Origin of the sequence: Streptomyces sp. NPDC016562 (assembly GCF_043076955.1) — a bacterium.
GTDB lineage: Bacteria > Actinomycetota > Actinomycetes > Streptomycetales > Streptomycetaceae > Streptomyces.
Genome location: NZ_JBIBRZ010000002.1, coordinates 1,551,494 through 1,645,746 on the forward strand (window position 1 = coordinate 1,551,494; position 94,253 = coordinate 1,645,746).

Sequence of the window (94,253 nt, forward strand, 5' to 3'; positions counted from 1 at the left end):
CCGGCCCCCTGTGGCAGGACGGCGAGAACGAGATCATCATCCTCGAACTGGAGCGCCCCGGCACCGAACTCCCCCTGCGCGACCGCCCCGACCTCGGCCGCACCACGGTCGTGAACCCGGACTGAGGTGGGCTTGAGCGGCCCTCCGCACCCCACGGCCGCGCCGAACGCAGGCCGCCACCGGTCTACGACACGATGTCCTTGCGGGAGAACCCACGGAACGCCAGCGCGAACAGCACCAGCGCGTACGACACCGACACCACCGCGCCTTTGACCATCCCGCCCCACTCCAGCTGCGGCTGCAACGCGTCCGCCCACGCGAACTGCCAGTGCGCCGGCAGGAACTCGCGCCAGGAGCCGAGCGCCGTCACCGCGTCCAGGACGTTGCCGACGATCGTCAGCCCGACCGCACCGCCCACCGCCCCCAGCGGCGCGTCCGTCCGCGTGGACAGCCAGAAGGCGAGGCCCGCCGTCACCAGCTGCGACACGAAGACGAAGGCCACCGCCAGCGCGAGGCGCGGCGCGATGTCCGCGGTGGCCAGCACCCCGCCCGTCGGAAGCTTCATGGGCCCCCACCCGTACGCGGCCGTGCCCACCCCCAGCGCCACCACCGGCAGCAGTACCATCGCCGCCAGACTGAAGCCCAGCGCCACCACCAGCTTGCTCCACAGCAACCGCGCCCGGGGCACCGGCGAGGCCAGCAGGTAGCGCAGCGAGGACCAGCTGGCCTCCGACGCCACCGTGTCCCCGCAGAACAGCGCCACCGGCACCACCAGCAGGAAGCCCGCCGAAACGAACAGGCAGGTCACGGCGAAGTTCGCGCCCGAGGCCGTGGCCGAGTCGACGAGGGTGATCCGGCCGTTCCCGCCGCTGCGGCTGCCCGGCCCGCCCCCGACGGCGAACGCGAAGACCAGGACGAAGGGCAGCGCGGCCAGCACCCCGCCCATCACCAGCGTCCGCCGCCGGCGCCACTGCCGCAGGGCCTCCACCCGCAGGGGCAGCGTACGGCCGGCCCGGTAGCCCGGAGCCACCTCTTGCACCGCGGTCATGCCGGACCTCCGATCAGGGTGAGGAACGCGTCCTCCAGCCGCCGGTGCGGCCCCACTCCGGTCACCGGCACCTCCAGCCGTACGAGTTCGGCGATCAGCCACGCGGCCGTCGCCCCTTCCAGCCGCACGAGCAGCCCGTCATCGGTGGCCGCCACCGAGGCCACTCCCTCCAACGCCCTCACCTTCTCCAGGCCCGCCTCGTCCACCGGCTCCGCCAGCGTCACCAGCAGGGTGTCCCCGCCACCGGTGATCTCGGCGACCTCGCCCGCGGCCACCCGCTGCCCGCGGTCCATCACCACCAGGTGCGTACAGGACTGTTCCACCTCGGACAGCAGGTGGCTGGAGACGATGACCGTCCGCCCGCCCGCCGCGTAGCGGATCATCACGTCCCGCATCTCCCGGATCTGCGGCGGGTCCAGACCGTTCGTCGGCTCGTCGAGGATCAGCAGGTCCGGCATCCCGAGCATCGCCTGCGCGATCGCGAGCCGCTGGCGCATGCCCTGCGAGTACGTGCGCACCGCCCGCTCCAGCGCGTCGCCGAGCCCGGCGATCTCCAGCGCCTCGGCCATGTGCGAGTCCTCGGCCGGGCGGCCGGTGGCCTGCCAGTACAGCTCCAGGTTCGCCCGGCCCGTCAGGTGAGGCAGGAACCCCGCGCCCTCCACGAAGGCCCCGACCCGCGACAGCACCGGCGCTCCGGCCCGCACCGCGTGCCCGAACACCCTGATCTCCCCGGCGTCCGGCGAGATCAGGCCCATCAGCATCCGCAGCGTGGTGGTCTTGCCGGCTCCGTTGGGCCCGAGCAGCCCGAGCACCTGCCCCTTCTCCACCCGGAACGACACGTCCCGCACCGCGTACCGGTCCTGCGCCTTCGCGTACCGCTTCGTCAGCCCGGTGATCTCCAGCGGTACGTCGGACAGCTCGGCCCGCGGCTGCGGTACGCCGCCGCCCACGCCCCCGCTCCCCGCGCCGCCCCGCCCGGTCCGCCGGACGCCGAGCAGCGCCGCGGCCAGCGCCACCGCGCCCAGCGGCAGCCACCAGGTCCAGGCGGGCAGGCCCGCCGCGGCGGTCCGTACCCCGGCCGCGACGGGCACGCTCAGGGGCCCCTCCACCGCGACGGTGTAGGTGGCCGGCGCGGCCGGGGTCGCGTAGCCGAGATCGGTGGCGGCGACCACCAGCCGCAACCGGTGCCCGGCCGGGGCGGAGTGGTCGATCGCGGGCAGCCTCAGCTCCACGCGCACACCCTGCTGCGCGTTCTCCACCCGCACCGGGGCCACGAGCTGGTTGGGCAGCACCTGCTGCTGCCCGTCGGGCCCCACGTCGTACACCTTGCCGAACAGCACGGCCGAACCGTCCGCAGCCGTCGACCTCACGTTCAGGGTGACGGTCGGGGTCCCGGTGATCCGTACGTCCTCGGCCAGCGGCGCCGACTGGAAGCCGGCGTTCTGCCCGGGGAAGTCCAGCGAGAGGCCGGCTCCGAACGCGGCGAGCTGCCCGCCGAGGCCCGGCAGCGAGGACAGCGCGGGCGGTGCGCCGCCCGCCGGATTGGCGAAGCTCTGCTCCCCTCCCGCGAGGGCGAACTCCCGAGGCTCCGCCGTGAGCCCGGGGTACGCATCCCCGCTCGCGCCGCGCAGCTTCACCTCGCCGTCCGTGGAGTCGATGCCGCCGGAGCGCGAGACCCGGAACGCCGGGCCGGTGTCCGCGCCGTCGTCGCCCTTGAGGTGGCGGTCGAACCAGGCCGTCACCCGGGCCTCGACCCGGTCCGCCTCGCGCATGCCGCCGTCGTGCCCGCCGGCCGCCCAGTCCACGGAGACGGGCGCGCCGTTGGCCGCGATGGCCCTGGCCATGGCGTCGGCCTGGTCCAGCGGGAAGAGCGAGTCGCCCTGGCCCTGCACGATGAGGGCCGGGACCTTGATCTTGCCGCCGATGGCCGAAGGGCTGCGCTGTTCCAGCAGCGCGACGGCCTCCGGGTCGGGCTTCCCGGCCACCGCGACGCGTTCGTACATCGCGCAGAGCTCGGGCTCGAAGCGCCCGCAGCCGGGGGCGGCGGGCGGCTGCTGCCGGGGGGCCGGCCGGGCCTGCTGCCCCATCCCGCCGGAGGAGCCGGTGGTGAAGAAGATGCCCGACCACAGCTTCTTGAACACGCCGCTCGGGAAGAGGGCGTCCGCGAGGTTCCAGTAGGTGATCTGCGGGGCGATCGCGTCCACGCGCCGGTCGTGGCCCGCGGCGAGCAGCGCGGCCGCCCCACCGTAGGAGGCCCCGGTCACGCCCACGCGCGGATCGCCGGCCGCGTCGAGCTGCACCTCCGGGCGGGTCGCCAGCCAGTCGATCAGCCGGGAGACGTCCTTGATCTCGTGTTCGGGGTCGTTCAGGCCGATCCGGCCGCCGGAGGCGCCGAAACCGCGCGCCGACCACGTCAGCACGGCGTACCCGTCGCGGGCCAGCTCCTCGGCCTGCTCGCGGACGTCGGTCTTGCTGCCGCCGAAGCCGTGCCCGAGGAGCACAGCGGGACGTTTCCTCCCGTCGCCGGTGGTGGAGTCGGTGAAGAACGAGGTGTCGATGCCGACGTCGGGCATGTCGATCACGCGGTCCTCGCGGTGCACGGGCCGTGCATCGCCGCCGGCGGCCGCGGCCGTCCACGTACCGGCTCCCGCGACGACGGCGAGCGCGGCGACGCCCGCGAGGAGGCGGTCTCGGCGGCGCCGGGGCATTCGGATCTTCATACGGGGAACCCTAGACGCCCGGAGGGGCATGTCCCGCCCTTCTCCAGGCGTACACCGCCGTCCGTGTGTACCGCGGGCGCGGTACAAGTGCCGACCTGCGCCGCGCGCGGGTCGGCGGGAGGATGGCCCCATGCTGCTGGCCGAAGTCGTGCGCGTGTCTGCGGAGATCACCGGTACTTCCGCCCGGTCCCGCAAGACCGCCCTGCTCGCGGAGCTCTTCGCCGCCGCGCCCCCCGAGGAGGCCGGCCTGGTCGTCTCCTACCTCGCCGGACGCCTCCCGCAGGGCCGCCCGGGCGTCGGCTGGCGCGCCCTCGGCCAGGAGACCGCGCCGGCCCGGGAACCCACCCTGACCGTCCGCGCGGTCGACGCGGCCGTGACCGAGCTCGCCGCCGTGGCCGGCCCCGGCTCCGCGGCCCGCCGGCGCCAGGTCCTCGACGCCCTGCTGGGCGCGGCCACCGAGCCCGAGCAGGCGTTCCTGCGCCGCCTGCTGTCCGGCGAGGTGCGCCAGGGCGCGCTCGACGCGGTGGCCCTGGAGGGCGTGGCAGCGGCGGCCGGGGTCCCGGCCGCCGAGCTGCGCCGGGCCGTGATGCTGGACGGCTCGCTGCCGCGGGTCGCGGCGGCGGTGCTCGCCGAAGGGGCGGCGGCGCTGGGCGCCGTCACCCTGCGCGTCGGGCAGCCCGTACAGCCGATGCTGGCGGCCACCGCCTCCTCCGTCGCCGAGGCCCTCACCACCGTCGGGCCGTGCGCGGTGGAGGAGAAGCTCGACGGGATCCGGGTGCAGGTCCACCGCGACGGCGACGGCGTACGGGTGTTCACGCGCTCCCTGGACGAGATCACCCAGCGGCTCCCGGAAGTCACCGAACTGGCCCGGTCGCTGCCGGGGGAGCGTTTCATCCTCGACGGCGAGGTCATCGGCCGGACGGCCGACGGCCGCCCCGTCCCCTTCCAGGAGATCGCGAGCCGCGTCGGCTCCCGGCTCGACGTCGAGACCGCCCGGCGCACGCTGCCGGTCGTCCCCTACTTCTTCGACATCCTGACCTCGGGCGACGCGGTCCTCCTCGACCGCCCGGTCCGCGAGCGGTACGAGGCCCTCGCCGCGCTCGTGCCCGAGAGCGCCCGGGTCCGCCGCCTCGCGGTGGAGGACCCGCAGACGCAGGCGGCCCTCGCCGAGGAGTTCTGGGCCGAGACCCTGCGCCGCGGTCACGAGGGAGTCATGGTCAAGGGGCTCGACTCGCTCTACGCCGCCGGGCGGCGTGGCAAGCACTGGCTGAAGGTCAAGCCGGTGCACACCTTGGACCTGGTGGTCCTCGCCGCCGAATGGGGCCACGGACGGCGCACCGGACTGCTGTCGAACCTGCACCTCGGGGCGCGGGCCGCGGACGGTACGTACGCCATGCTCGGCAAGACCTTCAAGGGACTCACCGACGAGATGCTGCGCTGGCAGACCGGGGCGCTGCAGGCGCTCGCCACCTCGGACGACGGCTTCACCGTACGCGTGCGGCCCGAACTGGTGGTGGAGATCGCCTACGACGGCCTCCAGCGCTCCCCGCGCTACCCGGCGGGGGTGGCCCTGCGCTTCGCACGCGTGCTCAGGCACCGCCCGGACAAGAGCGCGGAGGACGCCGACACCGTCGAGACGGTCCTCGGGGCCGGGAACGAGGGCTGAGCAGACGCGGCGCGTGCCCTGCGGGGGTGGGCGAGGGCTACGCGGCGCCCGCCGCCGCCAGGACCGCGACCGGCAGGAGGAGGATCCACTGCGGCAGCCGGAGCAGTGGCTTCGACCAGCCGACCGCGAAGGTGACGACCAGGAAGGCGACGGAGTACGCGAGGAAGTGCGCCGCCACGAACCACGCCATCGGGCCGGTCGCCGACGTGCCGCCCGCGAGCGCGAGGTAGACCAGGGCGGCCGCGGAGAGCACCAGGTCGACGCTCACCATGTGCCACACGGCGTGCAGGACGCGCTTGGGTTCGTCCGCGAGTGCGCAGGACAGCAGCGGGCGCACCACGTCCCGGTGCCCGGCGGCGATGTGCGTCGCCGCGACACCGAACGCGGTGACGCCCGCAGCCAGAAGCCAGCCGTTCATCGGATCTCGATTCCTTTGACCATGACAGCAGCCAGCCGGTCGGCCAGCTGGGGGTCGGGCTGTTCTCCGACCAGACCGACGTGGAAGAACACGGCTCCCGCCAGCGCGTCCAGGACCAGGTCCACGGGGGTGTCGGCGGCGATCTCCCCGCGGGCCACGGCCCGCTCGAAGACGATCAGCAGGCGCTCCTTCGAGGGGGCCAGGAAGTCGCTGCGGATGCGTGCCTTCAGCACCGGATCGGCGGCGAAGTCCGCGAGCAGCCCCGGGAGCGCCGCCGCGGCGGCCGGGGCGCGGAACTCGTCGACCAGGCCGCGCAGGAGTGCGGTCACGTCCCCGGCCAGGCTCCCGGTGTCCGGGACCGGAGCGTCGTCGGTGGTCGTGAACACGGCCTCGAAGACCAGCTCCGGCTTGCCCCGCCAGCGCCGGTAGACCGTGTCCTTGCCGACCCCGGCCCGGGCGGCCACCGCCCCGATCGACGTGGCGGCGTAGCCGACCTCGGTCACCAGCTCGGCGGCCGCGCTGACGATCGCCTCGTGCGAGCGGGGATCCCTGGGACGTCCTCGGGAGGACGGAGAGGAACTCATGCGATTTACTATACGGGTCGACCCGTTTGGTAAACAACCCGCAGTTTTTGCCTCAGAGGTAAGGTGAATTGCCAGAAAGGCAAAGCTCTGGCTCAATCGGGGCATGAATCCCGGCCCCGAAGACGCCCCCGAGGAGCTGCCCGCGGTGGCCCCGCAACTGCGGGAACTGCGCCGCCGCGCCGGGCTCACGCTGGAAGCCGCCGCCGCCCGGGCCAGGCTCTCGCCCGCCCACCTGTCCCGGCTGGAGACCGGCCGCCGCCAGCCCTCGCTGCCGCTGCTGCTCGGCCTCGCCCGCACCTACGGGACGACGGTCTCCGAGCTGCTCGGCGAGACCCCCGCCGCCGCCGATCCCATCGTACGGGCCGGGGGTCCGGGCGCCCGCGAGGCCGACGGGTGGACGTACTGGCAGGCGGGCGGCTCGGGGCGCGGGATGCAGGCGCTGCGCGTGCACGTCCCCCACGGCCGAAGCCAGGGCGAGCTCGTCCGCGTACACCCCGGTGAGGAATGGCTGTACGTCCTCCAGGGCCGGCTGCGGCTGCACCTGGGGGAGGCCGAGCACCTGCTGGAGCCCGGGGACAGCGCGCACTTCGACTCGCTCACCCCGCACCGGATCGCGGCGGCCTCCACCGGCGGAGCCGACCTGCTGTTCGTCCACACCCTGCTGCAGAGCAGCCTCGCCGGGCTGTGCCTCGGCGGGAACCCCACGTCCACGCACCCCCGATAGCCCAGGAGCCGTAGTGATGTCCCAAGGAGAGAACCCCGTGACGCTGCGGGCACGCATCGAGTCGAAGTTCCCGCGCGGCCTGGTGATCCGGCTGGTCGCCTACCTGTTCGTCGGCCATCTCTTCGCCTTCTTCGTCTACCTCCTGTTCGTCCTGGGCGCCAAGAACCAGTGAGGTCCCTCCAAGGACCACTGAGGTCCCTCTGGGCCTAGGAAGTTGAAGGCGCTGTGGCTACCCTCCGCGCATGATTTCCACGGTTGTCTGGGGTACCGGCAACGTCGGCCGTCTGGCCATCCGCGCCGTCGAGGCCCATCCCGCCCTGCGGCTCGCCGCAGTCATCGTCCACCATCCCGCCAAGGTCGGCCGCGACGCGGGCGAACTCGGCGGACTCGAACAGCCGTTGGGGGTCCCGGCCACCGACGACATCGAGGCCGTACTGGCCGCGCGCCCGCAGGCCGTGGTGTACGCCGCGTCCGGGGACGTCCGGCCCGACGACGCCCTCGCCGACATCACCCGGGCGATCCGGTCCGGCGCGGTCGTCGTCAGCCCCGCCCTCTACCCCCTCTACGACCACCGCAACGCCCCGCCCGAGTTCCGCGACCCGGTGCTCGCCGCCATCGCGGAGGGCGGCGGCTCGCTCTTCGCCTCCGGCGTCGACCCCGGCTGGGGCAACGACGTACTCCCCCTCCTGCTCAGCGGACTGGGCACCACCATCGACGTGATCCGCTGCCAGGAGATCTTCGACTACTCCACCTACGACCAGCCGGACTCCGTCCGCCACCTCGTCGGCATGGGCCAGCCCATGGACCACGAGCCGATGATGCTCATGCCCTCCATCCCGACGATGGTGTGGGGCGGGCAGATACGCATGATGGCCCGGGCCCTGGGGGTCGAGCTCGACGAGATCCGCGAGACCTCGCAGCGCCGCGCGCTCGACACCACGGTGACCACACCGACCATGGGCGAGTTCGAGGCCGGCACCCAGGGCGCGATCCGCTTCGAGGTCCAGGGCATCGTCGGCGGCGAGCCGCGCATCGTCATCGAGCACGTCACCCGTATCCACGCCTCGTGCGCCCCGGACTGGCCCGTACCGCCCGACGGCGGCGACGGCGCCCACCGGGTGGTCATCGAAGGCCGTCCGCGCATCGAGGTCACCATCGAGGCCACCGACGAGGGGGACAACCGCTCGGCCGGTGGCAACGCCACCGCCGTCGGACGCCTCGTGGGCGCCATCGACTGGCTCACCGAGGCGGAGCCCGGACTCTACGACGCGCTCGACGTCCCGCTGCGCGCCGCCGTCGGCAGACTCGGAAGGAAGCACTCATGAGGATCGACGTCCCCGAAGGCCAGCACCCCATCGAGTACGTGTGGGGTGACATGGTCCCCGGCATCGGGATGGCCGCGGCCAACTTCTCGCTGTCGGTGTACGCCCACACCACCCTGGGACTGCGCGAGTTCGAGGCCGCCCGGCTGCGGGTGGCGCAGATCAACGGCTGCGTCTTCTGCCTGGACTGGCGCACCGAACGGGAGGGGGAGAAGGTCGAGGAGGAGTTCTCCGAGGCCGTCACCCAGTGGCGCACCACCGACGCCTTCGACGACCGCACCCGGCTGGCGGCGGAGTACGCCGAGCGGTACACCCTCGACCACCACGGGCTCGACGACGAGTTCTGGGACCGGATGACCGCGCACTACAGCCAGCTGGAGATCGTGGAGCTGACGATGAGCATCGGCTCCTGGCTGGCCTTCGGCCGGCTCAACCACGTGCTCGGCCTCGACAGCGTGTGCGCGCTGCCCGGCCACTGACGGATCGTCGGGGCCGGTCGGGGTCCGGGGCCGCTCGGTGTGTCCGGTCGGCCCCGGCTTCGGCTGTGCGCGGGCTAGAGGTCGGTGGCGATGATCTTCTCGATGTTCCGTTCGGCGAGCGCCGTGATGGTGACGAACGGGTTCACGCTGGCGTTGCCCGGGATGAGCGCCCCGTCGATGACGTAGAGGCCGGTGTAGCCGTGCAGGCGCCCGTAGTTGTCGGTCGCCTTGTTCAGGACCACGCCGCCGAGGGGGTGGTAGGTGAGGGTGTCGTGCCAAATCCTGTTGCCGCCGAACAGGTCGGTCCGGTAGATCGTCCCCTCTTTCGCGTTGATCTTGTCGAAGATGGTCTTGGCCATGGTGATCGACGGCTGCTTCCAGGCCGTCTGCCAGCTGAGGTCGGCCTTGCCCGTCGCGGCGTTCCAGGTGAACTCGGCGCGGTTGGGGTTCTTGGTGATCGACAGGTAGAACGAGGCGTAGGTCTCGATCCCGGTGGGGAGCGGGGCCACCTCGGCGAACGCGCCGCCCGCGTCCCAGTTGTCGATGCCGGAGCACGGGATGGTCGACTGGAGCTTGCCGGTCGGGTCCCACATGTGGTTCGCGCGGCCGCACATGACGTTGCCGTTCTCGCCCCAGCCCTTGCCCACCTCGCTGTTGAGGTTCGGCAGGGCCCCCGTGGCCTTCAGTTTGACCAGGAGCTTGCTGGTGCCGACGCTGCCGGCCGCGAAGAACACGCGGTCCGCGGTGACGTTCTTGGTCGCCACGGTGTCGCCCGTGGTGTTGATCTGCTCGATGGTGACGGTGTAGCCGCCCCCGGCGGCGGGGGAGACCGAAGTGACCTTGTGCAGGGCCGAGATGGCGACCTTGCCGGTGGCCGCGGCCCGGGCGAGGTAGGTCTGGAGCAGGGACTTCTTCCCGTGGTTGTTGCCGTAGAGGATCTCGCCGTCCAGGGCCGACTTCGTGGCGGTGCCGGCCGCCTCCCGCTTCATGTAGTCCCAGTCGTACACGTCGGGCACGAAGGTCCAGGCGAAGCCGGAACGCTGGGCGTGCTTGCGTCCCACGCGGGAGAACTGGTAGCAGTCGGCGGTCTCGAACCAGACCGGGTCGATCATGCCGACCCCGAGCCCGGCGTTGGCCCTCGGGTAGTAGGTGCCGTACATCTCGTCGGCGTCCACCGAGGGCAGGACGGCCTGGAAGTTCGCGCGCTTGGGCGTGACCGCCATGCCGCCGTTGACCAGCGAGCCCCCGCCGACCCCGCGGCCCTGGTAGACGGTGATGCCGGCGAAGTCCTCGGCGTCGAGGATCCCCGTGTACTTGGGGACGTCCTTGTCGATCGGGAAGCCGAGGAAGTTGCTCAGCGGCGCCTTGGTCCTGGTCCGGAGCCAGAAGGAGCGGTAGTCCGGGCTGGTCACCTTCGGGAAGATCTTCCCGTCCGAGCCGGGGGTGTCCCAGGACATGCCCATCTCGACCATCTGCACGTCCACGCCCGCCTGCGCGAGCCGCAGGGCCGCGACGGAGCCGCCGTAACCGGTGCCGATGACCAGGGCCGGCACGTGGGCGCCGTCGCCGATTGCGGCGGAGCCCACGGCCGCCCGGGCGGGGGTGATGCGGGGCGCCAGGACCATGGCCCCCAAAGTGAAACCTGTTGCTCCGAGGAACCCGCGGCGTGAAATGCCGTGAGAACCTCTTCCGGGCAGGGCTTTTTCGCTCATGCGAGCTCCTCGTTCGTGGGGGTGAATGGGAACGAGTTCTACTGCCGCTCGCTTGTGAAGTCACTACATGCGTCTAGGTAACTTTCGGTCGATCATATGGCAAAGGGCGGGGCCCCCGGTGGCGGACCCAACCCAGTACCAGCACGGAGGCGACCGCCGCGAATGCGCACCAGGTCGAGGCGAATTCCAGCCGCCACAGCGCTGAGCAGGCCAGCGCCCCGGCGGCCAGCACCGCGCCCAGCAGGCGCAGACGCCGGTCCCCGGCGAGCACCAGGGCGCCCAGCGTCGCGAGGAGATAGCCCGTCAGCACCACGGGCATCCACGGAACATTCACGCCGTACCCGAGGGTGCGCCCCCGGATCTCGGCGGTCACCGGCCGCGTCGCCAGACAGTACGAGAGCACCGCGGCCGTGGCGACGCCGACGGCCACCGGCCCCCACAGCCGCCGCCGGACGCCCGGCGCCCCCGCGAGCAGCACGCCCACCGGCACCCACAGCGCCAGCAGCGGCAGGGCGATGACGGCCCAGGCCGTGCTGGCCGGGGAGCAGCCGCCGCCCGAGCTCCACACGGCGGCCTCCACCAGCTGGTGCGCGCCCAGCAGCACCGGCAGCGCGGCGACCGGCAGATCGCGGGGCCGCCGCGCGCGCACGACCCGCGCCACGCACACCAGTCCGACGGCGGTGATGACCGTGCCCGCCGCGAGATCGGCCGTCGCGCTCCAGCACACGGGGATCAGCCGGCCGCCGGCTGCCGCACCGCCGGGCGGCGGACGCCACCCCGCCCCAGGGCCCGGGCCTTCAGGGCGGTCACCTCTTCTCCGGCGCGGCCGGCGGAGGTTCGAGCGCCGGCGCCGTCACCGAGCACTGCGTGCGGCACTGGTGGTGCGCCGCGCCGGCCCCTGGTGTCCGTACGGTCGCCCAGGCCACGACGGCGCCGACCGCGAACACCCCCGCGCACCAGAGCATGGCCACCCCGAAGGCGCTGTCGAACTGGGTCGCCGAGCGGTACGACTCGGGCCCCATCCCGGCCAGCAGCGGCAGCGCCGCCACCGCGAGCAGGCCGGCGGCGCGCGCCGCGGCGTTGTTGATGCCGCTGGCCAGCCCCGCCCGGCCCGGGTCCACCGAGGCCAGCACGGTCTCCGTCAGCGGAGCCACCAAGGTCACCAACCCCATGCCCATCACGAACATCGCGGGCAGCACGTCCGCCCCGTACGAGGCCCCCGGCCCCACCCGCAACATCAACAGCGTCCCCGCCGCGCACAACAGCGGCCCCACGGTGAGCGGGATCCGCGGCCCGATCCGCTCCCCGAGCTCGCCGGAGCGGGCCGACAGCAGCAGCATCAGCGCGGTGGTCGGCAGCATCGCGGCGCCCGCGGCGAGCGCCGAGTACCCGGCCACGACCTGGAGCTGGAGCACGACCAGGAAGAAGAACCCGCCGAGGGCCGCGTACACGCACAGCGTGACCAGGTTGACGGCGGTGAACTGGCGCGACGCGAAGATGGCCGGCGGCACCATGGGATCGGCCCGCCGCCGCTCGACGTACACGAACGCGGCGGCCAGCACCAGGCCGCCGCCCACCGCCGCGCCGAGCACGGGCCCGGTCGCGGACCGCGCCTCGATCAGCGCGTAGGTGAGCAGCGCGAGGGCCGCCGCACCCAGCGCCGCCCCGAGGACGTCGAACCGCCCGTGCGCCTGCGGATCCCGTGACTCCGGTACGTGCCGCAGAGCCATCGGCACGCACAGCGCGGCCACCGGCACGTTCAGCAGGAAGACCCAGCGCCAGCCCGGCCCGTCCACGAGCCAGCCGCCGAGGAACGGCCCCACGGCCGCGCCCACCCCGCCCAGACCCGACCACAGACCCACCGCCCGGGCCCGGTCCTCGGCCCGGATCGAGCCCTGGATCAGGGCCAGGGAGCCGGGTGTCAGCAGGGCGCCGCCGATGCCCTGCAGGGCGCGGGCGGCCACCAGCACCCCGGCGTTCGGCGCGATGCCGCACAGCAGGGAGCCCACCGCGAACCACACCACGCCCAGGACGAAGATCCGGCGCCGCCCGAAGCGGTCGCCGAGCGCCCCGCCGACCAGGATCAGCCCGGCCAGCGTCAGCAGATAGGCGTTGACCGTCCACTGGAGCACCGCCAGATCGGCGCCGAGGTCGAGTCCGATGCGCGGCAGCGCGACATTGACCACCGTCGAGTCCAGCAGGGCCATGCCCGACCCGAGCACGGTGGCCACCAGGATCCACCGGCCGCGCGCGGATCCGAGCGGAACGCTGGGCGCGGGCGGGTCGGCGGGTGGGCCGGCGGGCTGTGTCGCGGGCGGTCCGGCGGACGCGTCGGCGGGCTGGCCCGTGGGGGGTCGCGCAGGCGGCCCGCTCGGGGGGCCGGTCGGCGGTTCGGTCGGGCGGCCGGTGGGCTGTCCGGGGGGTGGCTCGGCGGGCGCGGTCATGCCTTCAGGCTGGCCCGCCCGGCCGGGAAAGGCCACTGGGCGGACGCCCGGGGCGGTCACGCGCACCGCGACGCACCCGGGCGCCCCGGCCGGCGGCGGAGGGACGGGCATTCGGGTGGCGGGGGCGCGACCGGGCCCCGACGCGCCGGGGGAGCGGGCGCGGGCTCGTTAACCTGGGCGACCATGACGCTCCTGAGCGACCAGGCCGAGGACATCAGGGCCCTTGTGGACAGTGCCGACCCGGGGGCGGTCTGGGCCGTCGGCGGCCCGGACGGCGTGCACGCGTCGTCGCCCCGACAAGACGGGAACGCGGCCTGCGACGTCGGCGGGCTCGCTCCCGTCCTCGCACTCTGGCCCGTCGTCGGAAGCCTCGTGGAGGAGGGCGCGCTGCGGCTGCACACCCCGCTGGCCGCCTACGGGGACGCGGCCGCCGCGGACGCCTCCCGCGCGGCCACGGCCCACCAGCTGCTCACCCGCGCCGACGGGACCGCGGCCCTGACCCGCCTCGCCGAGCACCTGGGCGACGCCACCCTCGCCGAACTCGCCACCACCCGCGTCTGGGGCCCCCTCGGCATGACCGGCACCCGCTTCGCCGACGGCACCCTGCTCGCGCCCCTCGCCGATCTCGTCCGCTTCCAGAGCCACCTCCTCTCCCCGGCGGACACGGCCGGCTCCGCGGCCCTCACCCGCACCTGGGTGACGGAGTCCCTCCGCATCCGCACCGGCGAACTCACCCCCGCCCGCGGACTCCTGTGGCACCCCGCACCGCACGGCGTCTGGTGCCACCACGCCGCGCAGGGCGGCGGCCCGGCCCTCTGGGTCTCGCCGCGCCACCACCGCTGGGCGCTGCTCCTCCCGGCCGCCGGCCCGGCCTGCCTGGGCACCGCCTCCCTGCGCACCGCCTTCCGCGAGGCGCTTTTCGCGCCGATCAGCGCTCCCTGACGGCCGGTTGAGTGACATCCCGGATGCAGTCCCGGGAGGCCGCCGCCCTGCGGATCAGACGGGCCCCGCGTCGGCCCGGTGCCGGGCGCTGCGGCACGGCGGCGCCCGCGGCCCGACCGGACGCCGCGCCGCTGCCGGTCCCGGTGGACCCCCTGGGGTAGCTCGGGGCGCGCGGTCGGGGGTCGGGACGTACGGTGATCCCGATGTCACCGGCCGTTGTCGTCTCGCCCCGTCGAACCACCCGAGGATCCCATGCCCGACGCCGCGACCTCCGCGTTCACCGACCCGGACGTCGACCCGCTCGACGCCCCGTGCCGCGCCCTTGCCGAGGCCGCCGACGCGGTCGGCGAGGCCGCCCGTTACGCCTCGGCCCTCGCTCTCGGCGCCCGGCTGCCCGCGGCCGCCTTCGCCCGGGGAGGCCGCACCCGGCTCGGCTGGCGCACCCTGCTGCGCACGCTCACCGACCCGGAGGGTCTCGGATGGGCCCCACGGGGCCGGGGCGTGGCCCGGGCCGGCCGGCTCGCCGGAATCCTGACGAGCCGCGAGAGCCTCGCGGTCAGCATCGCCGTCTGCGGACTCAAGGCCCGGATCCGGGCCGCGGGCGCCTGCCGTCCCGAACTCCTCCAGGACCCCGCCGCGGCGGCCGTGCTGCGGGCCGCCGCCGCGGGCCGCCAGGCCGAGGCCGTGCGGCTGTTCCGCTCCCTCATGCGCGACCGGGGCGCCGGGCACGCCTTCGCCCTGCTGGCCCCGTCCTTCGCCGACATCCTCGCCTGGAACGCCCTCACCGACGGCAACCCCTTCAACGACCACGCCGGCTGGCAGGTCGCCACCGGCCGGGCCGAGACCGCCCAACCGCTCCTCGGGCTCGGCGCCGCGTTCCGGGCCTTCTGCGACCGCGGCCCGGCCCTGCCCGCACGCCCCGTAGGACGGCCCGAACTGCCCCCGGTCCGGCGCGCCCCCACGCGCCGGAGGTTCACGGCGCTGCCGCCCCGCCCGGCGCCCCGGCCACCCGCCGACGGCCTGCTCGGGCACGCGGCCGCGCTGCGCGCGCACGCGGACGGGATGCGCGCGACGGCCTCCGCACTGGCGGGAGACGCCCCGCGCGCCGAGGTCGCGGCGCTCGCCGACCGCTGCGCGGCGGCGGCGCGCGGCCTCGCCCTGGCCGCCGCCCAGCTCGGCCAGGGCGAGTTCACGCAAGCGGGGGACCGGCCGCGGTGAGCCGGGCCCGGTGACGTCCGGGGACGCCTCGCTCAGTTCCGCTCGGGCGCGGCCAGGCGGCGCTGGACGGTCGGCTCGGCCGGCTCGGTCGCATCGGCTGGGTCGGCCAGCGCGTTCAGGGCGGCCAAGGCCCGTCCCGTGATCTCCTCGGGGGAGCCGGACACCTCGACGACGACGCCGGCTTCGTCGTCCTGGAGCGGTTCCAGCGCGGCGAACTGCGATTCCAGCAGGGCGCGGGGCATGAAGTGGCCCCTGCGGGCCGCCATCCGCTCCTCGATCAGCGCCCGTTCACCGCTGAGGTGAACGAACACGGCCCCCGGGTCCGCGGCGCGCAGCCGGTCGCGGTAGGCCCGCTTGAGCGAGGAGGCGGCGACCACTGCCCCCCGCTGCCCGGCGAGGCTGCGGATCCACTCGCCGATCGCGTCCAGCCACGGCCACCGGTCCGCGTCGTCCAGCGGGGTGCCGGCCGACATCTTGGCGACGTTGGCCGCCGGGTGGAAGGCGTCGCCCTCCGCGTACGGGACGCCGAGCGCTTCCGCGAGCAGCCGGCCCACGGTCGTCTTGCCCGTCCCGGCCACGCCCATCACCACGATCACCCGTCGGGTGCTCACGTCCACCACGCTGTCACCTCGCCGTCCCCGCCGACACCGGACCGTGTGCCACCACTGAAGCGCATCCACGCGTACGCGTTCAAGGCTCCCCCTCCCGTGTCCCGCCGGGCCTCACGCATCGAGAACGGCGAGATCGATCCCGGCCAGGCGCTCCGGTTCCGCGATGACCTCGATCTCGGTGATCAGGCCCTCCGAGATGGTGAAGGCCAGGACCAGGAACAGACGTCCCAGCGGCGCCATCGCGAGACCGACCACGCCGTCGACCAGCGCGGGCTGAGTGGACTGCGCCCGCTGCATCGCGGCCATCGCGCCCCGGGCCACGGTGACGGAGCCGCTGATGACGACGGGCCGCGGGGTGGGGCCGACGGCCGGGTCGGCCCGGAGCACCACGTCGGGATGGAGCAAGGTGACCAGATCGTCGAAGTGCCCGCCGCGGGTGGCGGCCAGGAAGGCGTCCACGACGCGCCGCTGGAGCGTCAGATCGGCGTCGGGAACCGCCGGCGCGCCCTTGACCCTGCGGCGGGCGCGGCTCGCGAGCTGGCGGGTCGCGGCCGGGGACTTCTCGATCAGGGGGGCGATCTCTTCGAAGGGCACGGCGAACAGGTCGTGCAGGACGAACGCGAGCCGCTCGGCCGGCGCCAGCGTGTCGAGCACCACCAGCAGCGCCAGCCCGACCGAGTCGGCCAGTACCGCTTCCTCTTCGGGGTCGACCGCGTCCTCGCGGCTGACGGCCGGGTCGGTGGGGTAGGCGTCCATGGAGTCCTCGCGCCGCGACGCGCGCGAGCGCAGCATGTTCAGGCACACCCGCGAGACGACCGTGGTCAGCCATCCGCCGAGGTTCTCGACGTCGCTCGTGTCGGAACGGGCCAGGCGCAGCCAGGCCTCCTGTACGGCGTCCTCGGCCTCGCTGAGCGAGCCGAGCATGCGGTAGGACACCGCTCGCAGATGTGAGCGGTGCTCCTCGAATCGCTCCGCCAGCCGCGCGTTCTCGTCCACCGGTCCCCCGTTCCCACGTCGCCGTGGATCTCAACATAGATCACCGTGAAATCGCGGCCGCACGCGGGGAGTTGGTGCCGGTTCCGGCGACGCCCATGGACGGGCTCCGTCCGTTTTCACCGGTCGCGGGCACTGCTGGATAATGAAGCGAACGGGAAACGCAGTGGAGACGCCGGGGACACGTGGTGGTCCGGCACGAGAAGGAGTCCTTGATGGATGTGCAGCACTTCGAGCGGATCACCGCGTTCATCGAGGCACGGCTCACCCCGCTGTTCGACGCGGAGACCGGCAGCGAACACGGCTTCGCGATGGACGACACCTCCCGTGCGCTGCGCGCCCTGCGCAACTCCGTCCTGGAGGCCTCGGCCATCAAGGGCCTTCTGGACCAGCGGGCGGCGGCCGATCCCGCCATGCGGCGCGTCATCGACCAGTCGGTGGAGCACAACTGGGACGTCCTGCGCGGCATCGCCCGCCAGTGGGAGGACCACGCCGATTTCCGCCACGAGTTCAAGCACCACGCGTGGGAGCTCGACCACCACCACCACCACGCCGCCGCGCAGAGCTGAGCGCCCGCGGTAGGCACGGTTCACCGGCACAGCCGGCCCGGCCCCGCGCGCACCGCGCGAGGCCGGGCCGGGCGCCGGAAGGTCAGCCGGCCGCCGTGCGCGGGGTCGTCTGCTGGACCGCCCAGCCGTTGCCGTCCGGGTCGGAGAAGTAGACGAAGGACCCCCACGGCATGTCCTGGATCTCCGTCACCTCCACGCCCCGGCCCCTGAGGTCGGCGTACGCCTCCTCGATGTCGCTCACGACGACCTGCAGGTTGTCCAGCGAGCCCGGGGTCATCCGGGTGAGCCCCTTGCCGATCGCGATCGAGCAGGCTGACCCCGGCGGGGTCAGCTGGACGAAACGGATGTCCTCGCTCACCACGACGTCGTGGTCGGCGTGGAAGCCGAGCTTCTCGTAGAAGGCCTTGGCCCGGTCCACATCGGTCACGGGCACCGCGACCAGTTCCAGCTTGATGTCCATCACAGCATCATGCGCCAGGGGCCGGTACGGCGCCGCCCGAAGCCGCGCCGGCCGCCGCGAACTGCGTGCGGTACAGCTCCTCGTAACGGCCGCCCGCCGCCAGCAGCTCGGCGTGCACGCCCCGTTCCACGATCCGGCCGTCCTCGACCACGAGGATCAGGTCCGCCGCCTGCACGGTCGACAGCCGGTGCGCGATCACCACCGCGGTCCGGCCCGCCAGCGCCTCGCCCAGGGCCTCCTGCACCGCCGCCTCCGAGGTGGAGTCCAGGTGGGCGGTGGCCTCGTCCAGGATGACCACCCGCTGCCGCGCCAGCAGCAGCCGCGCGATGGTCAATCGCTGGCGCTCCCCGCCCGACAGCCGGTACCCGCGCTCCCCGACGACCGTGTCCAGGCCGTCCGGCAGGGAGGCGACCAGCCCGTCGAGGCGCGCACGCCGCAGGGCCTCCCAGATCTCCTCCTCGGTGGCCTCCGGCCGCGCCAGCAGCAGGTTCGCCCGCACCGACTCGTGGAAGAGGTGCCCGTCCTGGGTGACCATGCCGAGCGTTTCGCGGATCGAGTCGGCCGTGAGGTCCCGTACGTCGATCCCGCCCAGCCGGACGGCGCCCGCGTCGGCGTCGTACAGCCGCGGCAGCAGTTGCGCGATGGTCGACTTGCCGGCGCCGGACGAGCCGACCAGGGCGACCATCTGGCCGGGCTCGGCGCGGAAGGACACCTCGTGCAGGACCTGCGTGCCGCCCCGGACGTCCAGGGTGGCCACCTCCTCCAGGGAGGCGAGCGAGACCTTGTCGGCGGCGGGGTAGCCGAAGGAGACCCGGTCGAACTCCACGGCCACCGGGCCCTCCGGGACCCGTCGGGCGTCCGGCTTCTGCGCGATGAGCGGCTTGAGGTCGAGGATCTCGAAGACCCGCTCGAAGCTCACCATCGCGCTCATCACCTCGACGCGGGCGCCCGCGAGCGCGGTGAGCGGGGCGTACAGCCGGGTCAGGAGGAGGGCGAGGGCGACGACGGAACCGGCGTCGAGGGTCCCGCGCAGGGCGTAGTACCCGCCGAGCCCGTAGACGAGCGCGAGGGCCAGCGCCGAGACCAGGGTGAGGGCCGTGATGAAGGCCGACTGGGCCATGGCCGTACGGATGCCGATGTCCCGCACCCGCGCCGCCCGGGAGGCGAACTCGGCGGACTCGTCGGCGGGGCGGCCGAACAGTTTGACGAGGGTCGCGCCGGGAGCGGAGAACCGCTCGGTCATCTGGGTGCCCATCGCGGCGTTCAGGGCCGAGGCCTCCCGCTGCATCGACGCCATCCGCGCCCCCATCCGGCGGGCCGGCAGGACGAACACCGGCAGCAGCACCAACGCCAGCAGGGTGATCTGCCAGGAGATGCTCAGCATCACGGCGAGGGTCAGCAGCAGGGTGACGGTGTTGGCGACCACCCCCGACAGGGTGTTGCTGAACGCCCGCTGGGCGCCGATCACGTCGTTGTTGAGGCGGCTGACCAGGGCCCCGGTCCGGGTCCGGGTGAAGAAGGCGACCGGCATCCGCTGCACGTGGTCGAACACCGCCGTCCGCAGGTCCAGGATCAGCCCCTCGCCGAGGGTGGCCGAGAGCCTGCGGGTCAGCAGTCCGAGCCCCGCCTCCACCACGGCGATCAACGCGATGAGGAGGGCGAGACGGGTGACCGCGCCGCTGTCCCGCCCGGCCACGATGGCGTCGACGATCCGGCTGGCGAGCACCGGTGTGGCCACCGCCAGCAGCGCGGTCACCACGCTCAGCAGCAGGAAGAGGGTGAGCCCGCGGCGGTGCGGGCGGGCGAAGGCGGCGACGCGGCGCAGGCTGGCGCGGGAGAGCGGGCGCCGGTCCTGCTGGGCGTTCATCGCGCTGTGCAGCGATGTCCAGGCGGTGACTTCCATGTCCATGGTCCGAACGGTAGGACCTCAACCTTGGTCGAGGTCAAGGAACGCGCCCGCACCACCCCTGCGGGGCCGGTCAACTCCGCTCGCCCGACCGGCGATTGCCGATTCCTGGCCGCTGTCGGTGCCCAGTGTCATCATCGGTCCATGACGCAGGGATCCGAGTCCGTACGCTTCGGCGAGGCCGCCACCGACACCGTCCTGCACCGCTTCGAGCAGTGGGCCCGCGACACGCCCGAGGCCGACGCCCTCGTCGCGGGCCCCAAGGTCCTGACCTACGGGCAGCTCGACGCGCGGGCCGACCGGCTCGCGCACCACCTGCTCGCCTCCGGCCTGCCCCCGGGCGGCCGCGTCGCCGTCGCCACCCTCCAGCAGACCGAACTGGTCGTCGCTCTCCTCGCCGTCCTCAAGGCCGGCGGCGCCTACGCCGTCGTCGACGTCGAGCACCCCCGCACCGGGCAGCGGCAGCTCGCCGCCGCCCAGCCCGACGTCCTGCTCACCCACGCCACCCACGAGGCCGCCCTGGACGACGGCAGCGGCCGGCGCGTGATCCGGCTCGGCGCGCAGGGCGCCGGCGCGGCCGACAACCCCGCCGCCGTACGGCCGGACGCCCGGCCCGGCGCCACCGCGGCGATCCTGTTCACCGGGGCGGCCGAGCCGCGCGCCGTTCCCGTGCCCCACTCCCTGCTGCTCGGCGCGTACGAGAGCTGGGCCGAGGTGGCCCGGCTGACCCCGCAGGACCGGCACCTGATCACGGCAGGGCCGGACGTCACCGCCTTCGCCGCGGGCTGGACGCGCGCCCTGTGCTCGGGTGGCGCCCTCGTCCTGCCCGCAGGCTCACCGTGGCAGGGCGAGGCGATCGCGGCGGCGGTCGAAGCCCAACGGGTCACCGTCCTCCACGCGGGCCCCGCCGACACCGTCCACCTGTCGGCCCCGGACCCGCAGCCGCGGGTGCCCGCCCCGAGATCCGGCCGTGCGCACGGCGACGGGCTCGGCTCGCTGCGGCTGGTCGCCGTCTGCGGAGACCGGTTCCACGTCGACGAACTGGCGGCCCTCCAGACCTCGCTGCGGCCCGGCGCACGCGTCCTCAACGTCTACGGGCTCGCCGAGAGCGCCGGCGCCGGCACCTGGTTCGAACTGCCGCAGCTTCCGCGCCCCCTCGACGGCCCAGAGCAGCGATCCCTGCTCGGCAGGCCCTTCCCCGGCTGCCGCGTCGAGGTCCGCGAGGGCCAGATCCACCTCAGCCCGCCGGGCGGCGGCGACCCGATACCCACCGGCGACCTCGGGCTGCTGCGCGAGGACGGACTGCTGGAGTACCGGGGCCGGATCCGCGACCGGATCACCCTGCCGGGCGGGCGCTCGCTCGACCCGTACCCCGTCGAATCCCTCATCCGGGGCCACGAGGGCATCGGCGCGGTGATCCTCCGAGAGGTCGACGGCGCGCGCGGGCCGCGCCGGCTCGTCGCCTACGTCACCCCGCGCCCCGGCGCCCCCGCGTGGCCCCCGAGCGCCGGGCTCCCGGACGTCGAGGAACTGCGCGCGTACCTCACGGGAAAGCTCGCCCGGGAGGACGTCCCGCTCAGGCTGGTCCCGCTGCGGGCCCTGCCCCGCAACCGGGCGGGGCAGGAGGACCGCGCCGCCCTGCCCCTGCCCGTCCTGGGCGGCGCTCCCGCCCAGCGCGCGGCAGGCAGCAAGGCGGGGGTGCGCTCGCCCGGGCCGACGGGTCCCTTCCCGGCGCTGGTGGCCGGCGGGTGCGGGGGCATCGGGCTGGGCCTCGTCGCCCTGATCCTCACGAACGTCTTCTGGCCCGGCTCGACCGACCTCACCGGGGTGCCGCAGCCCTGGGCGTTCCTCTTCTTCGTCCTCTACCTCTTCGAGTGCGTGGCCTTCGGCGTCGGCGTGGTGTTCCTGTTCTCCGGCCGTGCCCGGATGCCCCGGCGGGGCCGGGGCCGCGCCCTCACGGCGGCCGCGCACCTGTCGGTGGCCTACCTGCTGATGGCGTGGTGGCCGCAGGACAACCTCTACCGCCTCGCGGCCAAACAGGACTGGTCACGGCAGGCCGCGCTCGTCTACACCTTCAACATCCCCCTGATGATCGCGGCCGGCGTCGTCGCCGCCTACGTCACCGCCAAACCGCCCAGCCCCTTCGACTTCGACGACTGACACGGCCCGGCGAGGCGCGGGCCGGCACGGCATGGCACGGGCCGTGCCGGGCCGCGGCTCAGGGTCTCGCCGCGGCCGGCCCGAACACCGTTCCCACCGCCAGGGCCCCTGCCCGCACCAGCGCCTCGGCCGCGTCCAGCACCTCCGTGCTGCGCGCGGCCACCAAGGCACCCAGCCAGGGCGCCGGCTCGAAGGCGCCCGTCGGGATCGCCGGCACGAACACCGCGCCGAGCGCCGCGCAGCCCCGCGCGAGCTCGGCGCACAGCTCGTCCAGCTGGGCCTCGGGCAGCCGCGCGCCGAGCTCGACCCGGTCGGCGATCCGTACGAGGTGCCCGGCGCCCCGCAGCGCGTCGAGCCGGGCCGCCACCATGAAGGCGATCGAAGGGCCGGTCAGGCGCAGGTTCGTCTCGGTCGGGGCGAGGCGGCCCGCGCCGTCGGCGACGAAGTCCACGTCGAACCAGCCCCGGTATCCGCAGGCCGCCAGCTCCCGGCCCACCGCCGCACCGAAGGCGGCCAGGGGCTTCTCCGCCCAGGCGGGTACCACCCCGGGGCCCACCGTGGCCCCCGCGTAGCAGCCGTCCTCGACGTCCATGACGGCGCCGCCGACCTCGTGGGGGCGGCCCGCAGCGTCCACGAACCCGTCGTAGGTCAGGTCCCGCGGGCCGCCGTCCGGCCCGGGGCCGCTCACGTACTCCTCCACCAGCAGCGGCCCCCGCGGCAGCCGCCGCACCACGGCGCGGACCCCGCCCGCGGCCCGGACCCGTGCGGGCGTGAGCACCGTGGTGCCCGAACCGCCGACACCGTGCTCCGATTTGAGAACACTGCTCTCGCCCGCCGCGGCCCGCGCGGACAGGATCCGGATCGCGGCCCTGCGAGTGTCGGCCCGCCACTGGGCCGGAAGCACGATCCCCGGATGCCCGCCGCCCGCCAGGATCCGCCCGAAGAGCCCGTGCGCCGCGGACTTCGACTCGTACCGCAGCTCCCGGGCCTCCCACGGGCGGCCGGTCAGCCGCCCGAACGGCCGCGTCAGCCCCCACGGTACGAGGGGCAGCCCGGCCCCGGTCAGCAGCGCGGCCAGCGCCGGGCGGGCCCGTACGGCATCGGACAGACCGGGACCACCGGGACCACCGGGGTCACAGGGACCCTCAGCGAGGCCGTCGTACACCTCGACCTCCGACCAGCCCAGTTGGCGCCCGACCAGCTCGATCCAGCCCCGCGGCACCGGCCGGGGCAGCACCAGGGCCGCCGGGTCGGGGCTGTAGAAGGCGGCCAGGCAGGCGTAGTGGTGCGCGTCCCGCTGCTCCCGGTCCAGGGAGGCGTCCGCGAACTGCGCGTTGAACTCGGCGACGTTGCCCAGGTGGACCGCCCGTCCGCCACCGGTCCAGGCCCGCGCCCAGCCGGCGAGCGGGGCGGGCGCCACCTCGAACCGCACCAGGCGGCCCGGCCCGTGCTCGGTTCCCGGGCGGGAGCCGTGGTCGCCGGAGCCGTCGTCGCGGCCGTCCGGAGTGCCGACCGCTCCCATGGCCCGGTAGAAACCGGCCGCGTGCGGATCGGCGTCGATCACCAGCTCCCGGACCCCGAGCTCCACGGCCCGGCGCAGTGCGTCCCGGTACAGCAGCCGCCCCACCCCCTGCCCGATGACGGCCGGTTCGACGAACAGCAGCCCGAGGGCCGCCCGCGGGGGAGTCCCCTCCAGGGAGGCGAGCCCGAGCACCGATCCGCTTCCGTCCTCGGCCACCACGATCCGGCGGGCCGTCACCTCGTCCGGGCGGATCCGCAGTTCCCCGGCGCACACGGCGAGGAATCCGGCGTCGTAGCCCCAGTGCGCCTTCGACCGCATGACCAGCGCCGTCAGATCCTCGGCCTCGTCCGCGCGCGCGGCCCTGACCCTCACCATGCGCCGACCTCCCCATGGTCCGCTCCCGGGCCGTGCGATAGATTCGGCCAGCCCCCACGGCACATCCTTTCCTACCCACGCGGAGACAGGCTTCTCAATGAGCGACATCATCAACGGACTTGGCCGCACCAGCGCCTACGGCGCGCTCGGCCTCGTGCTGCTGATCCTCGGCATCGTCCTCGTGGACGTGCTGACGCCCGGGAAGCTTCCGAAGCAGATCTGGGAGGAGCGCAACCGCAACGCGGCCGTCCTGCTCAGCTCCGCGCTCCTGGGCATCGGCGGGATCGTCTTCACCTCGATCTGGACCACGTACGAGGACTTCGGCAAGGGCCTGATGTCGACGGCGGCCTTCGGCGTGCTCGGCCTGATCCTGATGGCGCTGGCCTTCCTGGTGCTCGATCTGGTCACCCCGGGCAAGCTCGGCGCCATCGTCGTGGACCCGGAGCCCCACCCGGCCGTCTGGGTCTCGGCCTCCTGCAACCTCGCCGTGGCCGCGATCGTCGCCGCCTCGATCGCCTGACCCGGAGCACCGGTACACGACGAGAGCGCCGCTCCCTTCGGGGAGCGGCGCTCTGCGTCTCCCGTCGTGCTGCCGCCCGCCCCCGACCGGCCGCCCGCTCCGGGGCGCGAAGGACGTACGGGTAGGCTGCTCGGCAGTCGATCATGGGGGACGGGAACATGGGCGGGGCAGCCGCGCTGGAGAAGCTCGTACCGGTGCTGCTGGCCTTCGGCGGCGGGGTCCTGCTCGCCCGCCGCAAGATCGTCCCGGCCGAGGCCTCCAAGGCCTTCTCCGACTACGCCTTCCTCTTCGCGGTCCCCTGCTACCTCTTCGGCAACATCTACGCCAGCGACCTCGCCGCCCTGTTCAACTGGCGGGCGATCGGCGGCTACGCCGGAGCGGCCGCCATCGCCGTGGCCGCGGTCGCCGCGGGCGCCGTCGCCTACGGCATCCGCGAGCCCCGTGCCGTCGCGCTGCGCGTCATGGCGGGCGTCCAGGTGAACACCGCCTACTTCGCCGTCCCCGTCTTCATCACCGTGTTCGGCACCGCCGCGCCGATCTTCCCGATCCTGCTGTTCCAGGTCTGCGTGCTGTCCCTCGTGGTCATCGCCCTCATGGAACTGGGCCGTGAGGGCGCCGCCGTGGGCGGTCCGGGACGACGCCTCTCGCGCGCCGTCGGCGCCTCGCTCGCCACCCCGCTGGTCCTCGCCTGCAACGCGGGCATCCTGCTCAACCTCCTCTCGGTGCACGTCCCGGCCGTGGTCCTGGACGGCGCGGCCTTCGTCGGGGACAGCGCCTCCCCGGTGGCCCTGTTCGCGCTCGGCCTCCACCTCGGCGGCCTCGGCCTGGACGTCCGGGGCACCACGCGCGAGGAGATGGCCCTCATCGGTTTCAAGTGCCTGGCCTTTCCGCTGCTGACCTGGGCGGTGTGCGGGATGCTCTTCGGCGTGCGGGGCGAGTGGCTGGCGTACCTCGTGCTGATCGCCGCCATGCCCACCCCGCAGAACCTGTTCATCTTCGCCCAACGCTACGACGTGGGCGTCGACCTCTCCGCGTCCCTCGTCATCAAGAGCTCGGTCATCTCCCTCCTGCTGCTGCCCGTATGGCTCCAGGTGGTCGCCTCATGAGCGCCCATGAGCCCCTCATGAGCACCCTCATGAGCACCTCCCGGTCGTGCCTCCGGGCGGCATCGGCTCGTTGACCCGGCATGGAACTGCCGACCATCGCGGCGCCGGGCGTCGGGGAACGGGCCGACGCCGTGGCCGATGCCGCCTGCCACCTCTACGACACCGTCACGCCCTGGGGGACCGGCGCTCCGGGAGGGTGGAGCCGGACCGCGGCCGAGGACGCCGCCGAGGCGATCGAGACCACCGCGCACGCCCTCGCGTCCGCCGGCCCCGGCGCCGAAGTCGTCCTCGCGCCCGTCCACGCCGCCCTCGCCGACCTGCGCCGCCGCCTCGGGCTCGCACCCGCCGACGGGCTGACCGGCGAGGGGCTCCCCGTCACCCCCCGTACGGTCGGCAACCCACGCAGGACCCGCTGGGCGCGGGCCCTCACCGCCCCTTCGCCGCGGCAACCGCCTTCTCGTACAACTTCCTGATGGAGAGGCCGAAGTAGGAGCTGTAGGAGGTGTCGGCGGTGTCCCCGCCGGTCTTCCAGCCGCCGATGACCCCCACCACGTCCCCGGTGCCGGTCCGCGCGTCGAAGCGCACGAGGAACGGGCCGCCGCTGGTGCCGCCGGGGTAGCCGGTGCAGTGGATGCGCAGGAAGGATCCCGGGATCTGGGGGTCGACGCTGGTGAACTTCGTCGTCCGGTTGACGCACAGGCGCGGCCGGGCGGCGGAGGCCGGATAGCCGATCAGCGCGACCCGCGCGTGGGCGTAACCGGAGCCGGTGACCAGGCGGTTCGCGCCGACCACGTCCTGCACCAGGAACCCGTCGCGGCCCGGACCCACCTGGGCGAACGCCACGTCGAGGGTGGCGGCCCGGTCGGCGCCCCGGGAGCGGTAGCGCGGGTCGATCCAGATCTTGGAGTGCCCGCCCGCATCGCGCAGGACCGGGAACATGCCGTACGGCTGCGGGTTGGCGCGCGTGTACTGCGGTACGAAGGCCACTTGCCGGGTGTCCGAGCCGAGCAGGCAGTGCGCCGCGCTGAGCACCAGGTTGTGGCCGGGGGAGGCGACCACGCTCGCGGTGCAGAAGTAGGCGCCGCCGCCCTTGACGACGAACATCCGGCCGACGACCGGGACGCCGTCGAAGTCCTGCCCGATGCCGGGGTCGGCGGCGGGGATCCGCACCGGGCGCGTACGGGGAGGCGCGAGGGGACGCGGAGCGGGCGGCACGGGGGCGGAGGGGGTCGCCGACGGGGTGGGCGAGGGGCTCGCGGCAGAGGCCGACGGGGTCGGCGAGGGGGTCGCGGACGGAACCGGGAGCTCCACCCCGGCCGGCGTCGCCACGGGGACCGGATCCGCAGCCGGATCCACAGCCACACCCGCAGCCGCAGCCGGGTCCGGGCCCGGGTCCTGCCCCGGTTCGAGGGGCGCGGGCGGTCGGGGTGCGTCCGGGGGCAGCGGCACGGCGGAGGCCATCCGCTCGGCGGTCCAGAAGGCCGCCGCCTCGCGCGCGGACCAGCGGCCGACGGCCAGCGGGGCGGCGCTCCCGGCCTGCGCTCGGGGCAGCGGCCCTGCGGACACCAGCAGGGCGACCGCCACCGCGGCCATCGTCAACGTACGTCGCATGCGAGAGCTCCTCTAGAGGCCTTGAGGGAAACGGAAGAGCCGGTCCGGATCGTAGGTACGCCGGACCTCTTGCAGCCGGGCGAGGTTCGTGCCGTGGTAGGCCTCGCGCCAGCCGGTGAGCTTCGGATCGGAGTAGTTCTGGTACGCGCGGCCGCTCGCCCACGGACGCAGGTCCTGCCAGAGCCCGTCGAGCCAGCCCTCGTGCACGGCCACTTCGGCGGCCCGCGCGGACTCGGGCCAGTAGGCGAGGTACTGGGCCAGGAAGGCGCTGTCGCGGTGCACGAAGGCGGTGTCGCCGGCCGCGACCCGGTTGACCGCGCCCCCACAGACCCCGTCGAACTGCACCACCCCGAAGCCGCCCCGGGGGACGGTGGACGCGTAGCGCCGGACGGCGTCCAGGACCGCGCCGATCGCCGCGTCCGGCAGCCCGTCGTCCGTCCAGAAGTCCGAGCGGGCGGCGTACGAGTGCCGGGTGAGCCCGCCCTGCGGGTCGCGGCCGGGCAGGGTGCCCGGCAGGCGGCACTGCGCAGCGCTCAGTTCGAGACAGCCCGCCATGGCCCGCACGGTGTCCCCGTAGCTCCGCACGGCGATCCAGCTGTCCCGCGGTGCCCGGCCGACCAGGTCCGCCAGCCGGGTCAACTGCCGCTCCAGCTCCGGGCGGCCGTCGAGACACACCACCCGCACCGCCGGTGCGGCGGGGTCGCTTCCCGCGCCCGCCTCCGGCCCGGCGTCGGCCGTGAACTCCACCTGGCTCCAGAACGGGTCCGGCAGGCGGGCCAGCCAGCGCTGCCAGCCGCGCAGCACGTCCGCCGAGTCGGCGCCGGGCCACCACAGTTCGGCGAAGGCGCCGTCGCCGGCCGGATGCGTCCGGAAGCGGAGCTCGGTGACCACGCCGAACTGGCCGCCGCCACCGCCGCGCAGCGCCCAGTACAGCTCCGGATCGCGCTCGGCCCCGACCTCGCGGACGGTCCCGTCGGGGGTGACCACCCGCGCCCCGGTGAGCCGGTCGGAGGCGGTGCCGTACGCGCGCGCCGCCAGCCCCAGGCCACCGCCGAGGGTGAGTCCCGCAATGCCGACGGAGGGGCACAGCCCGGTCGGGACGGCCAGACCCCGCGCGGCGAGGGAGGCGTTCACGTCACCGAGCCGGGCCCCCGCGCCGATCCGTACACCGTCCCCGTCGACCGACACGGCCGCCATGGCTCCCGTGTCGAGGACCAGCCCGGCGGCGCGGGTGGACCAGCCGGAGTAGCTGTGCCCGCCACCGCGCGGGACCACCGTCACGGCCGAACGGCGGGCGAAGTCCAGGCAGACGGCCACGTCCCCGGCGTGCGCGGGATAGGCCACCGCGCCCGGCGCGACGGCGTCGTAGCGGGGCTGGAACAGCCGGCGGGCCTCGGGGTAGTCCCGGTCCCCGGGGAGCACCACGCGCCCGTCGACGGCGCGGGCGAGCGCGCCGTAGTCGGGCCCGCGGCGCGCCGCCCCGGCGGTGGCCAGCACGGCGGCCGCGGCGCCGGCCAGGACCCGGCGGCGTGGGAGGCTCATCCCCCCTTCCTGCCACCGCCCGGCCCGATCGCGCCGAAGGCGGGCCCACACACCCCGGGTTGCCGCCCGAACGGCCCATAGCCGAAACGCTTCGGTTCGTCGGATAAGAGGTTCGCCCGGGCGGACGGCGGACGTACCCTGCCCGCATGTCTCTCGTGGATCTCGCTGCGCACACCGCAGATTTCAACGCCGACCCCTACCCCTTCTACGCCGCACTGCGCGAGATGGGCCCCGTCCACCGCGTGGTGCTCGACGGCGCGCGGACGTGGCTGGTCGTCGGCCACGACGAGGCCCGCCAGGCCCTGAGCCACCCCGACCTGTCGAAGAACTGGCTCGGCTCCGAACTGTTCGGCCACACACCGGACCACGCCGCCGCCACCAACATGCTCGAAGCCGACCCGCCCCATCACACGCGGCTGCGGCGCCTGGTGGCCCGCGAGTTCACCGCCCGCCGGGTCGAGTCCCTGCGCCCCCGCGTCCAGCAGATCACCGACGAGCTGCTCGACGCGATGGCGGCGCGGCCCGACCGCCGGGCCGACCTGATCCGGTCGCTCGCCTTCCCGCTGCCGATGACCGTCATCTGCGAACTCCTGGGCGTCCCGAACCTGGACCGGGAGCGGTTCCGCTTCTGGTCCGGTGAGATCGTCGCGCCGGCGGAGGGCGGCGGCGCGGACGACCGCGCCGTGCAGCAGATGACCGCCTACCTGCGCGAACTCGTCGACGCCAAGGCCAAGGACCCCGGCGACGACCTGCTCAGCGCCCTGATCCGCACCCTTCCCGACGGCCCTGACGGCACGGGAGGGGCCCCCGCCGAGGACGGCGATCAGCTCTCCCCGGACGAGCTCATCGGGATGGCCTTCCTGCTGCTGGTCGCGGGCCACGAGACCACCGTGAACCTGATCGGCAACGGCGTACGGGCCCTGCTCGCCCACCCCGACCAGCTCGCCGCGCTGCGCGCCGACCCCGACGGGCTGATCGACGGCGCGGTGGAGGAGATGCTCCGCTACGACGGCCCCGTCCAGCACGCCACGTACCGCTTCGCGCGCACGGACGTGGAGATCGGCGGCGTCCGCATCCCGGCCGGCTCCTCCGTCCTGGTCGCCCTCGCCGCCGCCGACCGCGATCCGGCACGGTTCGCGGAGCCCCGGCCCGAGGTCTTCGACATCCGCCGCGCCGGCCCGAGCCACGTGGCCTTCGGCCACGGCATCCACTACTGCCTCGGGGCCCCGCTGGCCCGCATGGAGGGCCGCATCGCGATCCGGGGCCTGCTGGAGCGCTTCCCCGACCTCGCCGAAGACCCGGACGCGGACCCGGGCGTCTGGCTGTCGGGCACGCTGATGCGGGGCGTCACCCGGCTGCCGCTGCGCTGGTGAGACGGGGACGGGCACGCTCCCGCGCCCCCGGGGCCGTGCGGGGGACAGGTGGCGTCCGCCATTCGAAGGAAACCGCGTACGCGGGCACCGACCCCGCACGAAGGACGTGGGGCGGCTGGCATCTTGAGGGTTCATGCACGCACCCACCGGCAACGCCGCCACGCTCCCGCCGCAACAGTCCGGTACCGAGGACCGGGCGGCCCAGCAGCCGCCCGCGGGGGTCCGCGCGGAGGCCACCTGGTGGATCTGGGCCATGGCGGGAGCGCTGTTCCTCGCCTACACGGCCGTGTCCCTGCGGATCCACGAACACCTGCTCTCGCACTCCTTCGACCTGGGGATCTTCGTCCAGGTCGTGCGGTCCTACGCGGAGGGGCACCTGCCCGTCTCGGAGGTCAAGGGGCCGGACTTCCCCGTCCTGGGCGACCACTTCTCTCCCGTCCTGGCCGTTCTGGCACCGCTGTACTGGCTGTGGCCGTCGGTGAAGCTGCTGCTCGTCGCGCAGGCCGCACTGATCGCCGCGGGCGTGCTGCCGCTGGCCTTCTGGGCCCGCAGGACACTGGGTCCGGCGGCCGCCGTGGTCATCGGCGTCGCCTACGGCCTCTCGTGGGGCATCGCGAGCGGCGTGGCCTACGACTTCCACGAGTGGGCCTTCGCCGTTCCGCTGCTCGCCTTCTCGCTGACCGCGCTCGGCAACGGCCGGCTGCGGGCCGCGGCCTACTGGGCGCTGCCGCTCGTGCTGGTGAAGGAGGACCTCGGCCTCACGGTGGCCGTGATCGGCCTCGTCATCGCGTGGCGCGGCGGGCGGGGCGGCCGCAGGCTGGGCCTGGTCACGGCCGCGACCGGGCTGGCCGCGTCGGCGCTCGCCGTGCTGGTGCTGGCCTCGTTCCACCCGGGCGGGTTCGACGGCTACTACGCCTCCCACCATCCCGGCGGTACGAACGGCGCTGCGGACGGCGGGGCGGGAGGCGGCCTGCTGGACCTGCTGCACCAGGGGACGCTCGGTCTCATCACCCCGCAGGAGAAGGTCACGACCCTCCTCCTCATGCTGGCGCCCACCCTGTTCCTGGCGCTGCGCTCGCCGCTCCTGCTGATCGCCCTGCCCACGGTGCTGTGGCGCCTCGCCTCGGACTATCCGGCCCACTGGGGCACCGCCTACCACTACGCGCTGCCGATCATGCCGATCGTCTTCGCGGCGTTCGTCGACGCCCTGTCCCGGCGGGGCGCGCACGGCCGCAGCCTGTACCGCTACTTGGCGGGTTCCGCCGCGGTCACCCTGTTGCTGTTGCCGCACTTCCCCTTGTGGCAGCTCTTCCAGCCGCAGGTATGGCAGAGCGATCCCCGTCTCGCGGTGGCCCGCGGGGTGATGGCCGAGATCCCGGACGGAGCCACCGTCCAGGCGTCGAACAATCTCGGGCCCCACCTCGTCGACCGCACCAGCGTCAGCGTCTACGGCTGGGGGGACAGTCGCCCCGACCCCGAGTGGATCATGGTGGACACCAAGGTCGCGCCGGCCCACCGCTGGCCCCTGTCGGTCGCACAGGAGCTCATCGCCCTCGACACGGCCCGCCTCCGCGGCTACCGCACCACTGCCGAACGGGACGGTTTCGTCCTGCTGAGGCGCACGGCAGGCGGGGCGCCGGTCTCCGCCCCGCGCCCGTAGGCGGCCCTAGTCTCTGCGGGCCAGCAGGAAGCCCTGCGGGAAACGCTCGCCCGGGTCCGGTGCGCGGAGCAGGCGGGAGACCTCGGTCAGTCCGGCCGCGGCCAGCAGGTCGGCGATCAGGTCCGGCGGGGTCCCGTACACGTCGAGCTCGACCGGATGCCCGTACGCGTGTTCCAGCCGGATCCGCGCGTCGCCCGCCTCGAAGGCGATCAGGACGTAGCCGCCCGGCGCCAGGACCCGCGCGTACTCCGCGAACACCGGGCCGAGTTCCGAGGGCGGGGTGTGCACGGTGGAGTACCAGGCGAGCACCCCGCCCAGGACCCCGTCGGCCACATCCAGCGCCGCCATCGAGCCCACCTCGAACCGCAGCCCCGGATACGTCCGGCGGGCCACCGCCACCATCGCCGGTGACAGGTCGACACCGAACGCCCGTACACCGAGGCCGTCCAGATGCGCCGTCAGCCAACCCGGACCGCAGCCCAGGTCGGCGACCGCCCGGCCGCGTGCCCCGCCCCCGTGCACGTACTCGGCGAACGCGGCCAGCAGGGCCCGGTCCAGCGGCTTCCCGGCCAGGCCGGGGCCGACCAGGCGGGCGTAGTCGACGGCGACGGCGTCGTAGGACGCGCGCACGGCGTGCAGGTACGAGGTCTCTGTCATGCCCCTGGACAGTAGCCCGCGCGGACCCCTCCGCTCATCCTCCCGTCCCGCTCGCGTCAGCGGACCGCCCGGGATCCGGCCAACGGATTGGGCAGTTCCGCCCACTGGTCTCCCGGGGTGCCGGGGCTCAGCCGCATCAGCGTGAGCGCCTTGGTGGGCAGCGGCCCCGTCAGCAGGGCCTCGGTGTCGGCGGTGGCCGGCAGGGAGGGCGCCGCGTCGGCGAGAGTCTGCGTGAAGGCGTCGTCGGAGCCCGCCGTGGCGCCGAGCGCCCCCGTCACCAGGGAGCCGAACAGCTTGCGCCGCAACAGGGTCACGTCGTCCGTGACCAGCCTGCCGGACAGCGGCGGCACCGGCAGCCCGCTGCGCACGAGCCGGGCCGGACTGATCCGGATGTCGGCCAGGTCCCGGTAGACCAGCCGCAGCGGCGCACCCGTGGCGGAGAGGACCACGAGGAGGTTCTGGCCGTGCGCCTCCAGGGCCACCCCCATCTCCAGCACCCGCAGGCACACCGAGAGCGCGAGGCGGGCGAAGTCGGCCCGCCAGGTCGCCGAGCGCGCCGGAGCGAAGTGGGCCAGGGCCGCCACGGGGAGCACCTGTTCGCCGGCGGCCGCGTTCGCGTAGGCCTCCGGCGGCTCGCGCAGCACGGCCGCCAGGTCCGGGCTGTGCGCGCTCACCGCGCCCAGGGTGCGGGTGATGTGCAGCCGCCCGTCGAGCCGCTCCGACAGGTCCTGGGCGAAGGCGGAGACGGCCGCCGCCGTCTCGACGGAGTAGCCGGAGATGTCCCGTACGGAGGAGGTCAGCCGGGCGCTCAGCGCCGTCTTGACGTGCGGCCCGCCGTCGGTGGGCGCCAGCGTGCGCAGGGCCATCAGCGGGTGGGCCGCGACACCGGCCCGCACCCGCGCGCGCCCCAGGACGTGCTCCGCCTGCCACGGGTGCACCGGCACCAGGATCCGCCCGGCCTCGCGCAGTTCGGCCGGCCAGTCGCCCGTGACCAGGCACTCCTCGTCCCGTACGGCGATCAGCCCGAGGTCGACCACCGGCCGGTGCTCGGGCGCGTACGCCAGCTGCTCGGCCACCGAGAAACCGGGCCGGGAGCGGCAGTTCGGGTGGTACGGATGCCCGTCGACCACCTGTTGCTCCCACTGCCAGGTGGTCTGCGGCACCGAGCCCGCCCCGGCGGGCGGCTGCCCGGCCCGGGAGAGCGCGAGGGAGGCCGTACTGCCGTCCAGCTCGGCGGCGAACGCCTCCCCGTGCGCCACCCCCAGCGCCCGCACCAGCCGCGCGGTCTGCCGGAAGGGCCTGCCGTCGAGCAGCAGCTCGGTCACGTACGCCCCGGTCGCGTACGGATCCGGCGGCGGGCCCTCCAGCCGTGCGCCCCCGGCCAGCCGCAGCACCAGCCCGCCGGGCCCCCGCTCGCGGCCCACGATCCATTCCAGCGGTTCGAAGGCCAGCGCCCGCCACAGCCGGGTCAGCACGGCGGCGCGGGCGCCGTCGAGCGCGGCGGCGTAGGCGGGCCCGAGGTGGGGGCGTACGCCGGCCAGTTCGGCGGCGACGGCGTCCTCGGCCGGGGTGGCGGGAAAGTGCATGCTGCGGCTCCGACATCGGATATCGCTTACTGGATGATCAAACAATCATTGCGGATACTGAAGATCACGGCTGGGGGTTACGCCTCGCGGACCCTCCGGCGCACCGGACGGACCGAATGGAATCAGTGGACCTCAACGCCGCCGCCGACGCCTACGCCGCGACCCCGCTCCTGAACTGCCTGCTGCGCGAGGCGGCGGAGCCCGCCGAGCCCCCCGAGCCCCCGGAGTCCGGCGCCGAGGAGGGTGACGCGGCCGTCCACCGGCTGCTCGGCAGCGGGCGGCTGCTGCGGGTGCGCGGCGGGCGCCGGCCCGTCAGCCCCGAACTGCGCACGGCGGACGGCTGGCGTCCGCTCAGCCACACCGAGCTGGTCAAACTCGTCGTCGACGAACTGGGCCGCTTCACCGGAGTCTCCAACGACGAGCTGCCGGTGGAGATCACCGACAGCCGCGACACGGTCGCCGCGCTGCTGTCCGCCCGCGCCTCGGCCGAACCCCCGCCGGACCCGTACCTCCTCTCCGAGCAGTCCCTCGTGATGGGCCATCCGCACCACCCCGCCCCCAAGGCCCGCGGCGGGGCCCCGGCCGGGAGCTGGCTGCCGTACGCGCCCGAGGCCCATGCCCGCTTCCCGCTGCTCTTCCTCGCCGTGCGCGAGGACCAGACGGCCGAGGAGGGCGGCCCGGCCGCCGCCGAGGCGATCGACTCCCTCGCCGCGGCCCTCGACGGGCCCCGCGCGCCCGCCGGATACCGGCTGCTGCCCGCCCACCCCTGGCAGCTCGACCTGGTGGGCGAGCGGCCCGCCGTGCGCGAGGCCTTCGCCGACGGGCGGCTGCTGCGGCTCGGGCGGAGCCAGCGCGCGGCCTGGCCCACCGCCTCGGTCCGGACCCTGTACGTACCCGATCCGGCGGCCGACCTGTTCGTGAAGTTCAGCCTCGACGTCCGGATCACCAACGACGTGCGCCGGCTGTGGCGGCACGACCTGCTGCGGCTGCGCCGTACCGACGCGGTCGTCGAAGCCGGATTCGCCGCGCTGCGCCGGACGGGTTCGGACGCGGCCTGGCTCGCCGACCGCGGCTACCGCACCGCGTCCTTCGCCTTCGAGGAGCTCGCCGTCCTGGTCCGCGACGGCCTGCACGCGCACGTCCTCCCGGGGGCCACCCCGCTGCTGGCCGCCGCGCTCGCCGAGGGGTTCGCCGGGAGCCCGCCCGGCGCCGCCGCGGACCCGGCCGCCTGGTGGCGGGCGTACCTGCGCCACGTAGTGCCGCCCGTACTGGAACTGTTCGACCGGCACGGCATCGTGCTGGAGGCCCACCTCCAGAACACCCTGGTCGCCGTCGACGCGGCGGGCATGCCGGTGCAGGCCGTGTTCCGGGACGCGGAGGGGGTCAAGCTCCTCCCGGACCTGTCGCGCGAGGACGCCTGGCAGCGGCTGGTCTACTGCCTGGTCGTCAACCACCTGGCGGAGATGGCGGGGGCGCTGGCCGACCGGCATCCGGACGTCTCGGGGCTGCTGTGGCCGGCCGTACGGGAGGAGTTCCTCCGCTACGAGGCCACGCGCGGGCTGCCCGAGATCGCGGAGCTGCTCGCCGCTCCCACCCTGCCGGCCAAGACCAACCTGCTGCTGCGCTGGACGCGGGCGGGCGGCGCGGACGCCCGCTACCTGCCCCTCCCGAACCCGCTGCGGGAGTAGGCCCGGCGGGGTACGGAAATCGGCCAAGCTGGGCCGGGTGTCCCGCCCCGCGCACTTATAGGTATAGACCAATGCTACGTTGGTCGGGCAGACCGCGCAGTCCTTGACCACCCGTCAGAGGAGAAGCCATGCCCTCCCCTTCGCGGGGCGGCGGCCCGGCCGCCATGCCCAAGTACCAGCGGATCGCCGCAGCGCTGCGCCGCGATCTCGACCGCGCCGCGCACACGCCCGGCGGCCGGCTGCCCTCCGAGCGCAGCCTGGCCGCCCGTTACCAGGTCAACCGGCAGACCATCAGGGCCGCCCTCCAGCACCTGCGGGAGGACGGCCTCGTCGTGACGGGCCGCCGGGGCAGCCGGCCCGCTCTCACGCCCGCCGCCGAGGTGCCCGAGGGGCCGGAGGTGTTCGAAGGGCCCGAGCCTCCCGCGGCGGGGGCCGTCGGGCCCGTGTCCCGCCGGGCCGTCCTCTCCCAGGACTGGCTGACGCTGGTGAGCGTGCCGCCCTCGCTCGCCGCACTGCTCGGCATGGGCGGCGGGGACCGCACCCTCGTCCTGCACCACCGCGAGCGCGGCCCGGCGGGGGAGACGCTCCAGCACGCCGTGACGTACTTCAGCCCGGGCGCCGTTGCGCGGAGCCCCGAACTGGCGGACTACCGCGCCCGGGCGGCGCAGGCGGTCCGCGACGAGGACCTGGACCGCCTGCACCGCTGGCTCGACCGGGCCGCGGCGGCCGGGCGGGTCGCCGAGACCCTCACGATGACCCGTACGCTCCACCCCCCGGCCTCCTCCCCGGCCGGCGGCCCGACGGTGCGGCGCACCCTGCACGACGCCTCGGGCCTCCTGCTCAGCGTCACCGACCTGGCCTTCCCCACCTGGGACCGCCTGACCTTCCACCGTGACCCCCGCGACCCCCGCGAAAGCCGCGACCGGGCGACCACCGGTTTCCGCGTCACGTAGGAAGCGCAAACCGGTGGCCGCCGCCGTGAGGCCGTCTAGTGGACCAGAACCCGGTCGGGGGTCTGCTCGGGACCGGCCGCGTGGGCGGAGCGGCGCGGCCGCACCGGCCACCAGAGGGACCGGCCCAGGAGGGCGGCCAGCGCGGGCACCAGCACGATCGACAGGACGAAGGCGGAGAGCATGATCCCGAGGGCCGTCGCGAAGCCGATCTGCTGCGTGGAAGCGGCCGGGGTGACGGCCAGGCTCCCGAAGGACGCGGCCAGGACCAGCCCCGCCGTGGCGATGGCGGGCGCCGTGTGCCGCACGGCGCGGCCCACCGCGGCGCGGGCCGGACCGGGCCGCTCCATCTCCTCCCGGATCCGGTCGGCCATCAGGATGTTGTAGTCGGTGCCCAGCGCGACCACGAACAGGAACAGCACCAGCGGCAGCGTGAAGTCCACCCCCGGCCGGTCCAGCGCCCGCTGGAAGACGAGGGTCGAGGCACCGAGCGTCGCGGCGAAGCCCAGCCCGACCGCGGCCAGCAGGACGGCCGGCGCGAGGAGGCTGCGCAGCAGCGCGAGCAGGATCAGCGCGATCAGCGCCGCAGCCACCGGGAAGACCACCTTCAGGTCCTTGTCCACGGCGGCCGAGATGTCGGCGAAGAGCGCCGGGGTGCCGCCCACGTGGGCCTCCAGGCCGGCGGGCGTCTGGGCGCCGACCACCGACCTGACCGGGCCCGTGACCAGGTCGCGGGCCTCCTTGCCCTGCGGGTCGGCCGTCAGGAACAGGTCGATCCGCGCCGCACGCCGGTCCTCGCTGAGCACGGTGTCCGCGACCTGCCCCACGCCGCCGACGCCGGCGAGCGCCCGCGACAGCCCGCCGAGCCGGTCGGTGGTGAGCTCGGCGCCGTCCGAGGCGGTGACGAACACGGTGGTCGGGTCCGACACGCCGGCCGGCAGGGCCCGGGCTATCTCGCCGGCGGTGGCGACGGCGGCGGTGCGTTCCCCGCCCGCGCCGCTCTGCCCGTAGTCCATGCGCATCCCCAGGAGCCCGGTCGTCAGGGCGCCGAGCAGGGCCACGGAGGCGAGGACCAGCGTCATGGGCCGCCGCGCCACGCGGTCGCCCATCCGTGCGGCGGCGCCGGGGCGGGGCTCCCGCTTGAGGCCGCGGGAGGGCCAGAACATCTTGCGTCCGGCGACCGCCAGCAGGGCCGGCATCAGGGTCAGGCTGCCCAGCAGCATCACCAGTACGGCCAGGGCGATGGCGGGCCCGAGCACCCGGAACTGGCCGAAGGAGGCCACGCCGAGCGTGGCGAACGCGGCGACGATGGTCAGCGCCGCGGAGGTGATGGCCGTACCCACGCGCCCGGCGACCTCGGCGGCCGCCTCGCGCCCGGACTGCTGCGGGTGCTGGCGCAACTGCTCGCGGAAGCGGAAGAGGAGGAAGAGGAAGTAGTCGATGCCGATGCCCATCAGCACCACGTTGATCAGCCCAGGCGTGGAATCAGCCAGTCCGGTCCCGGTCAGCAGTGCGGCGCCCACCACGGCGCCGGCCGCGGCCCCGCCGATGATGGTGACCGCGAGCAGCGGCAGCAGGGCCGCCAGGACGCTGCGGAAGACCAGCACGTGCAGCAGGACGATGACCGCGAGCATCAGACCGCCGACGATCGCCGACCTGGTCTCCTCGGCGTCCGCCGTGTCCACGCGGTCGGCGATCCCGCCGGTGAAGCCGGTGCGCAGCCCGTCCTGGGCGAAGAGGTCCCGCGCGGAGTCCCGGAAGGCCTTGTAGGTGGACTGCACCCCGGGATCGGCCGGATTGCCGGTCAGTTCCACGGACAGCAGCCGGAAGGAGCGGTCGGGCGCCGTCATGGCCGGACTGACCTTGGGCACCTGGGAATGGTCCTCCGCGAAGGGGGCCGGGTCCTTCTCCTCGGGCATCGTGACCTTGCGCCGGGCGAGCTGGGCGGCCTGCGCGTCGATGCGCTGCTCGTCGGCGGCGCTGAGCGGCGCCGCGTCGGACCGGGCCACCAGCACGGTCAGCACGTTGGCGTCCGGCTTCACCCCGAAGCGATCCTCGGCGATCTCCAGCGCGGCGGCCGAGTCGTAACTCGAGGGCAGGAAGCCGCCGTTGCCGGGTTGGCTGGCGCGGAACACGAACGCCTGCCCCACCATGGCCAGGGCGATGCCGAGGACCGCCCACAGGGCGATGACCTTCCACGGACTTCGCGTCGAGAATCCGGTCAGGGCGCGGATCACTGGTTCCTCCGGTCTGTGCGGTGCCGGCCGGGGGTTCCCGACCGGTCTCCAGACCATCAGGAGCGGGCGGGGAAAACGTCAGGGCAGGGGAGGAGCCGGATGCGGGACCAGGGTCCGGCCGCGGCACCCGACCAGGACCGGAGTACTGGTCGAGGTCCAGCCCAGGGGCCACTGGCAGGGGCGGCGGCCGGTGCCAGAATGGGTCACCGGAGCGATCGGCCGCGCGAGCCCGGCACCAGCGGGGAGGCGGCCGACAGGGGAGGACCGACGGGATGGCTGTGGGCACGGCACGGGACGGCGCCGGACGAGTGGCCGAAGGAGTGCCCGACCGGGCGGCCGAGCCGGGCACGGGGACGGGCACGGGTATAGGTAGCGGCATGACCATGGACCGGGCCGCCACCCGAGCCGAGGACCGGGGCGCGGACGGCCGGGCCGGCCAGGACGGCCGCGGCGGCCGGAGCCCGGACCGGGGCCCGGGCGCGGCCCGGCTGGAGTGGACGCGCAACGACGCGCTCGTGGCGGTCGGGGCCGCCGCCATCGACCTCGTCGGCTTCTCCCTGGGCACCGTGACCGAGGGCGGCGTCCTCAGCGTGACCGCGGTCGTGGTGCTGGTGGTCGCGGCCATGACGCTGCTCGCCCGGCGCATCCGTCCGGTGACCGTGCTGGCCACCGTACTGGCGCTGGGCGTGGTGCTGAACCTGAGCACGCCGCAGTCGCCGCACTTCACCCTCGCCGTGACGGTGGCCCTCTACTCGGTGGCCCGCTTCCGCCGCCGCGCGGTGGCCGTGGGCGCGGCGCTCGCCGTGGTACCGCTCGTCTCGGCCGGCCAGAGCGGCTCGCCCCTGCCGTTCGGCTGGTGGGGCCTGGCCGGGAACGCGATCGCCTGCCTCATCGTCGTCGGCACGGCCGAGGCGGTGAACCGCAGGCAGCGGGAGGCAGAGGTCCACCGGAGGCTGCTCGCCGACCGGGCGGTGGCCGAGGAACGCCGCCGGATCGCCCGGGAACTGCACGACATCGTCGCCCACCACATCACCACCATGCAGCTCATGGCCGGCGGAGCGCGGGCCAACCTGGCCCGCCCGGAGGTGGCACGGGAGGCCCTCATGACCCTGGAGGGCTCCGGGCGCATGGCCCTGCGCGAGATGCGCCAACTCCTCGACGTGCTGCGCGCCGGGGAGGAGCCGGAGCAGACCCCGCCGGCGCCCCAGCCGGGGGCCGGCGACCTCGACCGGATCATCACCGAGTCCCGGCTGGCCGGGACGGAGACCGAGTTCACCGTCGACGGGCCGGTCCGCCCGCTCCCGCCGAGCGTGGGCCTGACGCTCTTCCGGATCGTGCAGGAGGCCCTGACCAACACCCGCAAGCACGCCGGACGGGCGCGGGCCCAGGTGCGCGTCACCTACCACCGGGACGCGGTGGACGTGGAGGTGCGCGACGACGGGGCGGGAGCGCAGGTACCGGCCGCACGCCCCGCGCAGCGCTCCGGGTACGGTCTGATCGGAATGCACGAGCGCGTCGCCCTGCAGGGCGGGACCCTGGAGGCCGCCGCCCTGGACGGCGGCGGGTTCCGGGTGGCGGCCCGCCTCCCCGTCCCGGCCGCGGGCCCGGGAGACGGCGAGAGGGAGGAACGGCACCGATGATCCGTGTACTGATCGCGGACGACCAGCCGCTGGTACGGCGAGGGCTGGCGCTCATCCTGAGCCCCGACCCGGAGTTCGAGGTCGTGGGGGAGGCCGAGGACGGTGCGCAGGCGGTCGCCCTCGCCCAGCGGCTCCGGCCCGACGTGGTCGTCATGGACATCCGCATGCCGGTCCTCGACGGGGTCAAGGCCACCGAGAAACTCGCGCGGACGCTCCCCGAGACCCGTGTCCTGGCCCTCAGCACCTTCGACATGGACGAGTACGTGGTCGCCGCCCTGCGCGCCGGGGCGTACGGCTTCCTGCCCAAGGACATCTCCCCGGAGGAACTGGGCGCCGCGGTCCGGATCGTCCACACCGGCGAAGCCGCGGTCGCGCCCCGGCTGCTCACCCGGCTGCTGTCCACGTACGTACGGACCCCCGCCCGGCCGCAGCCGGCCACCGCCCGGACCCCGGCCGACCTCACACCGCGCGAACTGGAGATCTGGCGGCTCATGGCCACCGGCCGGGGCAACGCGGAGATCGCCCTGGACCTGGACATCAGCGTCTCCACGGTCAAGAACCACATCACCGGCATCTTCGGCAAGCTGGGCGTCCGTGACCGCGCGCAGGCGGTGATCGCGGCCTACGAATCGGGTCTCGTCGAGGTCGGCTGCGGGAGCGGTTGATCACCAAGTGCCCCCAAGAGGGCCGGGATGACCCTGGTAACCGCACCTGTGACCAGCCAGAACACTGGATGATTCGCCCGTGCGGACCGGGGCCGGTCCGTGGCACAGTGCGGTGAGTCCAGCCGCACGACCAGGGAGCCCCCCATGCGCGATCCGCACTCCACGCCGCTCGCGGCCGCCCCCGAGTGCCCGCCGCGGCCCGGCCCGCTGCCCTGCTGCCCCGTGTGCGACGACGTACCGGTCCGCATCTCCTGGCGCCAGTGCCCGGGCCGGCCGGTGGTCCTGCTCTTCGACCCCTGCGGGCACCGCTGGTCCTCCCCGGCGGCGCCGGTCCTGGAGGTCACCTCGTCCTGAGGTGTTCGTGCGTAAACGGTCACCCTTCATGTTCAAAGATGCGTGGTGGCAGCCGACTTCGAGCAGAATCCTTCAATGAGGCCCGGCTGAGCGCTATCTTGCCAGGAGCATGCCAAAGAGCTGTGTCCGTGACCGGACCGCACGAGGAGCTGCCCCATGAGACTGCCAAGCATCCGCAGGAGCCAGGGAGCACAGGGAGCACAGGGAGGGCAGGGAGCCTTAGCCGGCCCGGCCCACCCGGCCGGCCCGCCCCGCCCCGTCCGGCGCACCCGACGCGGCCTCGCGCCGGGGCTCCGCCGCCCGGCGGCCGCCCTGCTCGCCGCGGCCCTCGCCGTCGCCGGCCTGGCCGCGGCCGGACCGCTCGCCCTGCCCGCCGCGGCGGCCCCCGCCGGGCCCACGGCCACCGCGGGCAACGTCACCGGCTTCACCCAGTCCGGGAACACCTTCACCGTCACGGCCTCCAGCGGCGCGAAGGCCCGCGTGGTCGTCGCCCGCGCCGACATCTTCCGTCTCTGGCTCTCGCCCGACGGGGCCTTCACCAACGACCCGGCCGGCACCGACCTCGCCCCCACCACGGACTTCGGCCCGGTGGCCACCACGTACTTCGACGCGGGTGCCTACTACCGGATCACCACCGGCTCCCTCTCCATCCGGGTCAACAAATCGCCCCTCCAGTTCTCCGTCTACCGCGCCGACAACACCACCCCCGTCTGGCAGGAGACCCAGCCCACCAGCTGGAGCAACAGCCAGACCACCCAGTACCTGGCCCGGGGTGCGGAGGAGCAGTTCTACGGCACGGGCCTGCGCCTGGGCGAATGGGCGCTGCGCGGCAAGACCGTCCCGATCGCCGTCGACAACAAGTGGCGCGAGAACACCAACGCCAGCCCCGCGCCCTTCTACATGTCCACCAACGGCTACGGCGTCATGCGCAACACCTGGGCCCCGGGCTCGTACGGATTCAACGCCCCGACCACCCTCACCCACGACGAGAAGCGCTTCGACGCCTGGTACTTCACCGGCGACTCCCTCAAATCCGTGCTCGACGCCTACACCGACGTCAGCGGAAAGCCGTTCATGGCGCCGATGTGGGGCTTCGAACTCGGCAACGCCGACTGCTTCAACGCCTCCAACCCCGACTACCAGGGTGATCACAACCGGCTGCGCCACCAGACCACCCCCGACGTCGTCGGCTACGCGGCCGACGCCCGCGCCGCCGACATGCCCTCGGGCTGGTTCCTGCCCAACGACGGCTACGGCTGCGGCTACACCGCGCCCCTCAAATCGACCGTGGACGCACTGAAGTCCAAGGGCTTCCAGACCGGACTGTGGACCTCCACCGGTCTCGGCTCCATCGCCGACGAGGTGGGCACGGCCGGCAGCCGCGGGGTCAAGACGGACGTGGCGTGGATCGGCAGCGGCTACAAGTACGCCTTCAACGGCGTCCAGCAGGCCGTCGACGGGATCGAGAAGAACTCGGACGCCCGCCGCTACGTGTGGACCGTCGACGGCTGGGCCGGCACCCAGCGCAACGCCGTCGTCTGGACCGGCGACACCTACGGCACCTGGGACGACATGCGCTGGCACGTCCCCGCCATCGCCGGAGCCGGGCTCTCCGGCCTCAACTACGCCTCCGGCGACATCGACGGGATCTTCGGCGGCAGTCCCAAGACCTACACCCGCGACCTCCAGTGGAAGGCCTTCACCCCCGCCTTCATGACGATGTCCGGCTGGGGCGCGACCAACCCGGCCGCCGGATACCAGGACAAGCAGCCCTGGCGGTTCACCGAGCCGTACCTCTCCATCAACCGCAAGTACCTCCAGCTCAAGATGCGGTTGATGCCGTACCTGTACACGATGAGCCGCGTCGCCCACGAGAGCGGCGTGCCCAGCACCCGCGCCATGGTCCTGGAGTACCCCGACGACCCGGTGGCCCGCGGCAACCTCACCAGCGGCCAGTTCATGGCCGGTGACTCCTTCCTCGTCGCACCCGTCGTCTCCGACACCTCGGTCCGGGACGACATCTACCTCCCCGCCGGGACCTGGACGGACTACTGGACGGGGAAGACGTACGCGGGGCCGGGCCGGCTCAACGGCTACCAGGCGCCGCTCGACACCCTGCCCCTGTTCGTCAAGGGCGGCGGCATCGTGCCGATGTGGCCGCAGATGAACTACACGGGCGAGAAGCCCGTCTCCACCCTCACCTACGACATCCACCCGCGCGGGAACTCCTCGTTCAACCTCTACGAGGACGACGGCCTCACCCGCGCCTACCAGTCCGGCGCCTACGCCCGCCAGCAGGTCGACGTCACCGCGCCGACGGCCGGTACGGGCACGGTCACCGTCAACGTGGGCGCCCACACCGGCAGTTACACGGGCAAGCCGGCCTCGCGCGGTTACGAGTTCACCCTCCACGTGGCCTCCGCGCCCACCAGCCTCACGGTGGGCGGGTCCGCCATGACGCGCCTGACCTCCAAGGCCGCCTACGACGCGGCCGCGTCCGGCTGGTTCTTCGACCCGGCGGACCGCTCCGGAGTGCTCTGGGTCAAGGCGGGTCCGCAGGCCGGCGCGTTCACCGTCTCGGCCACCGGCACCAGCGTGCCCGCGGCCGAGGCCCTGCCCTCCTCCACCCCGATCTCTCCCGCGGCCTGGTCCCTGGCCTTCGCCGACAGCCAGGAGACGAGCGCCGAGAACGGCGCCGCCGTCAACGCCTTCGACGGGAACCCGGCCACGATGTGGCACACCGCCTGGTCCTCCCCGAAGCCCACCGTGCTCCCGCACGAGATCCAGATCGACCTCGGCGCCCGGTACGCGGTGGACGGCCTCGGCTACCTGCCGCGCCAGGACGGCGGGGTCAACGGCCGGATCGGCGGCTACGAGGTCTACGTCTCCGACACCACCGCCGACTGGGGCCCACCCGTCGCCACCGGCACCTTCGCCGACACCGCGACGCCCAAGACCGCTGCCCTCACCACCAAGTCCGGCCGCTACCTGCGCCTCAAAGCCCTGACCGAGGCGGGAGGGCGCGGCCCCTGGACCAGCGCCGCCGAGATCAGCCTCACCGGCCGTCCGGCCCCGCTCCCCGCGAACGCCATGCTCGTCAACGCCGCCTCCGCGAGCTGCGTGGACCTGCCGCACAGTGCCACCACCCCCGGCACCGAACCCACCCTCTACACCTGCCACGGAGGTTCCAACCAGCGCTGGACCCTGCAGGGCGACGGCCGCCTCACCGGCCTCGCGGGCGTCTGCCTCGACGGCGCCGACCCCGCCCGCGTCACGATCCGCACGTGCGACGGCAGCCCCGGCCAGATCTGGCAGGCAGGTCCTCAGAGCACCCTGCGCACCGCCGGACAGTGCCTGACCCCGGCCGGCTCCGCCACCGCCAACGGCACCCCCCTCACCCGCGCCGCCTGCGACAACACCGCGGCCCAGCGCTGGACCTTCACCCCCTGACCCTCTCAGCCGCCGAGCACGGCCTGGCACTCCCGCCAGGCCGGCTCGCTCAGCAGACCCCGCAACCGCCCGAACAGCGCGAGGAGCCCAGGCCCGTAGGCCCGCCGGAAGGCCGGATCGATCCGCGCGAGGTCGAGTTCGTTGGCCGCCGACAACTCGGCGAGGTCCCGCCGCGAGCCGAGGGCGGGGGAGTGGACGCGGCCGGTGAACCGGTCCCGGAAGGCCGCCCGGTCAGCGGCGAGCGTCGGATAGGACGCGGCCCGGTCGCACGCCCCGTACAGGTACACGATCCCCTCGGCCTCCTCCCCGATCACCCCAGCCAGGTCGGCCCGGCGCTCCAGGGGCAGGAGGGCGGTGGGGAATCCGTCCGTGCCGTAGAACGCGTGGCACAGGCCCGCCCGCTGGAGCGCCGGCCGCGCACCCCAGGACGCGAGCAGCTCCTGAACGCGCCCGAGGTGGGCGAGGAGGGTGCCACCGGGGTGGGCGATCTCCTGCGCGCCGAGCTCCCGCAACCATGCGACGGCGCTATCCGACACCGGCTCCGACACCGACTCCGACGCCGGCTCTGGCACCGTGGGCCCCCTCCGCTCGTGGTGGTGGGTCGGCACCCGTCCCGCCTGCGTTCGCCCCGGCGTCCGGACCCCGGGGCGAGGCGGGACGAGTTGCCGCCCGGTCCCTGCACCGATCTTGATCCCGCTCAACACCCAAGTCAATCCTCGGGTTTCCTCCCCACACCCAAGCGATACCTTGGGGTGCATGACCTTGGACGATCTTCGCGTGTTCGTGGCCGTGTGCCGGGCAGGCAGCCTCAGCGCGGTGGCCCGTGACCTCGGCCGCACCCAGTCGGCCGTCAGCCAGCACGTCCGGCGCCTGGAGAAGGAGACCGGCGCCAGCCTCCTGGAGCGCCACGCCCGGGGGGTCGTGCCCACCGAAGCCGGACGCATCGTCCAGGCCGCGGCGGCCGACGGCATCGCGGGTCTCGACGGCGCCCTGCGCCGGGTGGCCGACCTCGTACGGGGGACGGGCGGGTCGGTGCGCGTGACGACCGGCGCGACCACCGTGCGGCACTTCATGTCCGAGGCCGTCGTCACCTTCCGCCGCCTCCACCCCGAGGTCAGCCTGGAGTTCCAGACCGAGAACTCCAGCCGCAGCTGCTTCGACGCCCTCGCCGCCGACGACCTCGACCTCGCCTGGATCACCATCGGCGCGCCGGTCCGCGGCATCGAACAGCGCCCCGTCATGGAACTGCCCTGGGTGCTCGCGGTCGGCGCCGGCGACCCCCTCGCCGCCCGGCCCCACCTCGACCCCGCCGACCTCGCGGGCATCCGTCACATCCGGCTGCCGGAGAACTCCGCCTCCCGCGCCCACCTCGACGCCGCCCTCACCGCGGCGGGCGTCCGCGTCCGCTCCGACACCAGCGCCGCGGACTGGGACACCGCCCTCCTGCTGGCCGAACTGGGCCTGGGCCACGCCGTCGTACCGGCGCTGCCCGGCTGGCGGGTCCCCGGCGACGGCCCGCTGCGGCTCGTTCCCCTCCCCGCCCTGCCGCCCCTCGCGGTCGGGTGGGCGGTCCGCCGCTGGGCGGCCCTCGCACCGCCGGCCCTGGTCTTCGCCGACGAGGTGGCCCGCAGCTGCAGGGCGCGGGCCGCAGGGCAGCGCGGTCGGTCGGGCGGCCGGTCCGGCGGCCGGTCCGGCGGCTGGTCCGGCGGCTGACGAGGACGCGGGGCGCCGTCCGGAGGATGATGGAGGGGCCGAGTACGCAGGCCGAGCGCGATCCCGCCGCCCGGCGGAGGAGGTGTGCCATGACGGAACGTTCCGCGACGGAGCACGACGGCGGTCCGTCGGCGTCGAAACTGGAGGAGGGCCGCCTGCTCAAGGAGCTGGAGGCGATCCACCGCACGCGCCACGAGACCCTGCTCCACGGGTCCGACGAAGCCCTGGTCACCCACACGAAGCGGATGAACGAGCTGGAGCACGAGTACGTACGCCGCCACCCGCAGCGGGCGCAGACCGCGGGCCGCACGCGCTCGGGCGCCCGTGCCCGTGGCGCCGGGGACTGAGGGCGCGAACGCCGAGGGCCCGGCCCCCGTACGGGGTGAGGCCCTCGGCGTCGGCGTAGTCCGGTGTCCGGTGTCGGTCAGCGGGCGCCGTAGGGGAGCAGCGCCATCTCCCGGGCGTTCTTGATCGCCGCGGCGAGGCGGCGCTGCTGCTGGGCGCTGACCCGAGTGACGCGACGGCTGCGGATCTTGCCGCGGTCGGAGATGAACTTCCGCAGCAGGTCGGTGTCCTTGTAGTCGATGTGTGTGATCTCGGCGGCGTCCAGGGGGTTGGGACGGGCCTTGAGCGGCTTGCGGGTGTCGTGACGGCGGGCCATGCGGATTCCTCGGGTTTCTCGGGCTTCTCGGGCTCTCGGTTACGGGTTCACGGGGTCAGGAGACGGGGTCGAGGAGGGCGTCGAAGGCGGCGGGCAGGCGCTGCCACGCCTCGCGTCCCCCGGCCAGCTCGGCATCGGTCAGCAGGCAGGACTCCAGGAGCCGGACCAGGCCGTCGCGGTCAAGGCCCGGTGAGGTGAAGACCAGGTGCTGGCAGCAGTCACCGTGCTCCGGGTGCCAGCCCAGGGCGGCGGCCGCCCTGCGGACGGGAGGCACCATCTCCCAGGCGGCGTCGGGCAGCGACGCCAGCCACGGGCCGCTGTTCTCCACACAGAGCGCGCCGCCCGCGGCGTCCCAGGCCAGCAGGGTGTCGGGACGGTCGGCGAGCCAGAAACGGCCACGGCTGCGGGCCGCCGCACAGACGAGGTCCTCCAGCGCGTGGTAGAGCCGCTCCGGGTGGAAGGGACGGTGGCGGTGCCAGACCAGGGTGGCGACCCCGGCCTCGTCCGCCTCCTGCGGCAGGAGCGCGCAGGCCGGGTGCTGGGCGGCGGCCGCCGCCTCCGCGTCGAAGCCGGCGAAGGCGATCCGGGCCAGCTCACCGGACCCGGTCTCCACCCGGCGAGCGGTCGGGTGGAGCTGGGCCAGCAGCGCACGGTCCTCGTCGTCCGCGTCCGCGCTGTCGACGAGGGCCAGGACGGGCGCGTACTCCAGCTGCCTCGCCCAGGTGTCCCCGACCGTCCGCTGGTCGGTGGCCGCCGTGGCGAGCCCGGCCTCGGCGAGGTCGTCGCCGTTGGCGAGGTAGGGCAGCACCAGCGCCGGGTCGACTGCGGTGATCACATTGCTGAGCTCCAGGTCCTCCCCGCCGTGCGCGTCGATGACCTCGGCCATCGCGCGCGGTTCGACGGAGTCCCACAGCTCGACGACGCCGAGCCGGGTCGACCCGTCCGCGGCCAGCCGCCTCAGCTCCGGGACCAGGTCCTCGCGCAGCGCGCAGCACGCGCAGTCGTTGACCAGCGGGGTCTCGCCCGTATCGAGGAGGCCGGAGGCGTCGCGCACGGTGCGCCGTACGGTGCCCTCGGCCGCCGTCGAGAGGTCGTGGTGCAGCGCGACGCTGCCGGGCACGGTGTGGAGCAGCGCCCCCACCGCCGCCCGGCGGGCCTCCGAGTGGAGACCGCCGACGATGACGACGGGCAGGGTCACGGCTTGCTCCCGTAGCGGCGCTGGAAGCGCTCGACGCGCCCGGCGGTGTCCAGGACGCGTGCGGTGCCGGTGTAGAAGGGGTGGCTCTGCGAGGAGATCTCGACGTCGATGACGGGGTAGGTGTGGCCGTCCTCCCAGACGACGGTCTTGTCGCTGGTGGCGGTCGAGCGGGTGAGGAAGGCGAAGTCGGCGGCCTTGTCGCGGAAGACGACGGGGCCGTAGGCGGGGTGGATGCCGGGCTTCATGGGGAGTCCTTCAGGCGGTGGGACAGACGGTCGGTCAAGGAGAGGTCAGCGCTCTTCGCGGAAGTCGACGTGCCGGCGGACCACCGGGTCGAACTTGCGCAGCACCATGCGGTCCGGGTCGTTCCGGCGGTTCTTGCGGGTGACGTAGGTGTAGCCGGTGCCGGCGGTGGAGCGGAGTTTGACGATCGGGCGTACTTCGTTGCGTGCCATGGGGCTAGTATATGGCAATGATTTCCATTTCCAATATGGCCCCCTACGAGAGGCAGGCACCACCATGTCCGCGCACTGTCAGCTGACCGGCGCCCGACCGGGCTTCGGCAACTCCATCTCCCACTCCCACCGGCGCACCTCGCGCCGGTTCGACCCCAACATCCAGCGCAAGAGGTACTGGCTGGCGGGCGAGGGGCGGTACGTCCGCCTCACCCTCAGCGCGAAGGCGATCAAGACCGTCGACGCCATCGGCGTCGAGAGCGCCGTGGCCCGCATCCGGGCGCGCGGGGAGAAGGTCTGATGGCGAAGAAGAGCAAGATCGCGCGCAACGAGAAGCGCAAGGCGGTCGTCCGGCGCTACGCCGCCCGGCGGGCGGAACTGAAGGAGCTCCTGCGCCTGCCGTCCTCGACCGAGGCCGAACGGGCCGACGCGCTGGCGGAGCTCAGGCGTCAGCCCCGCGACGCCAGCGCCACCCGGGTACGCAACCGCGACAGCGTGGACGGCCGCCCACGCGGCCACCTGCGCAGGTTCGGCCTCTCCCGAGTCCGCATGCGCGAACAGGCGCACGCCGGCTTCCTCCCGGGCGTCACCAAGTCCTCCTGGTGACGACCGTCCGCCCCGGAGCGGCCCGCACCCCGCGCGGTGCGGGCCGCTCCTCGCGCAGCCACGGGCTGCGGACGTCGGGCAGTCGGACCAAGGTGTGCTGGAAGATTCCGGGGCCGTCCCCGACGATCGCCTGGGCGTGAACGAAGGCGGTCGGGTGGATGCGGCCGACGTCGCCGAGGGGTTCATGGCCCTGGCGGTGGAGTTGGGATCAGTGGGCGAGGAACCAGGGCGAGGTCGCAGGTGTCCAGGTTCCCGTACGGGCCCCGGGAGAGGGGACCGCGGACGGGGGGCCGAGACGTAGTCGCCGAGCAGGAGCGGTGTCATGACGTGGTGCCCTTCGCGTGGCCCGGGCAGGGGGTCGGGCGGCGGTACGCTCGCCGTTTCACCCGGTGCCTGGAAGGAAGTGGTGGATGGTGTCCCGACCGCGGGTGGGCGTGGCCGTGCTGACGATGGGTGACCGGATGCCCGAGCTGCGGGCGCTGCTGGACTCGGTCGCCCGGCAGGACGAGCCCGCAGCCCGGATCGTCGTGGTCGGCAACGGCTGTGCGCTGCCCGGTCTGCCCGAGGGTGTCGTCGGGGTGGAGCTGGCGGAGAACCTGGGGGTGTCCGGCGGCCGGAACGTCGCCTGGAGGCGGCTGCGGGAGTTCGCAGACGTCGACGTACTGGTGGACCTGGACGACGACGGGCTGCTCGTCGGCGCCGACGTCGTGCGCCGCCTTGCCGACCTCTACGAGGCCGAGGCCCGGCTCGGGATCGTCAGCTTCCGGATCGCCGACGAGACGGGGGAGACCCAGCGCCGCCACATCCCCCGCCTGCGGGCGAAGGATCCGATGCGGCGGGGCCTGGTCACGACGTTCCTCGGGGGTGGCCACGCCCTATCGATGGAGATGTTGGAGGAGACGGGCGGCTGGCCGGACGCGTTCTTCTTCACCCACGAGGAGACCGACCTGGCCTGGCGGGCGCTCGACGCGGGCTGGGACATCCTCTACGAGCCGCAGCTCGTGCTGCAGCACCCCCGAACCTCTCCCGCCCGGCACGCGGTCTACTACCGGATGACCGCCCGCAACCGCGTCTGGCTCGCCAAGCGCCACCTGCCCGTCGTGCTGGTGCCGGTCTACCTCGCCACCTGGGCCGCGTACACGATGGCTCAGAGACCGCCGCTCCACGGGCTCAGGTCCTGGTGGGCCGGCTTCTTCGAAGGCGTCCGGGTCCCGTGCCCGCCACGGCGGCCCATGCGATGGCGGACGGTGTGGCGGATGACCCGGCTGGGCCGACCACCGGTGATCTGACCGCCTGGTGGTCGTGGACAGCATCCGGGGTGCGTGCGGGGGGATAAGGATCGAACGTGCTCGTCGCCTAGGCCGGAATCGAGGGAAGTGCTTCACAACGGATTGCTGCCCGCCCCGACTGCCGGGTCAGTCACCAGTCCGTTCCCCGCGTACGCGGGGATGATCCCAGCCGTGAGGGTTGGGCTGAAGCCATTGGAGACCGTCCCCGCCCAGGCGGGGGCGACCCCGCGGTCCGAGCGCCTGGCAGGACCGGCGTATACGCGTAGCCGCTCAATCGTCAGGGCCCCTGTCGAGTCCGTCTTCGTCAGGATGAAGACCTGGAAGATCCTCCGCGACTGCCGCCGCCAAGGAAGCCTGATGCGGCCCCGAGGGTGTCCTTTGTCGAAAGCGGGCCGTCGCCGTCGACCGTCCTGGTGACGATGCTCCGCCCGGCCACCCGGTCATGTGGGCCCTCCCGGGCTCTCGTAGGCTCTGCGCAGTGATCGACCGCGCGTGTGCAGGTTTCGGACAGCGGCCGAAGAAGGACGCTGCCCGTACTCCCGTCGGTTTGGCGGCGACCACGGGAACTGAACAAGGGACAACAGGGGCATGGGGAACACGCGTACATGGGGAACGGCTGCCGTGGCCGCCCTCACTCTGTGGGGGACCACGGGCTGCGGCCCGTTGCTCACCGAAGGAGGTGATGGTCCTGCACCCGCCGACACACGCATCGTGGTTCACGAGGACGCCACCCGGGTGGAGGACCGCCGCGCGGCCGAAGACCACTGGGCGGGTGGCGGCATCGCGGACGTGGCCCGCTGGGACGCCAAGGACGACCTGGTCCAGCCCGCGTGGAAGGGCGGCGGCTCGATAGCCCGGACGGTCGGGCGAGTTTACGCGTCGGGCGCGGATGGCGGCTCCGGTGCCTGCACGGCAACGGTCGTCGGCCGCCGCACTGTGATCACCGCCGCGCATTGCGTGAGAACGTCGGTCGAAGGCGCTCCCGCCAGGGAGGCCACCTGGGACGTGGGCCTCTACTTCGTACCGGGGTACGAGAACGGAGCGGGGCCCGCCGGTGGTTTCACGGTGCGTCGGGTACGGATGGCCGAGGACTGGGAGACGTACGGACGGGACGTCGCCATGCTGGAGATGAACCCCGGTCCCGACGGACGGAACATCTCCGAGTTCACCGGCGTCCAGCCGATCTCCTTCACTGCGCAACCGGGCACGGATGCAAATTTCTTCGGCTATCCGTACACGAACCAGGTCCTGTACTGCTCGGGCGTCAGCACCTGGTCGGGCAGGAAGGCGCTGTTGCGCGTTCCCTGCATCATGGGGCGGGGGTCGAGCGGCGGCCCGTACCTCTCGGGTGACCCTGCCGAGGGCAGCGTCGTCGCGGTGAACATCAGCAGCGACGCCAAGGCGAGCTACGGAACGGCCCTCGGCGCCTTCGCCCAGCGGCTCTACCAGGAGTCCGAGCAAGGCGACTAGGTGTGTTGTTCGGACAGGTTGGTGACGCGGCTGGCGGGCGTGTGGCCTTGGATGCCGGTGTGGGGTCGGTGGTAGTTGTACCAGTCGATCCAGTCGGTGAACGCAGTCTGTCGTTCGGCGTCTGAGGTGTAGGGCTGCTGGTAGGCCCATTCCTCGAGCAGGGTGCGGTGGAAGCGTTCGACCTTGCCGTTGGTCTGCGGCCGCCAAGGCCTGGTCCATCGCGGGCTGATGCACAGGTCGCGGCAGGTGTCGCGCCAGGTGTTCTTGCTGTAGGCCCAGGCGTTGTCGGTCAGGACGCGTTCGACGGTGACGCCTCGTTCTGCGAACCACGCGACGGCGCGGGTCAGGAAGGCGGCGCAGGTGGGGGCTGTCTCGTCGGGCAGGTCCTCGGTGTAGGCGAGGCGGGTGTGGTCGTCCAGGGCGGTGTGAAGGTAGGCCCAGCCGGTGCCGGTCTTGTTGCGCCGGCCTTCGGCCCGGCCGAGGGTCTTGTGGCCGCCGCCGTCGGGGATCCTGCCGAGTTTTTTGACGTCGATGTGGATCAGTTCGCCCGGCCGGGAGCGTTCGTAGCGGCGGATGGGTTCGCCGGTGGCCCGGTCGAGGACGGCCAGGGCCGGCTGACCGTGGCGGATGAGGATGCGGTGGGCGGTCGAGGGCGCGATTCCGGCGCGGGCGGCCAGTCGCAGGGGTCCGATCCGGTACTCGCGCCTGAGCCGCAGCACATGTTCCTCGACCTCGGCCGTGGTCCGTCGTGGCTGGCGGTGGGGGCGGCTGGTCCGGTCACTCATTCCGGCGACGCCCAGTGTGCGGTAGCGGGTGGCCCAGCGGGCCGCGGTGGTGTGGCTGACCTGGAAACGTTCCGCTGCCCGGCGCACGGGCCACCCGTCGTCCACGACACAGCGGGCCAGCCGAAGACGTCCGGTCTCGGTCAGCGGGGCATTACGGTGGACCACGAGGGCCTCCTCGGATCGGTGGAGATGTCGCAATCCACACCGAACCCGGAGGCCCTCACCCATTTCAAGAACCAGCACGCGTGTCACCAACGTCCCGGGACAACACAACTAGGCCGTCTCTTTCGGATCTTGAAGCTCCGGAGGCTCCGCCCCGGAGATTCGCCACAGAGTCCGTCCTCGTAGGTTGGGTCCTCGGATGCGTCGTGCCGCATAGTGCGGTCGGCGGGACAAGGGGTAGGACATGCGCGGGACAGACGCAGTGGCGGCACTGGCGGAGCTCATGCCAGTGACTCACGGGGTAGACGAGCGGGTCGACTGGGCCGAGGTTGAGGCGGCTTGGGGAACCCGCTTCCCCGCAGACTACGTCCGTTTCATGGAGCTGTATGGGTCGGGTGTGATCAGCGACGGGATCGACATCCTGCTGCCGGCGTTGCGAGCGGAGGGGTACCCGTACACGGCAGGGCCTGGCCTGCATGACGAGACGGAGAACGCCCGCTACACCTGGGAGATGTGCCGCGACGACGCCGACTTCGACGTGGACCCCGGGTCCATTCTTGCGTGGGGCGTGACGTCGGGCGCAGACATCTACTGCTGGGTGACCACGGATGACGACCCGGATCAATGGCCTGTCCTGATATGCGGAAGGCACACCAGTCCCGAGATGCAGTTGCACTCTCTCGGGATGGCCGGGTTCCTTCATAAGCTCCTGAGCGACGCGGCCTTTCGAGAGGAGACGATCAGCGTGGTCCTCCAGGACGAGGTGTCCTTTGTGAACTGGCGGAACAGATAAGGCGTCCTCTTCGAATCATCCGGGACCTGGGAGAAGGTCTTCACCGCTCTTCTCGCCCAGGCCGACGCCGATCGCGATGTGGACTGGGTTGTAGCAGTCGATTCCACGATCGTCCGAGCCCATCAGCACGCCGCTGGAGCCCGTAAAAAGGCGCTCCAGCAGGCGAGCCAGCCGACCATGCCCTTGGACGCTCCCGGGGTGGACTGACCACGAAGGTCCACCTCGCAGCCGACGGCCGTTGCCGCCCTCTGGCCTTCGTCATCACACCCGTCCAGGCTGGTGATGCACCAGCTTTCACCCAGGCCGACGTCTTCAAGGGGGCGCCGTGTACCCGGGTCAGTCCGTGAGGTACTCGACCGCGTCGACCAGGTGTGGGCCGTGCCCGAATGCCGCGCTGAGGCGTTCGAGGCGGCCGTATGTGTCGAGTGACAGGCGCGAACAGAATTGGTGAGCGGCGTTCACCAGGAAGCGGAACGCCAGCTCCGAGCACACCGTCTCCGCGCAGCGCACCAGCGACTTCCGGGTCTGTTCCAGCGGCGTGTGAGCCCAAGGCTGGACCTGGTCGAGCAGTCCGACCAGGTCCACCACCTCCGCGGCCAGCTGCCGGTGTTCAGCCGCCGCCGCGCCGGCACCGACCGGTACGCACACCGGATATGTCGTGTACGAGACGGGTGAGGCACCGCGTGCCTGCGCGAGAGGGATGATCGCCGACAGCAGTTCGTCCAGCCAGGCCCGTTCCCGCCCCTGGATCCAGGGCGTACCGTCGCCGGTCGCGGACCACAGGAGGTGGAGGTCCTGTCCGTCGAGGCTGGAGTCCCGCAGCCGCAGGATGTCCTCGACGATGGGCAGGACGAAGCCGGGGTCACCGTCGGGTCCGTGCAGGTTGCGCACGTGGTCCAGCGGTGTGTCGGCGTTACTGGACCAGTCTTGGTGGAAGGAGGCGCCGAGACGGGTCACACCGAAATCGAAGGTCACGTACTCGTGCTGTCCTGCGGGGTCGTGCATGGCCTTGCTCCTTGCAGCGGGTAAGCGGTCAGGACGTAGAAGCCGCCTGGTCTGTGGCCCCTTTTGATGGTGTCGAGGTCGTAGGTGTCCTGGTGGTCGGCGTACTGGGTGGTGGCGATCACCGTGGCCTGTGCGCCCTGGGGTTGTCCCCACGTGGTCGCCGACGCGCGCACTCGGGCAGCCAAGACCGGTTGTTCTCGGTGGAGGTGACAGACGACTGGACGCGCCCTCACCGGTGATCGTGAGGCGTACGAAGATCTCGTCCGTGTACGCGGAAGTGAACGACACCGACTCCACGGGCCGGGGCGCCGGGGTTGGGTCAGCTCGGATTTCGCCGCCGGGCTCGGTCACCAGCACCATCTCGCCCGCCTGAACATTCTCCATCGGCTTTTAAGAGCCGTTCACCATCAGCCCCCGCGTGCCGACCGGGAAGCGTCATCTGGCGGTTCGCTAGAAGAGTCCGGCTTGCCTGTGGTGCGTGAGGTTGTCGAGGATGTCGCGCAGCCACGGGCTGCGGACCTCGGGCAATCGGACCAAGGTGTGCTGGAAGACTCCCGGGTCGGCTCGGAACAGGCGGTGGGGGCGCGGCGGGGGCGGGCCGTCGCGCAGTACGCCGTCGGGCATGGTTCCCGAGGTGGGGAGGTGGAGGTGTGCTTCGGGGAAGGCATCCACATCCATATCCCGAACGGAAGTGGTACCGGGCGTGCAGATGCGTCCGGTCCGGCCGGGCTCCAGAGTTCCCGCGTCTGCGGGTGGGGCGGCACGAGGATCGTGTCGGCGTCCGGGCAGGGGGTGTGGCGGACAGTCCTGGTCCGGCCAGGACGGCGCGTCGCGCTGGCTGTCCTGGCTGTCCTGCGGGCAGCAGGGCGTCGAGGGCACGTCGGAACACTTCGGTGATCAGGCCGGGCGGGACCGTCAGCGGTCGGCCATCGGAAGCTGCCAGCAGGTGGGCCAGGGCCCGGCCTGCCGCCGCTTCCCACCGTGGGCTCCAGGCCCGCCAGTGGTCCGGTCCGCAGAGCGAGCCCCATCTGGTGATCGGCTCGATCGGGGCGTGGCTTCCCCCGCCTCCAGCAGCTCCTCCCAGGAGAGGATCGCGGTGGCGGAGTCGGTGTCGTCGACTTGGAGGCGGTGCACGGCATCCGGAGCGAGCCAGACCGCCTGCCAGAGTGAGCAGTCGTCGATCCGGCTCGCCACCGGCAGGCCGCACGTCTCGCAGGCCATGTTCGGGCCGTCACCCCAGTCGAGGCCGCAGCAGAAGCCGCCGGCTGCGTGCGGGACGAGCACGGTGCCGCGGGTATCCCCGGGGGCGATGACCACGGCGCCGGGTGCGCTGTCGGACAGTGCGTGGAGCGGAGCGTAGATGCCGCGGGCCGCCTCCTCCGGGTCGATCTCCTCCCACCTCCGCCACGGCGCGCCCCAGGGCTCCGGTTCCACGGCGAATGTGCCCGACTCCATGAGCACCGGGAGCCGCATCCCGTTCCCGTAGTTCTGATGGGCATGGGCGGGCAGCGCGACCGGGGACAGCGGGATGGTCAGCTCGGCGCACATCCCGCACACACGAATACGAACAAATGTCCTCCGCGAAGAAGGAGGGGGCATCGTCGCAACTCTGCGGCCGACCGTCCCATGTGTTTTTCATCCCCGGCGCGCGGCTGTGCACCGCCACGGTGTGAGACCGCCGTTCGAATCCCCGACCTGCCGGGTACCTCCCGCAGTGGTGCAATTGCGCGTGCCGCACGCTTCAGCGGCGGCTGGGAGGAATGCTGGGGGCATGAACGTGTCCTCTTCTTCCGCCGCCCTGTCCGTTGAGCAACCACCGACGATCGGGGTGGAGGAGGAGTTCTTCCTTGTCGACCCGCACACCCGCTTCGTCGTTCCCGCAGGGCCGGCGGTCGCTGCGCGGGCCGCGGGCGAGGTGGGGGATCTGGTGACGAAGGAGTTCGCGCTGTGCCAGGTCGAGGGACGGACGCCGCCGTGCCGAACGGCCGGAGAGCTGCGTGGGGAACTTGGGAGGGTGCGTGGGGCGCTGGTCGCTGCGGCCCGGACGGAGGGGGTCCGGTTGTGCGCGTCGGGCACCGCGGTCATGCAGGAGCCCGGGCCCGCGCAGGTGGCTGACCATCCGCGCTACCTGGCCGGGCGTCTGCAGTACCGGAGCATGATGGACGACTTCGCCATCAGCGCGCTGCACGTCCACGTCCATCTTCCCGACCGGGAGCTGGCCGTGCTGACGGGCAACCATCTGCGCCCCTGGCTGCCTCTGCTCATCGCGTTGAGTGCGAACTCGCCGTTTCACCGGGGAGGTGACACCGGGTACGCCAGTTGGCGCACGGTGATTCGCAGCCGCTTCCCGTGCCTGGGGCCGCCGCCGTACGCGGCGTCGCTGGAGGAACATGAGCGGCTCGCGGTGGTCATTGCGGATACCGAGGCCATGCTGGACGCGGGTATGCCGTTCTGGGACCTGCGGCCCAACCCGAGACTGCCCACCCTGGAAATCCGTGCGATGGACGTCCTGCAGGACCTTGACGACACCGTCGCGGTCGCGGTGCTCCTGCGCGCTCTGGTGGTCACCGCGGCCGGCCGTGCGCGGCGTGGTGATCCGGGGCCGGCTTGGTCGGGGGAGGTGCTGCGGGCCGCGTGCTGGCGGGCGGCCCGGGACGGGTGGAGCGGGAATGGCTTCGACGCGTTGACCGGACGGGTGAGGCCGGTGGCGGACATCGCCGACGATCTTGTGGGTGTGGTGCGGCCGGCACTGGAGGAGTTCGGGGATCTGGAGGAGGTGACCGCACTGTTTCAGCGCCTGGCGACCCGGGGGGACGGGGCGCTGCGGCAGCGGGCCTGGGCTGCCGGCCCGGCCGGCCCCGCGGCAGCGGTGGACCAGCTCGTGCTGGCGACAGGCCGCGGCCTGGCCTTCGAGGGCTGAGCTTTTGAGGACTGAGCTTTTGAGGATTGAGGTCAGCGGGCGGCGAGGGTGGTGACCAGGACATCGCGGTGGCCGGGACGGCCGGCGTCCAGCGGGCGGACCGCGGAGACCTCGTGCCAGGTCACCCGGTCGTCGTTCAGGAGCAGAGTCCCCGGCTCGGTCAGCGTGGCGGCCGTGATAGGTCTCCCGTCCTCGTCGTACAGCGTGCTCTGGCCGCCGGTGACGTTCTCCCGGCCGATCAGGAGCGATGTCACCAGGGTGACTCCGTCCTTGTGCCGGCCTTCGGGGGTGGGCTGGCCCGCGCTGTCCGCCTGCGCGATCACTCTGAACGGGTGAACCTTGACGGTCCACTCCTCCACGTCGTCCAGGCCCGCCGCGACCTCGCCGAGCATGCGGATCAACGCGGTCACCACCGGCTCGGCCTGGAACTCCTCCGTGAGCGGCTCGAAGCGACGCTCGACATCGACGTAGAGCGGATTGCTGGCGTGCGGCTGCACGAAGACCTCGTGAGGCACCGCCGTGATCTCACCGGAGCGGGACAGCACGAACTGCCCGTAGCGGCGCAGGCGGCGTGTACCGGTCTCGGCGGCGTACGGATCCACCGCAAGGTCGTCCCAGTGCACGGCGAGCCGCTCCCACACACCGCGGTCGACGCCCAGGCACGCACTGAGCTCGGCCGGCGGCATGAGGTGCCAGGCACGCGACGCCACGACCGAGCGTGCTTCCTGCCACCGCTCTAGGGCAGTACTCCCGGCCCTGTGTTCGCCGTCCGCCAGGCGTGCGGTGCGCCGGTCCGCTCGCGTGATGTCCTCTCCTTCATCCACGGGCCCATGGTCGCGCTCTCCACGGTGCACTGCATCCCCTGCGCACCACCCGGGTGCTCCCTGCACCGTCGCCGCCCCATCCGCGGGCACCGGCTGAACGCCTATGCCGCGGACGACGCTCACTTTCAGCCGCAGGATCCGCCGGGGTGCGGGGCGTGGGTACAGGTAAGGGCCGAGTCCCTCGACCCGGAAGCCCTGCTCTCGGCGCTCAAGGCCGGCCACTACTACTCCAGCACCGGCCCCGAGCTGCACGGCATCCGCCTTGAGGAGGGCCGCATCACGGTGCGCTGCTCCCCGGTGCGCAGATTTTGGTCACCGGAGGTGCCCCAGGGCTGCAGGTGCTGGAGGGAGACGGCCTGACGGAAGGCTCCCTGCCCGTGGCGATGTCCAGCCAGAGGTACTGCCGGGTCACCGTCGAGGACGACGCCGGGGGACGTGCCTTGAGCAACCCGATCCATCTGGGAGCGCCGGACACCACCGGCACGGGGGCGTAAAGCGGCGAGCGGCTGTTGCTGGCCAACCCGCACGAAAACGTGAGCCTGGGGTCCCGGCCCGGCTCGGTGACCATGCTGCTGAGCCCCGAAACCGTCCAGCGTCTGGCGCAGCCGCCGAGATCAACAGACCCCGCCCTGAAGCTGCTGGCCGCCCCTTGTCGGCATCATGCGCTCTACCCATACCGGACCCGAGCGCTGCCCCTCACCGCCATCGACTGCACCCGCGGCCGGCTCAGGCGGCGACTCGATCAGCCCCTCGACGCCCTCACCCAGCAGGCCGCCGTCAGCGGAGCTGACCCGCAGCACCTGTGCGCGGTGTTCAACATCACTCCGGAGACCGGACTCCGCTACACCCGCTTCTTCCACCCCGACCCCACGGACAGCGACGACACATCCGGCTGCACCATGGAGACATCGTGACCGACCACCACGCTCACCTGCTCGCCGCCATCGTTGAGCTCGGCGGTGAGCAGGAGCTCTCAGCTTCCCGTCACGGGCGCTTCAGGGGCGCGGTCATACCAGAAGGCTGCGCGGTCAGCGTCGGCCGCCGCCGATGCGGCGGTCGTCGGCCAGTGCGGTCAGCGGGCCGAACTCGCGGGCAAGCTGGTTCCATGTCAGAACCTCGCCACAGCGAGCCGGGAACTCCTTCGGGTTGAACTCGGGCATGGTCCAGGTACCAGTGCCCCGGTCCCGCAGCCACAGGTCCCCGTCACCGTCGACCACGGTCGGCGGGACCGGTACGGGCTCGGCCTGATCGATGGGCTCCCAGGTGACCCGGCCGGGGTGGGAGACGCGGCGCAGCTCGGTGGTGGCCAGCCGGGCGGCCAAGTCACGGGTGGACTCTTCGGCGTCCTTGACCGACGAAAGTCGGTATGCGTCGTCAAGTACGGGCAGGGCTGGATTCTTGCTGCGCTTTGAACTCATACGCTGACTACCTCCGCTGGGGGGTGTCACATCCGTTATGGCACCCCGTCGGGGACCACGGTATCCGAGGCGGGAGCCGGGTCGGCTACGACCGCTGTCCAGGTGGAGGCGCTGGCACACCGGGCGGTGGGGCTGGAGGGTGTCTCTTTGATGGACTCTAAGGCCGCCAATCCTCGCGGTAATCCGGATGCTCCACATAGGACTGCGCGAGTACGCGAAGCGTGTAGGTGAGGCCGGCGAAGCGCGGGTCCGTGGGGTCCATGGCCTCGCAGTCCCGTGCAAGCATGTCGATCAGGTCGAGCATCGGTCAGGTGACTGTCGAGGATGGCCTCGCCACCGAAGCGATAGGCCACCTCGGCGTAGGCGTGGTTGTTTTCCTCATTCCGGGCCTGAATGAACTTGAGAAGGTCGTCCATAGGGTGATCCTCGCGCGCTGATCCGGCAGTCTGAAGCCCCCCGCCTTCTTCGTCAGCGCTTTGTCCAGATGAGGATGCTCGCGAGATGCAGTGCGGCTTGGTAGGCAATGGCGTGCTTGTCCGTCCGCATGGCCAGGCCACGCCACTGCTTGAGCCGGTTGAAGCATCGTTCGACCGCGTTGCGCTGCTTGTATTCCTCGGCGTCGAAAGCGGGCGGTCGGTCGCCGGCGCGGCCGCGTCGGCGACGATGGCCAAACTGGTCCGACGGCCGGGGAATGACTGCGCGGATACCTCGTCGGCGGAGATGACTTCGGATCGCGCGGGACGAGTAGGCCCGATCGGCTAGAACCGCCTCCGGCCGGGTGCTCGGTCTTCCGGGTCCGATGCGTGAAACACGGATGTCGGCCATGACGGTTTCGAAGGCCGGTGCGTCACCCGCCTGGCCTGCGGTGACGCGAAGGACCAGAGGCCGTGCGCCGCCGTCGCTCTAGGCCCGGCGCCCTGTCAGGATCGAGTCGCCGATCCCGTCCCGGCTGTATCGAGACGTGTTCAGTACGGAGATCTCGTTGACGACGGTCGTGGGGCGGTGCTGTACCTCGCAGGTGGCGGCCGAGCCGAAGTTCCGCGTCGTCGAGGCTCCCGAGGAAGGTGCCGTCCGGAAGCGTGAATGCCCTTCGGTTCCGCTCCATCACCTCTTGCGCGGTCCGGCTGCATCTGCGTGATGCCGAGCGAATTGTCGGGCTGGAGCGACTGCTGCAGTGGTCCGCTTGGCCATGCCGCCTCCCCGTCTGCGGTGTGCCGCCCGGGGGCCCCGTCACGGCGGCACCCGGCACCCACCGCACCGGGGCGTCTGTGGTTCCGTCAGTACGTGGGGCAGAGGTTGGTCTGTACGGCGGCGAGGATGAAGGCGGCCTTGGTGGGGCCGAAGCCGTCCGGATGGTTGGGGCTGATGAAGCGCCGGTTCGTGGACTCGACACGCTTGGTCGGGTCCTTCTCGTCCTTCATGGACTGGCACTGACTCAGCCCGCGGCTGACTGCCTTGTCGTCCTTGCCGTTGACGATCTCCGGGTCGATCTTGTTGAGCGCGGCGAGGTAGATGGTGCGCTGCTCGGGAGCGGGGCTGGGCGGGATGCCGGCGGCTGTGGCTGCGGAGCTGAGTGCCTCGGGGGCGATGCTCGACTGCGATACGGGCGGCGAGGCGGCGACCTTGTCGTCGGGCTTGGGCTCGCTGGTGACGGCCTCGGAGCAGCCAGTGAGGGCGAGGAGGCCGGCGGTGGCGAGGAGAGCGATGGTGTGGTGTGTGCGCATCGCGTCATGGTGTCAGCGCCGGGACCGGCGTGGGTGGGGTGTGGCTCATCTGTGACGCGCGACGGCCCCGGATGCTGGCGTGACTTCTGTCTCGACGATCAGCACTGTGCTGGGTCATCGTGATCGTTCTCGCCGAAACGGCTATACCGATGTTTGTCGAGGCCGGTGAGGCTCGCGAGCCCAAGTGACGGACTTTTTGCGGGAACCCGAGGACGGACGGTGGTGTTTTCGTGGGTTCGGACCCTGGGTTCAAGCGCACACGAGGGGTGGGTGCCGCGCGGGCCGGCCGGCCCCTGGGTGCCTCGCCTGGCAATGGTGCTGAGACCGTAAGAGTCATGAGAGCAGAAGGAACGACACCAGAACCGGAAACCTCTGCGCAGAGGGGTCTCACATCTCTGGGCGAGGTGGCGTGCCGTTATCAGGCGGATGAGATACGCCCGGAGGATCTGCCGATGATCGCTGCTGAGGCGCTCGCAGCCGGACTGGACACCCCGGCATTGTGCGAGCTCGCTGGTTGGCCTCGCAACGCGGATGCCCGCGATATTCGGGACGCGTTCGAACAAGCACTTGGCGAGTCCGGGATCGGGTTGCCGGATCGGCGCCTGGCACGGCGCCACGCTCTGCGCCGGATGGCGGCGAGGCTCATCGATGGAGAGATAGTTCCCGCTGACCTGGCGACGGACGACTGGTGGGAGACGGAGGTCGAGACCGCGGCGGAGCAATCGTTCGTGGCGCTGATCCCGCAATGCGATTGCTGCATCGAGTACACCTTGGGGCTTGACCAGCTGACGTGGGCGGCCCAGCTGCGGAACGCTGCCCTCGCCCTTACGTTGTCTCCGCTGGCCGGCCCTGGATGCTGACTGCCTCGTGCTCATCCCCTCTCGTCGAGCCGCGTGCCCAGGAGTTGGCATCACCCTCCATCGTCGAGGGGTGGTAGGCCGCACAAGGTCCGTTCCCTCCAGCCCCACGCGGTGAGCTGCTCCAGGTCATCGGCGGCCGAGGGCGCGGTCGTGCTCGCGGAGCAGGGTGGCGCGCTCGGTGGTGTGCTGGCTGAGCACGTCGGTAGCGAAGTGAAGCACCGTGTCGCGGCGCTGGCTGGCTTCTGCGTAGAGCTCGCAGAGGCGGCCAAGCGCAGTCGTGCCTGCGGGCCGGGCGCGAGGCCGCCCGTCTTCCCCGTCCCCGCCCTCGACGGCCCGACGGCCCGACGGTGCCGGAGGTGCTGGCCGAGCTCCCGCTGCTGATCCCCCTCGGCTCAGGGGCACACGGGACCGACCGATTGGCCTCGCAGGTACGCCGTCCGTTCTTCGGGGGTGAGGTCGCGGTTGACGGACTGGCAGATCTTCTTGATGGCTGCGGCGGGCGCAGGGAGCGCGACTTTCCACAACCGCGCCGTCATGTCCCAGCTGCCGGAGGCGACGGTGCGGCCGTCGGGGCTGAACGCCAACGACTGCACGGTGTCGGAGTGCCCGAGCAGTGTGGTGCGGGTCTTGGCGGACTCGACGTCCCACAGCCGCACGGCGCCGTCTGCGCTTCCGCTGGCGATGGTGTGGCCGTCGGGGCTGAACGCCACCGCGTTGACGTCGCTGGTGTGGCCGATCAGCGTGCGGCGCGTCTTGCCCGTTGCCGCGTCCCACAGCCGCACGGTGCGGTCGTAGCTTCCGGTGGCGACGGTCCGTCCGTCCGGGCTGAATGCCACCGATGTCACCCGGTCGGTGTGGCCGGTGAGGACGGTGCGGGTTTCACCGGTGGCCAGGTCCCACACGCGCGCCGTACGGTCGCCGCTGCCCGTGGCGAGCATGCTGCCGTCGGGGTTGAACGCCAGAGAACTCAGGAAGGCGGTGTGCTCGCCCATGGCGGTCTGGGCCTTTCCGGTCTTCACGTTCCACAACGCTGTCACCCCGTCGTCTGCGCCGGTCGCCAGCGTCGTTCCGTCAGGGCTGAAAGCCACCGCGTTCACCTTGTCCGCGGGGACGGTGATGGTGCTGCGAACCTTGCCGCCGGCCACGTCCCACAGCTGTACCTCGCTGTCCCCGCGACTGGTGGCGAGGGTGCCTCCGTCGGGACTGAAGGCCGCCGAAAATACGATGCCGCGGTGGTTGAGGGTGCTGTGTAGCTTGCCGGACATCGCGTCCCACAACTTGACTGCCCCCAGGGTGTCGCCAGTGGCCAGGAGACTGCTGTGGGGACGGAACGCCACTGCCTGCACCGCGCCGGTGTGCCCCGTCAGCACGGTGCGGTCTGCCACATCCCACACTCGTACGCTGCGGTCGAGGCTGCCGGAAGCGACGGTGCGTCCGTTGGGGCTGAACGCTACCGATTGCACCTCGTTGGTGTGCCCGAGGAGGACGGCGCGGGCCGCTCCGGTGGCCACGTTCCAGATCTTCACGCCGTGGTCGCCACTTCCGATGACGATCATGGTTCCGTCTGGGCTGTACGCCATGGACCTGACGAAATCCACGGACAGAGTAGCGCGCGCCTTTCCGGTGTCCACGTCCCACAGCCCTACCGACCCGTCGCCGTTTTCGGTGGCGATGGTGCGGCCGTCGGGACTGAACAGTACCGAGCCCACGTCACCTGCCGTCTCGAGCAGTGTCCTGAGGGGCGCTCCGCTGTCGACGTCCGAGAGGCGCACGGTCGTGCCGCCGCCGCTGGCAAGCGTGCGGCCGTCGGGGCTGAACGACACCGCGTGCACGATGCCGGTGTGTTCACGCAGGATGGTGCGGGGCTTTCGGGTGTCGACGTCCCACAGCCGCACGGTCGCGTCGTTGCTGCCGGTGGCGAGCGTCTTTCCGTCGGGGCTGAATGCCACGGAATTCACCTGGTCGGTATGCCCGGTCAACGTGGCGAGGGGCTTGCCGGTGGCCACATTCCACAGCCGCACCGGCCCTTCGTTGCTGCCAGTGGCGAGGATGCTGCCGTCGGGGCTGAACGCCAGTGAGACCACGGCCACGGAAACGTGGTCGAGTGTGATGCCGGCCTTCCCGGTAGCCGTGTCCCACATCCGTGCGGTGCCGTCTGTGCTTCCGCTCGCGAGGGTGTGTCCGTCCGGGCTGAACGCCACAGCGTATACCTCGCTGCTATGGCCCAACAGACGCCGGTGCAGGGGCAGAGCAGCGGCGTTGTTCAGGCTCTCCTGCGCTTCGGACGTGTGGCTGGTGCGGTACGCCTGAATGGCCAGGAGCGAGGCCAGCTCGGGGTTCGAGGTGATGAGAGTGTTGGACTCGGCCGAGAGCTGACGGGACTGGGCTGCCTCACGTGAGGTGACCGCAGACCGCCACTGCAACAGCGCACCGGCCGCCGCGACGAGAGCGAGAACGAGCAACGCGGCCAGGATCGTGTTGAGCCGGCGGCTGCGCCGGACGACCGCCCGCTGGCGGTCTCGGCTGGCGGTGAGGAACGCCGCGATGTCGCCGGGGAGGCGGTGCTTCTGCGACAGATCGAGGCCCTCCGCCAGCGCCGTGCCGCCGAGCAGGTCGCCCTGATCGTTCGTCTCCGCCCACCGGGCCTGCCGTTCCCTCGTGGCGTCGAGCCATTCGTGGAATCGGCGGTCCTGCCGCGCCCATTCGCGCAGCGTGCCCCAGTCCCGGATGAGCGCGTCGTGGATCAGTTCGGCCACCGGTTCGCCTGGAGGAGCGTCTGCGTCTCGCGGATCGCGCAGCGTCTGGGTGGTGATGATCCGGTGGCGCGTGAGTGTGGCGATGACGCTGTCGACGTCAGCGCCCGGCGTCTCGTCGGGTTCCACCGCCAGCTCGCGCAGTTCGCTCAAGGGGACCTGGGCGCGGACGGCCGGGATGCGGCGGCTGGGGTCGGCGGGGCGCACCAGCGAGGTCAGGATACGGCGGGCGATGGGACGTTGCGCGGGCGACAGCTCGTCAAGGGCGCTGTCACACCACGTTGTCAGGCTGCCGCTGACCGCTCCGATCCGGCGGTAGGCCTCGTGGGTGAGGTATCCGTCCTTCCGCTGGCGCCACAGTTGGCTGAGGGTCAGCTCCAGCAGGGGGAGCACGGTCGCGGGTGCCTGTCGGGTGGACGCTTCCTCGGGGGTGACCGCGAGGACGTCGGAGACGATCCGCTCCGGCATCCCGGGCTGGAACCGAAGGCCCACGTCCGCGGCGGGGAGGGTGATGATGTCGTGCAGGTCCCGGTCGCTCAAGGAGCCTGGGACGTTGAGCAGTCCCGGGGTCGCCGCAGCCAGCAGTCCGGGGGCGAGAGCGGCCAGCTGGGGATAGAAGTCGTCGCGCATGACCAGGATCACGCTGAGTCCCGTGTGCGAGTCGACCGCTTCGACGATCTGGTCCGCGACGGTGGAGGCGCTGATTGGTCCGCCGCCGCCCGTCCCGTGACCACCGGCCCCATGGGTGAAGAGCTCCTCGAACTGGTCGATGACCAGCAGGACGTGCGGGTGGTTCGGTTCGGCCGCGAGCCGTCGGGAAACGGCCGCACGGATCCCGTCGGTGCGTGCCCCGGCCAGCCCTGCCCGTTCGAGCTCCGCTGCCAGATCCTGCCGCGGCCGCGCGAGCAAGGTCAGCCAGCGGTCACCGCCCGGCACCTCTCCCTCTGCCAGCGCACGCAGTACCCCCGCCTGCATCAGCGATGACTTGCCCGAGCCCGACGGGCCGAGCAGCAGCGTCAGCCGGTGCTGGCGGACCAGGTTGGCCACGACCTGCCGGACCGCGTCATCCCGGCCCTGGAACCATCGGGCGTGCTCCTCCTTGAACGGCTCCAGGTCCCGATACGGGCACACCGCCTGCTCCACCAGCTCCGGCAGTGCCTCCCGCAGTACCTGCGTCGGCGTGACGTACGCGATGTTCTGGCCCCGCGCCAACCGGTCGGGCGCGGTGATCTCGGTCAGCATGCCGACGACCAGGCCGGTCACGTCGTCCAGCACGGGCCCACCGCTGAAGCCAGTGGTCAGGTCGTTGGCGTCGGTCAGCTGCAGGATCGGACTCCGGCCGTCCGTGGCCGGGAGCACATCGCTGACGACGCCGGATCGGTAGTGTCCTTCCGGTGGGGCCTGCGCGGGAAATCCGTACGAGCGCACCCCGTGCCCCCGGCACCCGTCCGCCGAGCCGAGCGGGAGCGGCCGTGCACCGGCCGGCGTGGCGGCGAGCCGGATGAACGCCACGTCCTCGCCCTCGGCTCCGCGCCATGGCCCGCTCGGCACCTGCCCCTGCACGCGTTCCGCGCCTTCGACACGCGGGAAGGCCAGCAGGACCGCGCCGCCCGGGCCGCTCCCGGCCGCCTCGACGACGTGCGCACACGTGACCACCACGGTCTCGGTGACCAGGAAGCCCGCCACGGCCACCGTTCCGTCCGGGGTGAGGATCTGGGCTACCGCCGCCACCAGATCCGAGGAGGTGCCACCGCTGGTGTCCTGCCCTGTGCCGGTCATCCGGATCAGCTCCCGACGGCCTCTGCGCGTCGGCGGGCGGCGACGGCGCCGTTCCAGGACACAGTCACCTTCAGGTGGCAGCTGGCCTGGCTCTTGGTGATCACGGCCCCGGCCTCGAACGCGAGGTCGATGCCGAACTCGACGGCGATTTGGTCGGGGCTCGCCTTGCGCAGCTCGTCGAGGGCGGCGCGTGCGACGGCCGTGACCGGCGCCAGCGCGGCTTCGAGCGTCACCGGCAGGTCCCGTACGGCATCGCCGATGCGGCCGGCCTTCACCGGCCCCTCCTGCCACGCGGCGCCCGGTTCCTCGACCAGGATGAAGCCACCGCCGTCCAGCGGAATCCGTGTCACTGGTGTCGCCACGTTTCGCCCGCCTCTCGATCGGCTCGCCACGGGGCGCCACCAGCCTCACCGCGGGGACCTGTGCCGCACCCCGGGGCGGTCCGTATGAGAGCCCCCTCCTGACGCCGGGATCGAACAGCAGCACGAGCATTGCCGTCCGGCTGGTCGGCCTTGAGGCGCAGTAGCAGTTGTTCCAGGTGCCGCGGCTAATCGTGGGGGATCCGGCCGCCCGGATGGTCGTGCGCTCTGCACCACCAAAGGGCTTCGCCTTCGTAGGTGACCGCGTGCAAGCCCCTGTCGTGTTCCGGGCAGAGCGGCCACAGCCGTCCGTAGCGATCGGCGAGGTACGTCTGGACGGCGTCGGCCACTTCCGCACGGATCCCGGGGGGATCGAACGATTGGATCGCCAACTCGGCCACCATGACGATCCCTGCGGGGAAGTCGGCCGAAGGCTGAGTCGCATCCGGCTGGATGTCGACACGCAGACCGGTCTCCCGCTCGGCGGACGCGGCCACTGCCGGGAACGCGTCCTGGACGGAACGGAGTTTCCGCTCGAAGGCGATGTGGGCGAACCGTTCCGAGGGCAGCTCCCCGTGGTCGCGGAAGACGTCCCGGACCCATGCGGGCGGGGGTCCTTCGGTGACTTGGAGACCCAGCCCGCACTCGACACGCTCCAGCCACTGCGCAAGGAGCTGCTCGTAGCGGAGCTCGCGTTCTCGTCCGTCCATGGTGTCCTCCATCCCTGTGGGTAAATGGGTCGGCTGACCCGGCCTGTTGTGGCCGGGTCAGCCGATGTGGTGCGGTGCCGCGCGCCGGTGGGCGCGATCAATGGGTGCAAGGTACTCCCGCGCGAACCGTCGGGACGGCTCAGCGGCGTCCAGTGCCGAGCCGCCGGTGACGGTGCCGACCGGTCCGGTGGAGCACACCTGGTCGGCCCACTCGGGCCGGTCCTGGCAGGTGCCGTCAATCCCGCCCCTGCACGGGAAATACAGGAACCGAAGCCTTGAGCAGCACCCTTCAGGCCGGCTCCTCGTACACGTCGATCTCGGAGGGCATCCGCTCCATGGCCGCAAGCCACTCGTCGAGGTCCGCGGTGGCGTCGCCGAAGAGCCAGGAGTTGAAGCTTCCAAGGGAAGGGGGCCCGGGTGCAGCGAGTGGGCCGCTCAGACGCGACACGCGTGCCTACTTCTCCACGAGGGGTTCCAGGACTACGGCGCCGGGCAGCGCCTTGGCCATGTCGTGGGCATAGGCGCCGGGCCGTACCCAGATGAACCAGTTGCCGGCGGCGACGATGGTGTGCCGGTAGGCCCGGCGCCCTGTCGCGATCGAGTCACCGATCTCGTCCCGGCTGTATCGAGACGTGCTCAGAACGGAAATCTCGTTGACGACGGTCGTTGCGCGGTGCTGGACCTCGCAGGTGGCGTCCGAGCCGAACTGGTTCTCGTTCCGCAGGGTCACCTTGCAGTCGAAGCCGCCTTTCGCCAGAGCGGCGATCACCTCGTCGACCGACGCGTACTCGGGACCGGTCGGCACCTCGCTCGGCATCGGCGTCAACGGCTCGGGCCCCCGCTCGCCGCCGCCCAGAGCACAGCTGGTCAGCGTCAGCAGCAGTCCCATGAGCAGCGGGATGGACTTCCGTGTGCGCATGGATCAGTTGCTCCTCGGCGGACGGGGCGCCGGTCCCGGGCTGGGGGAGGGGGTGCCGGGTTCCGCGGGGCCCGTTCCCGTTCCGGTGTGCGGCCCGCCGCCCTCATGGTAGATCGGGTCGACGGAGACGTGGTGTCCGGCCGGGGTCTGCGATTCGAGCTGGCGCACGGCGGTGGTCCGCTGCTCGTCCGTGAGCGCGTACCAGGCCATGGCGTCGTCCAGGTGCGGCTCCACCTTGTCCCAGTTCTCGCCCCGGGTCCTGATGTCGCCGCCCCGGTCACCCGACTCGTCGCCGTACTGCTCGTTCAGCTCCCGGACGCCCGGAGTATCGGCCGCGTACAGGGTGAAAAGCTGCTTGTCGGTCCTCGCCCCGTAGGGGTTCTCTTGGATGTCCTTCAGGTGGTAGGCACTCATGCGGATGTTCTCGTTGGGGTTCTCCTCGATGTACTTGGTGAGTTCCGCATCCCCGAGGCTCCCGAGGAAGGTGCCGTCCGGAAGCGTGAACGCCCTTCGGTTGCGCTCCATCACCTCCCGCGCCGTGTCCGGCTTCATGTGCGTGATGCCGAGGGATTTGTCGGGCTTGAGTGACTGCTGCAGCGTCCAGTCGAAGATACGTCCCGCCTGCGCCAGCGGGCCGGACAGGCCGGGGCTGAAGTTCTGGTACCACTGCTGTTCCTGCCACAGGATCGCCAGCAGCAGCTTCCGGCTGATGCCCGTCTCGGCAGCGGCCCGGTTCAGTGCGGCGAACTGGGCCGGGGAGACGTTGACCGGGTGCAGGCCGTCGGTGCCGCCCGCCAGAGCCAGGGCGACGGCGAGCGGGGAACCCGGAGTCAGGGCCTCCTTGGCCAGCTTCGGGTCGGAGACAGCGGTGAGGCCCTCGATCGTGCGCAGGGCGCGTGCCGCTTCCACATCGGCCTGGGTCGCCGTGCGCAGGGCGTCGACGATGATCCCCTGTGCGTGGTTGACCGGTTCGAGGTGCTCGGTGCTGCCCTGGGGGACCAGGACGGGGTGGGACAGCTGGACCCGGCCGCTGTCGTCGACCTTCAGATCGTGGCTGCGGGCGTAGTCCAGGGCGCTGTTCAGGTCCCGCTGCGCCGCCTCGATCGCCGCGGCCAGGTCGTCGTAGACCTTGGCCATCGCGCGCAGGGCGAGCGCGGACGTCTCATAGTCGCCGGCGTGCTTCACGAACCGTTCCGTCGCGGCGCGACCGGCCTCGCCGACCCAGCACCGGCTGACCGTACGGGCGACGTCCTCGCGGGCGTAGGATGCGAGGCCGTCGCACTGCTTGGCCACGGCCACCGCATCGTCTGCCGCGGTGCGCCACTTCTGCGGGTCGGCCTGCTTCAGCTCGGGGACGGAAACCATCAGGCGTCCTCCAGCACGCCGCCGGCCGCGCGCAGTCCGTCGGCTATCGCCCTGTCCTCGGTGGTGATGGCGTTCGTACCCGTGGTCAGGGCGTCAGCCGCGCTGTCGACGAGGTCCGCGAGCTCCCGGAGCCTGCGCTGCCAGGCGCCCACACAGTCGTTGCTGGCCGACCCGGCCGCCCACCCGGCGTGGCTTCGGCCCACGGCCTCGGCGTCGTCGAGCGAGGACTTGTCCCGGGCCTCGGCGTTCGCCGTACGGATGCCGGACGCCTTGGAATGCACGGGGCCGTCCACGAGGCCGAGGTCGGCGTTCCCCGGCGCAGGGGCCGGCGACGCGGACGCATTCGGCTGGGGATTGGGTGCGGGCGACGGCCCGGCGGAGGCGAGACGCATGGCCGCCTCTCCCTTCGAACGCGTCCATTCCGCTTCGAAATCGCACGTCATTTCCCCAGCTTTGCACATCCGATTGCCCGCTACTGCTCCCTTTTCTGACAGAACAACAACTCCGGCTGTGGGTGTGGACGCCGGATCCAGTGGCCGCTGGATCTGGTCCGCCTCACCGATCGGGGGCCGGCTCAGAGATCGCTCCACGAACCGCTTGTTTGTGTCCGCCGCCAGCACGTGGCGGCGGACACCGATCCTCTCGTGCACCCCCCGCCTGTTTCAGGAGGCTGCGGCGGCCTTGTCGATACGGGGGACGAAGAGCTGGGCCAAGGAATGGACGGTGGCCGGGTCCGGGGAGCTGCCGACCTCATCCTCCAGCTTTACCTTGGCGATGACCGTGCCCAGGCACATGATGAGGTCGAGGCCGTCCAGGCCACCGGCGTTGCGGCAGATGTCCGCGTGGCCGGTCTTGGGTCTCCAGCCCGCGCCGGCTGATCCGCTGTCGGTTGAAGGGTTCTGGCTCACTTTCCGTGGAGCGTGCAGCGGGAGTGACATCAGGCGTGGCAGCGGAGCCGGACGAGGATGGTGTCGCCGGGAAGGTCCGCGAGGTACGCCTCGCTGCCACGCCATACGGTGGGCTTCGGAGGGTCGTGAGGGCAAGAACCCGGATCGCAGGAGGCGTGCACGGCATGGCTGCCGCCTTCCAGCCACCAACCGTCCAAGGTGAGCACGTCCGTGTCCGGCGGGTGTTGCCTGGTGAACTCACGGATGTACTCGGCGCGGGTTCCGTCGTAGCCGATCACCGGGTGCTCCTGGGGGCCGGCAGGGCCCACGAACCCCAGATACCCCAAGTTGAGGCTGAAGGGGTGGTCGAGGTACGCCCTGATCAGCGGCTGAGCCCGGTAGGCGGAGAGCATCTCGTCTCCCCACCGGTCACCGGGGAACGCGTCCGGATCGTTCCGCCAGCGGTCGACGAAGACCGCGAGGGGAACGGCTGGGGGGTGGAGGGCGGACAGGCTGTGCCACAGGTCCCAGGACGCGGCGACCGCGCGCTCGTGGGCAAGGTTCGGCTGCGAGAAATTGAGCAGAGCACGGGGTCCCCCGGCGCAGACGCCCGGGACGTTGGGACGGGGCGAACCGTCGTATCCGGGGTCGTCGTGGATGAGTCTGGGGTCGCCCATGTGTCCCGGGGCGACTGCGAAACCCATGCCGTCGCTGCCACCGGAAATGTGGCGTGCGTCCCACATGCCACGGTCGACGGGGTTGTCAGACGTGTCCAGGTAGAAGGGCGCGAGGGCCTCTGCAAGCGCCCCTTCGATATCGCCTGCGGCCTCGGCCGGCAGACATACCGTCACCCATACTCTGGCCATCCGCCCCTCCTTGCCACGTCGGCGAACAGCATGATCGCACGCGTGCGGAGACGTGCCACAAGCCAGGTCGCCCAGCCCGCGCTGCGTACGTCGGCGGGAAGGCGCAGACAGGAGCCGTGGACGCGCTTGGGCCAGCCGCCGCAGCCAGCGCAACCGTCGCTCAAGGGGGAGTTTATTCCGTGTGATCTGCGGCCCACCGGGAAGCGCCGAGCCGGGCGGAGCCGAAGGCGGGCGACGCGGGTGCCGGGCCCAGGGTGGTCGTGCCCGGCGCCGCCCGGTGGCCCAGGCCCGTGCGGTACGCGTCCATCGCCGCCTCCACCCGGCCTGTACGTCGCAGCAGGTCGCCCAGCAGCCTGCACAGATCGGCCAGGTCGCCGCTGGCCCCGCTGCGCTCCAGCAGGGCCAGCGCCTGTACGTAGTGCTCCTCGGCCGACTCGGTCTCGCCGTGCTCCTCGGCGATCAGGCCGAGGAGCCGGTGCGCGCCGCCCGCGTGTACCGCGCCGTGGCTGTCTCCCAGTTCCAGCAGCGTCGAGAGCAGCCGGGCGGCCTCGTCGAAACGGCCGAGCTGGCGCAGGACGTCGGCCAGTTCGACCTCCACCTGGGCCGTGTACAGCCCGGCCCGCCGGGCTGACAGCATGTCCCGGGCCGTGCGCAACTCGCGCTCGGCTGACTCCAGTTCACCGTTCTGGGCCTGTACGTAGCCGCGCATCCAGTGGCAGTGGGCCAGATCGGTCCGCAGCCGCAGCTGACCGTAGATCTCCTGGGCCTTGGCGAGGGAGGCGTCGGCGTCGGCCACCCGGCCCTCGGCCAGGAAGGTCCGGGCCACCTGCCGGTGCATGCCCGCCACCAGCGCCGGGTCGCTGACCTGCGGGGCCAGCGCGAGCGCGAGCTCGGCCGCGTGGGCCGCGCGGCCCAGGGCCCCCATGTCGATGTACGGCCCGATCACCGCCGCGTAGAGGAGCACCAGTGCCTCGGGGTCGGCCAGCCCGCTCGCGCCCAGCTCGTCGATGGTGGATTCCAGGAGGTAGCAGGCGTAGCGCAGCTCACCGGCCAGCAGGTGCGCGACGGCGCGGCCGCGGATCGGGCGGGCGCGCCGGGGGAGCGGTTCTTCGGCCAGGAGCCGCTCGGCCGCCTCGAAGTGGGCGATCGCGTCGGGCAGTTCGCCCGCCTCCAGCGCGCATTCGCCGAGCCCCAGCCGCGCCTCGGCCTGTTCGGAGGTCAGCCCGAGGTCGGTGGCCTCGGCGAGCAGGCTCCGGTAGCGGGTGGCGGCCTCGTCGGCCGCGCCGGTGGACAGCGTCTGCTGGGCGTCGGTGAGGGCGAGCCGCAGCTCGGTGGCCAGATGGGCGGGACGACCCGTGGCCAGCTCCTCGTACGAGGTGCCCAGGCGCGCGGCGAGGAAGCGCAGCGCGGTCTCGGAGGGGCGGACCTTGCCCGACTCCAGGGTGGAGATGTAGGCCGAGGTGTACGAGGGCTCGGCCAACTGCCGCTGCGTCAGGCCGAGTTCGCCGCGCATGCGCTGAACCCTGCGGCCGATACGCGCCGGTTCGTCCATGGAATCCCCCTGGTTGCTCGAACTCCCCAGTATTGAGGGGGAGCAGGCCATTGCGCACCTCTCACGCGCCCCCTAGTTTAAGCAGCTGTTTCAGTGCGCTTAACAAGCTGCTTAATTCCCTTTCCTGGGGGAGGACTTCATGGATCCAGTCAGAGGACGCCGCCTCCGGCGCCCGGCCGTACGCTCCGCCCTGCGCGGGGCCGCCGCGATGGTCGTCGCGACCGCCGCGCTCGTGGCCGCCGGGCCCGCCCGCGCGGTGGACGCCCCGGCCAAGGACCGGGTGGAGGTGGAGATCCCGGGCCCGGAGCACGGCGGCTTCGCCGGATCCGGCCACACCCGGGTACCGGCCGCCGCCGGCCCCGCGAAGAGCGCGGGCCGGCTCTCCGAGGCCGAGCGGGCGGCGGACGGCGAGGTCGTCAAGATGGTCGACAACGGCCCGACCGCCGACCGCCTCGACGTCGTCATCGTCGGGGACGGCTACACCGCCGGCGAACTGGAGCGGTTCCGCTCCGACGCCGCGCAGAAATGGGGCGAGGTGACGGCCGTCGAGCCGTACACCACCTACCGGAACCTGTTCAACGTCTGGACGGTCGACGCGGTCTCCCACGACTCCGGCGTCTCCGGCGACCCCGACCCGGCCACCGTCCGCGACACCGCCCTCGGCTCGTACTTCTGGTGCGACGGCATCGAGCGGCTGCTCTGCATCGACCAGCCCAAGGTCGACACGTACGTGGCGAAGGCGCCGGAGGCCGACCTCGTCATCGTCCTGGCCAACAGCGCCAAGTACGGCGGCGCCGGCTACAACGAGCCCAGCCCCACCCTCGGCTACGAGGGGATATCGACGGCCTCGGCCGGCCACGCGAAGTCCGGCCAGGTCGCCATCCACGAGACGGGCCACTCGCTGGGCAAGCTCGCCGACGAGTACTTCTACACGGGCGTGCCGGACTACGAGAAGTACACCGGCCGCGAGCCCGCCGAGTCCAACAGCTCGGGCCTGTCCGCCGACCGGATGGCCGCGCAGCGGGCCAAGTGGTACCGCTGGCTCGGCGAGCCGTCGCCCGACGGCGGCACGGTGGGCACCTACGAGGGCGGCAACTACTACGTCACGGGCCTCTACCGGCCCACCGACAACTCGCTGATGCGGGTCCTGGGCAAGCCCTTCAACCTGCCCGGCGTCGAGTCGATGATCGCCGGCTTCTACCAGCACGCACGAACCGTCACCGCGCTCACCCCGACCGACAGCACCCTGAGGCTGCGCCACACGGCGAAGGTGGCCGTGCCGGCGCTGACCGGCGCGGACGGCCGGCAACTGGTGGTGCGCTGGTACCTCGACGGCAGGGAGCTGAAGCGGTTCGAGGGCCGCAGCGAGGTGTCCGTGGCGGAGCTGTGGCTGTTCGACTTCCGCACGCACCGGCTCTCGGTCACGGCAGAGGACCGCACGCCGTCGGTGCGCGACCCGAAGGTACTGCCGACCCTGCGCTCCACCGCCGCCTGGCAGGTCCGGCTGTAGACCTGACCAAGCCGGCGACGCGCCGAACCCGGTGACGCGCCGAAGCCGGTGTCCGCGGCGACAGGATCGCGGCGGACACCGGCGGGGGCGGAGCCAGGGGCTCCCGAACTACATGGGGTCCATGCCCCGTGTGTCCATGCGGCCCTCCTGCTCGCTCTGCTCCTGCAGGCGGCGGGCCTTCTCCTGCAGCCGTCGGCGCTCCTCCGGGTCGGTGGACCGCTCGGCCGCGTCCTTCAGTTCCTGCGCCTTGTCGCGCATCTGCTGGGACCGGCCGCGGGATTCGCCTGAAACGCTCATTGATCGCTCCTTGGATCTGTGGGGGAGAGCGGGCGGATTCAGCGAACCAGTACTGCCGTTCGCCCGCATCTCGAAGCGTCACCCAGCGTGACGCCGGGGCGCGGGAGCCCGCGAATGGCCGACCGCGGATGCCGCGGCGGGCGCGTTCGGCGAGTCTGTGGGGGTGAGCCGAACCGATCCCCCGCAGGCCGCCGCCTCCCCCGTCGGCGCCACCAGCACCACCGTCACGCTGCGCGTCAACGGCACCGGGCATTCCCTCCGGCTGGACCACCGCGTCACCCTCCTCGATGCCCTCCGGGAGCACCTGGACCTCACCGGGGCCAAGAAGGGGTGCGACCACGGCCAGTGCGGGGCCTGCACCGTGCTCCTCGACGGGCGGCGGGTCAACAGCTGCCTGCTGCTCGCCGTCGCCCAGGACGGCGCCGAGGTCACCACCGTTGAGGGACTCGCCGACAGCGGCGACGACAACGCGGCGGCCCTCCAGCGCGCGTTCGTGGAACGGGACGCCTTCCAGTGCGGCTTCTGCACACCGGGCCAGCTCTGCTCCGCCGTCGCATTGCTCGCCGAAGCCGAAGCCGAAGCCAGTACCCACCCCCCGGTCACCCTCACCGAGGAGCAGATCAGGGAGCGGCTCAGCGGCAACCTCTGCCGCTGCGGCGCCTATCCGGCCATCGTCCGGGCCGTGCAGGACGTGGCCGGATGAAGCCTTTCGACTACGTACGGGCGACCACCCTCCAGGAGGCCGCCGAGGCCCACGCCGCCCGTCCCGGTTCCCGCTACCTCGCCGGCGGCACCAACCTCGTCGACCTGATGAAACTCGGCGTCGAGACCCCCGGCACCCTCGTCGACCTCTCCCGCATCCCGCTCCACGCCATCGAGGAGCTGCCCGGCGGGGCCCTGCGCATCGGCGCCACGGCCCGCGCCCGCGACGTGGCCGCGCACCCCCTCGTACGCGCCCGGTACCCGGCCCTGGCCCAGGCCCTCCTCGCCGGGGCCTCCCCGCAACTGCGCAATGTCGCCACCACCGGCGGCAACCTCCTCCAGCGCACCCGCTGCACGTACTTCCAGGACGTCTCCAAGGCCTGCAACAAGCGCGAGCCGGGCTCCGGTTGCTCCGCGCTCGACGGCATCCACCGCGACCACGCCGTACTCGGTCACTCCCCGCACTGCGTCGCGACCCACCCCTCGGACATGGCCGTCGCCCTCGCCGCGTACGACGCCGACGTCGAGCTGTACGCGACCGGTGGCACCCGGACGGTGGCGGCCACCGCCTTCCACCGGCTGCCCGGCGACCACCCCGAGCAGGACACCGAAATCCGCGACGGTGAGATCGTCACCGGGGTGCTCCTGCCCGCCGCCGCGCCCGGCGCCCGCTCCCGGTACCGCAAGGCGCGCGACCGGGCCTCGTACGCCTTCGCGCTGGCTTCGGTCGCCGTGGTGCTCGACCTCGACGCCGACGCCGGTCTCGTACGGCGGGTCGCCGTCGCCTTCGGCGGGCTCGCCCACCGGCCCTGGCGCGCCGGCACCCTCGAACGCACCCTCACGGGGTCCGCGCCGACCCCCGAAGCCGTCCGGCAGGCGGTCGAGGCCGAACTGGCCGGGGCCCGGCCCCTGGGCGACAACGCCTTCAAGGTGGCACTCGCCGGGAACCTGGCATGCGACGTGCTCGGCGCGCTGGCCCGTTCGGACACGTGACCCGCCCGCAGTGACCCGCCCACACGTGACCCGCCCGCCCGTGACCCGCCCGCAGACCCCCGCAGACCGCGTCCGTGAACCCCCAGAGGAGCAGGCGATGCCCGCCCACCCGGCCCTCGGCACCCCCACCATCCGCGCGGAAGGCACGCAGAAGGTCACCGGCGCCGCCCGCTACGCCGCCGACCACACCCCGCCCGGCTGCGCCTACGCCTGGCCCGTCCCCGCCACCGTCCCCCGCGGCCGCGTCACCGCCGTCGACACGACCGCCGCCCTGGCCATGCCCGGGGTACTCGGCGTCCTCACCCCGGACAACGCGCCGCGGCTCGGCCCCTGGGAGGACCCCACCCTCCAGGTGCTCCAGGACCACGCCGTCCCGCACCGCGGCTGGTACGTGGCCCTGGCCATCGCCGACACCCCGGAGGTCGCCCGCGCCGCCGCCGAAGCGGTGAGGATCGACTACGCGGTCGAACCGCACGACGCGGTCCTGTACGAGGACCACCCCGGCGCCTACACGCCCGAAGAGGTCAACGGCGGCTACCCGGCCGAGCGCGAGCAGGGCGACCCGGACGCGGCGCTGGCCGCCGCACCCGTACGGATCGACTGCGCGTACACCGTGCCCCCGCTCCACAACCACCCCATGGAGCCGCACGCCGCCACCGCAGTCTGGGACGCCGGAGGGGACCGCCTGAGCGTCCACGACTCCAGCCAGGGCGCCGGCACCGTCCGGACGACCCTGTCCGCGCTCTTCGGCGTGCCCGAGGACCACGTCGAGGTCATGTCCGAACACGTCGGCGGCGGCTTCGGCTGCAAGGGCACCCCGCGCCCGCACGTGGTCCTGGCCGCCATGGCCGCCCGGCACACCGCACGCCCCGTCACACTCGCCCTGCCCCGGCGCCACATGGCCGCCACGGTCGGGCACCGGGCCCCCACCCTGCACCGGCTCGCCCTGGGCGCCCGCCGCGACGGCACCCTCACGGCCCTCACCCACGCGGTCACCACCCACACCTCCCGCGTCCGGGAGTTCGTCGAACAGGCCGCCGTCCCCGCCCGGGTCATGTACGCCGTACCGGACCTGCGCACCAGCCACCGCGTCGTCGCCCTGGACGTCCCCACCCCCTCGTGGATGCGCGCCCCCGGCGAGACCCCCGGCATGTACGCGCTGGAATCGGCCATGGACGAGCTGGCGGACGCGCTCGGCATGGACCCCGTGGAACTGCGGATCCGCAACGAGCCGGCCGTCGAACCGGACAGCGGCCGCCCCTTCAGCAGCCGCCACCTCGTCGAGTGCCTGCGGGAGGGCGCGGCCCGGTTCGGCTGGGAGGCCGGGCGCACCCCGCGCCGTGACGGGCCGCTGCTGCGCGGGGTGGGCGTGGCCGCCGCCACCTACCCCGTCTGGATCGGCCCCTCCACGGCGCGGGCCCGCGCCCACCCCGACGGCGGTTACCTCGTCGAACTCAACGCGACCGACCTCGGGACCGGCGCGCGCACCGTCCTCGCCCAGGTCGCCGCCGACGCCCTGGGCGCGCCGCTCGCGTCCGTGACGGTGGCCATCGGCCACACCGGCCTGCCCGCGGCCCCGCTCGCCGGCGGCTCCGCGGGAACGGCGTCCTGGGGGTGGGCGGTCCACGAGGCCTGCACCGACCTCGCCGCCCGGCTCGCCCGCCACCCGGGGCCGCTGCCGCCCGAGGGGCTGTCGGCCGTGGCCGACACGACCGAGGCGGCCAAGAAGAAGCCCCCGTACGCCCGCCACGCCTTCGGCGCGCACTTCGCCGACGTCCAGGTCGACACGGTCACCGGCGAGGTCCGCGTACGCCGCCTGCTCGGCGTGTACGCGGCCGGGCGCATCCTGAACCCGACGACGGCGCGGTCGCAGTTCATCGGCGGCATGGTCATGGGCCTCGGCATGGCCCTGACCGAGCACAGCGCCGTCGATCCCGCCTACGGCGACTTCGCCCAGAGCGACCTGGCCGCCTACCACGTGCCCTCGCACGCGGACGTGCCCGCCATCGAGGCGCACTGGATCGACGAGCGCGACGAACACCTCACCCCCATGGGCGGCAAGGGCATCGGCGAGATCGGCATCGTGGGGGTGGCCGCCGCGATCGGCAACGCCGTCTGCCACGCCACCGGCCACCGGCTGCGGGAGCTGCCCCTCACACCGGACCGGGTCCTGGCCGTCCTCGGCCCGGAGCGCTGATCAGTTCCGGCAGTGATCAGTCGGTGTCCGACCCGAGGGCGGTGGTGAGGGTGAACAGGGCGCCGTCCGGGTCGCGCAGGGTCACCCACCGCTCCTCCGCGTTGGAGGTGATGTCCGAGACGGTGCGCCCGCCCAGCGCGACGGCGGCCTCTATGGCCGGCCGGAGCTTGGGAACCCGGAAGTGGACGTGCCAGCGGGGCCTGGTGTGCGGGGAGTACGAGGCGATCTCGACCGGTCCGCTGTTGAGGCGGGCGACCGGTTCGCCCTCCTGCCGCAGCACGACCTGGTCCTCCTCGTAGGAGACCTCGCAGCAGCCTTCCCGGCCCGTGGCCCACTCCAGCACCGCGCCGTAGAACATCGCCGCGTCGAGGGCGTTGCGGGTGCGCAGTTCCAGCCAGGCCGGCGCGGGGCCCTTGCCCACCCGCCAGTCCGCGGCCACATCGCCCTCCCAGATCCCGAACACCGCACCGTCGGGGTCCGCCACGAGGGCCCCGCGGCCGCCGGACTCGAAGGAGACCGGACCGACCGCGATCGTCCCGGTGCGTTCCCGGATGCGGTCCACCGCCACATCGGCGTCGTCCACGGCGAAGTACGGGGTCCATGCCACCGCGACGCCCAGGTCACTGGCCAGCGCACCGATGCCCGCGACCGGAACGCCGTCCAGGTACGCCACCGTGAAGGCCGTGCCGAGACGGGTGGGGCGGAACCTCCAGCCCGCGACCGCCCCGTAGAAGCGCTGCGCCGTATCGAGGTCGCGTGCCATCAGGCTCACCCAGCACGGGGCGCCGAAGACCTCCCGCGTCGAAATCTCCACCGCTCGCTCCGTCCCTCGTGAGTCCCAGTCCCATTCTGGGCCTTCTGGAACATTTCGGGATGATCCTCGCGGCCGGCGGCGGCGAAAGCCCACGGAAGGTGGCCGAGAATCACGCTCCGTGTCGGGCGCGCCCGGCCGTCCACGCCGATAGCCTCGGTCCCGGACGGCCCCCACCCGCAGTCCCGGACGGCCCCCACCCGCAGCCTCGGAAGGCAGGTCTCCCATGGTCGGTTCCCAGGTCCCCGTGATCGATCTCGGGCCGTGGCGGTCCGGCGGGGCGCCGGCGCGCGCCCGTACGGCCGCCCGCGTCGACGAGGCCCTGCGCGCGGCCGGATTCCTGCTGGTCACCGGGCACGGGGTGGACCCCTCGCTGCCCGCGCGGATCCGGGACGCCGCCCGCACGTTCTTCCGGCTCCCCGCCGCGGCGAAGGAACCGTACGCGGTCACGGTCGGCGACCGGGGCTGGCTCGGCCCCGGGGCCGAGGCCAACAGCTACGCGGAGGGCGAGCCCTCGCCGCCCGACCTCAAGGAATCCTGGTCCTTCGCGGCGGACGAGCCCACCGGTGACCCCGCCGTCGACGCCGAGTGGTTCCGGCCCAACGTCTGGCCGGCCGAGGTGCCGCAGCTGCGGCCGCTGGTGACCGAGTACCTGGGGCTGATGCGGGCCCTGTCCGACGAGCTGCTGGAACTGCTGGCCAGCGCGCTCGGGCTGGACCAGGACCACTTCACCCGCCACACCTCACATCCCACCTGGGGGTTCAACCTCAACTGGTATCCGGGCGCCGAGACCGTGGGCCCGCCGCTGCCCGGCCAGTTCCGCATCGGGGCGCACACCGACTTCGGCACGGTCACGGTCCTCGACCGCCAGCTCGGCTCCGGCGGGCTCCAGATCCACACCGATGCCGACGGCTGGCAGGACGCGCCCTACGATCCGGCGGCGCTCACCGTGAACATCGGCGACCTGATGGCACGCTGGACGGGCGACCGCTGGCGCGCGGGCCGCCACCGGGTACTTCCCCCGCCCGGCGACGCGCCGGCCGAGGAACTGATCTCGCTCGTCTACTTCTACGAGTGCGACCCGCACACCCGAGTGGAGTCCCTGCCCGCCCCGGTCGGCCGCGTGGTGCACCCGCCCGTCGACTCCCACGCGTACCTGCGCGGCAAGCTCGACTCGATCGCCGTGCATCAATCGTCCTGACTACGACTTCGGAATGACCGGCGGGCCACCGGAGGCCGCCCGCGGTCTGACGCGTCGTCCCTCCCACAGCTGACGACCCGCCAACAGGGCGCGCCTAGCGTGGCGTTCATGACACGACGACGAACGGCAGCCGCTTCACTCACCCTGCTCGCCCTCCTCCTGCCCGCCCCGCTCGCCGCCGCCGGCACCGCGTCCGCCGCCGGGTCCCCGACCACAAACCGGAGCGCGGACCAGACCGCGGACCAGACCGCGGACCTGAGCGCCGAGAGCCGCCGCGCGGCCGTGCACCTCGCGCGCCCCACCGGTCCTTTCGCGGTCGGCCAGGAGGACCTGCACCTGGTGGACCACAGCCGCACCGACCCCTGGGCCGGGTCGGGCCCGCGCGAGCTCATGGTCACCCTGCGCTACCCGGCGCGGCGCGACACCGGCAGGACTGCGCGCTACCTCACCCGCGAGGAGGCCCGGCTCCTGCTGGTCGACCGGGGACTGGACCAGGCGATCCCCGCCGAGACCCTGGCCGGCGTCGCCACCCACGCCCGGCCCGGCGCCCGCCCCGCAGGGGGCCGCTACCCGCTGATCGTGCTCTCTCCCGGATTCACCGTCCCGCGCGCCACCCTCACCTCGCTCGCCGAGGACCTGGCCTCGCGCGGCTACGTCGTCGCCGCGGTCGACCACGCGTACGAGAGCGTGGGCACCGCCTTTCCCGGCGGCCGCGTACTGACGTGCCTGGCCTGCGAGAAAGCCGATCAGGCGGGCGGGACGGGGACGGTCGCCGTCACCCGCGCCCGCGACGTGTCCTTCCTGCTGGACCGCCTCACCGGCCCGCGCGCGGCCTGGCGCCACGCCGGAATCATCGACGCGCACCGCATCGCGATGGCGGGGCATTCCCTCGGCGGCGCCTCGGCGGCCACCGCGATGGCCGCCGACCCGAGGATCCTCGCCGGCGTCAACATGGACGGCGGATTCTCCGCACCGGTCGCCGACGCCGGTCTCGGCGGCCGCCCCTTCATGCTGCTCGGTGCGCAGGCCCGGCGCCCCGGCGGTAACAAGAGCTGGGACGAGACCTGGCCCCGGCTCGACGGCTGGAAGCGCTGGATCACCTTCGACGGCTCCGGCCACTTCTCCTTCTCCGACTTCCCGGCGATCGGCGAGCAACTGGGCCTCCCGGACCCCGAGGTCCCGCTCCCCGGGGGCCGCTCCGTCGAACTGACCCGGCGCTACGTCGGCGCCTTCTTCGACCAGCATCTGAAGGGCGTACCGCAGCCCGTCCTCGACGGGCCGTCCGCCGACGCGCCGGAGGCCCGCTTCCACACCGAGGTCGGACAAGGGGTGTCCTAGGGGACCACCGTGACCGGGTGGCGTACGACGGCGTCGAAGAGGTAGCCCTGCGTGTTGTGGGCCGACGTCTCGGGCTGCGTCCGCCCGGTCGCGTCGGTCGCCCGCGCCAGCAGGGCCGTCGCGCCCGTCACCCGCGGGGTCCACGGCACCGACCAGCGCACCCAGCCGCCGCGGCTCGGGGTGTCGTGCACCCGGGCCCGCCGCCAGTGGCCACCGCCGTCGACGCTGACGTCGATACGGGTCACGGGCGCCGCAGCCGACCAGGAGCGGCCGGTCAGCACCCGGGGCCGGTGCACACGGACCGTGGCCCCCAGGTCCAGCTCGAAGGCGCTCTTGAGGGTCTGCCGGGTCACCACCGGACCGCCCTCCGCCGGATGGCCGGGCCCGAACAGCCGGTACATCTCGGTGTTCCACGGCGAGTACAGCGGCTCGGCGCTCACCTCGATGTCCCCGACCCATTTGATGGAGGAGATCCCGACCCAGTCCGGCACCACGAGGCGGACCGGACCGCCGTGGTCCGCGGGCAGCGGCTGCCCGTTCATCTCGTACGCGAGCAGGACGTCGTCCAGCGCCTTCGCCACCGGCAGCGGGCGCCGCACCCGCCCCAGGTTCACCCCGTTCGCGGTCACCTCGTCGTCCAGCCCGCGCGGCATGACGTCGACGGCGCCGGGGGTCACGCCCGCCTGCCGCAGGACGTCCGACAGCCGCGCGCCGCGCCAGCGGGCGACGCCGATCGCGCCCAGGGTCCACGGCGTGCCGGTGACGGCCTGACCCTGCTGCGTGGCGTAGAAGCTCCGGGCGTTGCCCGCGCACTCCAGGAACAGCGTCCGCTCCACCACCGGCAGGGCGCGCAGCCGCTCGTACGAGAACTCCACCGGGCCGCCCGCGAGCCCGTCGCCCCACACCTTCAACCGCCATCGGCCGGGGTCGACGCGCGGGGTGGAGGTGTGGTTGCGCACGAAGAACCGGTCGACCGGGGTGAGCAGGCCGGTGCCGCGCAGGGCCGCGAAGTTCGTCTCCGCGTTCGTGCCGCGGAGGGTGAACAGCTCGGGCGGCAGCGGCTTGAGGATGCCCGGCGCGGCGAGGGCGCCGGGCGCACCTGAGGCCGCGGCTGCGGCCGCCGCGGTGTCCGTGGCGGCGAAGGCCGGGCCGGCGCCCGCGGCCAGTCCCATGGATCCGGCGGCCGCCCCCGCCGCGAACAGCTTGAGCAGGTCACGGCGGTCCATTCCGGCGGAGCGGGCGCGGCCGCGCGCCCACTGCCGCAGGCGCGTGCGGTCGTAGTGGCTCTCGTCCGACAGGTCGTCCGACAGGTCGTGCGGCATGACGCGGTCACTCCTTGGTCGTGGTTCCCGACGGACCGTAGGGGCCCGGGGCGGGCCGCGGATACCTTCCCACCGCCATGGCCACGAATCTGAAACATCCCCGCAACGGCCGATTACCGCTGGTCGGAGGAATTTCGGCAGGATGTGGGGCATGACCGAGATCCGTACCCCCCGACTCCTCCTCCGCCGCTGGACCGACGACGACCTCGTCCCCCTGTCGGAGATCAACGCCGATCCGGAGGTGATGCGCTGGATCGGTGACGGCTCCACCCTCGACCTGGACCAGACCGCCGAGGAGATCGAGCGCTGGGAGGAGGAGTGGGACGAGGAGGGCTTCGGACTCTTCGCCGTCGAACTCCTCGCCTCGGGCGAGCTGATCGGCGTCGTCGGCCTCTCGGTCCCCGAGTACCTGCCGGAGGCGCTGCCGGACATCGCGATCAGCTGGCGCCTGGGACGCCAGTACTGGGGCCAGGGTTACGCCTCGGAGGCCGCCCAGGCCACCCTCGAGTTCGCGCTCCAGGACCGCGGTCTCGACCGGGTCATCGCCATCAACCGGTCGGGCAACGACGACTCCGAGAACGTGATCCGCAAGCTCGGCATGGTGCTCGAACGCGACACCACGGAGCCCGAGCACCACTACCTCCTGCAGATCCACGGCATCGACCTCACCGAGTACGAGGCCTGACACGGCTCCGCCGGGCACATCGGCCGATCGGTTGACCCGGGGGTCCCCCGGACCGCTCGGGCGCTCCGGCCGGCGGGCTGACCGGCCTGGGACCCCTACGCGGCGAGCATGGACGGGGGAGCGGGAGGACGTACGCCGTCCTCCCCGCCCGGAGCCGAGAGGGACACCATGAACGCGCACGATGCACTGCTCCTCGACGCGGCCCGGCGCGGCGACGCGCAGGCGGTCGGCGCGGCGCTCGCCGCGGGGGCCGCCGTCGAGACCCGCGACGACCGGCTGCGCACGCCCCTGCTGCTCGCCGCGCTCGGCGACCACCTGGCCGTGGCCGAGCTGCTGCTCGCCGCCGGAGCCGACCCGAACGCCGCCGATTCCCGCGGGGACAGCGCCTGGCTGGTCACCGGAGTCACCGGCAGCGTCCGGATGATGCGCCTGCTGCTGCCCGCCGGACCCGACCTGAAGCAGCCGGGCCGCTTCGGCGGGACCTCCCTCATCCCAGCCGCCGAGCGGGGTCACACCGCGTACGTGCGGGCCGTGCTCGACGAGACGGACGTCGACGTCGACCACGTGAACCGGCTCGGCTGGACCGCCCTGCTGGAGGCGGTGATCCTCGGCGACGGGGGCCCGCGCCACGAGGAGGTCGTGGCGGCGCTGCTCGCGGCGGGAGCCGACCCCCTACGGGCCGACCACGACGGGGTCACCCCGTACGAGCACGCCGCCCGCCGCGGTTTCGACGGCATGGCGCGACTCCTGCGGGCGGCCGGGGGCGCCGGGGCAGACGGTGATGCCGGGGCTACCGGTCCGGGCAGTGTCACCGCGACCGCCGGGACGCCCGCCGTGGCTCGCGGCGCGGGGGAGCGGCCGGTGAAGCGCCGCGCACGGGGCGCCCGTACCGCCCTCACGGGGCTCGCCGCGGCCCTGCTGCTCGCCGCCTGCACGCAGGAGGGGACCGCCGCGCCGAGCCCGGCGCCGTCCGCGGCCTCCCCGCTGCCCGCCACCGCGCCGACACCGGACGGGCTGCTCCTGACCGCAGACTTCGGCGCCGACACCGTCACGTTCGTGGACCCGCGGCGCGGCGCAGTCGCCTCAGTCACCGTCGGCAGGGCGCCGTACGGACTGGCCGTCGGCCCGGACGGCCGGGCGTGGGTGGCCACGGCCGAGGGCGTCGCCGTCGTCGACACGCGCACCCGCGTACGGCTGGCCCTCGTCCCCCACCGCACGGACACCGGCCCGGTCACCGACGGCGAGTACCGCGGCGGCGGCATGGGCATCGCGCTCTCACCCGACGGCGCGAACGCGTACGTCGGGGTCAACGTGCCCGGCGCCCACGGGGTCCTGGAGGTCATCGACACGGCGCGTCCGCAGGTCACCGCCGTCGTACCCGTGGGCCGGCGCCCCTTCGACGTGGACGTCTCCCCGGACGGCGCCGAGGTCTACGTCACCGGCCACGACTCCTTCGACGTCACCGTCGTCGCGGCCGGCTCGCTGCGCACGCGCCGCATCCAGGTCGCCCCCTACGGAACCGAGGGCGGACTCGGCTCCTGGCTCAAGCCCCACTACACGGCCGTCCGCCCGTCGGACGGGATGCTGCTCCTGCCCTTCGAGGGCGAGCGGCTCGCGGTGGTCGACCCGCGGACCGGCCGCACCACCGTCGAGCCCATGACCGCCGACACCCACCAGCACGGCGTCACGCTCACGGCCGACGGCCGGCTCCTGGTGGTCGGCACCGGCGCGGTGGAGCCGGGCGAGGGCAACGGCCCGTCCCTGACGGTCCGTTCACCGGACGGCGCCGAGCGGGTGTATCCGCTGGAGGGCCCGCACGAGGACGTGGCCGTGTCCCGCGACGGCCGCACCGCCTACGTCACGGGCGGCTACACCCGGGACGGCCACTGGAACGGCATCACGGTCGTCGACCTCGACACGGGCGCCACCCGCCGCCTCCCGGCGGGTACGCGGCCGCTGGGCGTCGCCGTCCTCTGAGCCCCGCTCAGGCGGCTCCCGTACGCGGGGCCTCGGCGGCGTGGCCCGCGCGGATCGCGGCGAGGGCGGCGCGGTGCAGGGCGTCCGGGGCGCCGTGGTGGGGCACCGGGCTGCCCGTGAGCGTGTACCACTCGTCGGCGTCCTTGTACTGGACGTCGAACCGGGCCAGGTCCCCGGCCACGGCCGTGGTGCGCAGGGTGAGCGGGCCGGTGATGACGCCGACCTCGTCGGTCATGGCCCCGCCCGGCCCGGCGAGCACCTCGTCCTGCCACTGCTCGTGGCGCGCGCCGGTCATGAGGAGCAGGTGTCCAGCATCGTGGTGAGCATCTTCTTCTCCGGTTCGGTGACGGTCAGTCCGTAGACGGATTTGACGGTGGTCCAGGCCCGCCCGTACTGGCACCAGCTCGACTTGTCCGGCGGCTGCCACAGGTCGGGGCTCTGGTCGCCCTTCGAGCGGTTCGAGGCGGCGGTCACCGCCAGCAGTTGCGGGTGGGTCATGTCGTTGGCGAAGGCCTTGCGCCTGGCGGCGTCCCAGCCGGCCGCGCCGGAGCGCCAGCCCTCGGCGAGGGGCACCATGTGGTCGATGTCCATCTTCGCCGCCTCGGTGACGACCACCCCGTCGTAGAGGCTCTTCCAGGTGCCGGAGACCGCCCGGCACTCGGCGTCCCGCGTGACGTCCTTGCCGTCGCGCTCCAGGACGACCTCACGGGTGTCGCACTTGTTGCCCTGCTGGGCCCAGTGCGCGAACTTGTCCCGGCTGTACCCGGCCATCGTGCCGACCGGCGCCACCTTCAGCGCGGCCAGCCGCGTCCGGGCCTCGGCCGTGCCCACCATGCCGGGCAGCACGTCCCCGCCCGCCGGTCCGCCACCGGCCGGGGGCGCCGACCGCGGGCCCGAGGCCTTCGGGTCCGGGGAACCCGGCGCCGACGGATCGGAACAGCCGGCCACCGCCACCGCCAGCAGCAGCGTGGCCGCGACGGCCGCACCGCGCACCCGTATATGACGTCCCATAACCCCACCCCGAGCCGGTACCGCTCCGCACACCGTCGGGGAGAGCGTACCCAGAACCGGACAATCAACCGGCCGACGACCCGGCGACGGGCATTGTCAGTGGCTCTCGCTAGTCTCCCGACATACCGCAGCTCAGGGGGGTTTGGCCCCCCTGTCAGGGCTGCGCGGAAGCGGATCGGTACATGCGGGAGGGGCACGGCTGATGGTGGCATGGCTGGCGGCGGGCGAGGCGTACGAGATCGCCCTCGTGGAGGGACGGGTGGCGGCGAGGGCCGCCACGGGCCGGGCGGCGGGGCGGCAGTTGAAGACCCTGCCCAAGGCGCTGAAGGACCATCCCGAGGTGGACCGGCTGCGCCGGCTCGCCGCATGGCTCGACCGGCACGAGGCGGCCTGCCTCGCGCAGGTCGACAGCTGGATGGTGTCCTCGCTGCCCGTGCCGACCGAGCTGCTCGCCCGGGTCTGGCCGGACGAGGCCTGGCGCAGCGCCCTGCGCGACGTCGCGGTCGTCGGTGACGACCCGGACGAGGTGGGCTTCCTGCGGGACGCCACCGCCTCCGGTGAGCTCAAGGTCGTCAACCTCGACGGTGAGACCGTACGGCTCTCCCCGCGCACGGTGACCCTCCCGCACCCGGTGCTGCTGCCCGACCTGGACGACGTACGGGAGTTCGCGGCGGAGCTGGGCATCGTGCAGCGGGTCGAGCAGATCCACCGCGCCACCTGGCAGAAGCCGGCCGGCCTGTCCGCCACCGCCACCGAGGTCCGCGACTACGCGGGCGGGGTCTTCCCCACCCGCTTCGGCCTGGCCGCCCGGGCGACCGGCCTCGGCTACCGGGTCTCCGGGGGCTACGCCACCTGCAAGGTCCGCGACGCGGGGCCCGGCACGGAGGCGGCCGTCTGGATCGGCGAGCCCTACTACGAGGACGAGACGAGCACGGGGGCCCTCAACTGGCACGACGAGGACGGCCGGACGGTGCCCCTGGCCCAGGTCGGACCGGTGGCCTGGTCCGAGGGGATGCGGATGGCCGCCGCGCTGTACGCCGGGCGCACGATCGAGGAGGGCCGGAACGCATGACCGGCACCGACACCAGCACCGAGAACACGACCGAGACCAGCGCCGCGCCCAGCACCGAGACGAACGACGAGATGAAGACCGACGCGATGACCGACGACGTGACGACCGACGATGCGGCCGGCCAGGCCGAACTGCTGCTCAAGGCCGGCGCCGTCCTGCCGCGCGGCACCACCGGCGCCGGCCCCACCGCCGTCGACCTGACCGCGCGCACCTACCGCCACCCCGGCCTCGGCGAAGACCGCGTCGTCGTCCGGCTCACGGCCGGTGAACTGGGTGAGGCCGAGGACCTCGCCGCCGGCTTCCTGGGGCTCGTACGGGACGAGGGCGAGCCGCCCGTCGTCGGCCTGACCCGGCGCCAGGCGCTCGGCTTCCCCGAGTGGGTCCTCGTGCACCACCCCGAGGACGGCCACCACGCCCTCGCCGTCGTCCCCGAGCTCGACCGGATCGCCCGGCAGGCCAAGACCAAGCCCAAGGCCGCCCTCGACGACTGCCTCGAACTGGCCGGCCGCCTCGGCGCCTCCGTCCCGCACTTCCTGCCCGTCTTCCACGAGCAGGCGGCCCGCGTCTTCCTCGGCGTCGAGAACACCACCTACGCCGCCCAGCTGTTCGGCCGCGCCCGCGCGGCCGAGGCCGAGCACGGCCTGAGCGTCGACGAGGACCGCCTCGACGCCGTCTTCCTGGAGTTCGCCCTGGCCGGCGCCCTGCCGGTGAAGGTGCTCACCGGCTACGGCAAGGCTCTGTCCGGCCGCGTCACCCCCGCCGAGGCCCACGACCGCTTCCGCCGCCTGTGCGTGCGCCGCACCGCCGGCGGGCTGCCGCCCTCCGCCCAGGCCGCGGTCGAACTGCGCCGCCTGGCCCGCGCCGCGGGCATGACCGGCACCGAGTCCGAGCAGGAGTACCTCGCCGAGCTGCTGCCGCTGCCCGCCACCCTGCGGGCTCCCGTCGGCTGGTGGAAGGCGCACCGTACGGCTCTCGTGGCGCTCGCCCGCCGCGTTCCCGCCGTACGCGGCACGCTCCTCGGGCTGACGCCGCCCAGCGGGGGCGACGGGGCCGAGCTGACCGACCTGTGGCTGGAGGTCTTGGAGGAGTCCGGCGCGACCGCCGGGCTGACCTGCGCGGACCTGCCCGACGAGGAGCGCTGCCCCGACGGTGCGGCCGGCTGGCTGGAGCGCTTCCACGCCGCCCGCCACAGCGGCTGGGGCCCGCGCCCCACGCCCGCCGCGCTCCTCGACCTCGTCGAGCGCTGTGCGCCCCGGCTGCGCGCGGAACTCGCCCGGCCCGGGCGTGAGCCGGGCCTGCGGGTGGGGGTCGAGGACGCCGACCTCCTCGACCTGCTGCTCAGCCTGGAGATCCCCGTCGCCGACCCCGACACCGAGGAGAAGAGCTATCGGCACGGCCAGCTCAACCTGACGGACTGGGCCGGCGCCGAGCAGCGCCGCGACCTGCTGGCCATCGCCGCCGACGGGCGCTTCCACCCCGCGTTCCACCACGCGCTGAACTGCCTCGGCCACGACGGCCACGACGTCATCCGCCGCGTCGCCGCCTCGCCCGGCGGCCGGCCCGTGCTGACCGAGTGGGTGCGCGGCGTGGCCCGCGCCTCCACCGCCGCCGGCCTGCCCGGCGTCCCCGACGCCATCGCCCGCCTGACCTGGCTGCCCGCCGAGGCACTTGAGCTCGCCCCCGACGAGGTGGCCGCCGCGGCCGCCGCCGACCTCGGCGAGACCCTGGCCCGCACCCTGCGGGGCGGCCTCTTCGAGGAACTGACCTGGCCCGCCTGGGAAAGCACCGTCGCCGACCTGGCGACCGCCCACCACCGGCACGGCCTGACCGTCGTCGAGGCCTGGCCGTACCTGATCGTCGCCAACTCCCACCAGGTCCGGGTCATCGACGCCGACTCCACCGTCCTCACGCACGACCTGCGGGTCCCCACCGGCTCCGAGTACCGCTACGGGTTCCACTACGTCGACGGTGAACTGCTGGTCTTCTGGAGCTCCTGGAGCTCCAACGAGACGCAGGGCTATTGGCACACCGCGCCCGGCTCGGTCTTCAGCCTCGCGACCGACCGCGCCCACTGGCAGCTGCGCTCCGAACACCTCAGCCTGCCGCTCCCGGACGGCGGGCGCACCACCGGCGGCGGCGTCCTGCACCGCGGTGACACCAAGCTCCCGGACGAGCGGCCGATGCTGTGCGACGGCGCCTCGTACTGGGTGTGGCAGGAGCGCGACCGGACCGCCGAGGGCGCGGAGCGCGGCTGGCGCGAGTACGACCCCGCCACCGGCGACCTCGGCCGGTACTCCCTGCCCGGCGCGCTGTCCGGGGCTCTGGCAGGAGTCCTGCCCGGAGCGCTGTCCGCAGCCCTGGCCGGTCCGGTGGACGGGTACCCGGTCGACGCCACCTCCGTCGGGTCCTCCTGCCGGCTGCGGCCGACGCCCGCCGTACCGGGCTCGGTGCTCGGTGCGCCCGTCGGCGGCCTGCTCGGCTGGCGCACCGCCCGCATCCCCGGCCAGGGCTGGCGGGGAGCCGACACCGGCGGCCGCACCGTCATCGTCCCCGAAGACGGCACCATGCCGCTCGCGGCGCTGACCTTCCCGGGCGACGACCGGCCGCGCGCGCTGTCGAACCGCTACCACGAGCTGACCATCACCGACCCCGACGGGGTGATCACCGCGCAGGCGCGCGACGACGACCGTCGCACCGGTGCGGTGGAACTCCCCCCGTTCTCCCACTGGTACGCCCTGCGCCCCCGCGACCCGGAGGGTTCGGCCGCGCTGCGCACCGCCGACCGGGAAACGGTCGGCGCCCTGCTCAAGGCCGCCGCCGCGGCGCCCTCCGGCAACCTGCCCGCCCTGGTGAGCGCGGCCCTGCCCCGGGTCACCGCCCCCGAGCTGATCGGCGGCATCGTCGAGGTCCTGCGCTTCGCCCTCGTCCAGCAGGAGGCCCTCGACGGGGTCGCCGCCCGGCTGCGGCAGGACGCCGAAGCGGGGCCCGGCACGCAGGGCCCGTCCGACCACCTGATCGACCAGGCACTGAGCGGACTCACCGGCACCGGTTACTACCGCCAGGGCGCACCCACCGACGTCGCCCACCGCTTCCTGCGCGAACTCGCCGCCGCGAGCGCCGACACCGGGACGGTCGAGGTACCCGGCAGGCTGCACTTCGACGTGCCCGCCCTGCCGCACTCCGCCCTGATCTGGACACCCCTGCTCGACCAGCCCGCCGCCGCTGCCTACCGTGCGGTCGCGGTCGCGACCGGCGAGGAGGAACGCGCCGCCGTCCTCAGCCTGCTCCGCGCGATCGACGCGCTGGGCCTGGCCAGCGCCGAGGGATCCGCGGACCACTGGCGCCGGGTCTTCGTCCGCCTCGACCAGCGCCACCTGCTCGCCCCCGACGGAAGCGCACGCGACCTGCACCGGCGCGCCGTGCTCCCGCTCGGCGGCGGCGCCGTCCTCGCCACGACCGAGCACAGCGAACCCGTCACCGATGGCCACGAGTTCGGCGCCCTGCTCCACGACCCCACGGGCCGCTTCACCGTCCCCGGCCCGTACACCGTGCGCGGCGCCTCGCCGGTGGGCGACCCGCAGCGCGGCCACGACTGGCTGTCCCGCCTCCTCACCGAAGCCGCCGACCGCGGCCCGGCGCCCTTCTTCCCCGGAGCCGCCGACGAGTTCGCCCGGCTCACCGGGGTGCCCGCGGCGCTGGCGCGGCTGGTGGTCGCCGGTCTGCCGTGCATCGAGACCCCGTGGAGCAACTTCCTCACCCCCGAGCTGCGGACCCTCCTCGGCGTCAAGGTCGCCGCCGCCGACCAGGCCCGCGACGAGCTCGCCAGGCTCGACACCGTCGTCCGCCGGGCCGTCGTCGCCGCACTGCTGCCCGCCGACCCGGCCCTCCTGTGGACCGAGGGCCCCGACGCGGCGGCCGCCGCCGACGTGTGGAACCGGCGCGTGGGCCGCCGTACGCCCGTGCCCGAGTGGCTGCTCACCGAGGCCTCGCGGGTGATGCGTACCGGATGGCCCGTGCCCCGCGCCCTGTCCGCGCTCCTCGACCCGGCCGCCTCCCGGGAGCTGTCCGTCGACGTCGCGTGGACGGTGAAGGGCGACCGCGCGGAGCCCCGCGAGCCGGCCACCGACCCCTTCACCTCGGCGGTCCTGACCGGCGCCACGGCGATGATGGCCTGGCTCGCCCACCGGCTGCCCGCGGGCGATCCGCTACGAGCGGCCCTGCCGCCCGCGCTGACGGCCGTACGCGAGCGGCTCGCCGCCCCCGAACTGCTGCTCGCCGGCGAGCACTACGCGCGGCTCTCCGACTTCCGCAAGGCGGCGGGCACCCCGACCGAGACCGGCGAGGGCTTCGAGCGGTACGGCGCGGTGATCATGGCCACCCACGACGACCAGCCCCAGCCCGCGCTGCGCCCGGCGCTGCTCGACTCCACGGGCTCGGACCCGTACCTGGCGGTCCTGCGCGGCGACGACCAGCGGCCCTCCGCGGTCGAGACGGCCCTGCGCGCCGTCCACGACCCGCGCTTCGCCGCCCTGCTCGCCGACCCGGGCGCACCGGCGGCGGGCGCCGCCGACCCGGACGGCACCTGGTGGCCGCAGGACCCGAGCCGGTCGGTTCCCGAGCTGGTGGCGCAGGTGGGCGCCGAGTACGGGCTGGGCGCGGACGCCGCCGCCCTGTACCTCGCGCTGCTCGCCATGCCCGACCCCACCGACCGCAACACCGCGCGCTGGACCGGCTGGAAGCCCGCCCGGCTCAAGGCCGCCCGCGCCGAACTGGCCGCCACCGACCTGGTGGTGTCGGCCGAGCGGAGCCGGGCCGGGCGCTCGCTGTTCCTGCCGGGCGGATGGGCGGAGCGGCCTTCCCCGGCGCTGCCGGTGGAGCAGTGGAAGCTCCCCATGTACGGCCACACCCAGCGCGGGCCGCTGGTACCGGCCGAACCGGCCGCGGAGCTCTACCGCCGGGCCTGGCAGCGGGTCCGCGAGGGCGACGTACCGCGCTTCGCGGAGCTCAAGGTCAAGCGCACCCGCAGGCGCTGACAGGCGGGGCCGCGGGGGGGGGGGGGCGCGGCGGGGGGCGGGGGCCGCCCCGCCCCGCCCCCCCCCCGCCGCGCCCCCCCCGGCCCCCCCACCACCCCCCCCCCCCCCCCCCCGCGGGC

The 94,253-nt window shown here is 73.2% G+C and carries 86 protein-coding genes and 4 pseudogenes (1 of these 90 cut by a window edge); 44 read left to right on the plus strand and 46 right to left on the minus strand.

Features of this window, described 5'->3' with window-relative positions; genetic code table 11:
* Positions 1–125: the end of a beta-galactosidase family protein gene (locus tag ACF059_RS14700; RefSeq protein WP_392056289.1), read on the plus strand. Its footprint begins 1,687 nt before the window's first position; the window shows 125 of its 1,812 coding nt (coding positions 1,688–1,812); its start codon lies beyond the left edge, outside the window; its stop codon occupies positions 123–125.
* A 59-nt stretch (positions 126–184) separates the two neighbouring features.
* Here ACF059_RS14700 and ACF059_RS14705 read toward each other — a convergent pair whose 3' ends face one another.
* Positions 185–1,048: an ABC transporter permease gene (locus ACF059_RS14705; RefSeq protein ID WP_392056291.1), complete on the minus strand. Its 864-nt coding sequence runs from the start codon at positions 1,046–1,048 to the stop codon at positions 185–187.
* Positions 1,045–3,768 (minus strand): alpha/beta fold hydrolase, encoded by a 2,724-nt coding sequence (locus tag ACF059_RS14710; protein WP_392056294.1) that lies wholly within the window; start codon positions 3,766–3,768, stop codon positions 1,045–1,047. The genes ACF059_RS14705 and ACF059_RS14710 overlap by 4 nt, the downstream gene beginning before the upstream one ends.
* Positions 3,769–3,898: 130 nt before the next feature.
* Here ACF059_RS14710 and ACF059_RS14715 point away from each other — a divergent pair, with 130 nt between their 5' ends.
* Positions 3,899–5,434: an ATP-dependent DNA ligase gene (locus tag ACF059_RS14715; protein WP_392056298.1), complete on the plus strand. Its 1,536-nt coding sequence runs from the start codon at positions 3,899–3,901 to the stop codon at positions 5,432–5,434.
* Positions 5,435–5,471: 37 nt separating this feature from the next.
* Here ACF059_RS14715 and ACF059_RS14720 read toward each other — a convergent pair whose 3' ends face one another.
* Together ACF059_RS14720 and ACF059_RS14725 are read right to left on the minus strand one after the other, a co-directional pair.
* On the minus strand, positions 5,472–5,852 hold the full coding sequence (locus ACF059_RS14720) for a hypothetical protein (RefSeq protein WP_392056301.1): 381 nt from the start codon (positions 5,850–5,852) through the stop codon (positions 5,472–5,474).
* Positions 5,849–6,436, minus strand: a complete 588-nt coding sequence (locus ACF059_RS14725) for a TetR/AcrR family transcriptional regulator (protein ID WP_392056303.1) — start codon at positions 6,434–6,436, stop codon at positions 5,849–5,851. Before ACF059_RS14725 ends, ACF059_RS14720 begins: the two co-directional genes overlap by 4 nt.
* Before the next feature lie 103 nt (positions 6,437–6,539).
* Between ACF059_RS14725 and ACF059_RS14730 the strand changes: the two genes are divergently transcribed.
* The 4 genes from ACF059_RS14730 to ACF059_RS14745 all read left to right on the plus strand — a co-directional run bounded on the left by ACF059_RS14730 (position 6,540) and on the right by ACF059_RS14745 (position 8,961).
* Positions 6,540–7,160 (plus strand): helix-turn-helix domain-containing protein, encoded by a 621-nt coding sequence (locus ACF059_RS14730; protein ID WP_392056306.1) that lies wholly within the window; start codon positions 6,540–6,542, stop codon positions 7,158–7,160.
* 37 nt (positions 7,161–7,197) lie between these two features.
* On the plus strand, positions 7,198–7,332 hold the full coding sequence (locus ACF059_RS14735) for a DUF6126 family protein (protein WP_366864781.1): 135 nt from the start codon (positions 7,198–7,200) through the stop codon (positions 7,330–7,332).
* A gap of 70 nt (positions 7,333–7,402) precedes the next feature.
* A complete protein-coding gene (locus ACF059_RS14740) occupies positions 7,403–8,485 on the plus strand; it encodes a dihydrodipicolinate reductase (RefSeq protein WP_392056310.1) in 1,083 nt (360 codons plus the stop codon).
* Positions 8,482–8,961 carry a carboxymuconolactone decarboxylase family protein gene (locus ACF059_RS14745; RefSeq protein ID WP_392056313.1) on the plus strand — a complete coding sequence of 160 codons (480 nt, stop codon included), beginning with the start codon at positions 8,482–8,484 and terminating at the stop codon, positions 8,959–8,961. The genes ACF059_RS14740 and ACF059_RS14745 overlap by 4 nt, the downstream gene beginning before the upstream one ends.
* Positions 8,962–9,035: 74 nt before the next feature.
* Here ACF059_RS14745 and ACF059_RS14750 read toward each other — a convergent pair whose 3' ends face one another.
* The 3 genes from ACF059_RS14750 to ACF059_RS14760 form a co-directional block, all read right to left on the minus strand.
* On the minus strand, positions 9,036–10,673 hold the full coding sequence (locus ACF059_RS14750) for a GMC oxidoreductase (protein WP_392056316.1): 1,638 nt from the start codon (positions 10,671–10,673) through the stop codon (positions 9,036–9,038).
* 73 nt (positions 10,674–10,746) lie between these two features.
* Positions 10,747–11,400: a DUF6629 family protein gene (locus ACF059_RS14755; RefSeq protein ID WP_392056319.1), complete on the minus strand. Its 654-nt coding sequence runs from the start codon at positions 11,398–11,400 to the stop codon at positions 10,747–10,749.
* 79 nt (positions 11,401–11,479) lie between these two features.
* Positions 11,480–12,910, minus strand: a complete 1,431-nt coding sequence (locus ACF059_RS14760; protein WP_392056714.1) for an MFS transporter — start codon at positions 12,908–12,910, stop codon at positions 11,480–11,482.
* Between the two features lie 390 nt (positions 12,911–13,300).
* Between ACF059_RS14760 and ACF059_RS14765 the strand changes: the two genes are divergently transcribed.
* Together ACF059_RS14765 and ACF059_RS14770 are read left to right on the plus strand one after the other, a co-directional pair.
* Entirely contained in the window at positions 13,301–14,059 is a 759-nt protein-coding gene (locus tag ACF059_RS14765; protein WP_392056322.1) for a hypothetical protein, read from the plus strand.
* 252 nt (positions 14,060–14,311) lie between these two features.
* A complete protein-coding gene (locus ACF059_RS14770; RefSeq protein ID WP_392056325.1) occupies positions 14,312–15,277 on the plus strand; it encodes a hypothetical protein in 966 nt (321 codons plus the stop codon).
* 32 nt (positions 15,278–15,309) lie between these two features.
* On the opposite strand, the gene ACF059_RS14775 is transcribed toward ACF059_RS14770, so the two are convergent.
* Positions 15,310–15,888, minus strand: a complete 579-nt coding sequence (locus ACF059_RS14775; protein WP_392056328.1) for a gluconokinase — start codon at positions 15,886–15,888, stop codon at positions 15,310–15,312.
* A gap of 111 nt (positions 15,889–15,999) precedes the next feature.
* A complete protein-coding gene (locus tag ACF059_RS14780; protein ID WP_392056331.1) occupies positions 16,000–16,884 on the minus strand; it encodes a sigma-70 family RNA polymerase sigma factor in 885 nt (294 codons plus the stop codon).
* 212 nt (positions 16,885–17,096) lie between these two features.
* Between ACF059_RS14780 and ACF059_RS14785 the strand changes: the two genes are divergently transcribed.
* Positions 17,097–17,450 carry a hypothetical protein gene (locus ACF059_RS14785; protein ID WP_392056334.1) on the plus strand — a complete coding sequence of 118 codons (354 nt, stop codon included), beginning with the start codon at positions 17,097–17,099 and terminating at the stop codon, positions 17,448–17,450.
* An 82-nt stretch (positions 17,451–17,532) separates the two neighbouring features.
* Here ACF059_RS14785 and ACF059_RS14790 read toward each other — a convergent pair whose 3' ends face one another.
* Both ACF059_RS14790 and ACF059_RS14795 read right to left on the minus strand, forming a co-directional pair.
* Positions 17,533–17,910, minus strand: a complete 378-nt coding sequence (locus ACF059_RS14790) for a VOC family protein (protein ID WP_392056337.1) — start codon at positions 17,908–17,910, stop codon at positions 17,533–17,535.
* 7 nt (positions 17,911–17,917) lie between these two features.
* Positions 17,918–19,819, minus strand: coding sequence for an ABC transporter ATP-binding protein (locus tag ACF059_RS14795; RefSeq protein ID WP_392056340.1), 1,902 nt, complete (start codon positions 19,817–19,819; stop codon positions 17,918–17,920).
* Between the two features lie 141 nt (positions 19,820–19,960).
* Here ACF059_RS14795 and ACF059_RS14800 point away from each other — a divergent pair, with 141 nt between their 5' ends.
* A complete protein-coding gene (locus tag ACF059_RS14800; RefSeq protein WP_392056343.1) occupies positions 19,961–21,976 on the plus strand; it encodes an AMP-binding protein in 2,016 nt (671 codons plus the stop codon).
* A 58-nt stretch (positions 21,977–22,034) separates the two neighbouring features.
* Here ACF059_RS14800 and ACF059_RS14805 read toward each other — a convergent pair whose 3' ends face one another.
* Positions 22,035–23,873 (minus strand): GNAT family N-acetyltransferase, encoded by a 1,839-nt coding sequence (locus ACF059_RS14805; protein WP_392056346.1) that lies wholly within the window; start codon positions 23,871–23,873, stop codon positions 22,035–22,037.
* A gap of 97 nt (positions 23,874–23,970) precedes the next feature.
* On the opposite strand from ACF059_RS14805, the gene ACF059_RS14810 reads away from it, so the two are divergent.
* The 3 genes from ACF059_RS14810 to ACF059_RS14820 all read left to right on the plus strand — a co-directional run bounded on the left by ACF059_RS14810 (position 23,971) and on the right by ACF059_RS14820 (position 25,972).
* On the plus strand, positions 23,971–24,393 hold the full coding sequence (locus ACF059_RS14810) for a DUF350 domain-containing protein (RefSeq protein ID WP_366869290.1): 423 nt from the start codon (positions 23,971–23,973) through the stop codon (positions 24,391–24,393).
* A gap of 158 nt (positions 24,394–24,551) precedes the next feature.
* Entirely contained in the window at positions 24,552–25,499 is a 948-nt protein-coding gene (locus ACF059_RS14815; protein ID WP_392056349.1) for an AEC family transporter, read from the plus strand.
* A gap of 80 nt (positions 25,500–25,579) precedes the next feature.
* The gene (locus tag ACF059_RS14820) at positions 25,580–25,972 is read left to right on the plus strand and encodes a hypothetical protein (RefSeq protein WP_392056352.1); all 393 of its coding nucleotides are present in this window, start codon (positions 25,580–25,582) and stop codon (positions 25,970–25,972) included.
* On the opposite strand, the gene ACF059_RS14825 is transcribed toward ACF059_RS14820, so the two are convergent.
* Together ACF059_RS14825 and ACF059_RS14830 are read right to left on the minus strand one after the other, a co-directional pair.
* Complete coding sequence (locus ACF059_RS14825; RefSeq protein ID WP_392056355.1) at positions 25,926–27,110, minus strand: hypothetical protein; 1,185 nt, start codon at positions 27,108–27,110, stop codon at positions 25,926–25,928. The two genes, ACF059_RS14820 and ACF059_RS14825, sit on opposite strands and share 47 nt — an antisense overlap.
* A 12-nt stretch (positions 27,111–27,122) precedes the next feature.
* On the minus strand, positions 27,123–28,652 hold the full coding sequence (locus ACF059_RS14830; protein WP_392056357.1) for an FAD-binding oxidoreductase: 1,530 nt from the start codon (positions 28,650–28,652) through the stop codon (positions 27,123–27,125).
* A gap of 146 nt (positions 28,653–28,798) precedes the next feature.
* On the opposite strand from ACF059_RS14830, the gene ACF059_RS14835 reads away from it, so the two are divergent.
* Entirely contained in the window at positions 28,799–30,025 is a 1,227-nt protein-coding gene (locus tag ACF059_RS14835; protein WP_392056360.1) for a cytochrome P450, read from the plus strand.
* Positions 30,026–30,158: 133 nt separating this feature from the next.
* Positions 30,159–31,685, plus strand: coding sequence for a DUF2079 domain-containing protein (locus ACF059_RS14840; RefSeq protein WP_392056363.1), 1,527 nt, complete (start codon positions 30,159–30,161; stop codon positions 31,683–31,685).
* Positions 31,686–31,691: 6 nt separating this feature from the next.
* Here the strand turns inward: ACF059_RS14840 and ACF059_RS14845 are convergent, their stop codons facing one another.
* On the minus strand, positions 31,692–32,342 hold the full coding sequence (locus ACF059_RS14845) for a class I SAM-dependent DNA methyltransferase (protein WP_392056366.1): 651 nt from the start codon (positions 32,340–32,342) through the stop codon (positions 31,692–31,694).
* A 56-nt stretch (positions 32,343–32,398) separates the two neighbouring features.
* The gene (locus tag ACF059_RS14850; protein ID WP_392056369.1) at positions 32,399–33,928 is read right to left on the minus strand and encodes an IucA/IucC family protein; all 1,530 of its coding nucleotides are present in this window, start codon (positions 33,926–33,928) and stop codon (positions 32,399–32,401) included.
* A gap of 116 nt (positions 33,929–34,044) precedes the next feature.
* On the opposite strand from ACF059_RS14850, the gene ACF059_RS14855 reads away from it, so the two are divergent.
* Both ACF059_RS14855 and ACF059_RS14860 read left to right on the plus strand, forming a co-directional pair.
* Positions 34,045–35,616, plus strand: coding sequence for an IucA/IucC family protein (locus ACF059_RS14855; RefSeq protein ID WP_392056371.1), 1,572 nt, complete (start codon positions 34,045–34,047; stop codon positions 35,614–35,616).
* Positions 35,617–35,744: 128 nt separating this feature from the next.
* Positions 35,745–36,569, plus strand: a complete 825-nt coding sequence (locus ACF059_RS14860) for a GntR family transcriptional regulator (protein ID WP_392056373.1) — start codon at positions 35,745–35,747, stop codon at positions 36,567–36,569.
* 35 nt (positions 36,570–36,604) lie between these two features.
* Here ACF059_RS14860 and ACF059_RS14865 read toward each other — a convergent pair whose 3' ends face one another.
* Positions 36,605–38,803 (minus strand): MMPL family transporter, encoded by a 2,199-nt coding sequence (locus ACF059_RS14865; RefSeq protein ID WP_392056377.1) that lies wholly within the window; start codon positions 38,801–38,803, stop codon positions 36,605–36,607.
* 272 nt (positions 38,804–39,075) lie between these two features.
* Between ACF059_RS14865 and ACF059_RS14870 the strand changes: the two genes are divergently transcribed.
* The 4 genes from ACF059_RS14870 to ACF059_RS14885 all read left to right on the plus strand — a co-directional run bounded on the left by ACF059_RS14870 (position 39,076) and on the right by ACF059_RS14885 (position 44,912).
* Positions 39,076–40,443, plus strand: coding sequence for a sensor histidine kinase (locus tag ACF059_RS14870; protein WP_392056380.1), 1,368 nt, complete (start codon positions 39,076–39,078; stop codon positions 40,441–40,443).
* On the plus strand, positions 40,440–41,108 hold the full coding sequence (locus ACF059_RS14875; protein WP_392056383.1) for a response regulator: 669 nt from the start codon (positions 40,440–40,442) through the stop codon (positions 41,106–41,108). Before ACF059_RS14870 ends, ACF059_RS14875 begins: the two co-directional genes overlap by 4 nt.
* Before the next feature lie 144 nt (positions 41,109–41,252).
* Positions 41,253–41,462: a hypothetical protein gene (locus ACF059_RS14880; RefSeq protein WP_392056386.1), complete on the plus strand. Its 210-nt coding sequence runs from the start codon at positions 41,253–41,255 to the stop codon at positions 41,460–41,462.
* Between the two features lie 156 nt (positions 41,463–41,618).
* Entirely contained in the window at positions 41,619–44,912 is a 3,294-nt protein-coding gene (locus tag ACF059_RS14885; protein ID WP_392056389.1) for a TIM-barrel domain-containing protein, read from the plus strand.
* Between the two features lie 5 nt (positions 44,913–44,917).
* Here ACF059_RS14885 and ACF059_RS14890 read toward each other — a convergent pair whose 3' ends face one another.
* The gene (locus tag ACF059_RS14890; protein ID WP_392056392.1) at positions 44,918–45,448 is read right to left on the minus strand and encodes a DUF6817 domain-containing protein; all 531 of its coding nucleotides are present in this window, start codon (positions 45,446–45,448) and stop codon (positions 44,918–44,920) included.
* Between the two features lie 220 nt (positions 45,449–45,668).
* Between ACF059_RS14890 and ACF059_RS14895 the strand changes: the two genes are divergently transcribed.
* Together ACF059_RS14895 and ACF059_RS14900 are read left to right on the plus strand one after the other, a co-directional pair.
* Entirely contained in the window at positions 45,669–46,625 is a 957-nt protein-coding gene (locus tag ACF059_RS14895; RefSeq protein ID WP_392056395.1) for a LysR family transcriptional regulator, read from the plus strand.
* An 89-nt stretch (positions 46,626–46,714) separates the two neighbouring features.
* Complete coding sequence (locus ACF059_RS14900) at positions 46,715–46,972, plus strand: DUF6158 family protein (RefSeq protein ID WP_360904781.1); 258 nt, start codon at positions 46,715–46,717, stop codon at positions 46,970–46,972.
* Positions 46,973–47,049: 77 nt separating this feature from the next.
* Here the strand turns inward: ACF059_RS14900 and rpsR are convergent, their stop codons facing one another.
* Genes rpsR through rpmG form a run of 4 tightly spaced genes read right to left on the minus strand, consistent with a single transcriptional unit; the run spans position 47,050 to position 48,939 of the window.
* Positions 47,050–47,286: a 30S ribosomal protein S18 gene (rpsR, locus tag ACF059_RS14905; protein ID WP_392056398.1), complete on the minus strand. Its 237-nt coding sequence runs from the start codon at positions 47,284–47,286 to the stop codon at positions 47,050–47,052.
* 55 nt (positions 47,287–47,341) lie between these two features.
* Complete coding sequence (locus tag ACF059_RS14910; RefSeq protein ID WP_392056401.1) at positions 47,342–48,484, minus strand: CobW family GTP-binding protein; 1,143 nt, start codon at positions 48,482–48,484, stop codon at positions 47,342–47,344.
* The gene (locus ACF059_RS14915) at positions 48,481–48,729 is read right to left on the minus strand and encodes a type B 50S ribosomal protein L31 (RefSeq protein WP_366866536.1); all 249 of its coding nucleotides are present in this window, start codon (positions 48,727–48,729) and stop codon (positions 48,481–48,483) included. The genes ACF059_RS14910 and ACF059_RS14915 overlap by 4 nt, the downstream gene beginning before the upstream one ends.
* A gap of 45 nt (positions 48,730–48,774) precedes the next feature.
* A complete protein-coding gene (gene rpmG / locus ACF059_RS14920) occupies positions 48,775–48,939 on the minus strand; it encodes a 50S ribosomal protein L33 (protein ID WP_030162346.1) in 165 nt (54 codons plus the stop codon).
* Between the two features lie 64 nt (positions 48,940–49,003).
* On the opposite strand from rpmG, the gene rpmB reads away from it, so the two are divergent.
* From rpmB to ACF059_RS14940, 4 genes are all read left to right on the plus strand, one after another.
* Positions 49,004–49,240, plus strand: a complete 237-nt coding sequence (rpmB, locus tag ACF059_RS14925; RefSeq protein WP_366866537.1) for a 50S ribosomal protein L28 — start codon at positions 49,004–49,006, stop codon at positions 49,238–49,240.
* Complete coding sequence (gene rpsN / locus ACF059_RS14930; RefSeq protein WP_392056405.1) at positions 49,240–49,545, plus strand: 30S ribosomal protein S14; 306 nt, start codon at positions 49,240–49,242, stop codon at positions 49,543–49,545. Before rpmB ends, rpsN begins: the two co-directional genes overlap by 1 nt.
* Before the next feature lie 410 nt (positions 49,546–49,955).
* Positions 49,956–50,834, plus strand: a complete 879-nt coding sequence (locus tag ACF059_RS14935; protein ID WP_392056408.1) for a glycosyltransferase family 2 protein — start codon at positions 49,956–49,958, stop codon at positions 50,832–50,834.
* A gap of 711 nt (positions 50,835–51,545) precedes the next feature.
* Complete coding sequence (locus tag ACF059_RS14940; RefSeq protein ID WP_392056411.1) at positions 51,546–52,304, plus strand: trypsin-like serine peptidase; 759 nt, start codon at positions 51,546–51,548, stop codon at positions 52,302–52,304.
* On the opposite strand, the gene ACF059_RS14945 is transcribed toward ACF059_RS14940, so the two are convergent.
* The gene (locus ACF059_RS14945; protein ID WP_392056414.1) at positions 52,301–53,254 is read right to left on the minus strand and encodes an IS481 family transposase; all 954 of its coding nucleotides are present in this window, start codon (positions 53,252–53,254) and stop codon (positions 52,301–52,303) included. The genes ACF059_RS14940 and ACF059_RS14945 overlap by 4 nt on opposite strands.
* A 241-nt stretch (positions 53,255–53,495) precedes the next feature.
* On the opposite strand from ACF059_RS14945, the gene ACF059_RS14950 reads away from it, so the two are divergent.
* Together ACF059_RS14950 and ACF059_RS14955 are read left to right on the plus strand one after the other, a co-directional pair.
* Positions 53,496–54,044, plus strand: coding sequence for an SMI1/KNR4 family protein (locus ACF059_RS14950; protein ID WP_392056417.1), 549 nt, complete (start codon positions 53,496–53,498; stop codon positions 54,042–54,044).
* Positions 54,045–54,226: 182 nt separating this feature from the next.
* A pseudogene (locus ACF059_RS14955) lies at positions 54,227–54,340 on the plus strand (IS5/IS1182 family transposase); the annotation flags it as partial.
* A gap of 40 nt (positions 54,341–54,380) precedes the next feature.
* Here ACF059_RS14955 and ACF059_RS14960 read toward each other — a convergent pair.
* The 3 genes and pseudogenes from ACF059_RS14960 to ACF059_RS14970 form a co-directional block, all read right to left on the minus strand.
* Positions 54,381–55,049, minus strand: a complete 669-nt coding sequence (locus tag ACF059_RS14960; RefSeq protein WP_392056420.1) for a hypothetical protein — start codon at positions 55,047–55,049, stop codon at positions 54,381–54,383.
* The gene (locus ACF059_RS14965; RefSeq protein WP_392056423.1) at positions 55,016–55,234 is read right to left on the minus strand and encodes a hypothetical protein; all 219 of its coding nucleotides are present in this window, start codon (positions 55,232–55,234) and stop codon (positions 55,016–55,018) included. Before ACF059_RS14965 ends, ACF059_RS14960 begins: the two co-directional genes overlap by 34 nt.
* Positions 55,235–55,499: 265 nt before the next feature.
* Positions 55,500–56,620, minus strand: a pseudogene (locus ACF059_RS14970) (hypothetical protein).
* Positions 56,621–56,820: 200 nt separating this feature from the next.
* Between ACF059_RS14970 and ACF059_RS14975 the strand changes: the two are divergent.
* The gene (locus ACF059_RS14975; RefSeq protein WP_392056426.1) at positions 56,821–57,969 is read left to right on the plus strand and encodes a glutamate--cysteine ligase; all 1,149 of its coding nucleotides are present in this window, start codon (positions 56,821–56,823) and stop codon (positions 57,967–57,969) included.
* A gap of 32 nt (positions 57,970–58,001) precedes the next feature.
* Here ACF059_RS14975 and ACF059_RS14980 read toward each other — a convergent pair whose 3' ends face one another.
* Positions 58,002–58,679, minus strand: coding sequence for a 2OG-Fe dioxygenase family protein (locus tag ACF059_RS14980; protein WP_392056429.1), 678 nt, complete (start codon positions 58,677–58,679; stop codon positions 58,002–58,004).
* A 647-nt stretch (positions 58,680–59,326) separates the two neighbouring features.
* Here ACF059_RS14980 and ACF059_RS14985 point away from each other — a divergent pair.
* Complete coding sequence (locus ACF059_RS14985) at positions 59,327–59,707, plus strand: hypothetical protein (protein WP_392056432.1); 381 nt, start codon at positions 59,327–59,329, stop codon at positions 59,705–59,707.
* Positions 59,708–59,821: 114 nt separating this feature from the next.
* On the opposite strand, the gene ACF059_RS14990 is transcribed toward ACF059_RS14985, so the two are convergent.
* On the minus strand, positions 59,822–60,211 hold the full coding sequence (locus tag ACF059_RS14990) for a hypothetical protein (RefSeq protein ID WP_392056435.1): 390 nt from the start codon (positions 60,209–60,211) through the stop codon (positions 59,822–59,824).
* Positions 60,212–60,368: 157 nt separating this feature from the next.
* Positions 60,369–60,515: a DUF6221 family protein gene (locus ACF059_RS14995; RefSeq protein WP_392056438.1), complete on the minus strand. Its 147-nt coding sequence runs from the start codon at positions 60,513–60,515 to the stop codon at positions 60,369–60,371.
* Positions 60,516–60,522: 7 nt separating this feature from the next.
* Here ACF059_RS14995 and ACF059_RS15000 point away from each other — a divergent pair, with 7 nt between their 5' ends.
* Positions 60,523–60,648: a hypothetical protein gene (locus ACF059_RS15000; protein ID WP_392056441.1), complete on the plus strand. Its 126-nt coding sequence runs from the start codon at positions 60,523–60,525 to the stop codon at positions 60,646–60,648.
* 31 nt (positions 60,649–60,679) lie between these two features.
* Here the strand turns inward: ACF059_RS15000 and ACF059_RS15005 are convergent.
* Positions 60,680–61,114: pseudogene (locus ACF059_RS15005) on the minus strand (transposase); the annotation flags it as partial.
* A 374-nt stretch (positions 61,115–61,488) separates the two neighbouring features.
* Entirely contained in the window at positions 61,489–61,935 is a 447-nt protein-coding gene (locus ACF059_RS15010; RefSeq protein ID WP_392056444.1) for a DUF732 domain-containing protein, read from the minus strand.
* Positions 61,936–62,387: 452 nt separating this feature from the next.
* Between ACF059_RS15010 and ACF059_RS15015 the strand changes: the two genes are divergently transcribed.
* Positions 62,388–62,795 carry a hypothetical protein gene (locus ACF059_RS15015; RefSeq protein ID WP_392056447.1) on the plus strand — a complete coding sequence of 136 codons (408 nt, stop codon included), beginning with the start codon at positions 62,388–62,390 and terminating at the stop codon, positions 62,793–62,795.
* Positions 62,796–63,187: 392 nt separating this feature from the next.
* On the opposite strand, the gene ACF059_RS15020 is transcribed toward ACF059_RS15015, so the two are convergent.
* The 10 genes from ACF059_RS15020 to ACF059_RS15065 form a co-directional block, all read right to left on the minus strand.
* Complete coding sequence (locus tag ACF059_RS15020; protein WP_392056450.1) at positions 63,188–67,327, minus strand: trypsin-like peptidase domain-containing protein; 4,140 nt, start codon at positions 67,325–67,327, stop codon at positions 63,188–63,190.
* A 5-nt stretch (positions 67,328–67,332) separates the two neighbouring features.
* Positions 67,333–67,677, minus strand: a complete 345-nt coding sequence (locus ACF059_RS15025) for a CU044_2847 family protein (RefSeq protein ID WP_392056453.1) — start codon at positions 67,675–67,677, stop codon at positions 67,333–67,335.
* A 197-nt stretch (positions 67,678–67,874) separates the two neighbouring features.
* The gene (locus tag ACF059_RS15030) at positions 67,875–68,396 is read right to left on the minus strand and encodes a hypothetical protein (protein ID WP_392056455.1); all 522 of its coding nucleotides are present in this window, start codon (positions 68,394–68,396) and stop codon (positions 67,875–67,877) included.
* A gap of 289 nt (positions 68,397–68,685) precedes the next feature.
* The gene (locus ACF059_RS15035) at positions 68,686–68,844 is read right to left on the minus strand and encodes a hypothetical protein (RefSeq protein ID WP_392056457.1); all 159 of its coding nucleotides are present in this window, start codon (positions 68,842–68,844) and stop codon (positions 68,686–68,688) included.
* 6 nt (positions 68,845–68,850) lie between these two features.
* Positions 68,851–69,315 (minus strand): hypothetical protein, encoded by a 465-nt coding sequence (locus ACF059_RS15040; protein ID WP_392056460.1) that lies wholly within the window; start codon positions 69,313–69,315, stop codon positions 68,851–68,853.
* Positions 69,316–69,318: 3 nt separating this feature from the next.
* A complete protein-coding gene (locus ACF059_RS15045) occupies positions 69,319–70,680 on the minus strand; it encodes a hypothetical protein (RefSeq protein ID WP_392056463.1) in 1,362 nt (453 codons plus the stop codon).
* Positions 70,680–70,961 carry a hypothetical protein gene (locus tag ACF059_RS15050; protein WP_392056465.1) on the minus strand — a complete coding sequence of 94 codons (282 nt, stop codon included), beginning with the start codon at positions 70,959–70,961 and terminating at the stop codon, positions 70,680–70,682. Before ACF059_RS15050 ends, ACF059_RS15045 begins: the two co-directional genes overlap by 1 nt.
* Positions 70,962–71,342: 381 nt before the next feature.
* Positions 71,343–71,588 carry a hypothetical protein gene (locus tag ACF059_RS15055; protein ID WP_392056468.1) on the minus strand — a complete coding sequence of 82 codons (246 nt, stop codon included), beginning with the start codon at positions 71,586–71,588 and terminating at the stop codon, positions 71,343–71,345.
* A 29-nt stretch (positions 71,589–71,617) separates the two neighbouring features.
* Positions 71,618–72,433, minus strand: a complete 816-nt coding sequence (locus ACF059_RS15060; protein ID WP_392056471.1) for a hypothetical protein — start codon at positions 72,431–72,433, stop codon at positions 71,618–71,620.
* 172 nt (positions 72,434–72,605) lie between these two features.
* Positions 72,606–73,985, minus strand: a complete 1,380-nt coding sequence (locus tag ACF059_RS15065; RefSeq protein ID WP_392056474.1) for a tetratricopeptide repeat protein — start codon at positions 73,983–73,985, stop codon at positions 72,606–72,608.
* 139 nt (positions 73,986–74,124) lie between these two features.
* Here ACF059_RS15065 and ACF059_RS15070 point away from each other — a divergent pair, with 139 nt between their 5' ends.
* A complete protein-coding gene (locus ACF059_RS15070; protein ID WP_392056477.1) occupies positions 74,125–75,495 on the plus strand; it encodes a M64 family metallopeptidase in 1,371 nt (456 codons plus the stop codon).
* 108 nt (positions 75,496–75,603) lie between these two features.
* Here the strand turns inward: ACF059_RS15070 and ACF059_RS15075 are convergent, their stop codons facing one another.
* Positions 75,604–75,792, minus strand: a complete 189-nt coding sequence (locus ACF059_RS15075; protein ID WP_392056479.1) for a DUF6381 family protein — start codon at positions 75,790–75,792, stop codon at positions 75,604–75,606.
* A gap of 163 nt (positions 75,793–75,955) precedes the next feature.
* Between ACF059_RS15075 and ACF059_RS15080 the strand changes: the two genes are divergently transcribed.
* The 3 genes from ACF059_RS15080 to ACF059_RS15090 all read left to right on the plus strand — a co-directional run bounded on the left by ACF059_RS15080 (position 75,956) and on the right by ACF059_RS15090 (position 79,684).
* On the plus strand, positions 75,956–76,495 hold the full coding sequence (locus tag ACF059_RS15080) for a (2Fe-2S)-binding protein (protein ID WP_392056482.1): 540 nt from the start codon (positions 75,956–75,958) through the stop codon (positions 76,493–76,495).
* On the plus strand, positions 76,492–77,487 hold the full coding sequence (locus ACF059_RS15085) for an FAD binding domain-containing protein (protein ID WP_392056483.1): 996 nt from the start codon (positions 76,492–76,494) through the stop codon (positions 77,485–77,487). The genes ACF059_RS15080 and ACF059_RS15085 overlap by 4 nt, the downstream gene beginning before the upstream one ends.
* A gap of 97 nt (positions 77,488–77,584) precedes the next feature.
* On the plus strand, positions 77,585–79,684 hold the full coding sequence (locus ACF059_RS15090; RefSeq protein ID WP_392056486.1) for a xanthine dehydrogenase family protein molybdopterin-binding subunit: 2,100 nt from the start codon (positions 77,585–77,587) through the stop codon (positions 79,682–79,684).
* Between the two features lie 16 nt (positions 79,685–79,700).
* Here the strand turns inward: ACF059_RS15090 and ACF059_RS15095 are convergent, their stop codons facing one another.
* Positions 79,701–80,447: a VOC family protein gene (locus ACF059_RS15095; RefSeq protein ID WP_392056717.1), complete on the minus strand. Its 747-nt coding sequence runs from the start codon at positions 80,445–80,447 to the stop codon at positions 79,701–79,703.
* Between the two features lie 274 nt (positions 80,448–80,721).
* Between ACF059_RS15095 and ACF059_RS15100 the strand changes: the two genes are divergently transcribed.
* Together ACF059_RS15100 and ACF059_RS15105 are read left to right on the plus strand one after the other, a co-directional pair.
* Complete coding sequence (locus ACF059_RS15100; protein WP_392056489.1) at positions 80,722–81,696, plus strand: isopenicillin N synthase family dioxygenase; 975 nt, start codon at positions 80,722–80,724, stop codon at positions 81,694–81,696.
* A 108-nt stretch (positions 81,697–81,804) separates the two neighbouring features.
* The gene (locus ACF059_RS15105) at positions 81,805–83,034 is read left to right on the plus strand and encodes an alpha/beta hydrolase family protein (RefSeq protein ID WP_392056492.1); all 1,230 of its coding nucleotides are present in this window, start codon (positions 81,805–81,807) and stop codon (positions 83,032–83,034) included.
* Here the strand turns inward: ACF059_RS15105 and ACF059_RS15110 are convergent.
* Positions 83,031–84,356 carry a sulfite oxidase gene (locus ACF059_RS15110; protein WP_392056495.1) on the minus strand — a complete coding sequence of 442 codons (1,326 nt, stop codon included), beginning with the start codon at positions 84,354–84,356 and terminating at the stop codon, positions 83,031–83,033. The genes ACF059_RS15105 and ACF059_RS15110 overlap by 4 nt on opposite strands.
* A 151-nt stretch (positions 84,357–84,507) precedes the next feature.
* On the opposite strand from ACF059_RS15110, the gene ACF059_RS15115 reads away from it, so the two are divergent.
* From ACF059_RS15115 to ACF059_RS15125, 3 genes and pseudogenes are all read left to right on the plus strand, one after another.
* Entirely contained in the window at positions 84,508–85,041 is a 534-nt protein-coding gene (locus tag ACF059_RS15115) for a GNAT family N-acetyltransferase (protein WP_360905227.1), read from the plus strand.
* A 168-nt stretch (positions 85,042–85,209) separates the two neighbouring features.
* A pseudogene (locus ACF059_RS15120) lies at positions 85,210–85,833 on the plus strand (ankyrin repeat domain-containing protein); the annotation flags it as partial.
* A 69-nt stretch (positions 85,834–85,902) separates the two neighbouring features.
* Entirely contained in the window at positions 85,903–87,018 is a 1,116-nt protein-coding gene (locus ACF059_RS15125; protein ID WP_392056720.1) for a hypothetical protein, read from the plus strand.
* Positions 87,019–87,025: 7 nt separating this feature from the next.
* Here the strand turns inward: ACF059_RS15125 and ACF059_RS15130 are convergent, their stop codons facing one another.
* On the minus strand, positions 87,026–87,313 hold the full coding sequence (locus tag ACF059_RS15130) for a hypothetical protein (RefSeq protein WP_392056498.1): 288 nt from the start codon (positions 87,311–87,313) through the stop codon (positions 87,026–87,028).
* Positions 87,310–88,029, minus strand: coding sequence for a DUF1524 domain-containing protein (locus ACF059_RS15135; RefSeq protein ID WP_392056501.1), 720 nt, complete (start codon positions 88,027–88,029; stop codon positions 87,310–87,312). The genes ACF059_RS15130 and ACF059_RS15135 overlap by 4 nt, the downstream gene beginning before the upstream one ends.
* A 205-nt stretch (positions 88,030–88,234) precedes the next feature.
* Between ACF059_RS15135 and ACF059_RS15140 the strand changes: the two genes are divergently transcribed.
* Both ACF059_RS15140 and ACF059_RS15145 read left to right on the plus strand, forming a co-directional pair.
* The gene (locus ACF059_RS15140) at positions 88,235–89,101 is read left to right on the plus strand and encodes a DUF4132 domain-containing protein (RefSeq protein ID WP_392056723.1); all 867 of its coding nucleotides are present in this window, start codon (positions 88,235–88,237) and stop codon (positions 89,099–89,101) included.
* A gap of 86 nt (positions 89,102–89,187) precedes the next feature.
* Positions 89,188–94,134, plus strand: a complete 4,947-nt coding sequence (locus ACF059_RS15145; RefSeq protein ID WP_392056726.1) for a DNA-binding protein — start codon at positions 89,188–89,190, stop codon at positions 94,132–94,134.
* Positions 94,135–94,253 lie beyond the last annotated feature (119 nt).

Bases quoted from the DNA above. Each gene is read 5' to 3' on its own strand.
- ACF059_RS14875 (WP_392056383.1), top strand. From the start codon at position 40,440: ATGATCCGTGTACTGATCGCGGACGACCAGCCGCTGGTACGGCGAGGG.
- ACF059_RS14770 (WP_392056325.1), top strand. From the start codon at position 14,312: ATGCCCGACGCCGCGACCTCCGCGTTCACCGACCCGGACGTCGACCCG.
- ACF059_RS14705 (WP_392056291.1), bottom strand. From the start codon at position 1,048: ATGACCGCGGTGCAAGAGGTGGCTCCGGGCTACCGGGCCGGCCGTACG.
- ACF059_RS14900 (WP_360904781.1), top strand. From the start codon at position 46,715: ATGACGGAACGTTCCGCGACGGAGCACGACGGCGGTCCGTCGGCGTCG.
- ACF059_RS15085 (WP_392056483.1), top strand. From the start codon at position 76,492: ATGAAGCCTTTCGACTACGTACGGGCGACCACCCTCCAGGAGGCCGCC.
- ACF059_RS14835 (WP_392056360.1), top strand. From the start codon at position 28,799: ATGTCTCTCGTGGATCTCGCTGCGCACACCGCAGATTTCAACGCCGAC.
- rpmG (WP_030162346.1), bottom strand. From the start codon at position 48,939: ATGGCACGCAACGAAGTACGCCCGATCGTCAAACTCCGCTCCACCGCC.
- ACF059_RS14845 (WP_392056366.1), bottom strand. From the start codon at position 32,342: ATGACAGAGACCTCGTACCTGCACGCCGTGCGCGCGTCCTACGACGCC.
- ACF059_RS15030 (WP_392056455.1), bottom strand. From the start codon at position 68,396: ATGGACGGACGAGAACGCGAGCTCCGCTACGAGCAGCTCCTTGCGCAG.
- ACF059_RS15100 (WP_392056489.1), top strand. From the start codon at position 80,722: ATGGTCGGTTCCCAGGTCCCCGTGATCGATCTCGGGCCGTGGCGGTCC.
- ACF059_RS14715 (WP_392056298.1), top strand. From the start codon at position 3,899: ATGCTGCTGGCCGAAGTCGTGCGCGTGTCTGCGGAGATCACCGGTACT.
- ACF059_RS15095 (WP_392056717.1), bottom strand. From the start codon at position 80,447: ATGGCACGCGACCTCGATACGGCGCAGCGCTTCTACGGGGCGGTCGCG.
- ACF059_RS14885 (WP_392056389.1), top strand. From the start codon at position 41,619: ATGAGACTGCCAAGCATCCGCAGGAGCCAGGGAGCACAGGGAGCACAG.
- ACF059_RS15070 (WP_392056477.1), top strand. From the start codon at position 74,125: ATGGATCCAGTCAGAGGACGCCGCCTCCGGCGCCCGGCCGTACGCTCC.
- ACF059_RS15010 (WP_392056444.1), bottom strand. From the start codon at position 61,935: ATGCGCACACACCACACCATCGCTCTCCTCGCCACCGCCGGCCTCCTC.
- ACF059_RS14730 (WP_392056306.1), top strand. From the start codon at position 6,540: ATGAATCCCGGCCCCGAAGACGCCCCCGAGGAGCTGCCCGCGGTGGCC.
- rpsR (WP_392056398.1), bottom strand. From the start codon at position 47,286: ATGGCCCGCCGTCACGACACCCGCAAGCCGCTCAAGGCCCGTCCCAAC.
- ACF059_RS14960 (WP_392056420.1), bottom strand. From the start codon at position 55,049: ATGCACGACCCCGCAGGACAGCACGAGTACGTGACCTTCGATTTCGGT.
- ACF059_RS14820 (WP_392056352.1), top strand. From the start codon at position 25,580: ATGGAACTGCCGACCATCGCGGCGCCGGGCGTCGGGGAACGGGCCGAC.
- ACF059_RS14860 (WP_392056373.1), top strand. From the start codon at position 35,745: ATGCCCTCCCCTTCGCGGGGCGGCGGCCCGGCCGCCATGCCCAAGTAC.
- ACF059_RS14995 (WP_392056438.1), bottom strand. From the start codon at position 60,515: ATGCTCGACCTGATCGACATGCTTGCACGGGACTGCGAGGCCATGGAC.
- ACF059_RS14790 (WP_392056337.1), bottom strand. From the start codon at position 17,910: ATGGACATCAAGCTGGAACTGGTCGCGGTGCCCGTGACCGATGTGGAC.
- ACF059_RS14990 (WP_392056435.1), bottom strand. From the start codon at position 60,211: ATGAGTTCAAAGCGCAGCAAGAATCCAGCCCTGCCCGTACTTGACGAC.
- ACF059_RS14725 (WP_392056303.1), bottom strand. From the start codon at position 6,436: ATGAGTTCCTCTCCGTCCTCCCGAGGACGTCCCAGGGATCCCCGCTCG.
- ACF059_RS15065 (WP_392056474.1), bottom strand. From the start codon at position 73,985: ATGGACGAACCGGCGCGTATCGGCCGCAGGGTTCAGCGCATGCGCGGC.
- ACF059_RS14895 (WP_392056395.1), top strand. From the start codon at position 45,669: ATGACCTTGGACGATCTTCGCGTGTTCGTGGCCGTGTGCCGGGCAGGC.
- ACF059_RS14800 (WP_392056343.1), top strand. From the start codon at position 19,961: ATGACGCAGGGATCCGAGTCCGTACGCTTCGGCGAGGCCGCCACCGAC.
- ACF059_RS14840 (WP_392056363.1), top strand. From the start codon at position 30,159: ATGCACGCACCCACCGGCAACGCCGCCACGCTCCCGCCGCAACAGTCC.
- ACF059_RS14795 (WP_392056340.1), bottom strand. From the start codon at position 19,819: ATGGACATGGAAGTCACCGCCTGGACATCGCTGCACAGCGCGATGAAC.
- ACF059_RS14975 (WP_392056426.1), top strand. From the start codon at position 56,821: ATGAACGTGTCCTCTTCTTCCGCCGCCCTGTCCGTTGAGCAACCACCG.
- ACF059_RS14950 (WP_392056417.1), top strand. From the start codon at position 53,496: ATGCGCGGGACAGACGCAGTGGCGGCACTGGCGGAGCTCATGCCAGTG.
- ACF059_RS15060 (WP_392056471.1), bottom strand. From the start codon at position 72,433: ATGGCCAGAGTATGGGTGACGGTATGTCTGCCGGCCGAGGCCGCAGGC.
- ACF059_RS14740 (WP_392056310.1), top strand. From the start codon at position 7,403: ATGATTTCCACGGTTGTCTGGGGTACCGGCAACGTCGGCCGTCTGGCC.
- ACF059_RS14850 (WP_392056369.1), bottom strand. From the start codon at position 33,928: ATGCACTTTCCCGCCACCCCGGCCGAGGACGCCGTCGCCGCCGAACTG.
- ACF059_RS15105 (WP_392056492.1), top strand. From the start codon at position 81,805: ATGACACGACGACGAACGGCAGCCGCTTCACTCACCCTGCTCGCCCTC.
- ACF059_RS14785 (WP_392056334.1), top strand. From the start codon at position 17,097: ATGGATGTGCAGCACTTCGAGCGGATCACCGCGTTCATCGAGGCACGG.
- rpmB (WP_366866537.1), top strand. From the start codon at position 49,004: ATGTCCGCGCACTGTCAGCTGACCGGCGCCCGACCGGGCTTCGGCAAC.
- ACF059_RS15130 (WP_392056498.1), bottom strand. From the start codon at position 87,313: ATGACCGGCGCGCGCCACGAGCAGTGGCAGGACGAGGTGCTCGCCGGG.
- ACF059_RS14935 (WP_392056408.1), top strand. From the start codon at position 49,956: ATGGTGTCCCGACCGCGGGTGGGCGTGGCCGTGCTGACGATGGGTGAC.
- ACF059_RS15110 (WP_392056495.1), bottom strand. From the start codon at position 84,356: ATGCCGCACGACCTGTCGGACGACCTGTCGGACGAGAGCCACTACGAC.
- ACF059_RS15135 (WP_392056501.1), bottom strand. From the start codon at position 88,029: ATGGGACGTCATATACGGGTGCGCGGTGCGGCCGTCGCGGCCACGCTG.
- ACF059_RS14765 (WP_392056322.1), top strand. From the start codon at position 13,301: ATGACGCTCCTGAGCGACCAGGCCGAGGACATCAGGGCCCTTGTGGAC.
- rpsN (WP_392056405.1), top strand. From the start codon at position 49,240: ATGGCGAAGAAGAGCAAGATCGCGCGCAACGAGAAGCGCAAGGCGGTC.
- ACF059_RS14810 (WP_366869290.1), top strand. From the start codon at position 23,971: ATGAGCGACATCATCAACGGACTTGGCCGCACCAGCGCCTACGGCGCG.
- ACF059_RS15045 (WP_392056463.1), bottom strand. From the start codon at position 70,680: ATGGTTTCCGTCCCCGAGCTGAAGCAGGCCGACCCGCAGAAGTGGCGC.
- ACF059_RS14915 (WP_366866536.1), bottom strand. From the start codon at position 48,729: ATGAAGCCCGGCATCCACCCCGCCTACGGCCCCGTCGTCTTCCGCGAC.
- ACF059_RS15015 (WP_392056447.1), top strand. From the start codon at position 62,388: ATGATCGCTGCTGAGGCGCTCGCAGCCGGACTGGACACCCCGGCATTG.
- ACF059_RS14830 (WP_392056357.1), bottom strand. From the start codon at position 28,652: ATGAGCCTCCCACGCCGCCGGGTCCTGGCCGGCGCCGCGGCCGCCGTG.
- ACF059_RS14880 (WP_392056386.1), top strand. From the start codon at position 41,253: ATGCGCGATCCGCACTCCACGCCGCTCGCGGCCGCCCCCGAGTGCCCG.
- ACF059_RS15020 (WP_392056450.1), bottom strand. From the start codon at position 67,327: ATGACCGGCACAGGGCAGGACACCAGCGGTGGCACCTCCTCGGATCTG.
- ACF059_RS14870 (WP_392056380.1), top strand. From the start codon at position 39,076: ATGGCTGTGGGCACGGCACGGGACGGCGCCGGACGAGTGGCCGAAGGA.
- ACF059_RS14825 (WP_392056355.1), bottom strand. From the start codon at position 27,110: ATGCGACGTACGTTGACGATGGCCGCGGTGGCGGTCGCCCTGCTGGTG.
- ACF059_RS15075 (WP_392056479.1), bottom strand. From the start codon at position 75,792: ATGAGCGTTTCAGGCGAATCCCGCGGCCGGTCCCAGCAGATGCGCGAC.
- ACF059_RS15040 (WP_392056460.1), bottom strand. From the start codon at position 69,315: ATGCGCACACGGAAGTCCATCCCGCTGCTCATGGGACTGCTGCTGACG.
- ACF059_RS15145 (WP_392056726.1), top strand. From the start codon at position 89,188: ATGACCGACGACGTGACGACCGACGATGCGGCCGGCCAGGCCGAACTG.
- ACF059_RS14745 (WP_392056313.1), top strand. From the start codon at position 8,482: ATGAGGATCGACGTCCCCGAAGGCCAGCACCCCATCGAGTACGTGTGG.
- ACF059_RS14710 (WP_392056294.1), bottom strand. From the start codon at position 3,768: ATGAAGATCCGAATGCCCCGGCGCCGCCGAGACCGCCTCCTCGCGGGC.
- ACF059_RS14720 (WP_392056301.1), bottom strand. From the start codon at position 5,852: ATGAACGGCTGGCTTCTGGCTGCGGGCGTCACCGCGTTCGGTGTCGCG.
- ACF059_RS14815 (WP_392056349.1), top strand. From the start codon at position 24,552: ATGGGCGGGGCAGCCGCGCTGGAGAAGCTCGTACCGGTGCTGCTGGCC.
- ACF059_RS14750 (WP_392056316.1), bottom strand. From the start codon at position 10,673: ATGAGCGAAAAAGCCCTGCCCGGAAGAGGTTCTCACGGCATTTCACGC.
- ACF059_RS14805 (WP_392056346.1), bottom strand. From the start codon at position 23,873: ATGGTGAGGGTCAGGGCCGCGCGCGCGGACGAGGCCGAGGATCTGACG.
- ACF059_RS15090 (WP_392056486.1), top strand. From the start codon at position 77,585: ATGCCCGCCCACCCGGCCCTCGGCACCCCCACCATCCGCGCGGAAGGC.
- ACF059_RS15115 (WP_360905227.1), top strand. From the start codon at position 84,508: ATGACCGAGATCCGTACCCCCCGACTCCTCCTCCGCCGCTGGACCGAC.
- ACF059_RS14855 (WP_392056371.1), top strand. From the start codon at position 34,045: ATGGAATCAGTGGACCTCAACGCCGCCGCCGACGCCTACGCCGCGACC.